The following is a 111,101-nucleotide window of genomic DNA, read 5'->3' as shown; positions in this document are numbered from 1 at the left end:
CGCGATGGCCGGTGAAGTAACCGGCCGTATAATTATCCGGCGCCGGGTTGTTCGGGGTCGGGTGGAGGATGTCGTCCGTGGAATCTGCCGCTTCGCTCATGAACCCAAGCGACATGAGCGGCGGCGCGACGTCAAGGGAAAAGACGCCAAGGGAAAAGAAGAAAAGCGCGGCTGGTGGCGGCCAGTCGGCGGCCGGTGAAAAGGATACCGATCGCCGCACAATGGGGTAATCCGTGCGACGATCGGTGGGCGAACCGACAGGAGGAGGTTTGCATCACCGATCATAACCAAGGCGCGTCACAGCAGCGTCATTCGCCGGAACGATTGACGTTTCTTTCTCGCCATAGGGAGGTGTGGGAAGTCTATCGGCTACGGGCTTTGACCAATCAGGCGGGGAGAACGGATGAGGCCGGTGCCAGGATCTACCCTTTAACCGTCTTATCCGTCCAGCCGTCTAAGGCCAGAAGCTGTGGAGAATCGCCGCGATGCCCGCGATCCAAAGTGCTGTGATCAGGCCTGATCCTATCAGGAAAAGTTTGATATCCATGAATGCTCTCCAGTAGGACAGCGTTAATCAAAGGTGCGTCACACCCGCGTCACGCGAGCGTCAAAGGATTGTCTCTCTTATTGCGTGCCGAGGCGGCAGGCATCGGAAGGGCAAAAAAGGCCGGAACCGGCGGGACGGGGGTGTCGCTCGGTTCCGGCAGCCAAAGACTGAAGCGAAGGGACGAATGGGCTTCAGTCTTGAAGAGCAATCTGCCTTCCAATGAGTTTCGTTCTAACAGGGGATGCCTGAACGCCGCCCGAACCTGCCGTTCATATACGGTTCAGGCACGAAAACGGTTTCTCGAACCAAGGTCTTGAAGCCGGAAAATGCAATTCCCATCTTGGTAATGTGGGCGCCAATATGGGTCCGCCGAAGGGCTCCGGCATCGCCACAAAGGGTTGCCGAAGGCCAAACCAAACCGCAACGTCGCTTCAAGAGAGGACATCATGCGTCACGTCGATTTTTCCCCCCTTTACCGGTCCACCGTCGGTTTCGACCGCCTTTTCAATCTGCTCGACAGCCGCGGCCCGGCCGACCAGACCCCCAGCTATCCGCCCTATAATATCGAGCGGACCGGGGAGAACACCTACCGCATCACCATGGCGGTCGCCGGTTTCGATGAAAAGGAACTGAGCCTCGAAGCCCATGCCAACGTGCTGACGGTGAAAGGTGAAAAGAGCGAAGAAGAAGCCGCCGGAGAGAGCGAATTCCTCTATCGCGGCATCGCCAAGCGCGCCTTCGAGCGCCGCTTCCAGCTCGCCGACCATGTCGAAGTCCAGCAGGCTTCGCTGAAGAACGGCCTGCTTCATATCGATCTGGTCCGGAATATTCCGGAAACCATGAAGCCCCGTCGCATCGCGATCGCTGCAGAAGCCGTCGCTCCGAAGACGATCGAGGCTCAGGTCGCCCCGCAGCAGGTCAACTAATCCTCGGCGCCGGCGCCGCGCGAGCGGCCAGCCGACGATTGCAAGCCGAGTCGGCGGCCCTTCCACTTGGGGGAAGGGCCGTTTTTTGTTGTCTTCGTCAGGCTGCTGCCGGCGCTGCCGCGGCGTCGTTGCGCTTCAGGCGGCCGGCATATTTCTGGGCGATGACGGCGCAGGCCATCAGCTGGATCTGGTGGAAGAGCATCAGCGGCAGAACGATGGCGCCGATCGACGACGACTGGTGAGCGAAGATGGCGTTCGCCATCGGCACGCCGCTCGCCAGCGACTTCTTGGAACCGCAGAAGGTGATGGTGATCTCGTCTTCCTTGTTGAAGCCGAGGAGACGCGCCCCGAACATGGTGATGCACAGCACGGCGGCAAGCAGGGCCATGTCGATGAGGATGACGACGCCGATATCGAGCGCCGAGAACGTGTGCCACAGGCCTTCCATGACGGCCTCCGAGAAGGCGAGATAAACGACCATCAGGATCGAGCCGCGATCGACCGGAGCGAGGATCTTCTTCTTCGAGCGTATCCAGCCGCCGATCCAGGGCTGCAGAATCTGACCGACGACGAAGGGCAGAAGCAACTGCAGCAGGATACTCTCCAGCGCATCCCAGGAAAAGCCGCCGTCGCCGGTGGTGGACAGAAGCAGCCCGGCCAATAGCGGCGTCAGGAACATGCCGAAGATGTTGGAGCCGGAGGCGGCGCAGATTGCTGCCGGCACGTTGCCGCCCGCCATGGAGGTGAACGCGATCGAGGACTGCACGGTCGAGGGCAGCACGCAGAGGAAGAGGATGCCGGCGTAAAGCGGCGCCGCCAGGATGTCTTCCGGAATGAAGCCGATCATCAGGCCGAGGATCGGGAAGATTGCGAAGGTGGCTGCGAGGATCACCAGGTGCAGGCGCCAGTGCAGGATGCCCGCCACCACGACGTCCCGCGACAGGCGGGCGCCGTGCAGGAAGAACAGGAGGCCGATGGCGATGTCGGTCGCCACCCCGAACCATTCCGCATAAACGCCGTGGATCGGCAGGACGGAGGCGAGAATGACGGTGCAGACAAGGAAGACCGTGAAACGGTCCGGCAGAAAACGGCTCATGGGGCGGATTCCTCGATTGGAGGATTTACCCATCGCTTATCATAAAGCAGAATGCAAACACTAACAGTTATCACGAAAGTCGATGGCGATGCTGAACCTCGCGCATTTGAACAGCTTCGTCATGCTGCAGCAGACGGGCAGTTTCACCGAAACCGCCGTGCGGCTCGGTATCGGTCAGTCCACCGTCACCCAGCATATCCAGCGGCTGGAAAAAGCGCTCGGGCGGCAGCTCGTCTTTCGCGACACGCATCAGGTGCGCCTGACGGCCGAGGGTGAGGCGCTGCTCGGTTATGCCCGCGGCATGCTGGATCTGAACGGCAGGGTGGCGTCGCTTTTCGGCGAAAGCCGGCTGCGCGGGCGGTTGAGGCTCGGCGTTTCGGAGGACGTGGTGGCGAGTCGGCTCACGTCCATACTGGAAGACTTCATCCGGCTTTATCCGCTGGTCGATCTGGAACTCACCGTGGCGCTCTCCGCAGTGCTCTATCAGATGCAGGATGTCGGCGACCTTGATCTCGTGCTCGCCAAGCGACATGTCGGCGAGACGCAGGGGCGGCTGCTCTATCGCGAACCGCTGGTCTGGCTCGCCCGCGATCCGGACCACGTGCTGTCGCGCGGCGATGCCTTGCCGCTGATCGCCTTTCCACCACCTTCCATTACAAGGCGCGTAGCCCAGGAAGCGCTCGACCGGGAGAAGATGGCGTGGCGGATCGTCTGCACCTGCGGCAGCCTGAGCGGCCTGACTGCCGCAGCGCGGGCCGGCATGGGCGTGCTGGTGCAGCCGCGCAGCATGGCGCCGGCGGGCTTGAAGGAAATCCCGGCCGAACGGCTGCCGGTGCTGGAGGATGTGGAATTCGTGCTGGTGCCGAGACGTGGGGCGGATGCGGCGCTGGTGGAGGCGCTGTCGAACTTGATCGTGGCGCAGATTGCGCCGTAGGGAATGGTGTGATGGGCGGTGCGGTGATCCGTCCTCCTCCCTTGCGGGGGAGGTGCCGGTAGGCGGAGGGGGGTGGTTCAGCGTATTCTTCGATAGAATTTGTTGAACCACCCCCCTCTGTCGCCTCCGGTGACATCTCCCCCGCAAGGGGGGAGAAAGGAGAGCGTGGCACCCGCCTTCGTTTTTCAATCCGCTTTGCAAATAGTGAGAAACTGATCGACATCCTCTTCCGTCGTCGCGAAGGACGTGACGAGGCGGATCAGCGTCTCGTCGTCCTTCACCGGTTCCGACATGTTGAGCGGGGTCGGCCAGCCGTAGAATCTTGCGCCCCTGGCTTCGGCGGCTTGGGCGGAAGCCTTGTTCAGCACGGCGAAGACCTCGTTGGAGGTCGTGTCCCACGCGAGCCGGGCGCTGTTTTGCGAGCGGATGCCGGCGCGCAGGCGGTCCGCCATCGTGTTGGCGTGCCTTGCCATGCCGAGCCACAGGTCATCCGAGAGATAGGCGTCGAACTGGGCCGAGATGAAGCGGGTCTTCGAGAAGAGCTGGGCGGCGCGCTTACGAATGAAGGCGAATTCCCTGGCGAGGTCCGGATTGAAGAAGACGATCGCCTCCGCACACCAGCAGCCGTTCTTGGTGCCGCCGAACGAGAGGATGTCGACGCCGCGCTTCCAGGTCATCTCGGCCGGCGAGACGCCCAGGGCGACGAGCGCGTTGGCGAAACGGGCACCATCCATGTGCACCGGCAGGCCGTTTTGCCTGGCGATCGCCGTCAGCGCGTCAATCTCATCCGGCGTATAGACGGTGCCGAGTTCGGTCGCCTGGGTGAGGGTGACGGCAGCGGCGCGGCCGTGATGCAGCGAATCCTGCGGAAAGCCGGCAATCCCGGCGGCGAGCTTTGCCGGATCGATCTTGCCGTTTTCGCCTTCGACCGGAACCATGCGCATGCCGGAGAAGAAGTCCGGCGCACCGCATTCGTCCTCGATCACATGCGCTTCCGAATGGGAGAAGGCGACGCCGCCGATGCGGGCGATACTGGCAAGCGACAGCGAGTTGGCAGCGGTGCCGGTGGAGACGAAATAAACGGAAACGTCACGTTCGAAAATTTCGTTGAAGCGCTTCTCCACCGCCTTGTCGAGATCGCTGTTGCCATAGGCGGCGGCGAACCGGGTCGATTCCCTGGAAAGACGTTCATTGATGGCGGGATGGGCGCCAGCCCAGTTGTCGGAAGCGAAAAACATGAAAGGACACCTTGGGAGGTTTTTGAAAAGCGAGGCGACATTAAGGGTTTTAAGGCCGTAATCAACGGGAAAGGCGACAAGCCGCGGCGGACCTATATAAGGGGCAATCATCGAAATGACGGCGGCCTCGATGCGTAATTAAATTTCACGGCGGTAGGGCCGATGGCAATCTCCTGTCGCGCGACCGCCAAATTAATGGCAGCTCTCCCCTTGTTAAGCTTTTGTATCTGTGTCATAGAAGATACGAATTAGGACAGAAGTGCTGTCCTAATTTCGGGAAAGGAAAGCTTAACAAGGTTCGCTTTCCCGCTGACGCCGACGCCGATCCGGGTTATGTTGCACTGCAAAGCTGTAATTCGCGCCGGCGCGGCGCCATCGCATGAGTGAGGGATGGCATGTAGCCATGTCATTCCATGGAAATAAAAGAGAGCCACTTTGCCCGCGCGATGCGCGGCCAACAGGAGGAATGACGATGACGAAGATGATCTCCGAGATGTCCGGCGCCGAGCCCCAAGTCTTTGCAGAGACGAAAGCGTGCGTTTCTCCTGCCGGGGCATTCGTGGCCTCCGGGGTGCCGGCCGCCCAGGGCCTTTACCACCCGGCGAACGAGCATGATGCCTGCGGCGTCGGTTTCATCGCCCATATGAAGGGCAAGAAGTCGCACCAGATCGTCAAGGACGGCCTCTTCATCCTCGAAAACCTGACGCATCGCGGTGCTGTCGGCGCCGACCCGCTGATGGGCGACGGCGCGGGCATTCTCGTGCAGATTCCCGACCGCTTCTTCCGCGAGGAGATGGCGAGCCAAGGCGTTACCTTGCCGAAGGCTGGCGAATATGCGGTCGGCCACTTCTTCCTGCCGCGCGACGCCGAGCAGATCGAGCATTTCAAGAAGGTGATCGTCGAGACGATCGCGGAAGAGGGGCAGCAGTTCCTCGGCTTCCGCGAGGTGCCGGTCGACAATTCCTCGCTGTCCAAGGCGCCCGATATCGCCGCGACCGAGCCCTATCACCTGCAGGTGTTCATCGGCGCCGGCCGGGACGCCGCGACCAACGCCGAGTTCGAGCGTCAGCTCTTCCTCGTCCGCAAGGTCATCTCCAACCGCATCTACGACCAGTTCGGCGGCCAAGAAACCGGCTTCTACCCGGTTTCGCTGTCCTCCTCGACCATCGTCTACAAGGGCATGTTCCTGGCCTATCAGGTCGGCGCCTATTACAAGGACCTCTCGGACCCACGGTTCGAGACGGCGGTTGCGCTCGTCCACCAGCGTTTCTCGACCAACACCTTCCCGTCCTGGAAGCTCGCGCATCCCTACCGCATGGTCGCCCATAACGGCGAAATCAACACGCTGCGCGGCAACGTCAACTGGATGGCGGCGCGCCAGGCATCGGTGTCCTCGCCGCTTTTCGGCGACGACATTTCCAAGCTCTGGCCGATCTCCTACGAAGGACAGTCGGACACAGCCTGTTTCGACAACGCGCTCGAATTCCTGGTGCGCGGCGGTTATTCGCTCGCCCATGCGATGATGATGCTGATCCCGGAAGCCTGGGCCGGCAACCAGTCCATGTCGAAGGAACGCAAGGCTTTCTACGAATACCATGCTGCCCTGATGGAGCCGTGGGACGGCCCGGCTGCCGTCTGTTTCACCGACGGCAAGCAGATCGGCGCGACGCTCGACCGTAACGGCCTGCGCCCGGCCCGTTACCTCGTCACCGACGACGACCGCGTCATTCTCGCCTCCGAAGCCGGCACGCTGCCGGTGCCGGAAGAGAAGATCGTCAAGAAGTGGCGCCTGCAGCCCGGCAGGATGCTGCTGATCGACATGGAAAAGGGGCAGATCATCTCGGACGACGAGCTGAAGTCGCAGCTTGCGACCAGGCATCCTTACGAGAAGTGGCTCGACCGCACCCAGCTGATCCTCGAAGACCTGAAGCCGGTGGAGCCGCGCGCGCTACGCCGCGACGTCTCGCTGCTCGACCGCCAGCAGGCCTTCGGCTACACGTCGGAAGACACCAAGATCCTGATGTCGCCGATGGCGACGACCGGGCAGGAAGCGGTCGGCTCGATGGGCACCGATACGCCGATCTCGGCCATGTCGGAAAAGTCGAAGCTGCTCTACACTTATTTCAAGCAGAACTTCGCGCAGGTGACCAACCCGCCGATCGACCCGATCCGCGAAGAGCTCGTCATGAGCCTGGTGTCGTTCATCGGCCCGCGCCCCAACATCCTCGATCACGAGGGTGCGGCGAACGCCAAGCGCCTGGAAGTGCGCCAGCCGATCCTGACCAATGGCGATCTGGAAAAGATCCGCTCGATCGGCCATACCGAGGACCGGTTCGACACCAAGACGCTCGATTTCACCTATGACATCGAGCGCGGCGCCGAAGGCATGCCGGAAATGCTCGACCGGCTGTGCGAGCGCGCCGAAGCGGCGGTCAAGGGCGGCTACAACATCATCGTGCTCTCCGACCGCCAGATCGGGCCGGACCGGATCGCCATCCCGGCACTGCTGGCGACGGCCGCCGTGCACCATCACTTGATCCGCAAGGGTCTCAGAACCTCGGTCGGCCTCGTCGTGGAATCCGGCGAGCCGCGCGAGATCCATCACTTCTGCTGTCTTGCCGGTTTCGGCGCGGAGGCGATCAACCCCTATCTCGCCTTCGATACGCTGACCGACATGCACATGCGCGGCGAGTTCCCGAAGGAAGTGGATGCGAGCGAAATCGTCTACCGCTATATCAAGGCGGTCGGCAAGGGCATCCTCAAGGTCATGTCCAAGATGGGCATCTCGACCTATCAGTCCTATTGCGGCGCGCAGATCTTCGACGCGGTCGGCCTGTCGTCCGAACTGGTCGAGAAGTATTTCTTCGGCACTGCGACCTCGATCGAAGGCGTTGGCCTCGAAGAGATCGCCCAGGAAACCGTTGCTCGCCATCATGCGGCCTTCGGCAAGGATCCGGTTCTGGCCTCGACGCTCGATATCGGCGGCGAATATGCCTATCGCATGCGCGGCGAAAGCCATGCCTGGACGCCGGACGTGGTGGCGACGCTGCAGCATGCCGTGCGCGGCAACAGCCAGGACCGGTACCGCGAATTCGCCGAGATGGTGAACGAGACGGCGGTCAGGATGAACACCATCCGCGGCCTCTTCAAGATCAAGCCGGCGGAAGCGATCGGCCGCAAGCCGGTTTCGATCGACGAGGTGGAGCCGGCGGTCGACATCGTCAAGCGCTTCTCCACCGGCGCCATGTCCTTCGGCTCGATCTCCCGCGAGGCGCACACGACGCTCGCGATTGCCATGAACCGGATCGGCGGCAAGTCGAACACCGGCGAGGGCGGCGAGGAGAGCGACCGCTACCTGCCGCTACCGGACGGGTCGCAGAACCCCGAACGTTCGGCGATCAAGCAGGTCGCTTCCGGCCGCTTCGGCGTCACGACCGAATACCTGGTCAATGCCGACATGCTGCAGATCAAGGTGGCGCAGGGTGCAAAGCCCGGCGAAGGCGGCCAGTTGCCCGGCCACAAGGTGGATGCGACGGTTGCCAAGACCCGGCATTCGACGCCGGGCGTCGGCCTCATCTCGCCGCCGCCGCATCACGACATCTATTCGATCGAAGACCTGGCGCAGCTGATCTACGACCTGAAGAACGTCAATCCGACTTCGGATATTTCCGTCAAGCTTGTCTCGGAAGTGGGGGTCGGCACGGTTGCCGCCGGCGTCGCCAAGGCGCGCGCCGACCATATCACGGTCGCCGGCTTCGACGGCGGTACGGGCGCCTCGCCGCTCACCTCGCTGAAGCATGCGGGCAGCCCCTGGGAAATCGGCCTTGCCGAAACCCAGCAGACGCTGGTGCTGAACGGGCTTCGTTCGCGCATCGCACTTCAGGTCGATGGTGGTCTCAAGACCGGCCGTGACGTCATCATCGGGGCGCTGCTCGGTGCCGACGAGTTCGGTTTCGCGACGGCTCCGGTCATCGCCGCCGGCTGCATCATGATGCGCAAGTGCCACCTCAACACCTGTCCGGTGGGCGTCGCGACCCAGGACCCGGTTCTGCGCAAACGCTTCAAGGGCACACCGGAACACGTCATCAACTACTTCTTCTTTGTGGCCGAGGAGGTGCGCGAGATCCTGGCGTCGCTCGGCTTCACCCGGTTCGACGAGATCATCGGCATGGTGGAGCTTCTGGAAAAGGACGAGATGATCGCCCACTGGAAGTCCAAGGGTCTCGATTTCTCGAAGATCTTCCACAAGGTCGAGGCTCCGAAGGAAGCAACCTACTGGACCGAACGCCAGAAGCACCCGATCGACGACATTCTCGACCGCAAGCTGATCGAGAAGGCCCAGGCTTCGCTGGAAAGCAAGGAGCCGGTCGTCATCGAAGTGCCGATCAAGAACGTCGACCGTTCGGCCGGCGCCATGCTTTCCGGCGCGCTTGCCAAGCGCTGGGGCCACAAGGGCCTCAAGGACGACACGATCCATGTGACCCTGACGGGGACCGCCGGCCAGTCGTTCGGTGCCTTCCTCGCCCGCGGCATCACCTTCGATCTGGTCGGCGACGGCAACGACTATGTCGGCAAGGGTTTGTCGGGCGGCCGCATCATCGTGCGTCCGCCGGAGAACTCGCGGATCGTCGCGGAGAATTCGATCATTGTCGGTAATACCGTGCTTTACGGCGCAATCACCGGCGAGTGCTATTTCCGCGGCGTCGCGGGCGAGCGCTTTGCGGTGCGCAACTCCGGGGCGATCGCCGTCGTCGAAGGCGTCGGCGACCATGGCTGCGAATACATGACCGGCGGCATCGTCGTCGTGCTCGGCGAGACGGGACGCAACTTCGCGGCCGGCATGTCGGGCGGCGTCGCCTATGTGCTCGACGAGGAGGGCACGTTCGCCAAGCGCTGCAACATGGCGATGGTCGAACTCGAACCGGTTCCGGAAGAGGACGACATGCTGGAGAAGCTGCACCATCACGGCGGCGACCTCATGCACAAGGGACGTGTCGACGTTTCCGAGGACATGACGCGCCACGACGAGGAGCGCCTCTACCAGCTGATCTCCAACCACCTGCATTACACGGGTTCGACCCGCGCCAAGGAGATCCTTGACCGCTGGACCGAATACCGGCCGAAATTCCGCAAGGTCATGCCGGTCGAATACCGCCGCGCGCTGGTGGAGATGGAACGCATGCGGATGGGGATTGCGGCGGAATGATTGGAGTTTGGCTAATCTTGTGATATGACAATGTCATATCACAAGATGGAGGTAGCGATGTATCCGGTAGCAAAGGAGCGCAAGGCAAGAGTCTTCATGAACGGTCGCAGCCGAGCGGTGCGGATACCCAGCGATTTCGAGCTTCCGGGGGATGAGGTCGTCATCCGTCAAGAAGTGGACGGCATCATCACCATCCGTCCTGAAACACGGAAACGGACGCCGGGTGAACTGGTTGCATATCTTCGGCAGGCCGAGCCACTTGGCGAGGAATTTCCGGATATCGAGGATCTTCCTCTTCGTTCGGTTGATCTGGATCTTCCCGAGTGAGCTATCTCTTCGACACCAACATGATTTCGGATCTCATCCGAAACCCAGGCGGTAAAGCTGGCGAACGGATAGCGGTTCTTGAAGATGGTGATCTCAAAACAAGCATCATCGTCGCTGCCGAATTGAGATACGGCGTTGCCAAGAAGGGCTCGGAGCGTCTGACAAAATTGGTTGAGGCGGTCTTGGCCGATTTCGAGGTTTTGCCTTGGGAGGCGCCGGCCGATATCCACTATGCTGCTGTGAGAGATAGTCTCAGCCGCAGCGGACAACCGATCGGCGACATGGACATGCTGATCGCTGCACATGCACTCGCCTTGAATGCGGTGCTTGTGACGGACAACGAGAGTGAGTTTTCCCGCGTGCCGGGATTGAAGATCGAGAACTGGCTGCGATAGCGGCGGAGTAGGGGTTTAGACATGGGCAAGGTAACGGGTTTCCTTGAGATCGACCGGCAGGTGGGCAAGTATCAGCCGGCCTCCGATCGTATCCGCCATTTCCGCGAATTCACCATCCCGATGTCGGATGCGGAGGTCACCAAGCAGGCGGCGCGCTGCATGGACTGTGGCATTCCCTATTGCCACGGCCCGACCGGCTGTCCGGTTCACAACCAGATCCCGGACTGGAACGACCTCGTCTACAACAACAAGTGGGAGGAGGCGATCCGCAACCTCCACTCCACCAACAATTTTCCGGAGTTCACCGGCCGCGTCTGCCCCGCTCCCTGCGAGGAGGCCTGCACGCTGAACCTGGAAGACGCGCCGGTCGCCATCAAGACGGTCGAGCAGGCGATCGCCGACAAGGCGTACGAACTCGGCTTCATCGCGCCGCAGCCGGCGACCGTCCACACCGGCAAGAAGGTTGCGGTCATCGGTTCCGGCCCGGCCGGCATGGCGGCCGCCCAGCAGCTCGGCCGCGCCGGTCACGACGTGCATGTCTACGAGCGCGAGTCGAAGCCCGGCGGCCTGCTGCGCTACGGCATTCCGGACTTCAAGATGGAAAAGAATTTCATCGACCGCCGCGTCGAGCAGATGAAGGGCGAAGGCGTCACGTTCCACACCGGCGTCAATGTCGGTGTGGACCTCGCCGTCGAGACGCTTCTTTCCGAGCATGACGCGGTGCTTTATTGCGGCGGTTCGGAGACCCCGCGCCCGGCCGGCATTCCCGGCGTCGAATTGCACGGCGTCTACGATGCCATGCCTTATCTGGTGCAGCAGAACCGCCGCATCGGCCGCGAGAACATCGACAGCGTCGCATGGCCGGCCGATCCGATTCTTGCCGGGGCAAAGCACGTGGTCGTCGTCGGCGGCGGCGACACGGCTTCGGACTGCGTCGGCACGGCCTTCCGCCAGGGTGCGGTCAAGGTGACGCAGCTCGACATCCGCCCGCAGCCGCCGGAAAAGGAAGACAAGCTCGCCGTCTGGCCGTTCTGGGCCACCAAGATGCGCACCTCGTCCTCCCAGGCGGAAGGCGCGGTGCGCGAATTCCAGGTGGCGACGCTCGAATTCGTCGGCGAGGACGGTCATCTGACCGGCGTGCGCTGCTGCGAGGTGGACGAGCGCCGCAAGCCGATCGCCGGCACGGAATTCATCATCAAGGCGGATCTCGCCTTCATCGCCATCGGCTTTTCCGGTCCGCTGACGGAGGGCGTGCTGACGGAGCTGGAAGGCAAGCTGACGCTGAATGTCGACCGCCGCGGCTCGACCAACGTCGTCGCCAACGAGCGCGATTACAAGACCTCGGTCGACAAGCTCTGGACGGCGGGCGACGTGCGCCGCGGCCAGTCGCTGGTCGTCTGGGCGATCCGCGAGGGCCGCCAGGCGGCGCGCGCGATCGACGAGGCGCTGATGGGAAGCTCGGTCCTGCCGCGGTAAGGCAGTTTCTGGCCCACGCCAAATTGTACCTCATCTTCTCCCCCGCTTGCGGGGAGAAGATGCCGGCAGGGGGCGAATCCGCTTCCTGTTTATTGAATAAGCTCCCCGAGGCCCGCTTCCGCTCCAACTACCGCGTCGCGGCAGCGCCCGACACACGGTAATCGTCGATCCGCCCGGCCGGTGCCGGGGGGAGTTCGCCGCGCTTGACCAGTTTGTCGCGCGGCGTTTCCATCATGATAACAGGCAGCGGCGCGGCGCCGAGCAGGTCCTTGCCGCCGTCGAGTTCCGGATCGGAAAGGCTGATCGGATGGGTGGGCACCGTCTGTCCGGTCGGCGAGGGCGGAAGGGAGGCGAGGGGCGGCAGGTTCGAACCGTCGAGCTTGACGAGGTCGGGGCTCGCCATCTCGCCGAGATGGCGGCGGACGAGTTTTTCCACATAGAAGGCGAGCTTCTTCTTGCCGGCCTTGGTGAAGGTGATGCCGTCCGAGCCGCGCAGGCGCACCTGCTGCCCGTTGACGTCGGAGCCGGTGATCACGAACTTGCCGTCCTCGTCGACAAAACCTTCCCAGACGTCGACGAATTCGCCGCCTGCCTTCTCCACCTGGTTCCGGTAGATGGCGTTGAGCGTCGCGGCATCCGCCATCATCGAAGGCGACTGGAAGGACGGCAGGCCGACCCAGAGAAGCGGCAGCTTGCGGGCGGTGACGACTTTGACGAGTTCGGCGACGCGGCCCTCGTATTCCTTGAACCAGGCGTCGCTGCGGAATTTCTCCTTGGCATTGTCGCCGGTCGTCATCTGCTGGCGGTCGTTGGCGCCGAGCATGATCACCACGACGGTGGGTTTGACCTCGTCCAGCATGCCGGGCAGTTGCCCCGGCCAGTCGAAATGGTCCTTGCGGACGAGACCCGACGAGCCGTCGCTGCGTTCGGTCACCGCTACGCCCGGCGAGGTTGCGAAGGCGGCCTCGAGTTCCGAACCGATGCCGCCTGCCATGAAATCGCCGACCACCAGGACCTGCCGGGCGGTCTCCAGCTTGGCGACCGGTTCGGGCGCTTCCGGGACGACGGGCGCCTGCGGGCGCGGCGGCGCGGCGGCGCGCCCGGTCGAGCGGTTGCGCGGGCGGGTGGGGACGTCGACGATCGAGCCGTCGCGGTAGTAGCGGCGTTCGTAGCGCTGGTTGGGATCGTACTGGTCGTTGCGATCATAACGCCGTTCGTAGCGCGGCCCGCCGAACAGCATGTCGAGGAGGTTGCGGCGCGGTGGAGGCTCCTGGGCGACGGCTGGCGGCGGCTGGAACCACAGGGCAAGCAGCAAGGCGAGGAGCGTAAAGCCCCAGCGAGCCCAACTCTTCCGTTCGCCGATATCGCGCAAAACCTTCATGCCTCCACCGCCCGATGTTTCCGGCAGCCATTCGAAAAGACGATGTGGAGCGCCACGCTCGCCCGTCAATGCTTTCCCGTCAGGCCTTGCCTGTCAACGCAAAGCCTTGAGAAGCTGTTGCGAGGGCTCGCCGCTCTGCTGCATGCCGAGCCGCTTCTGGATCGCCGAAATGGCGGCCTTCGATCCGGAGCCGAAATTGCCGTCGACCTCGCCCTCGTAGTAACCGAGTTCCTTCATGCGGTGCTGCAGCTCGAACTTTTCCTTGATGTCGAGCGTGCCTTCCGGGCGCGGCCAGCGCTGCTGCACGCCGCCGACACCGGCGATCTCATCGGCGAGCAGCCCGACGGCGAGCGCGTAGCTGTCGGCCGCGTTGTATTTCTTGACGGTGAAGAAGTTGGCGAGCATCAGGAAGGCCGGGCCTTCGGCACCCGCCATCAGCTTCAGCGTGGCCCGGTCCGCGCCGCGGGGAAAACCCTTGCCGTTCGGCCGCACAAAGCCGAGCGCCGCCCATTGCGCCAGCGTCTTGGTCTGGCCTTCGTATTTCTCGGCGCCGGCCGGCAGCACGGCTTCGTAACCCCAGGTCTTGCCGGTGGTCCAGCCGTTCTTCGAAAGCAGGTTGGCGGAGGTGGCCAGCGCATCCGGCACGGAATGCCAGATGTCGCGCTTGCCGTTGCCGTCCGCGTCGATCGCATAGAGCAGGTAGCTCGTCGGAATGAACTGAGTGTGGCCCATGGCGCCGGCCCAGGAACCGGTCAGCTGTTTCGGCGTGATGTCGCCCGACTGCAAGATCTTCAGCGCCGCGATCAGCTGGGTGCGGGCGAATTTCGCACGCTTGGGGTCGCCCCACGCAAGCGTCGCCAGCGCCTGCGGCACATGGTGCAGGCGGTCCGGCTTTTCGAGTGCCGCGCCGTAATTCGACTCCATAGACCAGATGGCGAGAAGGATGTTCCTGTCGACGCCGAAATGGCGCTCCAACGCGGCCAGCGTCGAACCGTGCCTGGCGGCCATCTCGCGGCCGATCCTGACGGTATAGGGGTTCACGCGAGAATCGAGATAGTCCCAGATGCGCGACTTGAATTCCGGCTGAAAATTCGCCTTGTCGAGTACGTCCTGGTCGGGCTCGGAAATGCCCGCGAAAGCGCGTTCATAGGTGGTGCGGGTGATGCCGCCCTTGGCGGCCGTATCATAGAATTTTACGATCCATGCCTTGAAACCGACATCTGCCCGGGCATCTATCGGCATGGCCGCGGTCAGCCCGGCAACCAGGGAAAGAAAGGCTCCGCGCAGGAGATTGATGCGAAACATTTTCATCGGCAGTCGTGTCCAGTCTTCTTTTAACCAAGCCTGACGGCGAGAGTGGCATGCGGCTTAACGATGTAATAACAAAATAGGGTCAACAAATTCTTTACCATGGAAACGCGATCGAAGGCAGTCTTTGCGAAACGGTAGCAATTCGCGGATAGAGGCCAGAAATCGTACAGTTTGCACAATGATGTGCTTTTCAGGAGGCATGAGTGGCACAACAACAGAAGATCCGTAAGGCAGTGTTTCCGGTGGCAGGTCTGGGCACGCGCTTCCTGCCCGCGACCAAGGCGGTTCCGAAGGAAATGCTGACCGTGGTCGACAAGCCGGTCATCCAGTATGTGGTGGATGAGGCTGCCGAAGCAGGGATCGAACACTTCGTTTTCGTGACCGGACGCGGCAAGGGCGTCATCGAAGACTATTTCGACATTCAGTTCGAGCTGGAGCAGATGCTGCGCGAGCGCAACAAGAATGCCGAGCTGACGCTTCTCTCGCACATCCTGCCGAAGGCCGGTACGGCGAGCTTCACCCGCCAGCAGGTGCCGCTCGGTCTCGGTCACGCCGTCTGGTGCGCCCGCGACATCGTCGGCAACGAACCCTTTGCCGTCCTCCTGCCGGATATGATCATGTCGGCTGAAAAGGGATGCCTCAAGGGCATGGTCGATCTTTACGCACAGAGCGGCGGCAACGTCATTGCCGTGCAGGAATGTGACCCGGACCAGGCCCACAAATATGGCATCGTCGGGATCGGCGATCCGATCGGCGAAGGCTTCAAGATCACGCAGATGGTCGAAAAGCCGGCCAAGGGCACGGCTCCCTCGAACCTTTACATCAACGGCCGCTATATCCTGCAGCCGGAGATCTTCAAGATCCTGGAAACCCAGGAACGCGGTGCCGGCAACGAGATCCAGCTCACCGACGGCATGCTGACGCTTGCCAAGGGCCAGGATTTCGCCGCCTATCCGTTCAAGGGCGAGACCTACGACTGCGGCGCCAAGGATGGCTTCATCCTGGCCAATCTCGCATTCGCCCTGCAGCGCGCCGATATCCGCCCGGCAATCGAAGAGCCGATGAAGGCGCTGCTTGCCTCGCTGAAATAGGTATCGTTTCCCCTGTCGCCCCGGCGGCGGGGACGAATGTCACGCAAACCCCTCATGGCCCTGCTATGAGGGGTTTCGATTTTGGGGAAGGGGCCATGACTTTCGGGACGGGCAAGGATTTTCTGAAGTTCCATGATCTGCAGGCGGATGTCGTTATCGGGATCCTCGCACGGGCGGGCGAGCTCGCCGAAGCCTGGTGTGAGCGGTGCATGCCGCAAAGCCTCGAAAGCCGACGGATCGCCCTCATCGTCGATGACGGGGGCTGGCGCAACACGACCGCCTTCGATCTCGGCATCCAGGCCATGGGTGGGATCTGCGTGCATGTGCCGGTCCGCCTCGGCGGCAAGGAGGCGATTGCCGATCTGGCGGGCTATCTGGACAACTGGTTCGACATGATCATCGTCCGAACCAGGGAATTCGGTGCGTTGAGCGAGCTGGCGGCCCATGCGAAGGCGCCGGTGATCAACGCGCGCACGCGTTCGAACCACCCCTGCGAGACACTCGGCGACCTTGCCCATATCCTGCAGAAACGCGGCAGGCTCGACGGCCTGAAGGTCGCGGGCGTGGCGCCGGACGACAATATCCTGCGCTCGTGGGCCGAGGCGTCAATCTCGCTGCCGGTCGATGTCGTGCAGGTCTATCCAGAGCCCTGGCATGTGCGGGATGCGGCGCTCCTGAGCGGGAGATTCAGGACCAGCACCAATATGGGCGAACTCGAGGACGCCGATGTGATCATCACCGACTGCTGGCCCGGCGGGGCTGCCGTGGAGGAAGTCGAACCCTATCGGATTTCCGCAGCCGTGCTCAATCGATGCAAACCCGGCGTGTTCTTCATTCCCTGCCCCCCGGTAACGCGGGATCACGAGGTGGCAGCCGATGCGATGATCCATCCCGCCTGCTGGAGCAGGGAGGCAAAGGCGTTCCTGCTGCATGCGCAGAATGCGCTGATGGAGTGGATCGCCGCTCGAGCCGGGGTCAGCGCTTCAGCGTGAGACCCACGCCGGCGCGGACGATCCGGTCATCGGCGCCGCCGCCGCTAGCGCGTTCATATTCCACGTCGCCGGTCAGGTCGAGATAACGGTTGATCGCCCAGGTGAGGCCAGCGCCGGCAACCCAGACCGTTTCGTCGCTCTGGCCGGAGGAGAAATCGCGGAGCGTCGTGCCGGTCCGCAGCCGCGCGACGACATCGTCGCGCATCTCATGGGCAAGTGCGGCGGTCAGCTGGTATTCCACCCAGCCGCTCTGCCCCGGCGCGGTCGAATCCTGCACCGTGGTGCGCAGGCCGAGATCGACATTGGTGCCGCGCTGCGGCGACCAGGTGGCGTTGCCGTCGATCGTGTAGGCGCCGACCGATTTCAAACGGCTGTCGTCGTAATCGACGATCTCGTAACCGGTGCCGATCTCACCGCGCAGTTTTTCGCCGAAATCGAATTCCACGCCGGTGCGGGCCGCGTAGCTCTGCGAGGAGCGGGCATAACCGGAATTGTCGCGCCTCTGATCGTAGAGGGTGCGGCCGGTCGCCACCTCCACGAACGGGATCAGCGCCGGCGAGAGCTCGTAGCCGAGCCGCAGCCGCCCGTCGATGCCGGTCCGGTTGCGATCCTTCATGCTGAGCGTCGAGCCGTCGGAAAGCTTGGCATCGGTATAGCTGGCGCGGGTCAGATCCAGTGCCGCCGTGCCGCGAACCTTGCCGAAATCCCGTTCGATCGATGCTCCGGCCGTAAATTCGTGGACGCCGGACTGTGTCGTCGCGCCGCCGATCGCGTTCGGATCGTAGTCGTCCTCGCGGGTAAAGCTGTAGCCGCCGGTGATATGCGCGACGGTGTCGTTGGCGAGATCGAGCCGCAGGTCGGCGTCAATATTGGCTTCCGGACGCAGGCCGTCCTCGCCGCCGCGAATGTTGCGCTCGAACGTGCCTTCGCCGGTGACGGTCAGCGAATGGCGCGACCAGTCGGACGTCAGCGTTCCGCGCATGGTGGTTGAGAGGTAATCCCGACGGGTCTTGGTGCCGCCCGAGCGGGTAATCTCGGTGTTGACGCGCTGGTTGACCGAGGGCCGCAGGAGGAAACTGCCGAGGCGGATACCGGTCGGATCGCCCGGTTCGCGTGGCCGTTCCTGCGATTCGACCGGTTCGGCGCCGGGATCGAGCGGCTGGTCGGGAGGCTGGTTCAGGTCCTCTTCGTAAGGAGGCTCCTGATTGGCGTTCCGGTCGCGACCGGGCACGGTGCCGGTCGCGATATTTGGATCGTTCGGATTTTGGCCGTCGGCATTGGTGGTCTGACTGGTTCCCGACTGGGTGGACGTGCTTCCCCTGAGGCTCGTATTGGCGCCCGCCGCCGTTGCGTCGGCCACCGACGGCAGGCTGCCGCTCCGGGGCGGAAAGGGACTGGTGCCGGTGTTGGTGCTGGTTTGGGCGATCGCCGGAGATACAAGCGCCATGGATACGAGCGCCGGGGATACGAGCGCCGAACAGGCAAACAGCAGGCCGAGCGCGATGCTGCGCCGCTCACGCATCCTGCCTGTTGCTGTCGTGATATTCATGGACGTGTCCGGGCGATCGAAATACTTACCCAAACGTAAAGCCATGTGGTTAACGTTTGGTTGCCACAGTATTAAAGGGGCGACAGGTGATCGCAGCGGCTCGAACCGGATAGACTTGCCGGACAAAAAGCGTTAAGGCTGCGTCATGATCAAGAGAGCCCTGCAACTCGTCGAACATGACGTCGTCGATTCAGCCCTTCGTACGATTTCCTTTGGGAAACAGGGGCTTAATGCGCTGGAGATGGCGCTCCAGAATGGCCTTGGCGACACGTTCCGCGCAGTCGCCGAGCTGATCGGCAATATCGACGGCCGCGTCATCGTGACGGGCGTCGGCAAGAGCGGCCATATCGGCCGCAAGATCGCGGCGAGCCTCGCATCGACCGGGACGCCCGCCTTCTTCGTCCATTCGGGCGAAGCCAACCATGGCGATCTCGGCATGATCGCTTCCGGCGATGTGGTGCTGGCGCTATCCTGGGGCGGCGAGACGGCCGAATTGCAAGGCATCGTTTCCTTCACCCGGCGCTTCTCCATCCCGCTGATCGCGATGACATCCAGCCCGCTTTCGACACTCGCCCGCGAGGCTGATTACGTGCTGCTGCTGCCGAAGGAGCAGGAGGCCTGCCCGCATGGCCTGGCACCGACCACCTCGACGCTGATGCAGCTTGCATTGGGCGATGCACTCGCCGTCGCCATGCTTGAGGCGCGTGGTTTTTCCTCCTCCGATTTTCGCGTCTACCACCCGGGCGGCAAGCTCGGCGCGATGCTGAGCCACGTCAGCGACCTGATGCATACCGGTGAGCGGGTGCCGCTGGTCAAGAAGGGCGTGCTCATGCCCGAGGCGATCCAGGAACTGTCGCGCAAGCGCTTCGGCTGCATCGGCGTCGTCGACGAGGACGGCTGCCTTTGCGGCGTCATCACCGATGGCGATATCGCCCGGCATCTCGACCTCGACCTGCGCCAGACGCTGGTCGACGACGTGATGACCCGCAACCCGAAGACGGTCGGCAAGGAAACGCTGGCGACCGCCGCGATGGCCATCCTCAACAAGCACAGCATCGGTGCCTTGCTCGTCATCGACGAGGAACGCCGCCCGATCGGCATCGTGCATTTCCACGACCTGCTGCGCGTCGGCGTCGCCTGAGACGGCGCATCCGAAGATGTCAGGCCGGCTCGACCGTCAGGTCGCGGCCGCTGGCGGCGACCACTCGCACCCGCGTTCCGGCCGGCAGATCCGGTCCCATCACCGTCCACCACGTATCATCGAGGCGGATGCGCCCGCGGCCGTCGGTGATCGGCTCGTGCAGGGTCGCGGTGCGGCCGACCAGGCTTTCGCTGCGGCGGTTGAGCAGCGGCTCGTCGCTTGACTGGCCGCGGCCTGCATAGAAACGCCGGCCTGCCAGCGCGAAGGCAAGCGACAGAACAGCAAACAGCAGAAGCTGGACCTGCCAGACCCACAGGCCTGCATCCCAGAGCAGCAGGGACAGGGCGCCGATGACGATCGCCGCCATGCCGATCCAGATCAGGAAGACGCCCGGCACGGCCAGTTCGGCCACGAGGAGAACGATACCGAGGATCCACCAGACCCAGGGACCGAGTTTGACGGCTGCATCATGAAGCATGGCGTCAAGTCTCGTCAGAAGATGCCGATGGCTGGAACGGGTTGACGGCCGGGGTCGTGCGCGGGCTGGCCGGCGGGCGTGGCGATGCCGGAGGACGGGGCTGCACGAGGGGGCCGGAACCATCGCCGAAGACGTCCCTGGCGATGGCGCCGATGCCTCCGAGCGAACCGATGATCGAGGAGGCTTCAAGCGGCATCAGCACGATCTTCGAATTTGGCGCCTTGCCGATCTCGATGAGCGCTTCGGTGTATTTCTGCGCCACGAAATAGTTGATGGCCTGCACGTCGCCGGAGGCAATCGCCTGGGAGACGGACTGGGTCGCCTTTGCTTCGGCTTCGGCGAGACGTTCGCGGGCTTCCGCCTCGCGGAAGGCGGCCTCGCGCTCGCCCTCGGCCTTCAGGACGGCCGCCTGCTTGGCGCCCTCGGCACGGAGAATCTGAGCGTTGCGGGCGCCCTCGGCCTCGAGGATCTGGGCGCGCTTCTCGCGCTCGGCCTTCATCTGCCGCCCCATGGACTCGACGAGGTCGGCCGGCGGCTGGATGTCCTTGATCTCGACGCGGGTGACCTTGATACCCCAAGGATGCACGGCCTGATCGACGACCCGCAGCAGCCGCTCGTTGATGACTTCGCGGTTGGAGAGCAGTTCGTCGAGATCCATCGAGCCCATGACCGAACGGATATTGGTCATCGTCAGGTTCTGGACGGCATTTTCCAGGTTGGAGATCTGATACGCCGCCTGCGCCGGATTGAGCACTTGGTAGAAGGCGACCGCATCCGCGGCGACGCTGGCATTGTCCTTGGTGATGACTTCCTGGGTCGGAATGCTCAGCACCTGCTCCATGACGTTCATGCGTGCGCCGATGCGCTCGATAAAGGGGATAAGGATGTTGAGGCCCGGCTGGAGGGTGCGGGTATAACGACCGAAAAGCTCGACCGTGTAGGAATATCCCTGAGGCACGGTTTTCACCGTACTCCAGAGCAGCAGGATCGCGGCTATGACCACGATGATCACGAAGATATCGAAACCACCCAGACCGATGTCCATGAGAATCTCCCTCCATCGCAGGCGGCAAAGGCGCGCCGCGTCAGACGTGCTGAGTTAGCACGTTCTTTGCGAGGAAGAAATGACAGTTGGCGCAGGCGGTTACGGCGCAAGCATGGCGAGCACCTCGTCCGTGCGGCGCACGTCGCCGAATGCCGAGGCGATGTTGATCAGAGCCCAGACATGTTCGTCATCGGTGGCGGCGGCATTGGCGTCTTCCACGAATACGACCTTGTAACCGATCATCATGGCGTCGCGGGCGCTGCTCTCACAGCAGCGGTTGGTCAGCGTGCCGGCGATGACGACCGTGTCGATGCCCCGTTGACGCAGGATGCCGTCGAGCGGCGACGAGCCCTGGATGAAACAGGAGAAGCGGTCCTTGCACACCTGCAGGTCTTCCGCCCGCACGTCGAGACCTTCGGCAAGCCCGTGCAGCGGTGCGCCTTCGGTCATGGCCGCGAGATGGGCGCGGGCAAATTCCGGCGTGGTGAAATGGTCGTAGAAGACCGTCCAGGGATGGGCGCCGCCCGCATCGGTGAGCGCGGTGGTGATCCAGCAGACGGTGCCGCCGGCTTTGCGAAGCGCGTCGGCCAGGCAGTTGACGTTGGGAATGATGCCACGGGCAAGCGGCACCTCGACAGGCGCGCCTTCGGCAACAAAGGCTTTCTGCATGTCGATGACGATGAGGACGGTCCTTGCCGCGTCCAGCCGGTCGAAGATCTCGAAGCGGCCGCGGCGTTTGGCGATCCTCTCGCGAATATCCTGCGGAATGCCGACCGTATGCACCGGCTATACCCAACCCTGAAGCTCGCGGCGAACGACCTTCTCCAGCACGGCCATGCCGCCTTCGCTGTCGTTCAGGCAGGGAATGTGGACGAATTTCTCGCCGCCGTGATGCAGGAAGCTCTCCGCCGCTTCGCCGGCGATTTCCTCCAGCGTTTCCAGACAGTCGGAGACGAAGCCGGGATTCATCACCGCGATACGCCTGACGCCCTCTTCGGCCAGTTTCTCGACGGTCTTGTCCGTATAGGGCTGCAGCCATTCCTCCGGCCCGAAGCGGGACTGGAATGTGATCATGAAGTTCTTGTCGGTGAGGCCGAGCGCTTCCTTCAGCAGGCGGCCGGTCTTCTGGCAATGGCAGTAATAGGGATCGCCCGCCTTGAAATAGGACTGCGGGATGCCGTGGAACGAGGCGATCAACATATCCGGCTGCCAGTCGAGCCTGGCATAGGCCTGGCGCACGGAGTTGGCGAGCGCCTCGATATAGGTGGGATCGTCGTGATAGGGCGGCACGGTGCGGACCGCCGGCTGCCAACGCAGCTTCATCAGGTGCTCGAAGGCCTTGTCGTTGACGGTGGCGGTGGTCGAAGCGGCATATTGCGGATAGAGCGGGAAGAGGACGATCTTTTCGCAGCCCTTTTCCTTCAGCGCGTCGATGCGTTCGGCGATCGACGGCTTGCCGTAGCGCATCGCCCAGTCGACGACCACGTTCGGCAGATCCTTCAGCCGCTCGGCCATCAACTCGCCCTGGCTGCGGGTATAGGTGCGCAGGTAGCTTTCGTTCAGGTCCTTGTTCCAGATCGCCTCATAGGCCTTGCCGACCTTCTGCGGCCGCTTGTTGAGCACGATACCATAAAGGATCGGGTACCAATAGAGCCGCGACCATTCGATGACCCGCCGGTCGGACAGAAATTCCGCCAGGTATCGCCGCATCGGCCAATAGTCGGTGCCATCCGGCGTGCCGAGATTGACGAGCAGCACGCCGACCTTGCCGAAGCTGACCTTCGGATGTCCGGAGGACAGGTGATCGGAGGGCATCTGGGCGGATTGGGAGGTCATGCGGCTGCTTTCGGTTGAATCCCTTGCGGGCATTTAACTATGTCTCCATATGGCGCAATATTTAGAAATAAAAATCGGCCCGGAAAAGCCCGGACCGATAGGGGATTGGGACAAAACGTCCCATTTCATCGGCTTCCTCGAAAACCTGGACCTTGATCCGGGTCACGCGGCATCATTTGGCCGGCAGTTCCAGCTCGGCGCCGACCTGGATGACGTTCGGGCGGCGCAGCGAGTTGAGCTTGGCGATCTCGGTCCAGCGTTCGCCGTCACCATAGGTGGCCTCGGCAATCTTCCACAGCGAGTCGCCTTTGGCGACCGTATACTTGGTCGGACCGGCCGGCTTGGCTGCGGCGGGTGCCGGGGTGGCCGGAGCCGCGGGGGCGGCAGGCTTCGGAGCGGCGGCCATCGAGTTCTGTGCAGGAGCCGCAGGTGCTGCCGGAGCAGCCATGGTCGGAGCTGCCGGCATAGCAGGAGCGGGTGCGGCGGGAGCGGCTGTGGTCGGAGCCGGAGCGGCCGGGGCCGCGGCGGCAGGAGCCGGCGGAGCGGCCGGAGCGGGCTTTGCCGGCGGCGTGTAGCTTGCCGGGGTGAGGTCGGTGATGCGGCCGTCCGTATAGGGCTTGTACGGCTTGTGTGCGGCGATGAACTCGGCGGTCACGTCGGCGAGGTCCGGACCGTAGTCATAGGCGTTCTTGCCGCCCGTCTTGAAGATGGCGTAACCATCGCCGCCGGCACGCATGAAGTTGTTGGTGGCGACGCTGTACGTCTTGGCCGGATCGATGGGTACATACTTGTCCCCTTCCTTGACCTGTACGTCGCTGACCTTGGCATTGGCCGGCTTCGACTTGTCGAAGGAGAATTTCAGGCCGGCGACCTGCGGGAAGCGGCCGGCGCCGTCGTCGATCTGGCTGACGCCGTTTTCCAGCGCCTTGACGATGTCTGCGCCGGTGAGCTGGAACGTGGCGAGCGTGTTCTGGAACGGGAGAACGCTGACGACTTCGCCCTGGGTGACTTCGCCGGCGTCGATCGAGGCGCGCAGGCCGCCGCCGTTCTGAATGGCGATGGTGACGCCCTGGCCCTTGGTGCGGTCGAGCATGGCGTCGGTGACGAGGTTGCCCATCGAGCATTCTTTGGCGCGGCAGACGCGGCGGTCGCCGTCGATCACGGCTTCGGAAGCACCGACTACCTTCTTCTTCATGTCCTCGATCGGCTTCTTCAGTTCCGCGACGCGGGCCGCGAAGGCGGGATCCGGCGTGAAGGCCTTGTCGACGAGGATCGGCTCGCCTTCGGCGCTCTTGACGACGCCGCTGTCGTCGAAGACGACCTTCACGTCGCCGAGATATTTCGAATACTGGAAGGCCTGGACGACCGGGACCTTGTAGCCGCCCGGATTGTCCGACCAGGTCGGGTAGGGGCCTTCGGCGCCCTTCACCGTGTTCGACAGCAGCGTATGGGTGTGGCCGCCGACGACGACATCGACATCCGGGATCTTGGCGATCATGGCGAGGTCGCGCGGATAACCGACATGGGTCAGCGCGATGATCTTGTTGACACCCTGGGCCTTCACGGCCTGGACGGCCTCGGTGATCTTGGCGACGTCGTCGGCGATCGTGATGTTCGGGCCGGGATTGGCGATCTCGGCCGTATCGTTGGTGACGGCGCCGACGATGCCGATCTTCTGTCCGCCGACTTCCAGAACCAGCGACGGCTTGATGCGGTTGCCGATCTTGGCGGCGGCGGTCGGCACAACGTTGGCGGTGACGACCGGGAACTGGATCTTGTCGAGGAAGGTGGCGAGCACGTCGTCGCTGTCGTCGAACTCATGGTTGCCGACGGTCATGGCGTCGAACTTCATGGCGTTCAGCGCTTCGGCCTCGGCGCCGCCCTTGTAGGTCGTGTAGAAGAGCGAGCCCTGGAAGTTGTCGCCGCCGTTGAGCAGGATGACGTTCTTGTTCTGGGCCTTCAGCGCGTCACGCGTCTGGTTGATGGCGGTCAGCAGGCGTGCGGCGCCGCCGAAGCAGACGCCCTTGCCTTCGTCTTCGGCCGAGCAGGTGGAATCCGTCGCGTTGATGGATTCGAGACGCGAATGGAAGTCGTTGATGTGCAGGATATTGAGCTCGAAATCGGCAAATGCCGCGCCGCTTGAAAGAGCCATGACCGATGCGGTCAAAAGCCCGAGCCCCAATGTCTTCTTCATCTGATCTCTCCTCTGTTTATTCGGCCGGCTATGCCGCCTCTTTATCTGTTCTAGTTTTTCAATATGACAACCGTTCCGGCGGGCATGTTTTCACCAAGCGATGACCGGTTCAAGGGAAATATGACAGAGGTGCGTTTGCCCTCGAAGGTGCGCGCAAAACGAGAAACCCCGCCTGGGCGGGGTTTTTGCCGTCACGCTTGCGGATCGGTTCAACTGCGGCGGGCGAGCGAGAACTGGGCGCCGCTGTCCTGCGTGCAGTTCAGCTGGGTCGGCGACACCAGCGAGCAGTTGACGCGCGATTGGGTCTTGCGCACCAGCGAGGTCATGTTGATCTCGACGAGGGTCGGCGAGAGGCTCACGTAGGTGCCGGAGGCGAGCAGCGTATTGCTGTCGCTGGAGCGGGTGTTGAATGTGCCGCCCTGGAAGGTGGAGACGATGCCGTTCGGATCGACCCAGGTGCCTTCAACGCCCTGCGGCTGCGGCGGAGGCGCCTGGCGGGGCGGCGGAGAGGAAACGCACGCAGACAAGAAGCTGGCTGCCGCGATGAGCGCAAAGCTCGCTTTCAATTTCATAATCTGTCTCCCGCGATTCGATCCGGCCTTGGCAGCGGAACCATGCCGTCTCAGACCTACATAACGCAAGATGTGGCGGCGAAAAGGCGACCACTTTCAACATACAAAAAAAGCCGCCTGCGGGGCAGGCGGCTCTGATCTGTCAGTCCGCTTTTGCCTTACGAGCGAACGAGGATGTTCTTGAACTGCCACGGATCCTTCTCGTCGATCTCTTCCGGGAAGAGGCCCGGGCGGCCATCGAGCGGGGTCCAGTCGGTGTAATGGCCTTCGACCGGGCCGAGATAGGGCAACTGCACTTCGAGGCAGCGCTTGTAGTCGATCTCGTCGGCTTCGACGATGCCGGCCTTGGGATTTTCGATCGCATAGACCATGCCGGCGAGAACCGCCGAGGTCACCTGCAGGCCGGTGGCGTTCTGATAGGGCGCGATGCGGCGGGTTTCCTCGAGCGACAGGCGAGACCCGTACCAGTAGGCGTTTTTCTCGTGGCCGTAGAGCAGTACGCCGAGTTCGTCGATGCCGTCCTCCAGCTCGTCCTCGTCGAGAACGTGATGGACCGGCTGCGGCTTGCCGCCGGCGCCGAACATTTCATGCAGCGAGAGAACCGCGTCATTGGCCGGATGGTAGGCGTAATGGCAGGTCGGGCGGAAGGTCACTTCGCCGTCCTTGTCGCGCACCGTGAAATAGTCGGCGATCGAGATCGATTCGTTGTGGGTGACGAGGAAACCGTATTGGGCGCCGGGCGTCGGGCACCAGCTGCGGACGCGGGTATTGGCGCCCGGCTGTTCCAGATAGATGGCGGCCTGGCAACCCTTCTTGTGCTTCCTGGCGTTCTTCGGCATCCATTCCTCATGGGTGCCCCAGCCGAGTTCGGCCGGCTGCATGCCTTCGGAAATGAAACCCTCGACGGACCAGGTGTTCCAGAAGACGTTGAGCGGCTTCGGGTGCTTGGTGCGCTGGGTGTCGCGCTCGGCGATGTGGATGCCCTTGACGCCGAGCTTCTTCATGAGTTTCGCCCAGCCTTCGCGGTCGTGCTGGTCCGGCTCGTCGAACTTCAGGCCCGTGTCGTTGGCGAGGTTGACCAGCGCCTGCTTGACGAACCAGGAGACCATGCCCGGGTTCGCGCCGCAGGTGGAAACGGCGGTCGCGCCGCCCGGATTCTTGGCCTTTTCCTTGCGAACGGTTTCGCGCAGCGCATAGTTGGTGCGATCGGCGTTCTTCATGTTCTTGTCGAAATAGAAACCGAGCCAGGGCTCGACGACCGTGTCGATATAGAGCACGTCGAGTTTGCGGCAGAGCTTCATGATGTCGAGCGAACCGGTATCGACCGAGAGATTGACGCAGAAGCCCTGGCCTTCGCCGGCCGTCAGAAGCGGCTTCAGCAGGTCCTTGTAATTGTCCCTGGTCACATATTCCTTGATGTGACGGACGCCGTGCTTCTTGAGGATTTCCATGTCGGCGGGCTCGTCCCGCGGGTCGATGACGACCATCCGGCTCTTGTCGAACTTGAAATGGCGTTCGATGAGCGGCAGCGTGCCGCGGCCGATCGAACCGAAACCGATCATCACGATCGGGCCGGTGATTTCGCCATACACCGGATAGGTAGTCTCTGACATGTCTTTCTCCTTTGGATCGGCGGCCTGTTGGGGCCGCTGCCCCGCTTCTTCGGCAGTGAACGGATGGTAGTGATGCTGAAAGCGCATTTTCGCGGCGCTCTAGATCATAAAACGGCGTCACAATAAAGAGCCTGCCGGTTTCGGCGGAGAAATCTGCGGATTTATTCGACGGCGAGCGGCGTGGCGGCGAGCTCGCGGAGCATCGCGACAAGCCCGGGACGTTTGGCGGAAAGGCCCTTGTAGTCGATCTGGGCCTCGGTCATCTCCTCCAGCTGGTTGGCGAGGGAGGTGGCCAGTTCCGCAGCGTTCGGCTGCGAGCGGATCGCGGTGACCGGATCGAGATAGATGCGGATGGTGAAAAGGATATCGCCGGAAACCGGCATTTTCCGAAGCGTCTGGCGCTCTACCCTCAGATATGCCCCTTCCGAAGGCACGTTCCCGGTTTCGGCAGCCAATTGCGGGGCGGGCCGATAGAGCTTGTAGCCCCAGTTGATCGACCAATTCCAGCGCACCACGAAACGCTCCGGCGAGAGGTTGTCGAACATGCGGTTGATAAGGCCGGCATTGCGGCTGCCCTCGCCAAAATCCGGCACCGGCGCATGCACCTCGTCCATCACCTTGCCGAACTTCTCCGCAAGCGACCAGGAGGAGGGGAAGGCAAGGAAGGCGGCGGCGAGGCGCCAGCCGTTTTCGCCCCTGCGCATGACGACGAGATCGTCCTGCACCAGAAGACCGGCGCGGAGGAGCGGCGGCGAGGCCTCGGAGAGGTCGATGCGGTGGCCGGGCATTTCCATCCCATTGCCGTCGCGGCGATAGACGGCCGGATGCTGCGAGGGAAGGTATTCGGAGAGCGCGTCGAGGATCTCCCGCTGGGCGTCTTCCGTACCCGGCTCGGCACGGAACACCTGTTCGCCGTGCTCGACGAAGAGTTTCCGCTTTTCCGCGAGATGATAGGAAAGGTCGCCATCCGGCTCGATCCAGCGGGCCGGATCGAGCTGCATGAGCCCGATCGCGAAGGGTTTGGACGAGCCGTCATAGGGCGTATAGGTGAACTGCGTCATTTCACGCCGCCGCCGTGCCCTGGTGGAAGACCATGCGCCATTTGCCGTCCGGATCAAGGCGCCAGATGGAGCTGCGGTTGGCGAACTGCCGGCTGCCGTCGTCCTCGATGCGGATGCCGCGATAGGTGGCGAGCGCGACCGTTTCGGCAATCAGGGAAACGGTGAAATCCGCAATGCCCGTATTGTCGGGTCCCGTCTCGTCGGTGAGGCGGGAGACGATGTCGTCGAAAGTGTAGGCGAGGCCGGAGCGGCCGAATTCGCGAAATTCCGGCGCCAGCAACTCGCGGATCCTTTGTTCCGAACTGCGGACCTCGCGGGTCTGCAAGGCGGTTTCGAGCGCCAGAAGATGATCGGCGAGCGGCTGCGGCGCGGCCACTATCGGCCTGCCTTGGCGGTCTTGGCGGGGCGGGTCGCAGAAGGAGGAGCTTCCGACGGTATTTCCGACCGCGCAGCTCCGCCGACCAGTTCGGCGGCGATCAGGCCGCGGAGCGAATTGCCGACGAAAAAGCGGCGGCCTTCGAGATCGGCGAGCTTGAGGACCTGGCTTTTCGCCTTTCCTTCACGGATCAGGTCGGCACGCAGGATGCCGGGAAGGAGACCGCTCGACAGGGCAGGTGTCGCAAGCGTGCCGTCGGATTGCTCGATGAAGACGTTGGTGATGGTGCCTTCGCAGATCTCTCCACGTTCGTTCAGGAGAAGGACCTCGTCCGCATCCTCCGGCGCGAATTCGGCGCGGGCGGCTTCATAGAGTTCGCGGCGGGAGGTCTTGTGGCGGTACATCGCATCGTCCGACGGCATCTTCGTCTCTGCCACCTGGACCCGCCAGACCGTATCGGCAGGGAATGGGACGAAGGGCGTCGTGGTGATGTCGATCTTGCCGCGATAGGTCATGACGAGGCGCACCCGCAGCGCGGTCTCGCCGGCCGCCACCGCCGTGGCGAGCTGCTTCTGCGTGTCGGCCGGCGGCTGCCGGAAACCGAGTGCGTCCGCGGACCGGCTCAGCCGGCGCAGGTGCTGCTCCAGGCGCAGGAAGCCCGTGCCGGGTTCCCATCGCATCGTTTCGATCAGCGAGAAATCCATTGGTCGCCCACCGCAAAGCGTGCCTTCAACAGGCACTCATCATACTCGGCTTCCGCCTTCGAGTCGAAGACGATTCCGCCGCCGGCATTGAAGACGGCTTTGCCGTCGTTGAAAAGCGAGATCGTGCGGATTGCCACCGAAAAACGCATCGGACCCGACGGGTCGCACCAGCCGATCGCGCCGCAATAGGCGTCGCGGGGTTCGTCCTCCAGCCGGTCGAGGATCTGCATCGCCCACATCTTGGGGGCGCCGGTAATGGAGCCGCAGGGGAAGAGGGCGGCGAGGATTTCGGGAAAGCCGATCTCCGGCCGCAGCCTGGCACGCACATGGCTCACCATCTGGTGGACGGTCGGATAGGTCTCGATCTCGAAAAGTTTCGGAACCGTGAGCGTGCCAACCTCGCTGATGACGGAAATATCGTTGCGCAGCAGGTCGACGATCATCCGGTTTTCGGCGAGCGTCTTCTCGTCGGCCAGCATGTCGGCGACGATCGCCTCGTCCTCTCCGGCGGTTGCGCCGCGCGGCGCGGTGCCTTTCATCGGATGGGTTTCGATGAAGCGGTCCTTGTCGACCGAAAAGAACAGCTCCGGCGAGCGCGACAGGATCAGCGGTCCGCCCGTCTCCCCGGCAAAGTCGATGAAGGCGCCGTAGCGCACCGGCTGGCGCGCGACCAGCGACCAGAAGGCCCTCAGCGGATCGCCTTCCCAGCGGGCGGTGATCGGCATGGTCAGGTTCGCCTGGTAGCAGTCGCCGTTGCGCAGGTGCTGGTGGAGCCGGTCGAACCGTTCCCGGTACGTCGCGAGGTCCCACATCGCGCGCGGTTCGCTGAGGAACGAGCCCTGCGAGGAGCCGTCGTCGATGATTGCGCCGTGCGGCTCGGCGAGCGGATGTTCGTTGCCGGAGGGCGCGTCGAATATGCCCATGGTAATCAGCGGCGTCGGCCGGTTGTCGACGATCAGGTGCCGGAGCTTCTCCTCGAAGACGTAGCCGGCCTCGTAGGAAATATAGCCTGCCAGCCATTGGCCGGCGAGGCGCGCGTCTTCCAGGTGCCGAAGTGCGGGCAGCACCTCGGCGGCGGTCCGGGCCGTGACGATTTCCTTCGGCCGGTCGAAAACGAGGCTTCGGCCGGTAGGGTCGTCACGGAAGAGCGCGAAGGGGGCGTCTTTTGTCATTCCATTGCGATGTCCAATTGCCCCTCACGAGTGCTTGCCCCTCACCCTTACCCTCTCCCCGTAAACGAGGCGAGGGACGTGCCACGCCCAGCGCGGCGATCGGGGCAGAACGGCGCAGCGTGTCCTTTCTTCCCCGCGAGCGGAGAGAAGGTGGCGGCAGCCGGATGAGGGGCTGCTATGCCCTACGCCTTGTCCAGAGCCTCCAGCTCGTCGATCAGCCCTTCGATCATCGACAGGCCCTTCGACCAGAAGGACGGGTCGGCGGCATCGAGGCCGAAGGGCTTCAACAGTTCGGAGTGATGTTTGGTGCCGCCGGCTTTGAGCAGCTCGAAATACTTCTGCTGGAAGCCCGGGGCGGCGTTCTGATAGACCGCATAGAGAGAGTTCACCAGGCAGTCGCCGAAAGCATAGGCATAGACGTAGAAAGGCGAATGGATGAAGTGGGGGATGTAGGTCCACCACGTTTCATAGCCTTCCGAGATCCGGATCGCCGGGCCGAGGCTTTCGCCCTGCACGGAAAGCCACAGTTCGCCGATCTGCTCGGCGGTCAGCTCGCCGTCCTTGCGGGCCGTGTGGACCTTGCGCTCGAACTGATAGAAGGCGATCTGGCGCACGACCGTGTTGATCATGTCCTCGACTTTCTGGGCGAGCATTGCCTTGCGTTCGCGCTTGTCCCTGGTCTTTTCGAGAAGCGCCCGGAAGGTCAGCATCTCGCCGAAGACCGAAGCCGTCTCGGCAAGCGTCAGCGGCGTCTGGCACATCAGGGCGCCCTGGCCGCCGGCGAGCACCTGGTGCACGCCATGGCCGAGTTCGTGGGCGAGCGTCATCACGTCGCGCGGCTTGCCCATGTAGTTGACGAGCACATAAGGATGGGCGGACGGCACCGTCGGATGCGCGAAGGCGCCCGGCGCCTTGCCGGGGCGCACCGGGGCGTCGATCCATTCCTCGTCGAAGAAGCGGCCGGCGATCTCGGCCATTTCCGGCGCGAAGTTGCCATAGGCGGAAAGCACCGTCTCCTTGGCCTCGGCCCACGGGATCAGCGCGTTCGGGGTTTCCGGCAGCGGCGCGTTGCGGTCCCAGAAATTCAGTTGCTCCATGCCGAGCCATTTCGCCTTCATGGCGTAATAGCGGTGCGAGAGGCGCGGATAGGCGCGGGCGACGGCCTCGGCCAGAGCATCGACCACCTCGCGCTCGACACGGTTCGCCAGATGACGCGAGTCGGCGATATCCTCGAAGCCGCGCCAGCGGTCGGAGATCTCCTTGTCCTTGGCGAGGGTGTTGGTGATTAGCGTGAAGACGCGCAGGTTCTCGCCGAAGGTCTTCGAAAGGGCGGCCGCCGCCTTGGCGCGCACGTCCGGCTCCGGCTCCTGCAGCATGTTGAGGGTGATTTCGAGCGGCAGTTTCTCGCCGTCGACGTCGAACCGCAGTTCGGCCATGGTTTCGTCGAACAGGCGGTTGAAGGCGGCTGCCGACGTCATCGACTTTTCCAGGAACAGCTGTTCCAGCTTGTCGTCCAGCTGGAAGGGCTTGTCCTTCCTCAGATCGACGATCCAGGGGCGATAGTGGCCGGCGGCCGGATCGCGGTCCATGCAGGCGTCCATGACCGCGTCGTCGATGCGGTTGAGTTCGAGCGCGAAGAAAAGAAGGTGCGCCGACATGTTGGTGAGCTTCGCCTGCACGTCGCCGTAGAACTTACCGTTGGCGGGGTTCGAAGTATCCGAGAAATAGGTGAGGCCGGCGAACGAACCGATTTTGCCGAGAAGGTCGTCAAGGGCCTCGTATTGCTTCAGCGCCTCGCCGATTCCGTCCATGCCGGTTTTCGTCGCGGCGTCGGCGAGCTTGCCCTTCCATTTTTCCTCGAAGGCAAGTGACAGCGATGCGGCCTTCTGCAAGTCGGCGGTGAAGGCCGGATCGTCCTTGGCGGGGTAGAGGTCGGAAAGCTTCCAGACTGGCAGTGGGCCGAGCACGGGGTCGGTGGCGGCCCCGCCGGCGACGCCCGTTGGGGCGGTTGCGGCGGCAATTTCAGTGAGCGCGGGGCGGGGCATCTTCATCGCGTGGTTCCTTCTCTATCCGGACTATAGGCCGGACTCTGGGCGGAGCGTCTGTTTTCCTTGCCAGCCGTTAAAATGCAAGTCTTTCTCAAAAGGGGATGTTCAAGCCTTTCTGGCACAACCGGCGGCATAAGAGCCCGAAAGGGGGCACGATGACCGTAGCCGGGAGCCAAGCATGATTGCGCAAATCCTCGTTGTCGATGACGATCCAATTCAGCGTCGCCTGCTGAAAAACGCCGTGGAGCGTTATGGCCACGCCGCACATCTGGCCGAAAACGGCCTGGCGGCACTGGAGTTCCTGAAGCGGACGGCGACCGACATCAACGTCATCGTGCTCGATCTTATGATGCCGGAAATGGACGGCCTGACCTTCCTCGCCGCCATTCGCGAACAGGGCATCGAAACGCCGGTCATCGTCCAGACCGGGCAGGGCAGCATCGAATATGTCGTGCAGGCCATGCGGGCCGGCGCGTTCGATTTCGTCGTCAAGCCCGTCTCGCCGGAGAGGATCGCGGCTTCCATCGCCAATGCGCTGAAGCTCGACCAGAAGGAATCGAAGGCCAAGGCCCGCCGCCAGCGCGCCGGCGCCATCGGTTTCGGCGACATCATATCGGCGAGCCCCGACATGCTGCGCGTCATCGATCTCGCCCAGCGGGCCGCCCATTCCAATATTCCGGTGGTGCTGGAGGGCGAATCGGGTGTCGGCAAGGAGATGATCGCCCGCGCCATCCAATCGAACGGCGACCGGGCCGGCAAGCCTTTCATCACCGTGAACTGCGGCGCCATACCCCACAATCTGGTGGAAAGCATCCTGTTCGGTCATGAGAAGGGTGCCTTTACCGGCGCCTCGGAAAAACACACCGGCAAGTTCGTCGAAGCCGATGGCGGCACGCTCTTCCTCGACGAGATCGGCGACCTGCCGCTCGAAGTGCAGGTGAAACTCCTGCGCGCCGTGCAGCAGGGCGAGATCGAGACGGTCGGGGCCGCAAAGGTGCAGAAGGTCAATGTCCGCCTCATCTCGGCGACCAACAAGGACCTGATCGAAGAGGTGCGGGCGGGGCGTTTCCGCGAGGACCTCTACTATCGCCTCAACGTCTTCCCGATCACCATTCCGGCGCTGCGCCGCCGCAAGGAGGATATTCCGCACCTGGTGCGGGTTTTTGCCGAGCGATTCTCCATAGAGCAGAAACTGGCAAAGACGCTGACCGTCGGTCCCGGCGCGCTGGCGCTCCTGACCGCCTATGACTGGCCGGGCAACATCCGCCAGCTTGAAAACGCCGTCTTCCGCGCCGTGGTGCTCGCCGAGGGCGAGGAGCTGACGGAGGACGATTTCCCACAGATCGCCGCCCAGGTTCCGGAATTCCATTCGGCCGAGCTTGCCGCCACCGCGATCGCCTCGCCGGCCGCCGCATCGGACCATGCCGTACGCGAGGCGCTTGCCGACACGCCGGTGTTTTCCAACAGCGAAAGGGCGCGCGCGGCCAAACCGGATCCCAAGGCGATGCTCGCCGCAGCCTATCCGACGGCCGAAAACATCATTGTCAGCACCGACGAGACCGGCGAGGTGAGAAAGCTCGCCGATGTGGAGGAGGAACTGATCCGCTTCGCGCTGAAGTTCTACCGCGGCCAGATGAGCCAGGTCGCCCGCAAGCTCGGCATCGGCCGCTCGACGCTCTACCGCAAGCTCAAGGATTATGGCATCGATCCGGACGATCCCTTGAAGGAAGCTGCCTAGATCTCTCCCTGATAGCCGGCCGCGTTCAAGACGGACGGGCCGGCCCAATTTCAAGACATTCGATAGAACGCATGCTCCATTCTTTGCCGCTATTCGAGCGATATCAATTAGTAATCGTTAACTTTCACGCAAGGATGTCCTGTCACCCTCTGTCAATCTTCGATTAGTCAATTGTTGACTATACCGGAGAAGCTTGTACATGTGTGGCACATTTGCCATCGTGTGACCGCATTTGACAGTCATTTGAGGCAACGTGGGACGTTGTCGACAGGACGGGGATCGTTTTGCCGGATCAGTATGCAAAAGAAACGCCTTCGGGTGAGAAGGGGCGCGGCGGTTCGGCCGGGCTTGTCGGATATCTCACCAAGCGCGTTGCGGCAGCAGCTCTGCTGGCATTGGCGGTGTTGCCGGTTCTGTTCTTGTCCGCGGGCGCTGCATCAGCCCAGGACAAGAGCCTGAAGCTCTATTTCGTGCATACGGGCGAAAGGGCGACCATCACCTTCAAGCGCAACGGCCGGTTCGACACCAAGGGACTCCAGCAGATCAACCAGTTCCTCCGCGACTGGCGCCGCAACGAGCCGGCGAGGATGGACCCGCGGCTCTTCGATCTCGTCTGGGAAGTCTATCGCCGCTCCGGTGCCACCGACTATATCCATGTCGTCTCGGCCTATCGTTCTCCCGCCACCAACAACATGCTGCGCACCCGCTCGCGCAACACCGGCGTCGCGAAGAACAGCCAGCACATGCTCGGCAAGGCCATGGATTTCTACATTCCGGGCGTGAAGCTTTCGACGCTGCGCGCGCTTGCCATGCAGATGCAGGTCGGCGGCGTGGGCTTTTATCCGAATTCCGGTTCCCCCTTCGTGCATCTCGATGTCGGTGGCGTGCGTGCCTGGCCGCGCATGACGCGCCAGGAACTGGTGCAGATCTTCCCGAACGGCAATACGGTCCATCTTCCGGCCGACGGCAAGCCGCTGCCGGGCTATGAGCAGGCGCTGCTGGACTACAAGAAGCGCGTCGGCGCCGATTCGATCCAGATCGCCAGCACGGCGGGTGCCGGTGTCCGCGGCGACTCTTCGCCGCGTCGCCAGCCGAACCTGCTTGCCTTCCTGTTCGGCGGCGGTGGTGCCGACGAAGAGGAAGACAACGAAGAAAGCAGCGCGCCGGCCGTGGCGCAGCGTCCGGCACCGGCCGCCAAACCCGCGCCCCAGGACGAGGACGATGCGCCGGTCATGGTCGCCTCTGCTCCGCAGCCGCAGGCGCAGGCGATCACCGCTCCGGTTCCGCTTTCGCGCCCTGCCTTCCGGTCCGATGCCGGTCCCGGCGGCCTTGCGACGGCGCTCTATTCCCCGGCACGCAATCCGGCCCAGGAAGCGCTTGCCATGCAGGCTTCCGCGCCTGCCGTGCCGGCGCCGCAGCCCGACGCCAATACTTTTGCGGATCTTTCCGCCTACAACATTCCGGTCCCGACGCTGCTTGGGCCGCGCGGCCTGAAGGGCGACGCCGAAAACAGCGTGATGACCGCCTCCGTCGGCCCCATGCCGATGCCGGAGGAAATGGCTTCCATCCCGCTTCCGGCGCATCGCCCCGCAAGCCCCGCCGCTCCGGCTGCCCCCGTTGTTGCGGCCCAGCCTGCCGCGCCGGCGGCGGAACAGCAGGAACTGACGCCGGCCCTCGTTGCGGCATTGGCGCAGAGCGTCGAAACCGAACGTCCGGCAATGCCTGCCGCTCCGGCCGCGGCGCCTGTCCTCTCTTATACGCCCGCTGCTCCGCCAGCACCGCAACCTGCACCCATCCAGAAACCGGTGCAGACCGCTGCCGTCTCTCCGAAGGTCATCCAGCCGTCCGCGGTGACCAGAGGCATGCAGTTCGGCGACGGGTTCGACGCGCCGAAGGCTCCGGTAGCCGCTTCGGCAGGCGCGCTTCCGATGCCGGGCAAGGGCAGCCGCACGGGCCAGCCCGCCGCGCCGCAGGCCGCGACTGCCGGTGCCTTGACGGGCGACGTGCTCGCCAAGTGGGCGCTCAACAACAATCGTGCCGACGCAGTGGCCTCCATGAAGGCTCCGCGTGTCGTCAGCCGTACCCTTAACGGCGAATATTCGGCGAGCTATTCCGGCGGCGGTTTCAAGCCCATCGCCGCGGCGGTTGCGATCGATCCCAACCGGTTCAGCGGGCCCTCGAACTGAGCCGAGCCGACCCCCGATTTTTAGCCGTCAGCCGTAACAATTCGAAGCGTCTCGCAGGATCTGCGAGACGCTTTTCGTTCAGGAATCATGTCGGTAGAGAATCGGTCGCGAAAGTCGGGAATGCTTCAGTGGTGCCCGTACCAGGTATAGGTTCCGTCTTCCCGGAAGGGCGCGCCGATGTCGAACTGCTCGAAACGGCGCTCGGCCATGGCCTCCGCCTCGACGAAGAATTTCTGAAGTCTGTCGATATCGCTGGCCATCCGGGCGAGGGCCGCATCGACCGGACGGAATTCGCGGTCAAAGGGCTTTTCCGCATTTCCGGTTTTCGCATGCGGCGCCGGCGTGATCGACGTCCTTGCCCCGATGCCCGGCTGAAACTGCGCAAGGACCATGCCCGCAGCTGCAAGCCGCCTGCGGGCCTGCTTCCTTGGCTCGGTGGCGATGACCAGCCGAAAGGCAACTTCCAGCGACGCCTTGCCGGACGGGAGTTCGTCCGTATCCAGCATGTCGCTGCCGATATGCCCGCGGCGAAGCAGTTCCAGGAATGCCTCCACCCGTTCGTGCGCCTCGGCAAGCACCTCAGTGTCGGAGAGGTTTGCGGCATTCCGGGCGCGAGAGTCGTAGGATGTGGCCATGTCGTCCTCCTTCGACAAAGCAACGCCCGATCTGCGTAAAAGTTTCCCCGCGTTGGCGCCCGTGCGCGACGAAGCAACAAAAACCCGCCGAACGGCGGGTTCCGGATGGCATGCAGGGCGCGATGCGGATCAGGCGGCGTCCTGCTCGCCGGGACCCTCGATCATGCCGAGTGCCGCGAGATAGGTGTCGAGGATAAGGTCCTCTTCCATGCGCTCCTGATCGTCCTTCTTGCGAAGCGCGATGACCTTCTTCAGAATCTTGGTGTCGAAGCCCATGGACTTGGCTTCGCCGTAGACGTCCTTGATGTCGTCGGCGATCGTCTTCTTTTCTTCTTCCAGTCTTTCGATGCGCTCGACAAATGCGCGGAGTTGGTCGCGGGCGACGCCATGAGCATCAGACATCGGGGCCTCCTGATCTGAAAATGTGAATGAGTGGTCGTCAACTGCCGAAAAGGTGCCTCAAGGTCAAGCCAAATCGGCAGGTCGATCAACCGTGGGCGGGCTTGTTCACTTCGAATGCGGCTTTTTGAGCATCGGAAGCCTCTGCCTGGTGCAGATTTTTCCAGTCCTCATAGGGCATGCCGTAGACGATCTCGCGCGAGGCATCCTTGGAAAGGTCGACGCCCGCCTCGGTGGCTGCGTCGCGATACCAGTTGGACAGGCAGTTGCGGCAGAAGCCGGCGAGGTTCATCAGGTCGATGTTCTGTACGTCGGTTCGTGTGCGCAGATGCGCGACGAGGCGGCGGAAGGCGGCGGCCTCGAATTCGGTCTGTTGTTCCTTAGAAAGTTCGCTCATCGGAAAAGCCTCCTGATGGTCGCGATCATGCCGGATAGGGGCCGGTGCGCGACGGAAAGATCCTGTATTCGTGCAATGTGGGGTCGGCATTGAGCGTCTTGAAGATCGGCGCCAGCCTTTCCGCCCATGCCGCGATACCGGTCTCGTCGCCGATCAGGTCCTGCCGGACTTCCAGAAGCGCATGCGGTATGCCGGCCATCATGCAATGCCGGTACATGCTGTCGCCCTTCAGCGCGCCGTCATAGGGCTCATTTTCGCCGACCACGATGTCGCCGGGCGCTTCGAGAAGCCGCAGGAACGGCCGAACGGCCCGATCGTCATTGTCCCAGAGGACCGCGGCATGCCAGGGACGCGCAACTCCCTTCCAGAAGGGCGTGAAGGAATGCAGCGACAGGATCAGCGGCGCGCGACCTGCGAAACCGGCTCTCCCGATCGTCCGCTCGACGGCGCGATGATAGGGCCGGTGATAGGTGTCGAGGCGGAAATCCCACTCCTCCTCGGTGATCGGGTGATTGCCGGGGATGATGGCTCCGTCGGAAATCTTCATGATCAGGGTCGGGTCGTCCTCGCCGCGGTTCGGATCGATCAGAAGACGGGAAAAGCAGCCGAGCACCGCCGGAACGCCGAGCATGGCGGCAAGTGTTCGCGTCAATCCTTCGATGCCGATATCGTAGGCGATGTGGCGATGGAAGGCGCTCTCGGGCAGGCCGAGACTGCCGTAGGCGGCGGGCAGCCGGTTCATCGCGTGGTCGGCGACAAGCACCATGCCGCTGTCATAATCGCCTTCTATGATCTCAAAAGGAATGAAGTCCTGCATGACGGTCGAGAAAGCCGGTCGAGGGTTGGAGGTGATCCGGGGAGCAGTGTTGATGGCATGGGGAGCCGAGCGGCGCAAGCCGTGTCCGGCGTGGGATCGGTGTCGGTTGCAGGGGTGACAAAGACTAATCGATTAGACTTTCGTTGACTTTCGGACTCCGCCGCGCGAAGAAAGTGCTTCACGAATAACCATGGAGTCCTGACGGAAACCGTGTCGAAAAAATCCCCCAAAGCCGCTCTCCGTTCCTTCGTTTCCGTCCCGGCCCTGATTGCCATCGTGGTTGCCGGCGTGCCGCTCTTTACCGCCGGTGCCGCGCATGCGGATTTCCGCGTCTGCAACGGCACCCAGAACCTCGTCGGCGTGGCGATCGGCTACCGGGCTGCGGAAGGCTGGACGACCGAAGGCTGGTGGCAGGTTCCGGCCTCCACCTGCGCGACGCTGATCGAAGGCGAACTGCAGTCGCGTTATTATTATCTCTATGCCGAGGATGCGGCCCGCGGCGGCCGCTGGACCGGCAATGTCAACATGTGCGTCGCGGAAAACGAGTTCAAGATCGTCGGCGTCAACGATTGTTTCGCCCGTGGCTTCCAGCGCATGGGCTTCAAGGAATATGACACGGGCCGTCAGGGAAGCTGGATGGTCCAGCTTTCGGACACGCCCGGTACACAAGAAGGCCAGAATTGATGAGGCGCAACCGTAAAGTTAAGATTCTTGCCACGCTCGGCCCGGCGTCTTCCGAAGAGGAGATGATCCAGAAGCTGCACGAGGCAGGGGCTGATCTCTTCCGCATCAACATGAGCCATTCGAGCCATGAGCTGATGCGCACGCTGATCAGCCGCATCCGGGCCGTGGAAGCCCGTACGGGACGGCCCATCGGCATTCTCGCCGACCTGCAGGGGCCGAAGCTCAGGGTAGGTAAATTCGCGGCCGGCAAGGTGACGCTCAGCCCCGGCCAGACCTTCACGCTCGACAACAAGGACGAACCGGGCGACGAGAAGCGTGTCTTCCTGCCGCATCCGGAAATTCTCGAAGCGGTGAAGCCCGGACACCGCCTGCTGATCGACGATGGCAAGCTGGCGCTGAGGGCCGAAAAGACCGACGGCAAGAGCATCGTCTGCACTGTGATCGCCGGAACCAGTATTTCCGACCGCAAGGGCGTCAGCCTGCCGGACACGCTGCTCGGCGTCGGCGCGCTGACCGACAAGGACCGCGCCGATCTCGATGCCGTGCTGGCGACCGGGGACGTCGACTGGGTGGCGCTGTCCTTCGTTCAGCGTCCGGACGACCTTGCCGAAGTGCGCAAGATCGCCCGCGGCCGCGTCGGCATCATGTCGAAGATCGAGAAACCGCAGGCGCTGGAACGTATCGACGAGATCATCGAGCTTTCCGACGCCGTCATGGTGGCGCGGGGCGATCTCGGCGTCGAAATGCCGATCGAAGCCGTGCCCGGCATCCAGAAGCAACTGACCCGTTCCTGTCGGCGTGCCGGCAAGCCCGTCGTCGTCGCAACGCAGATGCTCGAATCGATGATCACTTCACCGGTGCCGACCCGCGCGGAAGTCTCCGACGTCTCGATCGCCGTTTTCGAAGGTGCCGACGCGATCATGCTGTCTGCCGAATCCGCATCCGGCCAGTATCCGGTCGAGGCTGTTTCGATGATGGCGTCGATTGCCACGACGGTCGAGCAGGATCCGCTTTATCCGAGCATCATCTACGCGCAGCGCGCCACGCCCGAGGCGACCGGCGCGGACGCGATCTCGCTTGCTGCCCGCCAGATTGCCGAGACGCTGCGGCTGTCGGCGATCGTCACTTATACTTCCTCGGGCACGACCGGCCTGCGCGCCTCCCGCGAACGCCCCAACGTGCCCATCATCGCGCTTTCGCCGATCGTTCATACGGCGCGGCGGCTTTCGATCTGCTGGGGCATGCACTGCGTCGTCACTCAGGATGCGATCGATCTGGACGACATGGTGAACCGCGCCTGCCGCATTACGGTTTCGGAAGGGTTCGGCAAACCCGGCGACCGCATCATCATCTCGGCCGGCGTGCCGCTCGGCACGCCGGGCGCTACAAACATGCTGCGCATCGCCTATATCGGCTCGGACGGCCAGACCGGCATCTGAGGCACACGAAGACCGAGGAACATCCGGGCGGGCTCTTTTTCCCGGATGGTTCCGACCGTTAAGATCGGGCTGCAGGGCGCTGGCTGCTGCAGCCCTTTTTGCTCCTGGTCCCCGTCGAAGCGGGATTTGCGGGCAAGGGGATATCGGGATGTTCGAAATACCGACCATGGAGACCGAACGGCTGGTCCTCCGTCCGCAGCGGATGGAGGACTGGCCCACTTATGCGGACCTGATGCTTTCCGGCCGGTCCGTCTATATGGGAGGGCCGCATTCGCGCCAGACCGCATGGGGAATGTTCTGCCACGACATCGCGCAATGGGCGCTGATGGGGCATGGGGCGCTGATGATGGAACACCGCGAGACCGGTCTGTGTCTTGGGCAGGTGGGAATCAATTCCGGGCCGCTGTTTCCCGAACACGAACTGGGCTGGCTCGTCTATCCGGAGGCCGAGGGAAAGGGATATGCCTTCGAAGCCGCGACGGCGCTGCGGGACTGGGCCTTCGACGTGCGACGCCTGGAGACGCTTGTCAGCTACATTCATCCCGACAATATCCGTTCCCGCCGGCTGGCGGAACGCCTGGGCGCAGCGGTGGATGCAGCGGCGCCGCGCGAAGATCCGGTGGACCTGGTCTTCAGGCATCCGAAGCGCTGAGACCGCCCGTCATCGATTCCCGGAAGCACCATATCCCGGAAGCACCATGCCGGAATCCGATCAGATGGTGATGCCGGCCTCCGGCATGCCGAAACGGTCCGACAAGGGTATCGAGGTCGGGATCCCGGCTCAGCCGTGCTCGATGGAGAGGTCCATTTCAGGTGGCGTCTCCTCGGCCTCGGGGGCGATCCTCGCCTCTGCCAGGCGTGCCGCGGCGGAGAGGTCGCGGGGGAGGCCGGAGAGCTTCTCGATCGCAGCGATCGCCACGTCGGTGACGATATAATCCGGCTTGTGGCCGAGACTGCGGATCCACACGAGTTCCGAACCGGGGATATCGCGGGCGAGGCCGAGCGAGTGGATTTCTTCCGCGACGATCGAGTCGCTGTCACCGGTGACGATGACCGTCGGTGCCTTGATTTCCTGGTAATGCGGCGCAACGCGGGTCACGTAATCGTTCAGGTTTGCGACGTCGATCGCGTTGTAGCGGAATGCCGCCGGACGCAGGACGAGCGCCGGTGCGCCGTCGGTGAGATAGGTGGCGGGACAGGGATTGGGATGGAATACGGATCGTGTCGCCCCATCCATCAGCACCAGCCCGGCGGGAAGGGAGAGAAAGCGGCTGAACAGCTGGCCGAGGATCGGGCGCGCGGTGAGCTGGTAATACCAGTCGATGCTGCCGGGCCAGGGATGGGTGGCGGGCGCCAGGAAAAGCAAGCCGGCAGTCTTTTCCGGGTGATGGAGGGCAAAGCTCGCGGCGATGGCGCCGCCGAAGGAATGGCCGGCGATGATGGCCTTCCCGATGCCGCGCTTTTCCATGAGCCTTGCGATGGCGTTTGCCTGGCCGTCCGGGAAGTCGTTCTCGGGACCGCCGCGTTCGGAATAGCCATGGCCGGGGCGGTCGACGAAAAGCAGCTCGGCGCGTCCCTCCAGCGCATGGCGGAAGGCTGTTTCCTGATCGCGCAGATTGCCGCTAGCGCCATGGATGAAGACGATCGGCGGAAGGTCCGCGCCGGCCTTTGCCGGCACATGCACCGAATTCAACCGGTAGCCGCCGATATCGATGAGTTCCCCGGTATTGGGGAACTCGACCTCGATCGCCCGGGCTTTCCAGGCCGTGAAACCGAAGGCGGCGGCAGCGATGCCGATGAGGGCAAATGGCAGGATCAGCATGACGGATGCAGAGCGGGAGGTCAGGTCCGGTTGCCGGCGATCTTTTCGGAAAGCTTCGCCACCGCTTCCTGCGCGTCGCGATCCGCCGGATAGATGGTGAGGTAGTCTTCCCAGGCCTTCAGCGCCAGTTCATCCTTGCCGGTTTCCATCAGGATGCCGGCCATGCCGGCCAGCGCTCCGAAATGGCGCGGCTCGCGCTTCAGCACCTCGGCGATATCGGCCATCGATTTTCGCGCGTTGCCCATCGTGTAGTGGAGCGTGGCACGGCGGTTCCAGCCTTCAGGATAGCCTGGATCGAGCACGGTCACCTGATCGAGGAAATCGAGCGCCGCGGCATTGCGCTTCTCCTTGATGGCCGCGGCGGCCCATTGCATCAGGAGATTGACGGTCGCGCTGCCCGAATCGTTGAGGTCGGCGATGATCTGGGAAGCGATGCCGCGCGCCCTTTCCGGGTTGCGCTCGCGTTTGAGCGCCTCGAACAGGGAATCGATCGGCTTGGGTGTTCTCGGCCCGGCCGGCGGCGCGACGGGCGTCGACTGCGGCGCGGTCGTGGTCGGCGGAGCCGGAAGCGTCGTTTCCGGCACGATGGACTGGGCCAAAGCGGAGGACGCGGCCAGGGTGGCGGCCAGAATCAGGGAGCTCAAACGAAAATAGCGCATGCGGATAAGGTAAACCGCATGCGCTGAAGGTCAAACCCGAATTGTCGCGTTATCGACAATTTGATCGGCCGCGATACAAATCGAGGCCGGATGCGCGATATCAGCCCTGACGAGCCTTGAAGCGCGGGTTCTGCTTGTTGATGATGTAAATGCGGCCCTTGCGGCGAACCAGACGGTTATCGCGGTGACGGGCCTTGAGCGCCTTGAGCGAGTTCTTGATCTTCATTGTACTGGTCCAGCAGTCTGTGGGCTTTCAAAAAGCCGCTTGTCTCTATCAATCAAAAGCGCGCCGCCTATTTCTTGCAAAGAGGGGCGCGCTCCAGGTTGGGCGTGCAGATAACCCGAGCTAACCTCCATGTCAACCTTGTGAAGGTGATTTCAGCTCCGTCACATGCCCCATTTTGCGGCCCGGACGGGATTCCGTCTTGCCGTAGAGGTGGACGAGCACGTCCTTCCTGGCGAGCCAGGCGGGAACGTCGAGGATGTCGTCGCCGATCAGGTTGGTCATCACGCAGTCGGAATGGCGATGCGGGTTCCCAAGCGTCAGGCCGGTCACGGCGCGGATATGCTGCTCGAATTGCGACACGATACAGGCGGCCTCGGTCCAGTGGCCTGAATTGTGGACCCGCGGGGCGATCTCGTTGGCGATCAGCGTTCCGTCCGCCATGACGAAGAACTCCATGCCGATGACGCCGACATAATCGAGGGCGGCCAATAGCTTTTCAGCCGATTCGCGGGCGGTCCTGGCGGTGGCCTCGGAAATGCGGGCGGGCAGGGTGGAGGTATGCAGGATTCCGTTCCTGTGGATGTTCTCGGCCGGATCGAAACAGGCGACCGTGCCGTCCCAGGCGCGGGCCGCGATGACCGAAATTTCCCGCTCGAATGCGACGAAGCTTTCGAGGATGAGCGGCACGGAGCCGAGCGCCTCATATGCGCCGACCGGGCTTTCTTCCGCCGAACGGAAGACGCGCTGTCCCTTGCCGTCATAACCCATGCGGCAGGTCTTCAGCACGCCCTGACCGCCGAAATCGGCAAGAGCCCTTTCGAGGTCTGCCTGGCTGTCGACCGCGTGGAATTTCGCAGTCGCGATGCCGCAGGAATTCAGGAATCGCTTTTCAGTCAGGCGATCCTGGGAAACTTCCAGTGCTTTCGCCGGAGGATAGACCGGAACGGCGCGCTGCAGCGTCTCGGCTGCGGCGACCGGCACGTTTTCGAACTCATAGGTCACGACATCGCAGCGCTTTGCGAGCTCTTCGAGAGCGGCGGGATCGTCATAGGCGGCGGTGATCTGTGCACTGGCCACCTGGGCGGCGGGGCAGTCGGCCTGCGGTTCCAGGATGACCGTGCGGAAGTTCAGCCGTGCCGCGGCCATGGCCAGCATGCGGCCGAGCTGTCCGCCGCCGATGATGCCGATCGTGATAACGGTCATGGAGCCTCGTCGATCGGGTAGTCCGCCACGGCGGCTGTCTGGCGGGCGCGCCACTCGTCAAGCCGCTCGGCAATGTCATCGTCATGAAGCGCCAGGACGGCCGCGGCGAGGAGTGCTGCGTTGATCGCCCCGGCACGGCCGATCGCCAGCGTGCCGACCGGGATGCCGGCCGGCATCTGGACGATCGAAAGCAGGCTGTCCTGGCCGGAAAGCGCCTTCGACTGCACCGGAACGCCGAAGACCGGCAGCGGCGTCATGGCGGCGGTCATGCCCGGAAGATGGGCGGCGCCGCCGGCGCCGGCGATGATCACCTGAAACCCCTCGTCGCGGGCGCCCTTGGCAAAATTCACCATCCGCTCGGGCGTGCGGTGCGCCGAAATGATGCGGGCTTCGTAACCGATATCGAGCGCTTCCAGCGTATCGGCGGCGTTCTTCATGGTTTCCCAGTCGGACTGGCTGCCCATGATGATAGCGACGGCAGGTCTTTCGGACATGTCGGAACCTTCAAGCGATGATATCGGGGATGATCTGGTCCTCGAGCTGGCTCATCTTGTCCTTGATCGCCAGCTTCTTCTTTTTCATGCGCTGCACGCGCAATGCTTCGCAGCCGACCTGAATCATGGCGTTGATGGCGGCGTCGTAATCCTCATGCTCCTGGCGAAGCTTTGCGAGTGCCAGCCGGATATCCGCCTGTTCCTGATCAGCCATGTCGAGTCCCCATTCTCATACCGGCCATTTCAGCATTGCCCGCCGGATGCGCAAGCCTCTACCACCAAACCGCGTTAACGGGAAGTTAGACAAGGTCACGAATTTGCCCCCTTGAAACCACGATTTCTCCTTCGACAAATGCGGCCGATCATGTCACACTTCCGTCGCAAACCTGAAGCCCTGGCCTAAGGGAAAGTCGGGGCAGGTGACCAAGGAAGGAACATGCCACATGACCGTCCAGGCTCATATCGCATCGCTTGAAAGGAAGCACGGTGCCTTGGAGGAGGAACTCCAAGCAGTTCTCGCGTCCCCCTCCGCCGACGACCGCGAAATCGCCGAACTCAAGCGTCGCAAGCTGCGCATCAAGGACGAAATGCAGCGCCTCAAGGCCTCTACGCGTCACTAATTTCTTCTCAAGGAGAAACCCGCCGCCAGCCTCACGTCATTGATCAGTAGGAGGCAAAAAGGGCGGCAAAACAAATCCAGAACCTAAAGACATGAATTCTGGTCGTGGTCGATGGACCTCAAACCCGAGTGACTTGCACCTTCCAAAGCTCACGACCAGAATTGATCCAGCCACAGGTTGAGCCTGTCGAATCCCTTGCTGTTGACCGCATAGATCCGCCGTGTGCCCTCCGCGGTAACCGTCACCAGATTGCTGTCGAGCAGCGCCTTGAGATGCTGCGATACCGCGGGCCGGCTGATCGGCAGGCCCTGGGCGAGTTCATTGACGGTCTTCGGCGCACGCCGCAATTCCTCCAGCAGATACCGCCGGTTCGGATCAGCTATGGCTGCAAATGGATCAACGGTCGTCATAGCGCCGAACTTACGGTAAACATTTGGTATCGGCAAGATTTATTGTGCGCCGCAGCAATGTCCGCAGCCTTATTTTATGTTGCTTTTTTAGCTGCGCGGCGACACGCTGAAAGCTCAGAGCGGCAGGCCGTCCCACAGCAGCTTCAGGCCGGCGCAGAAGGCGAGCCCGTATGTCAGCGGATAGAAGGTCTCGGCCTTCAGATGCTTGACGATTGCGGCGCCCAGCATCGTGGAGACGAGGGCAACCGGCAGGAGCGTCGCGGAAATCGTCAGGTTCTCCTGATCCAGTGCGCCCAGAAAGAAATACGGAACGACCTTCACGGCATTGACGATGGCGAAAAAGCGGATGCTGGCGCCCGTATAGGCTTTCGGGTCCAGCCGCATCGGCAGCACATAGATCTGGAAGGGTGGGCCGCCGGCATGGGCGACGAAGCTGGCGTAACCGGAGAGGGCTCCCCAGAACGTCGCGGCGGCCGGGCGATGGGGAAGAGGGGCGACCGGCCGGTTGGAATGCGGCCCATGGACCTGCCAGAAATAACGGACGGTGAAGAGGATGGTCGCCGTCGCGATGACGAGGCGCAGCGCATCGTCGGAGACATAGGCCGAGGTCGCCCAGCCGAGCGCGATGCCGATGACGCCGCCCGGCAGGATCATCAGCAGCGTCTTGCGATCGTTATAATTGCGCCAGGACCAGAGCGCGACGATATCCATGACGATCAGGATCGGCAGGAAGATCGCCGCCGCCTTGACCGGATCGACCGCGAGCGACATCAGCGGCACGCCGAGCAGCCCGACCGCCCCGCCGATACCGCCCTTGGAGAGACCGACGACCATGACGGCCGGTATTGCAGCTAAGAAAAAGGCGATGGTCAGCGTATCGGTCATCAGGCTGGGCACAGGATAGTTGAGCGGAGGATTTGGGGCGGGGACCTTTGGGCGGGCGGATTTCAGCAGCGGAGTCGGGCAAGCGGGGAGGTTGATCCTTCAACCGGTCCGGTCTATCGAATTTGCGAAGAGAAAACGAGTGCGGATTTCGCTCCTTCATATCCGCCGAACGGAAAAAACATGACCGAACTGGAAGATCGCTGCCGCCTCGTATTGATCGTGCCGGAGAACGCGGACGGCGCCGAACAGGCGAGCAGGCTCGAAGAGGCGCTTTCCGGCGGCGACGTGGCTTCGGTGATCGTGCCGCAATACGGGCTCGACGACCAGGCCTTCCAGAAGCGCGCCGAAATGCTGGTGCCGATCATCCAGGCTGCCGGCGCCGCGGCGCTGATCGCCGGCGACAGCCGCGTCGCCGGACGGGTCAAGGCGGACGGCCTGCATATGGCCGGAACTTTGGCCGACCTCGAAGAGGCGATCGAGAAATTCGTGCCGAAGATGATCGTCGGCGCCGGCGGGGCAGCCGATCGGCATCAGGCGCTCGAAATCGGCGAGTTGCGTCCCGACTACATCTTCTTCGGCAAGCTCGACGGCGACATCAAGCCGGAGGCGCATCCCAAGAACACGGCGCTCGGCGAATGGTGGGCATCGATGATCGAAATTCCCTGCATAGTCATGGGCGGCAGCGATCTTTCCTCCGTCCTCGCCGTCGCCGAAAGCGGCGCGGAATTCGTGGCGCTCAGGGCCGCGGTGTTTTCGCATTCCGAGGGCGGTGCGGCGGCGGTCGCTGCGGCCAACGCTATTCTGGACGAAAAAGCGCCACGGTTTGAGGCTTAGGACTGATCCGACCTTTAAGATTCTCAGCGTGACACGAGCCGGATTTGGCGTCTGAACAGGAGAAGCGACCGCAGTGGAGCCCATGCCGTCGAACCGATTTCCCCGCCTGATCCCGCACGGATTGCTGGTGACGCTCTTCGTCTCGGCGTTATCGTCTTCCCTTGCACTGGCGCAGGTGGATTCCACGGCTGTCACACGCCCCGTGGAGCCGGAGGTTCAGCCGATGAAAAAGGAGCGGGTGGAGACGCAGGCGGTTCCCGGCGGTGCGAATGGCGAAACGAACCCCTCCGGCGGGCCGGCGGGCATTGTCCCATCCGGTGGGGTCGAGCTCTACCAGCGCATGGGCGCGACCTTGCCGCCCGCCCCGCCGGAAAAAGCCTATTCCGGTCCCATCGACGAGGCATACGGTGCCTATCAGCGCGGCCTTTACGTAACAGCGCTCGACAAGGCTTTGACGCGGGCCGGCACGGGCGACGCCGCGGCGCAGACGCTCGTTGCCGAGATGATGACCAAGGGGCTCGGCATCAAGCGGGACGCCAAGGGAGCGGCTTTCTGGTACCAGAAGGCGGCGCAGGGTGGCGATCCGGCAGCCATGTTCCAGTATGCGCTGCTGTTGATGACCGGCCGCGACGTGCCTCACGACAAGCGCAAGGCCGACGAGTTCATGCGCAAGGCCGCCGAGGCCGGCAATTCCTCGGCCCAGTTCAACTGGGCGCAGATCGTTGTTTCCGACAATCCGGGCGAGAAGGGGCTGCATCTGGCGCTGCCCTTCTACGAAAAATCCGCCGAACAGGGCGTGGCCGACGCCCAATATGCGGTGGCCCAGCTTTACGTGGCGTTGAAGGATGTGCCGCGAGAAAAGAAGGCGCGCGCCCGTGAATGGCTGGAGCGGGCCGCCAAGGCCGGATTCGATACCGCCCAGCTCGATATGGGCGTCTGGCTCGTCAACGGCGTCGGCGGCGAGCGCGACTACGACAAGGGCTTCGAATGGATGCGCGTCGCCGCCTATCGCGGCAACGTCGTGGCCCAGAACAAGCTCGCCCATCTCTACATCAACGCGCTTGGCACACGACCCGATCCGGTCGAAGCCGCCAAATGGTACGTGCTGTCCCGCCGCGCCGGCCTGCAGGATCCGGCGCTTGAGGATTTCTACCTCGGCATTAACGAGGAAACGCAGAAGAAGGCGATCGACGCCGCGAACAAGTTCCGTCGCAGGTGAAGGGTTTTCGGTCCCGCGACGGCCTCAGCGATCGGGCTTACATCAACCATCCGCGAACCTGTTGAAGGCCCGATAGAAGTTCGCGAGCGGGATTCTCAATTCCCTGGCTATGACATGCCGCGTTTTCCCCTCGGCTCGCATGGCTTTGGCTGCATCCAGCCAATCCGGCGGCGCAAGCCGAGGCGACGCAAACCGTCGTCTATCGATGGGAATGTCTTCGCAGTAGCGCCGGACCGAGGATTTACCGATGCCCATCTTCTCGGCGATATCGTCGAGGGACATGCCTTTGTAGCGCAGCGCCCTCGCTTCCTTTACCTTGTCGCGGACGGTATTTGTCGACCGCAGCCTGGCGATCTCGGCCTCAAGTTCACCGGCTTCGGAAATCAGCTCCGCTATAGCTGCCGCAATCTCCGGCGTGTGCGCCTGTGCGGAGAGGTTTTCAATATCGTCCTCTATCCGTTGCAAACGGATGAGAAGCGCGTCTTTGCGGCCGTCGGTATTCGCCATCCCGTCCTCCAAGGCTAGCTCATGCGTGAGAAGTTGGCGCTAACCTTGAAAAAAGGCAAGAGCGCGACCGATGACGTTGATATCAGATCGGTTTTCGAACCCATGGCGACTCACTTGCGACGGTTTCGTTTTTTAATCCCGCTGCCGTCTACGCGTTCACCTCTCCCGAAATGCGGCTCCCACCCTGCACGACTTGAATTTTCCGCGGTTTTGTGGTCTTGAAGCGCCCATCAATAAAAAATGAAAAAACCGCCGTTCCGTTCAGATGCATCCGGGACAGCGTCCAAGGATTTCCCGTATGGCCCGCTCCGCCCTTCTCAATGTCATGGTTCAGGCTGCCCTCAAGGCAGGCAAGTCGCTCTCCCGAGATTTCGGCGAGGTGCAGAACCTGCAGGTATCGGTGAAGGGGCCGAGCGACTTCGTGTCGCAGGCGGATCTGAAGGCCGAAAAGATCGTCCGCGACGAGCTGATGAAAGCGCGCCCCACCTACGGTTTCCTCGGCGAGGAAAGCGAAGAGGTGAAGGGGACGGACGGTGCGCATCGCTGGATCGTCGATCCGCTCGACGGCACCACCAATTTCCTGCACGGCATTCCGCAATTCGCCGTCTCGATCGCGCTGGAGCGCAATGGCGAGGTGGTTGCGGGCGTGGTCTTCAATCCGGCCACCGATGAATTGTTCACCGCCGAAAAGGGCGGCGGCGCGTTCATGAACGACCGCCGCATCCGGGTCGCCGCCCGCCGCGTGCTGTCCGATTGCGTGATCGGCTGCGGCGTGCCGCATCTCGGCCGCGGCAACCACGGCAAGTTCCTTGTCGAACTCCGGCATGTGATGGGCGAAGTGGCCGGCATCCGCCGCTTCGGCGCTGCCGCGCTCGATCTCGCCTACGTGGCCGCCGGTCGTCTCGACGGTTTCTGGGAAACCGACCTTTCGCCCTGGGACATGGCGGCGGGCCTCATCCTCATTCGCGAAGCGGGCGGCTTTGCAAGCGACATGAAGGGGACCGCCGACATTTTCGGCAGCGGCAACGTCGTCGCCGGCAACGAACTCATCCAGAAAGCACTTCTCGAAGCGTCGAGCCGGCCGGTTCCGGGCCGTTGAGGCTTTTGGACGCCAAGGGGCTGCTTATGGCCCCGACATTGGATAGCTGACTGTTTTCCGCAGCTTCCGCACTTCAATTCGTCGCAATTTTCCACTAGCCTCCGGCGCGGCAGAATACCGGAGGCTAAGGCATATCATGGCGAATGCGACAGTGGACGATTTGGACGAGTCTGAAACGGGCCGCGGCGGCTATGCCTACAAACTTTCCAATCCCGCCTCGTTTTTATGGACGATGCTGATCTTCCTGATCATCGTCGGCTTCGTCGCGTCGATCCTCTACCGCCAGGCGGCGCATGCCTTCCAGACCAATCCAGGCCTCAACGGGCTCATCCTCGGCGTTCTGCTGATCGGCGTGATTCTCGTCTTCAACCAGGTGATCGGCCTCATTCCGGAAGTGCGCTGGTTCAATTCCTTCCGGGCCGCCGGCAGTGCCGACAAGGTGGGACGCGAGCCCAGGCTGCTGGCGCCGATGCGAACGCTGATCGGCAGCCGCCGTAAGATGGCGCTGTCGACGAACGCCTTTCGTTCCATCCTCGATTCGATCGGCACGCGTCTCGACGAATCGCGGGATATTTCGCGCTATCTCATCGGCCTGCTCGTCTTTCTCGGCCTGCTCGGCACTTTCTGGGGCCTCATCGAGACGATCGGCTCGATCAGCAATGTCATCGGCGCGCTCGATCCGAACTCCGGCGATTCGAACGATATCCTCGCGGCGATCAAGAGCGGTCTCGCCCAGCCGCTCGCCGGCATGGGGACGGCTTTTTCATCCTCGCTGCTCGGGCTTTCCGGTTCGCTCATCCTCGGTTTTCTCGATCTTCAGGCCGGCCGAGCCCAGAACCGTTTCTATACGGAACTCGAAAACTGGCTCTCCTCGGTGACGGATCTCGGTTCCGACATGCCGGCCGTGGCGCAGACCATCGCGAGCGGCTCTTCCGACGACATCCGGGCCCTGACCGAACAACTGCGGGCACTTGCCGCGGCCCAAGCGAAGGCCCCGGGCGACGGACCGCAGAACGAGCGCTCGCTTTCCGCCATGGCCAATCTTGCGGAAGGCATCCAGGGGCTCGTCAAGAACATGCGCAACGAACAACAGATGCTGCGCGACTGGATCGAGGCGCAGCAGGAAGAATCGAAAGCGATGCGCCGGACCCTCGACCGGCTTTCCGACAAGATCGGAGGGAAATAAGCGATGGCGCTCGGCAAGAACCGCCGACGCGAGCGGGGGATCGACTATTGGCCGGGCTTCGTGGACGCGCTGTCCACGCTGCTGCTCGCCATCATGTTCCTGCTGACAGTGTTCGTGCTGGCGCAGTTCCTCCTGAGCCGCGAAATTTCCGGCCGCGACGAGGTGCTGAACCGGCTGAACAGCCAGATTGCCGAACTGACCGAGTTGCTGGCGCTCGAAAAGAGCAACAGCCAGGACGTCGAGGACCAGCTTGCCAACCTGCAGTCGTCACTTGCGACGGCCGAAAGCGAGCGGTCGCGGCTTCAGCAATTGCTCAATCAGGGCGCTGGGTCCAGCGGTGCAGCCAATGCGCGCATCGGGGACCTTACCAACCAGCTCAGCCAGGAACAGCAGGTGAGCGCGCGGGCGGCAAGCCAGATCGAGCTGCTGAACCAGCAGATCGCCGCGTTGCGTGCTCAGATCGCCGCCATCGAGCAGGCGCTGCAGGCGTCGGAAGCCAAAGATGCGTCCTCGCAGGCGCAGATCGCCGATCTCGGTAGGCGTCTCAACGTCGCGCTGGCCCAGCGCGTGCAGGAACTGAACCGCTACCGCTCGGATTTCTTCGGGCGGCTGCGCGAAATTCTCTCCGACCGGGAAAACATCCGCATCGTCGGCGACCGGTTCGTCTTCCAGTCCGAAGTCCTGTTTCCGGTCGGCGGCAACGAGCTCGATCCGGCCGGCCGGGTGGAAATGGACAAGCTCGCGACCGCGCTGCTCGACCTTGCCAAGGAAATTCCGGCGGAGATCAACTGGGTACTGCGTGTCGACGGGCATACGGACAATTCGCCGCTTTCCGGCACCGGACGGTATCGCGACAACTGGGAGCTTTCCTCGGCGCGCGCGACCTCGGTCGTCAAATACCTGATCTCCAAGGGCGTGCCGGCCAACCGGCTGGTTGCGGCCGGTTTCGGCGAGTTCCAGCCGATCGCCCAGGGCGATACGCCGGAGGCGAAGTCGCAAAACCGCCGTATCGAGCTGAAGCTGACCGAACGGTAGACCGATGGCCGACAAGCCCGACATGGCGGCGGTCCTGAGGGCGGTCGCCGAGAGCCCCAAACGAGATAACAGCGCCTATCACAAGGCGATGGCGGATGCTCGGCTCGCTTTCGAGAACGCCGAGGCGGTGCTTGGCGGACCGGTCGCAGTCAGGACCAAGGCCAAGCTGAAGAAAAGCGGCAAATACGTCGTGAAATGGGTGTTCGAACGCACTGAATGATCAGACGCTCGCTGGCCCGATTCCGTGCGTCGCAGACGTGAAACCCAGCCTTGCCAGCCCGCGGCGCACTTCCGGCGCGTTCATGAAGAGCCGCCACAACAGGCCCGAGCGGAAATTCTCGATCATCGCGATGATCGGCCCCTGATCGATGGCAAGGTAGGTTCCGGCCACCCAGCCGGCGTTCGGCACGAAGGAATCGGCAAAACCGAACCGGCCGAGCAGCCTGCCGTCCTCATAACCGAGCATTGCCCGCATGGCGCTTTCGGCCTCGTTCGGCAGGAAAGGGAAGCTCGACAGGGCGGCGGTCGGGGCGATGACGCCCTTGTCGTAGGTCGGGGAATGGGCGCCGTAACCTTCCGGGCCGTCGGAGGCGGTCAGGCCCCAGACGCCGGTCTGCCGGTAGTCGGGCACGGTGATGCAATGATCGTGGTTGATGCGCGTGTGGGCGACCGCCTGTTCCCGATAGTCCCCGCAGTACCGGTCGCTCAGGCCGCGAGGGTCGATTGCACAGAAGCTGTAATGCGAGATGAAGAGGGGGCCGCCATAGGGCTCGCCGAGCGGCAGCACGGTGCCGAGATAGCTCGTGCCGTTCTTCATCTCGCCCGATCGCGCCCAGCCCTTGTGATAGCTTTCCGGCTTGATCGGAAAGGTTCCTGAGCCGGCGGCGAGCACGTAGGTCGACAAAGCCTCGTTCCAACCCCGAATCGGCAGATTCATGATCCAGCCGTGATCCGGGCTCCAGTGCCAGTAGAGCGCGTCATCCTCGCCGCGGGTGTACCAGTTCCATTCAACGGCGGCGAACAGGCGGCTGACGCAGGTCCGCAGCTTCTCTTCCTCCGCCGTTGCCGCGGAGAAATATTCCCTTGCGCAGATCAGGCCCTGCATCAGGAAGGCGGTCTCGACCAGGTCGCCGCCATTGTCCTTTTCGGAAAAATGCATCGCCGCGCCGGTCGCGCCGTCGATAAAATGGGCAAAGGCACCGTGGAAGCGCGGCGAGCGCTCCAGATGATCGAGCATCGTCGCCAGCCGCGAAAGGGCTGCGGCGCGGCTGATCCAGCCTCGTTCCGTCGCCACGACGATGGCGAGAATGCCGAATCCCGTGCCGCTGACCGAGATGATGTTGGGCGACGGATCGCCTGAGACGAAGCACTTGTCGAACGGCAGGCCGCTTTCCGGATGGGCGCCTTCCCAGAAGAACCTGAAGGTCTGTGACTGAATCCTGTCGAGGCAGGCTTCGAGGGAAGGGGCGGACGGTGGTGTGAAATTCATGGGACTCGCGCTTGTCGGCAATAACTTCAAAATAAGTGGGTATTCTGAACGCCAGGTTCACGGCAGCGGTAAATCGGCGGGAAACACTTCGGCGTGAGATCAGAGCGCCGATGCGCTCCGGTGCTCGATATCGTGGAACTGCAGGCGGGCAAGCTTGGCGTAGAGCCCGCCTTGGGCGATCAGGCTCTGGTGCGTGCCTTCCTCGACGATCCGGCCGTTCTCCATGACGAGGATGCGGTCGGCCTTCAAGACGGTGGCGAGGCGGTGGGCGATGACCAGCGTCGTGCGGTTCCGCATCAGTCCGTCGAGCGCCTTCTGGACAAGGGTTTCGCTTTCCGCGTCGAGCGCCGAGGTCGCCTCGTCGAGCAGCAGAACCGGTGCATCCTTGAGGATGGCGCGGGCAATCGCGATGCGCTGCCGCTGACCGCCCGACAGCGTGATGCCCCGTTCGCCGGCCATGGTGTCGTAACCGTTGTCGAGCTTCGAGATGAACTCGTCGGCCTGCGCGGCGACCGCCGCGGCGCGGACGGCCTCGCGGCTGGCATTCGGCGCACCGAAGGCGATGTTGTCGTGGATCGAAGCGGCGAAGATCGTCACGTCCTGCGGCACGATGGCAAGCCTGGAGCGCAGGTCGGAGAGCCGCGCCTGCCTGATATCGACGCCGTCGAGCGTCACCGAGCCGGCGGACGGATCGTAGAAACGCATCAGCAGCGAAAAGACTGTGCTCTTGCCGGCGCCTGACGGGCCGACGATGGCGACCGTCTCGCCGGATCGGACGCGGAACGACAGCGCGTTGAGTGTGATCGCGCTGACGCGGGCCGGATAGGCGAAGGAGACGGCATCGAACTCCACTTCGCCGCGCGAGGGGACGGAGAGTGCGACCGGACGTTCGGGATCGCGAATCGCAGGCACCTCTTGCAGCAGTTCGGTCAGCCTTTCGGCTGCACCGCCGGCTGCCGAAAGCTCGCCCCAGACCTCCGACAACTGGCCGAGCGAGCTTGCCGCGATCACCGAATAGAGCACGAACTGGCCGAGCGTGCCGGCCGTCATCGTGCCGGAAAGCACGCTTTGCGCACCGTACCACAGCACGCCGACGATGCTGCCGAAAACGAGCAGGATGGCAAAGCCGGTCAAAAGCGCGCGGGCCTTGATCGCCGCCCGCGCCGTATCATAGGCGCTTTCGACCGTATTGCCATAACGGCCGTTTGCGGTGGTCTCCCCGCCGAAAGCCTGTACGGTGCGGGCCGCACCGATCACTTCGGCGGCAAAGGCCGAAGTCGCGGCAAGCGTATCCTGGGCGGCGCGGGAGCGCTTCCTCACCGACCGGCCGAAACCCACCAGAGGAAAGACGATCAGTGGAATGGCGCCGAGCACCAGGGCGGAAAGCTGCGGGCTCGTATAGATCATCATCGCCATGGCGCCGAGACAGAGAATGGTGTTGCGCAGCGCCTGCGAGGCCGAGGAGCCGAAGGCGGATTTGATCTGTGTCGTGTCGGCAGTCAGCCGCGAGACGATTTCACCCGACTGGTTGACGTCGAAGAAGGAGGGCGAAAGCTTCGTGACATGCGAAAAGACTTCGCGGCGCAGGTCCGCGACCACGCGTTCGCCGATGGTGATGACATAATAGTAGCGCATGGCGCTTGCGACCGCGAGCAGCGCGGCGAGCGCCATCAGCATGCCGAAATAATTGTTGATGAAGTTGCCGTCGGAGGAGGCGAAGCCGTGATCGACCATGCGGCGCACGGCGAGCGGCAGAGCCAGTGTCGTGGCTGCGGCAAGCATCAGGAAAAACGTTGCCGCGGCAACCAACGACCGGTAGCGCGCAAGATAGGGAAGCAGCCTTGTAAGCGGTCTCAAGGCTTTGCCTCTCGGCTGGTTTTCTGGGGCTTCGGCCAATTTGTCCTCGGGTAAGCGGAGCGCGGTTTCAGGGCGCACGGGTACTTGTACTTCCTTCGGCCTTCCTGTATAGGCTCCGCATCCAATTGGGAAGCCGTGGCCGGGCCGGTCTGCGGCTTCATTTATTAAAGAGCGTCCTCGCTCGCAATTGCGACATATGGACCTCGTAGCGCAGGATTATCGACATGAAGGCTGGCATCCACCCCGACTACCACATGATCAAGGTCGTCATGACCGATGGCACCGAATACCAGACCCGTTCGACCTGGGGTTCGGAAGGTGAAACCATGAACCTGGAAATCGACCCCAAGTCCCATCCGGCTTGGACGGGCGGCAACCAGCAGCTCATGGACCGCGGCGGCCGCGTTTCCAAGTTCAACAAGCGCTTCGGCGGCCTCGGCCTCTAATCCGCTTCCGGACTGAACTTTCGAAGAGCCTGGCATTGCCGGGCTTTTTTCGTTTCAGGCATTCGCGGGAGGGGCAGCATGGGGAGCCAGGACGGCATTTCGCCTGAAAATCGCCGAATCGTCATCATGGGGAACGGTGGTTCCGGCAAAACCTGGCTGGCGCGGCGGCTTGTGGAGTCGCTCCGTCTGCCGCTCGTCCATCTTGACGATGTGCATTGGGAACCCGGCCGTTACGGCATCGCGCGGGACAGGGCGCTTGTCCATGAAGAGGTAAAGAGGATTGCGGCAGGCGAGGCCTGGCTGATCGAAGGGGTGTACGGCTTGTATGTCGGCTTGGCCTTACCGCGGACAACGGCGTTGATCTGGCTCGACCTGAGTGAGGAGGAGTGCGTCGCGAATGTCAGGCAGCGCGGCATCCAAGGCGGAGAAAGCCGGGAATCCTTCGACGGGTTGGTAAAATGGGTATCGGAATATCGGGCCAGAAAGAATAACTGGAACGCGTTTGACGGGCACCTGAAGCTCTACGAAGGCTTTGCCGGCGCGAAAGCGCGGCTGTACAGCCGGGAGCAGATCCTTGGATATGCGGAGAGTTTCCTGCGGCCATGAAAAAGCCGGCGCAGGCACCCGCACCGGCTATGGTCCTTAAAACCGCTCAGTTGCCGAACGCCGTGCGCAGCAGGTTGAGCTGGGCGCGGACGCTGTTTTCGTTGTCCGGCAAAACGGCGGCTTCAGCCGGGCGATAGATTTCGCGGTCGAGAAGCGCGATGCGGTTCTGAAGGCGCAGCGAACGCTCCACGAGATCGCGGAAACCTTCCGGCAGGTCGTTCCAGCCCGGCGCGTTGCGGTCGACGTTGAAGCCGTCGAGACGGACCTTGTTCTTTTCCGAGAGAACCTGTTCACGGCTCATCTCGCCGTTGTTGACGGCCCGCTGCAGGAGCAGCCAGGACGCCATCTGCATCAGGCGGGTCGTCAGCCGCATGGATTCCGCGGCATAGAGAACCGACGCCATGCGCGGCAGAACCTTCGACGCGGCGCGGCCGATCCCGTCGAGATAGCTCGCGGTTTCCTCAACCAGCGCCATGCCTTCCGAGTAGAGCGCCTTAAACTGCGACGAGGCAGCGGCGCGGCCGGCGAAACTGACGGTGTTCAATCCCTGTTCGGACATCGAAATCATCCTGCTAACGCAATTACTTCAGGCAATGACCATTACGGCTGAAAGTTCCGCCGCCGGTCTGAATGACATGAAGATGATACTTATAATGGAAATCCGCAAGACGTTTATTAAGGAAAGGTTAATACCCACAGGAAGTGGTAAACGCGTGTGGTCCTCCTGAAATCGGATGTATTTTCGGGCGGTTGATAGACCGCCGATGCTGGCTGCGGCAAACAGTCGGCCGCAGTCGTCACACGCATATGACGTAGAATCCGGCATGTCAGCGCTTCGCCGGAAAAAAGAAGAGCCGCGGAAGGGCGGCTCTCAAGGTAAAACAGGGAGAAATCAGACCATTCGCCGAACGGTGAAACTGTCTGAGTCCAGGAAGCCTGGACATGCTTATATTCTCTGTTAATGATTAATATATTCTTAAAAGCAAGAAAAGAATGCTTATTATTCTCGGTAAAACTTATCTCAGGACCGGAAGAGGCTGTCGGCGGCGCGGCGGCCGGCCGCTTTCGTCTCCTTCTCCGCTTCCAGCCGCGTGATTTCCTCGCGAAGCAGCCGGATGCGTGAGTCGAGTTCATCGACGAAAAGCATCGAAAGGTCGGAACCGATTTCGTGGGCGGCCGGTTTCTTGGGGCGCTCGTCGTCGAGAGAGCTCATGGCGTTTCCTTCTTCGTTGTTGCCGCCGCCTCGGCCTTGGCGCGAGGATCGAGCGACAGGCTTTCCGGGGTCGCGAGCGGCGATGTCGAGGCCGGTGCCGTCGTATAGGCGTCGCGGTCGCCCATCGGCACAGGCGCCCGCTGCCGGCTGCGAACGATCGCATAGGTGGAGATCACGATATGCGCGACAGCCGTGACTGCAAAGAGGGCATGCGGGCCGGCCCAGCTCATCACCGGGCCACTGACCGTCGGGCCGATGATCGTGCCGATCCCGAAAAGCAGCAGCAGGCCGCCCGATACTTTGACGAAATCTTCGGGCGCGGCAAAGTCGTTGGCATGGGCAACGGCGATCGGATAGAGCGCGTTGGCGGCCGCGCCGTAGATCGCCACCAGCACGACGATGCCGTAGACGTCCGTCGGCCGCACCAGCACGATCGCGAGGCCGGCCAGCGCCGCGGCGGCGGAAAGGCCGGCCAGCACGTAGCGGCGGTCCATCCTGTCCGACAGGCGCCCGGCCGGAAACTGCATGATGGCGCCGGCGAAGATGGTGATCGATACCATGGCGGCGACCGCGCCGTGATCGAGGCCCGCGCGGGTGGCGAAGACCGCGCCGAGCGTGCCATAGGCGCCGTTCGCGGTGCCGATCAGCAGGATGCCGATGCAGGAAATCGGGGAGTTGCGGAAGAGGGCCCTGAGATCGAGCCGCGCCCGTTTCAGCGGCTGTGGCGACGCGGCCTTCGAAAGCGTCGTCGGCAGTGCGGCGATGCAATAGAGGATGCCGCAGACCATGAAGAGCGTCGGGGTCGAGATATCCGCGAAAGGCACCATCAGTTGGCCGCCGACAACGCCGAAAAGCGTGATCGAGATGTAGAAGGAGAAGATCGTGCCGCGGCTTTCGCTTGTGGCGCGCTCGTTGAGCCAACTCTCGATGATCATCGAGGTGCCGGCGGTGCAGAAGCCGGTGATGGCGCGCAGGACGAGCCAGGTATTCTGGTCCACCAGAAGAGCGGTGAGCAATACGTTGAGGCAGATCAGCGACAGGAAGCCCGAAAAGGCCCGCACATGACCGATGCGGCGCACGACGTTCGGCGCGACGAAGCAGCCGATCACGAAACCGGATGCCCAGGTGGTGCCGAGAAGGCCAAGGACCTCGTTAGAATAACCTTCCTGGGAACCGCGCACCGGCAGGAGCAGCCCCTGCAGGCCATTGCCGAGAAAGAGGAAAAGGGTACCGCAAAGGAGGGCGAGGACTGGAAAGAGGTTTCGTCTCATCTTTGCTACTATCGGCCTTTTTGGCGAATGCGATCGATCACGGCTGCGCAGGCAAGCATTGTTGCATGCAGATGAACCGCGCGTTAACGAAGGCGGAGCGGATGAGCTGTTCCCCGAATCCTCTCCGGATCTATCTGTGGTGGAGCGCAAAAATGTCCAGCCTGTGGCGATCAGCGAGACGAAAAACGCAATGACAAAAACAATCGCGGTCCTGTTGATCCTCGCCATGGTGATACAGGTCATCAAGCCGCTCGGCCTGCCGGGTCTTCGACGCCGAGGCGATTTCTGGAAACTGGCGGTATTCGCCTTCGCGATCTGGAGCGCCGCGCTGATCGTCAGGGAGTTTACGAAGATGTAGTCAGAGGCTGATGCTGCCGCGCATGACGGAAACGCAGCGGCCGGTGATCCGTACGTCGGTGACCGTGCCGCCCGCCTTCGCCACGTCGAGCTCGATCAGGCTCGGACGGCCCATTTCGATGCCTTGTTCGATGGTGATCCGGATATCCGCATCCGCCTCGGGCGCGTGCGTGACGAGGAAGGCGGAAAGGGCAGCGGAAGCGCTGCCGGTCGCCGGATCCTCCATCACCGCATCCAGCGGAGCGAACATGCGGGCGCGAATACGCCACGGGTCTTTTGGATCCCGGACATAGAGGAAGATCGGAAAGTCCGTGCCGACAGCGCTTTTGTGTCTTTCGGCGGCCTCGTGAAAGACGGTGATATTCGGCCGGGCGCGGGCGAGCGCATCCAGGTTTTCCAGTTCGCTGATCACGAAGGCGAGCCCCACGGAGGCGAAGACCGGCTGATGAGCGGTCGTGCGGATATCGGCTGCGTTGATCGAGGCACAGCGGGCGATGAGATCCGGCTCCACGTCCTCGGCAATTTCGAGCGGCCTTGGAGCGCGGATCGTGGCGCCCGCCACCGCGCCCGCTTCACGCTGAAGCTCAATCTCCACGAGACCGGCGATCTCCTCGAAGCGAAGCGCGTCGCCAACCGACCTGCCGAAGATTTGGGTCTGTTGTCCAAGCACGAAGGCGGTTCCGACATTCGGATGGCCTGCAAAGGGTATTTCCATGGTCGGCGTGAAGATGCGGACGCGAGCGGTATTTTCAAGATTGTCGGGCGGCAGCACGAAGGTGCTTTCCGCGTAACCGAACTCGGCGGCGATCCGCTGCATTTGCTCCGCCGTCAGGTCACGCGCATCGGGCACGACGGCCAGCGGGTTGCCGGCGAAACGGCGGGTGGTGAAGACATCGACGGTCAGGAAATCGGCGGTCGGCATGCTGCGATCCTCAAGCTGGAGGCGAGGATTTAAATCTTTCACGGCTGTCGCGACCAGCCAATGTTTTTGATTGCGCCCATCAATGAAAAGAAAGGGCGGGCAGGCCCAATTCAGGCCAGGCCATGGTCCTTCATCGCCTTTTCCTCGTCGCCGGTGATATAGGCGAAAATACGCGGTTCACTGTCGGCGACGGTGACGAAATAGAAGTTGGTGAAGCGCACATTGCCGCCCTTGCCCGCCTTGTTGACGTAGCAGAAGTCCCAGCCGACTTCTGCGAGCGCGTGAAGCTCGTTAAGCGTGACCACCTTTACGCCGGTAATCTCCATCCGCCTGCCGCCGGCCTCGCGATAGCGCGCGAAGCCCCGGGGGATGAACTCGCGAAAGGCCGCGTCGTTCGGGCCGCCAAACACGGCTTTCGGCGTCGAACCGACGAAATAGGCCGCAAAGAACGAGGCGATTTGCGAGACATGCACCATTGCATCATCCTTCAACGCATCGTTGCTCGTCCGGCCATATTCATCGAACAGTCGGCGGACCTTGGCTTCCAATTCCGTCATGGTTGCCTCCATCATGGACATGAACGCTGCATATGCGGTTCGGTTCATGCCGATGTCACGGTTTTTGCCGGCCGGCCACGCTTTCAGCCAACGAAAAAGCCGCCCGTTCGGGGCGGCCTTCTTCCTCCTCTGAAGAGGAGCGACATGCTCCACAGCCGATCATCACGATCGCATCAGGACTTATTGACGCTTGCGGCGTAGATCTGGTCGATCGTTTCGGCGAGGCTCGCATCGAACTCAGCGTCGCTCATCGTGACGCGCAGGTTTTCCGCCAGCGCGCGCGAGAAACTCGCGATCATGCCATGGTTATGGCTGAGCTTTTCGCAGGCGTCCGCGGTGCTGTAGCCGCCGGAAAGCGCGACGACCCGGACGACCGACTTGTGGGCGATCAGAGGAGCGTAGAAATCGGCGACCGTCGGGATCGTCAGTTTGAGCATGACCGTCTCGCTTGCGGGAAGCTTGTCGAGCTGCTCGGCGATCTCGTCGCGAAGAATGGCTTCAGCCTGTTCCTTGGTCGGGCTCTTGATGGAGACTTCCGGCTCGATGATCGGCATGAGGCCCTGGCCGACGATCTGACGTGCAACCTCGAACTGCTGCGCAACGACGGCAGCGATCCCGGCCTTGTCGGCATGGGCGATCACCGAGCGCATCTTGGTCCCGAAAATTCCTTTTTCGCGGCCGCGGATCAGGAGAGCGTCCAGATCGGGCATCGGCTTCATCGTCTGAACGCCATTTTCCTCAGCATTGAGGCCCTTGTCGACTTTGAGAAATGGCACGACGCCGCGCTTTTCCCAGAGATAAGAGGGGACGGCCTGGCCATCGACGTGGCCGTCCATGGTCCGCTCGAACAGGATAGCGCCGATAACCTTGTCGCCCGTAAAGGCAGGCGCGCTCATGATGCGGACGCGCATGGCGTGCATCAGGCGGAACATCTCCTCGTCACCCTGATAGTCGGTGTCGGACACGCCATAAAGACGCAACGCTCCAGGTGTTGAACCACCGCTTTGATCCAGCGCCGCGATAAATCCGGGCGCGGAACTCATCTTGTTCAACATCTTGGCATCCACCATACTACACTCCTGTCCCTAAAAGTTGGCGCGAAACGCGCTCATATCTCCCTAAGCTGTCACGCGGATAACAGAAGTTTTTTTAAAGGGAAATGCATGCCTAAATGATTGAAACGATTGAAATGACTTCAATCGTTTAAAATATCTAAAAAATTTTAAAGCGATTAACAACGGAGCGTGACGCGCTATATAGGCGCGGCTCCGTTGCATGGATATGACAATCAGGCGGTCTGCGAAAGCACGGAAACGCCCGGGAGTTCCTTGCCTTCCATCCATTCGAGGAAGGCGCCGCCGGCGGTCGAGACGTAGGAGAAGTCGTCTGCCGCACCCGCGTGGTTGAGGGCTGCGACCGTATCGCCGCCGCCGGCGACGGAGGTGAGCTTGCCGGCCTTGGTCTGTTCTGCGGCGTGCTTGGCTGCTGCCACCGTCGCCTTGTCGAAGGGCTCGATCTCGAAGGCGCCGAGCGGGCCGTTCCAGACCAGCGTCGAGGCCTTGGAGATCCAGTCGCTGACGGCTGCGACCGATTTAGGCCCGACATCGAGGACCATGGCGTCGGCCGGGATCTTGTCGATATCCACCACTTCGTTGGCGGCGCCCGCCTTGAATTCGCGGGCGACGACGCCGTCGACCGGCAGCACGATGGCGCAATTGGCGGCTTTCGCTTCCGCCATGATCGTGCGGGCCGTTTCGGCTAAATCGTGCTCGCAGAGCGACTTGCCGACGTCGATGCCCTGTGCGGCGACGAACGTGTTGGCCATGCCGCCGCCGATCACCAGCGCGTCGACCTTTTTCACCAGATTCTGCAGGAGGTCGATCTTTGTGGAGACCTTGGCGCCGCCGACGATCGCGACCACCGGGCGGGCCGGATTGCCGAGCCCCTTTTCGAGGGCTTCGAGCTCTTCCTGCATGGTGCGGCCGGCATAGGCGGGCAGGTGGTGGGCAAGGCCTTCCGTCGAGGCGTGGGCGCGGTGGGCGGCGGAGAAGGCGTCGTTGACGAAGATGTCGCCGTTTTTGGCGAGCGCTTCGGTGAAGGCCGGATCGTTCTTTTCCTCGCCCTTGTGGAAACGGGTGTTTTCGAGAAGCAGGATGTCGCCGTTCTTCATCGCGGCGACCGCCTGTTCGGCTTCAGGGCCGATGCAGTCCGAGGCGAACAGGATCTTCTGGCCGAGCACCTCGTTGACGGCGGAGACGATCAGCGACAGCGACATGTCGGCGACCGGTTCGCCTTTCGGGCGGCCGAAATGGGCGAGCAGGACGACCTTGGCGCCCTTCTTCGACAGTTCGAGGATGGTCGGGGCGACGCGCTCGATGCGGGTCTTGTCGGTCACCTTGCCGTCGGCGACGGGAACGTTCAGATCGACGCGCACGAGCACGCGCTTTCCTGCGATATCGGTGAGGTCGTCAAGGGTTTTGAAGGCCGGCATGATGCTATCCATTCGCTTGGGATAAAGTTTCGGGCGGACCATACTATGCCTGACCGGCGACGCAAGCCGATTGGCCGCCGCCGTTCGCATTCCTCGCGCGAAGGTATGATCAGCCGGCGGGTTTTCCGGGCACTTTCTTGCCCCGATACTTGCGCAGCAGATCGCGGATGCGGTGGGCGATTTCGCGCATGTTGATGAAGATCGGCAGGTTGGTCGCCGGCTCCACCGGTTCCAGCGAAATGCCGATCGAGCGGATATGTTCGTGCTCGTCAAGCTCGCGGACGATCAGCACGATCGAGCCGAAGCGCATGCGGTCGGCATATTCGACCCGTCCGCCGAGGCGGGAAGTCATCAGATCGCCGACCGTCATGTTCTGTTCGTTGGCGGAGAGAAGGCCGGGGCCATAGGCTGCATCGAGCTCCCTGGCGGGGCGTGACGGCGAGATGGCAAAGGCGCCGAAAAACTCCGCATCGTCCTCGTCGACCGGCACCTGGCTCGCGAACAGGCGGTCGAGCAGTTTCGAATAGACGGGCGAGATGAACAGGTAGACCTGATCGTTTTCCTTCAATCGCCCGGCATATTGGTAACGCATGCTGCGGCCGTCGCGGATGACGAGCGAAGGCATGGCCCAGCGGGGAATACGCTCGCCGCCGAGGATCGGACTGTCCTTCATGACACGGTAGGAGATCAGCTCGTGATGGGCGGTGCCCGGCAGGTCCAGTTCGATCTTGTCGACCGCGCCTATCCGCGGCGGAATGATGAGGCCGAGCTTTTCGGCGACCGGCTTGATCGTCCAGCCCTGCACGAGAAGCGAAACGAGCACGATGATGAAGGTCGTATTGAAGAAGACCGTGCCGTTTTCGACGCCGCTCAGGATCGGCATGATGGCGAGCAGGATGGAGACCGCGCCGCGCAGGCCGACCCAGGCGACGAAACCGGTTTCCTGCTGGGTGAAGTCGTAGGGAAGCAGGCTGAGCCAGACGGCAACGGGCCGGGCGACGAAGATGAGGAAGGCAGCAAGCCCGATGGCCGGCAGAAGAATGGCAGGAAATTGCGATGGCGTCGCAAGCAGGCCGAGCACCAGGAACATGATGATCTGCGCCAGCCAGGTCAGCCCCTCGTTGAAGCGGACGATCTGCGGCTTGGCGAACATCTTGCGGTTGCCGGAATAGATGCCGGCCACATAGACCGCCAGGAAGCCGCTGCCGCCCATGGCGCCGGTGAACGAGAAGACGAGAAGCGCCAGCGTCAGCACGAAGATCGGCGCCAGCCCCCGGTCGGAGGTGAAGCGGTTCAGGACCCAGACGATCATCATGCCGCCGAACAGGCCGAAGAGCGCGCCGAGCCCCATTTCCTCGATGAACAGCAGCAGGAAATGGGCGTTCAGCCCGGAAAAGCCCTGGCCGGTGGCAACGAGTTCGGCCAGCGCCACCGTCAGGAAAATCGCCATCGGATCGTTGGTGCCCGATTCCACTTCCAGCGTCGAGCGCACCTTGTCGCGGATATTGATGCCGCTGACGCGCAAAAGGAAGAACACCGCCGCCGCATCGGTGGACGCGACGATCGAGCCGAGCAGCAGGCCTTCGAGCCAGGTGAAGTTCAGCAGCAGCGTGGCGGCAAAGGCGAAGATGCCGGCCGTCAGCAGCACGCCGAGCGACGCAAGCGTGATCGCCGGCGCCGCCGCGATCCGGAAGGAATGGATCGGCGTCATGAAACCGGAATCGAAAAGCACGATCGCCAGCGCCAGCGAACCCAGCATGAAGGTGAAGGAATAGTTTTCGAACTGGATGCCGAGCCCATCGACGCCTGCAAGCAGGCCGATCGACAGGAAGATCAGGAGAAGGGGTGCGCCGAAGCGGAAGGCGAGGAGGCTTGACAAGGCAGCCACCAGCACGAGGACCGTGCCGACCAGCAGAACGAGATAAAACGCCTCCACCTATAAAGTCCCCTTCCTTCTGACCCCTCGCGTTACATCTTCCCCGCCCGCAGCCCCGATCCCGGGAACTGTGCCGCATCGTGCCGCGCAGGCGGTCACGCTCAGAATGGGGCAGAGCCCAACAGTCGCCGGGCGAATCGATACAACTCCATGATTAGGCGGGAACAATTCCGGCAAGAGAAGGGCGGGGGGAGAAAAAAGATGGCTCCATCCCTTGATGCCGATGGCTTTTCACCTTTCTGCCCCAGCCTCCTGTCCCAAAACCGGTGCCCACTTTGGGGGACGCTGGATGATCGGAGAGCCCGCGCAAATGCGGAGCCTCATTTAAGTTCAGTTAGGTGGCTCCGCATTCGCGTGGCCTTCGGCGTCTTGTCGGGGCTTCCAGCCCCTACAGATGAAAACCTCGCCTCGCTGCATGGCTTCGTTCGCGGTCTCCTTTCGGGAAACCTTGCCACTTGGACGGCTCAACCGAATCCGGCCCGGCGGCCAGGGGGAGGCTTGATAGGGTTCGGGTTGCCCCTGGCCCATGGCTTTCACCTCTTCCACCATCCCCGCACGTTACGGTTCCGATAGAAGCGCCGGCCCCCGCCTGCCCGCGAACGTCTCGCGAAACACTCCGGCGACGGAAGCGGGAGGATTGTAGGCAGAAGCCGGGAGGACGTGGAAAATCAGGAGCGAATATTTTTCGTTGTGCCGCAGAAATTTGGAACACTTCTGTTGTGGCGATTCCGATTACGTATTGTGGATTTGAAAATCGCGACTGTTGACCGCCAAGTCCTAAAATCAGAGGTTGAAGTCCGGGGCGAATCATGCGGCAGTTTGCTGCCGCGCTTTTATGGGTATGGGGCTTTCATGAATTCCTTTTTCATCGGGCTTGCGGCTCGGTTTTTGAGCCTGCTGCTCGTTTCCAGCATGATATTTGTTTCATTTGGGTCAGTGGCAAATGCTCGATTTATTTCGCCGGATACCTGGGACCCAACGGCGCCCGGTGTAGGGACAAATCGATACGCCTACTCCGAAAATGATCCTGTCAACAAAAGTGATCCAAGTGGCCACTCCGTAAGCCCCGACGTCTCTGATTATGGAAGTGAGGGCACAGACGGAAGCGGGAATGACAGCGCCGTTGAACAGTCTGAGCAATCAAAGGCGGTTACGGAAACAGCCGACACACGCGTAAACGACCGTGATAAAAAGGAACAGGAACCGGCGTCTACCCCAGTGGCGACTATGGCGGATCCGCCCGGTTCCAAAAAGTTCGACTTGGTGGGGCCTTTTGGCGGCGGAGGGAGTGGAAGTCGTGCAGGTGGCGGAGGTAGGAGCAGCGCTCCGGCATCAATCGCAGCACCTCGCACTATCCAGGAACCTAATATAAGCGAGAAGTACCAAAGGCCTAGCAACGCTACTTCAAAATCTCAACGAGAATCTGTACAGGGGAAGCCGTGTGTAGATTGTGGCACGACCGCAAAACGTCAAATTGCAGATCATAAAGAACCCTTAGTCAAAGAATACTATCGAACTGGAACAATCGATCAGAAGAATATGAAGTCTCTCGATGCTGTTCAGCCTCAATGCCCGGAATGTTCTTCTAGGCAAGGTGGCTTTCTAAGAGGTTTTTCGACGGAAATGAAACGCGTTTTTGGGCTCGATTGATGATGGATGAAATCCAAAGAGAGTTTTGTAAATCACATGGTATAGGCTTTTTGCCTCCAGAGGCGGATAGTATATTAGGCGTATCATTGAATGTTAAAACAGATATTCTTCCAATAAATGGGCTGAGGCATTTACCAAGTCGCGGGACAAGTGGGTGGTATATCTGGGCTGGTGATGATTTCTCACCGGAAGACGATAGTTTTTTCCAGCCTTTGCATTATTCTCATATTTCTATGTGGAATCCTCTCGTAATAAAATATTTGGCTTTACCTCCTGGGTGGAGATTTTTGACAGACGGATCATATGAAGATATTTGGTTCGACAAAGAATTACTTATAGAGTAGATAAAATACGCTCATCTATCTCTTCCTCGTTCTCTCTTGGTCTGAGCGCTCCCCTTTCCGAGCAACCTGTCGCGTTGCATGGGCGTGAACCGTGGCGGGCTGGCGTTCGTATCTTACCGTTCCAACTGACCTCGCGTTCCCGCTGCTGCGGCCGAGAGCTGTCGCCCTTTTGAACCGTTCCCACACCACATCGAACCTCGTCCTTTTGAGCGCGATCCATGCGCCGAAACGGTGGAGGTTGCGGGCGACGATTTCGCGCTAGAGATTGCCGCGCTCGGTCTGCTCGCCGTGGTGTTCCAGCGCCATGGCGATCTGCCCGATCTATAGTTACGCCACATCCCAAATCAGCTTGGGAGGTAGTGTACCCAAGTCCCCGGTGTCATGGTGAAATTTGCCGCCGAATTCGTGTTCTTTGAAACCAGCATTGCCGTCACCGACACCCACAAACAAAAACCCCCTCCCTTGCGGGAGGAGGCCATAACTTATCGATGGCCGCCCGAAGGCGGCCTCCGTAATCCTCAGATCAGCTTCGAGAACGCCACGGCCGTGTCGGCCATGCGGTTCGAGAAACCCCATTCGTTGTCGTACCAGGTGAGGATGCGAACGAAATTGCCTTCGAGCACCTTGGTCTGGTCGATCGCGAAGATCGAGGAATGGCTGTCGTGGTTGAAGTCGCGGGAGACGAGCGGTTCTTCGGTGTAGCCGAGGATGCCCTTCAGCGCGCCGTTCGAGGCGGACTTGATGGCTTCGTTGATTTCGGCGACCGTGGTTGCCCGCTTGGCGACGAACTTGAAATCGACGACCGAGACGTTCGGGGTCGGAACGCGGATCGAGGTGCCGTCGAGCTTGCCCTTGAGGTGCGGCAGGACGAGGCCGACGGCCTTGGCAGCACCGGTCGAGGTCGGGATCATCGACAGCGCCGCAGCGCGGGCGCGGTAGAGGTCCTTGTGCATCGTGTCGAGCGTCGGCTGGTCGCCGGTGTAGGAGTGGATCGTGGTCATGAAGCCATGGTCGATGCCGACGGCGTCGTCGAGGACCTTGACGACCGGAACCAGGCAGTTGGTGGTGCAGGACGCGTTGGAGATGACCAGGTGTTCGCGGGTCAGCTTGTCGTGGTTGACGCCGAAGACGACGGTCAGATCGGCGCCGTCGGCAGGCGCCGAGACGATGACGCGCTTGGCGCCGGCCGTCAGGTGGGCGGCGGCCTTGTCGCGGGCGGTGAAGATGCCGGTGCATTCGAGCGCGATATCGACGCCGAGTTCGCCGTGCGGCAGGGTCGCCGGATCCTTGATCGCGGTCACCTTGATCGGCTTGCCGCCGGCAACCATGATCGTGTCGCCCTCGACCTTCACATCGGCCGGGAACTTGCCGTGGATGGAATCGTAGCGAAGCAGGTGGGCATTGGTCTCGACCGGGCCGAGGTCGTTGATGGCGACGACCTCGATGTCGGTGCGGCCGGATTCGACGATAGCGCGCAGAACGTTGCGGCCGATGCGGCCAAAGCCGTTGATGGCAACTTTCACAGTCATGTCATTCTCCCGAAAATGTGCGGTCTGTCTTGGCGGGGCGCGCTTAACGCGCCCCTTTCATGGTCGGTCTTTGCTCAGGCGAGCTGTTTTTCGGCTGCGGCGACAACTGCTTCCGCGGTGATGCCGAAGTGCTTGAAGAGTTCCTTGGCCGGGCCGGAGGCGCCGAAGGACTTCATGCCGATGAAGGTGCCGTTCGGCCCGATGAAGTGATCCCAGCCTTCGCGCACCGCCGCTTCGACGGCGATCTTGACCGGCGAATTGCCGATGACCGCGGTCTGGTAGGATTCCGGCTGGTCGAAGAAGAGTTCGACGCAGGGGACGGAAACGACGCGGGTGGCGATGCCCTTGGCGTCGAGCAGACCTTGCGCCTTCAGCGCCAGTTCGACTTCCGAACCCGACGCGAAGATCGTCACCTTGGCGTCGGCCGCCGAGACGAGTTCGTAGGCGCCCTGGGCGCAGAGGTTCTTTTCCTCGTAGGTCTTGCGGGCCGGCGTCAGGTTCTGGCGGGTGAGCGCGAGGCCCGACGGGCGATGCTTTTCCTTGAGCGCCAGCTGCCAGCACTCGGCCGTCTCGGTCTCGTCGGCCGGGCGGAAGAGGAGCAGGTTGGGGATGGCGCGGAGCGCCGCCAGATGTTCGACCGGCTGGTGGGTCGGGCCGTCTTCGCCGACGCCGATGGAATCATGCGTCCAGACATGCACGACGCGGATGCCCATCAGGGCCGCGAGGCGCACGGAGGGGCGGCAATAATCCGAGAAGATCAGGAAGCCGCCGGAATAGGGGATCAGGCCGCCATGCAGCGCGATGCCGTTGATGGCAGCGGCGGTCGCATGTTCGCGGATGCCCCAGTGCATGTAGCGGCCTGAGAAATCGGTCGGGGTGATCGACTTCATCTGGCTGGTCTTGGTGTTGTTCGACGGCGTCAGGTCGGCCGAGCCGCCGATCGTTTCCGGAAGCAGGCCGTTGATGACTTCGAGCGCGTCCTCGGAGGCCTTGCGGGTGGCGACGGTCGGGTTGTTCTCGGCGATCTTCTTCTTGAAGGCATCGATGGCGCTGTCGAAATTGCCCGGCAGGTCGCCGGCGAAACGGCGCACGAACTCCGCCTTCTTATCGGAGGCGGCGAGGCGGTCTTCCCAGTCCTTGCGGGTCTTGGTGGAGCGCAGGCCGGCAAGGCGCCAGGCATCGAGGACGTCGGCCGGAACGGTGAAGGCTTCCGCCTCCCAGTTCAGGTGCTTGCGGGCGGCGGCGATTTCGTCGGCGCCGAGCGGATTGCCGTGGACCTTGTGGGTGCCCTGCTTGTTGGGGGCGCCGAAGCCGATGATCGTCTTGCAGGCGATGAAGGTCGGGCGGTCGGACTTCTGGGCGGCTTCGATCGCGGCCGAGATCTGCTCGACGTCATGGCCGTCGACCTCGATCGTGTTCCAGTGGGCGGCCTTGAAGCGCATCACCTGATCGGTCGAATCCGACAGCGAGACGGCGCCGTCGATGGTGATCTTGTTGTCGTCCCAGAAGAGGACGAGCTTGTTGAGCTTCAGGTGGCCGGCCAGCGCGATCGCCTCCTGGCTGATGCCCTCCATCAGGCAGCCGTCGCCGCACAGCACGTAGGTATGGTGGTTCTGCAGGTCGGAACCGAATTCCTCTTCCAGCTTGCGTTCGGCGATCGCCATGCCGACGGCATTGGCAATGCCCTGGCCGAGCGGGCCGGTGGTGGTCTCGATGCCGGACGCATGGCCGTATTCCGGATGGCCGGCGGTCTTGGAACCGAGCTGGCGGAACTGCTTGATGTCCTCGATCGTCATATCCTCGTATCCGGTGAGATAGAGGAGCGAATAAAGCAGCATGGAACCGTGGCCGGCCGACAGCACGAAACGGTCGCGGTCCGGCCAGAGCGGGTTCTTCGGGTCGAATTTCAGGTAGCGGGTGAAGAGCACGGTCGCGATGTCGGCAGCGCCCATCGGCAGGCCGGGATGGCCGGAATTGGCCTTCTCTACAGCATCCATGGCAAGGAATCGGATCGCGTTCGCCATCCGGTTATGTTTGTCGAGAGAGATCATGGCTAATCCGCTTTTTCCGGGTGTCGGTCTCGGTCCTCGCGGGACCACCGGACGTGGGCCCACGGACCGTCGAGGAGCGGGTGATCCTTAGCAGGTGCAACGCCTGTGTCAACAAAAGCGCGCCCGTAACAACGGACGTGTGACGAAGTTTCCCGCAGTCTGCCTGAAATATGGACGCCGATCCCGGCCGGATCCCTCGGGGGCGAAATATCGGCGGAAACATAGTAGACGATCCACAGTTTAGGGCATGTCGGGAGGGGTTGGGTTGATTGACCGGCCCGCGGCCCGTGAATAGTCTGCTGCCCTTGTTGAAAGGGTGTACCGGACCGATTCGGCCGCCCTGATGTCAACGGGAAGTGCTATCGGCAGGAAGGCTCGGATGCCGGCGGAAAAAACGATCGACATGGCGATTTCGCAGCTCAGAGCAGCCGTCGGCGGCCTCGAGAGTGCCGTCGATGCGCGCATCGAGCGCCAGCGCGAGAGCAACGAAGCGGAGAACGAGGTGCGGCGGGTGCATGCCGACCGGGCCCGCCTGGCACAGGAACTCGACCAGTCGCAATTCCGCGCCAATCGGCTGGAAGAAGTGAACCGAGAAGTCTCCCGGCGGCTGGTGACGGCGATGGAAACCATCCGCGCCGTACTGGATCGATGAGGCGCCGGGAGACAAAGGGAACGCCATGGCCCAGGTAACGGTGACGATCGACGGCAAGGCCTACAGGATGGCCTGCGAGGAGGGGCAGGAAGGGCACCTGACCGAGCTCGCCGGCCGTTTCGACCGTTATGTCGGACATTTGAAGAGCCAGTTCGGCGAAATCGGCGATCTGAGGATCACCGTCATGGCCGGCATTATGATCATGGATGAATTATCGGAACTGACCCGTAAGATCGGTCTCCTCGAAGCGGAGGTCACGTCGCTGAAATCGAATCGCGACGGCGCGCTCCAGAGCCAGCAGCACAGCGAACAGCAGGTCGCTTCGGCGCTCAGCGAACTGGCGGCGCGGCTCGAAAACCTGACGGCCAGGCTGAACGGCCGGACGCCGGCATCCGTCAACTGACAGCCGCGCCTGTTTTCTATCGGGAAAAGCGTTCGGCGCCACTGGCGCGAATTGCGGTTCACCCTTATATTGGTGCTGCGGTCTGCGCCTCTCGACAGGAACCACAATCCCTGGGGCCATACTCGATCCAAAGGGAGCTGTCCCTGTCCAGGCCCGTGGGCTTGGACACACGGTGCCCACCTACGTTTGTAGGCGCCCAGGATCGTAAATCTCCATCGGTTGCCGTGGATCGCGCTTTTCTCCACTCTCCTTGGAACGATCTCTCGACCTTTGCGGCAATGGCGGTCCCAAGCGGCGAATTCACAACCGCCAGGCGGCGGGCCGATCCTGCAATCCCTTCGTTTCAAGTGAATTCCATTTCGAGTGTCGGCGACGAGGCGCTGGCGCGCCATGCGCGCGATCACGGAGGGACGCGATCAGACCGGCTTCGAGGCGGAGCCAACCATTCCGCAGACCGCGCACCATGCGGCGCTTGACAATGGCGGCCATGCCACCAAGTTCATGCCTTCCTGTTTCGTATTCCCTCGCCAGCCGGTTTCATGCGCTTCTTCCAGACGACCTTTGCCCGATCTTCCCTGCTCATGCTGCTCATCGGCGGCGCCGTCATGATCGGGATCGTGCTGTCTTCCTTCTTTCTGACGTCCAGCACCAAGGCCTATTTCCAGGACGTCGTGAAGCTGCGCGACGTCAGAAGTGCCGCCGCCGACATGGTCCTTTATCTGCGGGCCGCCGAATCCGGCCAGCGCGGATACCTTGTCACTCAAGACCAGGAATTTCTCACTCCTTATATCAACGCCATGTCGGCCCTGCCCAAGGCGCGGGACCGTTTCAAGGCGGCCGTTTCAGCACAGGGTTCCGTCGATGTCCCGATGGCGGAGCTGGACCGATTGCTGGACGAGAAGTCGCAGGAGATGGAGGGTACCGTCGGTCTCGGCAAGAAGGGCGATTTCACCGGCGCGGTGGCCATCGTCAAGAGCGCCTACGGCCGGCAGATCATGGAAGGCATCACGGCGCACCTCGGAAAGGTGATCCGGGACATGGACAGCCGGATCGGTTCCGGCATCGAGGAACTGAACGAGTCCGCCTCTTCGCTGCAATGGATCATGATTGGCGGCGGACTGATGATCATCCTGGTCACCGGCGGGGCATTGCTGATCGTCGGACAGCATGTGCGGGAACTGCAGCGGGCGCGCACGGAGGTGGAAGAACTGAATGCCGGGCTCGAAGAGCGCGTCACCGAGCGCACCGAGGACCTCATCCAGGCGAACCGCGAGATCCAGCGTTATGCCTATATCGTCTCCCACGACCTGCGCGCGCCTCTGGTCAACATCATGGGCTTCACGAGCGAACTCGATGCGACACTGAAATCGATCAGCGCGTATGTGCTAGCCGACGGCGAGCAGCTTTCCGAAACGGAGGTTCGGGACGCGCGGCTTGCGGTCGAGGAGGACCTGCCGGAGGCGATCGCCTTCATCCGCTCCTCGACCAGGAAGATGGACGGGCTGATCAACGCCATCCTGAAGATCTCTCGGGACGGCAGGCGCGAACTGAAGCCGGAGAAGATCGATCTCGGGGAACTGCTGGATGCTACCGCCGCCAGCATCTATCATCAGGTCAATGAAGCGGGCGGAGAGATCAATATTTCGGTCGGCCAGGCTCGCGGCCTTATTACCGACCGATTTTCGTTGGAACAGATTTTCGGTAATCTCTTCGACAACGCGGTCAAGTACAAACATCCCGAACGGCCGCTGAACCTTTCGGTCAGGGCTACACCGTTGGGTCGCGGGGCAATCCGCATAGAAGTGGCCGACAACGGCCGGGGCATCGCTCCGGAGGATCACGAGAGGGTTTTCGAGCTTTTCCGCCGCTCGGGCGTTCAGGACCAGCAAGGCGAGGGCATCGGTCTTGCGCATGTCAGATCATTAGTTAGAAATTTAGGCGGTGAAATTACGGTGACCTCCACTCTGGGCGGCGGAGCGACGTTCATCATCCGGTTGCCCTCGGATTTGTCCCAATATGTCAGGAGGCACGGGTCATGAAAGCTGCCGGCAAGGAAGTCACCATCGTCATGATCGAGGACGACGAGGGCCACGCCCGTCTCATCGAGAAGAATGTCCGCCGCGCCGGCGTTAACAACGAGATCATTCCCTTCGCCAACGGCAATTCGGCTCTCGACTACATTCTTGGCCCGGACCGGACCGGCAACGTCAACCACGACCGTTATCTGCTGATCCTGCTCGACCTCAATCTTCCCGACATGTCGGGTATCGACATCCTCGAGAAGGTGAAGTCCAACCCGCACTCCAAGCGTCTGCCGGTGGTCATCCTCACGACGACAGACGACGAGCGCGAGATCCAGCGCTGCTATGATCTCGGCGCCAACGTCTATATCACCAAGCCGGTGGACTACGACAGCTTTGCACATGCCATCAGACAGCTTGGGCTGTTCTTTGCCGTGATGCAGATACCCGGACAATAACGAGACGCGATGCCGCAAACCATACTCTATGTCGATGACGACCTTGCGCTTGCCCGACTGGCTGAACGCCATTTCGGGCGGGCTGGCTATCAGGTCGTCCATGCCGTCGATGCGACATCGGCAATGGACGCGGTGGAAAAAGGCGGCGTTGACGCGATCGTTCTCGATCACTACCTGAAGACCGAGACCGGGCTCGACATTCTTCATAAGCTGAAGGATCAGGGCTCGGTCATACCCGTCATTTACGTTACTGGTTCCAGCGACGCGACGATCGCGATCGACGCGCTGAAGAGCGGTGCGTCCGACTACGTCATCAAGACCGTCGGCGAGGAATTCTGGCCGCTGATGGAGAGCGCGATCGCGCAAGGCATCGCCAATGCCGAATTGCGCCGCGCCAAGGAGAAGGCAGAACAGGAGATTCGCCTCGGCAAGGAGCGCGCCGAGGTTCTGCTCGCGGAGGTCAACCATCGCGTCGCCAACAGTCTGGCGCTGGTCGCCGCGCTCATCCGACTGCAGGCATCGAGCAGCAGGAACGACGACGTGAAAGCGGCGCTTTCCGAGACGCAGGCGCGGATCACCGCGATCGCCGGCATGCATCGCAGCCTATACACGTCGGACGACGTGCGGCATGTGGAGATGGACAAATATCTCGGCACGCTGGTGCGTGAGGTTCAGGGCTCCGTCAACGACCAGCAAGGCCCGTCGATCCGGCTTGACGCCGAGCCGCTGTCGCTGACATCGGACCGCGCCGTCTCGGTCGGCATGATCGTCACGGAACTTCTGACCAATGCGCTGAAATACGCCTATCCGGCCGGAACGGAGGGCGAGGTGAGGGTGCTCCTCAAACGCCAGGGCGAGGGCAGCGCGCTCCTCGCCGTCGAGGACGACGGGATCGGCTGGCGCGAGGGGGACGCCCCCAAGGGCACCGGGCTCGGCAGCCGCATCGTCAAGTCGATGGCGGCCACGCTCGGCTCGAACATTCACTACGTCCCTTCGCCGTCGGGCACCCGGGCCGAGCTGACGGTCAGCCTGCACTAAAGATCCGCGCCGTTCGTGCGCCGTTTCTGCAACAGTTGCCGTTGCTGATTTTGTTCCCACCATTGCAATGACCGGGTGACGACCCTATGATTCGCCTGGGCAAGTGAAGGTGCATAGCTCCGAGAACCGGTTTCCGGTTTTCCGAGCTGTGCTCGAAACCTTGCCGGCGAAGCGCTTCCGGCGCGATCGCGTCGAGGCCCGCCGCTGTCAAAGGCGGCATGTCCGTTTCGTGTGCAGGAATATTGTCCTAGCTTATGAGCCCCTTTTGTTAACCGAAATTCTCATCGTCATTGCACTCACCGTCCTGAACGGTGTCCTTGCAATGTCGGAACTCGCCGTCGTCTCTTCCCGCCCGGTTCGCCTCAAGGTGATGGCCGAACAGGGCAACCGGGGCGCGGCGACCGCTCTGCGGCTGGCGGAGGATCCCGGCCGATTCCTGTCCTCGGTCCAGATCGGCATCACGCTCGTCGGCGTGCTGTCCGGCGCTTTTTCGGGCGCCACGCTCGGCACGCGGCTGACCGTCTGGCTGGAAGCGCAGGGCATGGCGGACAATCTGGCCGACTGGCTGGGCGTGGGCACGGTCGTCGTGATCATCACCTATCTGTCGCTGATCATCGGCGAACTGGTGCCCAAGCAGATCGCGCTGCGTGCGCCGGAGGCGGTGGCCGCCCGCGTCGCGCCTTCCATGAGGCTGCTTGCGATGATCGGCGCGCCGATCGTCTGGTTCCTCGATATTTCCGGCCGCCTCGTCCTCAGCGTGCTCGGCCAGAAAGGGGAATCCGGTGACCGGGTTACCGACGAGGAGATCCGCACCGTGCTTGCCGAAGCCCAGAGCGCTGGCGTCATCGAGACGGAGGAATCGGCGATGATTTCCGGGGTCATGCGGCTTGCCGACCGTACCGCCCGGGGCCTGATGACGCCGCGGCGCGACGTCGAGGTGATCGACATCGAAGACGACCTCAACGAAATTCGCGAGCAGCTTCGCGCCACGCCGCGCTCGCGCCTGCCGGTGCGCAACGGCAGTTCGGACGAAATCCTCGGCGTGCTGTTCGTCAAGGATGCCTATGATTTTATCGCCGGCGACAGGAGCTTCGACATCCGCTCAATGATGCGGGAAGCACCCGTCGTATCCGACCTGACCGGCGCGATGGACGTGATCCAGGCGCTGCGGCGGGCGCAGGCGCATATGGTCCTCGTTTACGACGAATACGGCCATTTCGAAGGCATCATCACCTCCGGCGACATTCTGGAGGCGATTACCGGCGTCTTCCAGGAGGACGAGGAGGAAGAGCCGGCGATCGTGCCGCGCGACGACGGTTCGTTTCTGATCGCCGGGTGGATGCCGGTCGACGAATTCGCCGAGCAGATGGGCATTCCGGTCGGCGAGGACCCCGGTTTCGAGACGGTTGCCGGCTTCGTCCTGGACGAGCTGAAGCACCTGCCGGAACTTGGCGAGAGCTTTACCAGCCACGGCTGGACGTTCGAAGTGGTCGACCTGGACGGCCGCCGCATCGACAAGCTCATCGTCAGCCGTGCGGCGGAAAAGGCGTAATGAGCACTGCGTGGCTGAAGGCGGAACTGCGCGCCGGGCGGCTTGCTGCCCGCGACGCGATCCCGCCGGTCGAGCGCATCGAAAAGAGCCTGGCGATTGCCGCGCACGGCGCCGATGCCATCGCGTTCGAGGCCGGCGCCGTCGTCTCCGGCTTCCTGCCGATCCGCTCGGAAGTCGATACGCGGCCGCTGATGGCTCATCTCAGAGACCGCAGCGCGCGGCTCTGCGTGCCGGTCATCCTCGACAAGGTGACCATCGTCTTCCGCGAACTGATCCGTGGTGCGGAACTGGTGCCGGGCACGTTCGGGACGTTCGGGCCGGGACCCGAGGCGGCCGAATTCGATCCGGACGTCATGCTGGTGCCGCTCTCCGCCTTCGACGCCGCCGGCCACCGGATCGGCTATGGCGGGGGCTATTACGACCGGGCCATTCACCGTCTCCACGAAAAAGGCCTGAAACCGAAGCTCATCGGCATTGCCTTCGACTGCCAGGAAGTGGCATCTGTGCCCGCTGAACCTCACGACATCAGACTTGACGCGGTCCTGACCGAGAGCGGCTACCGGCCCTTTCCAGACGCCGCGTAGATTGGATAAGCATGCGCCTTTTGTTTCTGGGTGACATGGTGGGCAAGACGGGCCGCACGGCGGTCTGGGAAAAACTGCCTGGCCTCGTCTCCGACCTGAAGCTCGATTTCGTCATCGTCAACGGCGAGAACGCCGCCGGCGGTTTCGGCATCACCGAAGACATCTTTCTTGAGACGATCAATGCCGGCGCCGACGTGGTGACCACCGGCAACCATGTGTGGGACCAGAAGGATGCCGTCGGTTTCGCCGGCCGGCACGACCAGTTCCTCCGCCCCGCCAACTATCCCGCCGGCACGCCGGGCAGGGGCTCCGGCCTCTATTATGCGCGAAACGGCGCGCGCGTGCTCGTCGCCAACATCATGGGCCGGGTCTTCATGCATCCGGAACTCGACGATCCGTTCAAGAGCGCCGAGGCGATCCTCGCCGCCGCGCCGCTCAAGGAACAGGCGGACGCGATCATCTTCGACTTCCATGCGGAAGCGACCAGCGAAAAGCAGTGTTTCGGGCATTTCGTCGACGGCCGGGCAAGCCTCGTGGTCGGCACGCACACCCATGTGCCGACCGCCGACTGCCAGATATTGAATGCCGGCACGGGTTACATGTCGGATGCCGGCATGTGCGGCGATTACGACAGTTCACTCGGCATGGACAAGGAAGAGCCGCTCAACCGTTTCATCTCGAAAATGCCGAAGGGCCGTTTCGAGGCGGCGACGGGGCCGGCGACGATCTGCGGATTGGGGATCGAAATTTCCGACGCGACGGGGCTTGCGGAAAAGATCGAGCCGCTCCGGATCGGCCCCCGGCTTTCGGAAACCATTCCGTCGTTCTGGCGGTGAATCCGCAAAGCTTCATCGGTGGCGGTTGCTTCGTTTGGTGCCGTCGTAAAAGCCGGGCGGCTTTTTTGCCACCCAGGTGACGAATTTGCCGATCTCCGGATGCCTGAGGAGTTCGTCGATCGTCGAATAGGATTTTTCGAGTTCGGCTTCCGTGAACAGGGCGTGGATCTGCCGGTGGCAGATGCGGTGGAGGTATTGGGTGCGTCGGCCGCCCCGGCTCTTCGGAACGAGATGGTGCTCGTCGCGCTGGTCCTCGGGGATCAGCCGGCCGCACAGGGGGCAGATTTCGGGCTTCGGCTGCTGGTACCACGAAACGATGCCTTGTTTGTGTTTTCTCATCATGGTCAGCCGAACGTCTCGAAAGGCAAGTCCTGGAGCGGTTGCCGGCATGAAACGGGTAGGCGAGGCGGATGTTCGGGTCGCGGGCCTCTCCATCAACGGTTGATATATTCAGAATTCCGACCGCTCCGAAAGCCACTTTTCGAAATGGGCGGCCGTCCCGATCCCTCCATCCAAAACCGCTTCATAAACCAGTGCGCTGGGAGCAGGCTTCGAGCCTTTCGGCGCACGGGCGGCCAGTTCCGTCTTGATTGCGAGGATCGTTTCCCGCACCCCATCGGTCAAGCGGGGCAGGAGCGTCTTCAGGTGCTTCAGGTCCGGCTGCCGCTCCGGTTCGTCGACGAACCAGATGTCGAAATTCCAATCCTCGCCCTTTTGCGAACGGTAGGTGACGGCAAGATAGAGGCCGTCCGGGTAGTTCTGCGGCTCGATATTCCAGACGCCGGTGTCGTTGCGGTAGCGGACCGCGCCGATCCTCTGGTCGAGCATCAGTTCGCCGGCTATCTCGGCGATCGTCCGGCGGGTGGCAGGGTCGAGCCGGTCGCAGACGACGGTGATGTCGATGTCACGTCGGACCATGAGACCCATGACCGAGCTGCCGACGCGCACCGGATTTCCCGCCATCCGCAGCAACCTTTCCAGGTCGAGCGCCGCGACGATCGTCTCGGCCTCGGCCTGCAGCCGGGCTTGCCGTTCCAGGATATCCGACATTGTTACGCTCCGAAAGAATAGGGTAGGTCCTTGCCGCCCTTATTGCAGGTCAAAGGGCTTCTTCGAGGAGCGTCAGCAGGCGCTTGAAGTGGCGCTCGGAACCGGCCTCGTCATAGACGCCGTGGTCCGGCACGGTCCAGCCATGCGCCATGCCGACATAGTTTTCGACGATATGGTCGACGCCGGCGAGGCGGAAGGCTTCGGCAAAACGGGCCGACTGTTCCGGCGGAAAGCTGTTGTCGACGCCGGCGACGCCGACATAGACGCGGGCCTTGATCCTGTCGGCGAGCCGGTGCGGGCTGTTGTCGGCATCGGTCGCCAGGTTGCCGCCGTGAAAGCTTGCAGCCGCCTTGATGCGGTCCGGATAGGTCGCCGCCGCCGTCAGCGCGCGGGCGCCGCCCATGCAGTAACCGACGACGCCGACCGGACCGGTGGCGCCCTCCGCGTCAAGAGCGGCGATGAAGGCCGCGCCGTCTCTGGCGGTTAGTTCCTGGGTCGCCTCCTGCATCATGGCCCGGATCCGGGTTTTCGAGGCTTCCTCGCTGAAAGCCGTCCTGGCGTCGAAGGGGCCGTAGGCGCCGGAGCGGTAGTAGAGGTCGGGAACGAGCACGACATGTCCGGCGTCGGCGATGCGCTGGCCCATCCGGTAGAGCGCCTCGCGGGGGCCGAAAGCATCCATGTAGATGATGACGCCCTTGTCGGTCGCCTGGCCGTTTTCCGGCTTGACGACGGCCGCCTTGGCAACGCCGTCCGCCGTCCTGATCTCGATGTCGTGCTTCATGAAAATGTCCTTTCATCCGTACCGAATGCGAGCCGCCGGGTGCCTCTTGGGAGACAGCATGCTTTCAATAATCAATTCTATTGGCCCGACCAATGACAGAATTGTGAGGGTGCCTGTCGAACTTCCCGCTGGACCCGCCTTTTGCCATGCCGCATCTTTTCGCCGGGAATGAGCATGAACTCAGTCTTCGGAGTGGCATGATGCTGCGGGCTCTTGCATTCAGTCTTTCCACCTTCTTCCTGTCCGCCTTCGCGGCCCTTGCCCAGCAGGCGGAAATGCCCGTCAGCCAATGCCAGGCGATAGCTCAGAAGCTTCCCGGCGTCATGTTCGCGAGCTTCAAGCCGTCCGGCGTGCAGTTCGCCCAGGCGGACAGGAAGCTCAGCCTTGCCGAAAAGGAAGAGGTGAAGATCACCTTCGTCGGCCACTCGACCTATTTCATCGAGAGCCCGGAGGGCGTCGGCATCGCGACGGACTACAGCGGCGCATACCAGCCGTCGCGCCTTCCCGACGTGGTGACGATGAACAAGGCGCATTCCACCCATTACACGCTCAATCCCGACAGCCGGATACAGCATGTCCTGCACGGCTGGAGCGACATGCCGGGCGAAAAGGCGAAGCACCAACTGACAGTCGGAGACGTCTATATCCGCAATGTCGTTTCCGACATCCGCAACTGGGGAGGCGGCATCGAGGAGAACGGCAATTCGATCTTCATCTTCGAGGTCGCCGGTCTCTGCATCGGCCATCTTGGCCATCTGCATTTCGAGCTCAACGAGGCGCAATATACGGAGATCGGCCGGCTCGACATCCTGATGGTTCCCGTCGACGGCGGCCTGACCATGGGAGCGGACAGCATGAGCCGCGTCGTGCAGCGGCTGCGCTCCTCGCTCATCTTGCCGATGCATCGCTGGGGGCCGCCGCTCGACCGCTTCCTTTCGATGTTCGACGGCAAGTTCGACATCGCCTATGCGAAGGAAGCGACGCTCCGGGTCTCGATGCGCGGCCTGCCGAAAAAGCCGACGATCCTGGTGCCGCAGGGGCTTTGAAGGCTCCTGCGGCGCGGCACGCCCCGTCAATGGAACTGCGGGAAGGCCAGGTGCTGCTTGACGCCGACTTCCGGCATCTTCTCGTCTTTCCAGTTGGCCTTGGCGATCTCCCAGCCGAATTTCAGCGAGCTGTCGGTGGAGGCCCAGATTTCGGCGTCCTCGACCCGCAGCGCCAGCATGGTGAGGAGCGGGTCGTCCTTGCCGTCTTCGTACCAGGCGGCCGTGACGGCGCTCCAGTATTCGTCAATCTTGGCGGGGTCCTTGCGCACTTCCAGCCGACCGGCCAGGCAGGCGTGGTAATCGTGGTTCTTGCCGACGACGCAGAAATGCGCCATCGCGCCCGCGCCGATCGCTCGCACCAAGTCGGTGTCGGTCTTGGTGAAGAACCAGATGGTGCTGGTCTTTGGATCGGCGTTCGGCGCCATGGGCCGAAAATGCATGTGCGAGCCCTCGATGCCGAGCATGCCGGCATGGATGTTGTTGATCTCGTCCCACAGTTGTCGTTCAGGCGCTTCGCGGGCTTCGGTGAGGCTTGCCATCGAATATCTCCTTCGTTGCTGATCTGCTCGGGAGGTCAAACGGCAAGGCTTTGGCTTTGTTCCGGGCTGGTGGCGGTTGACGCTCCTTCCCGGCGCGCGGAAAGGTCTTGAACGGCCACCGCTTCGAAATTATAAGGCGCCATTCCAAACAAGCTAAAGTGTCAGGGGTCCCATGGCTGGCCATTCACAGTTCAAAAACATCATGCACCGCAAGGGCAAGCAGGACTCGATCCGCTCGAAGATGTTCTCCAAGCTTGCGCGCGAAATCACCGTTGCGGCAAAAGCGGGCCTGCCCGATCCAAGCATGAACGCGGCGTTGCGCCTGGCTGTCCAGAACGCCAAGGCGCAGTCGATGCCGAAGGACAATATCGACCGTGCCATCAAGAAGGCGTCGGGCGCGGACGCGGAAAATTACGATTCCGTCCGCTACGAGGGTTACGGCCCGGGCGGCACGGCGGTCATCGTCGAGGCGCTGACCGACAACCGCAACCGCACAGCTTCCAACGTCCGTTCGATCTTCACGAAGGCGGGCGGCGCGCTTGGCGAAACCGGTTCGGTATCCTTCTCATTCGACCATGTGGGCGAGATCACCTACAAGGCCTCCGTCGGTGACGCGGACAAGGTGATGGAAGCGGCGATCGAAGCCGGTGCCGACGACGTGACCTCCGACGAGGAAGGCCACACAATCATCTGCGCCTTCGAAAGCCTCGGCGAAGTGTCGAAGGCACTCGAAGCGTCGCTCGGCGAAGCCTCCACGGTCAAAGCGGTCTGGAAGCCGCAGAACACGATCGAAGTCGATCAGGAAAAAGCGGAATCGCTCCTGAAGCTGATCGACAACCTGGAAGACGACGACGACGTGCAGAACGTCTATTCGAATTTCGAGGTTTCCGAAGAGGTCATGGCTAAGCTTTCGGCCTGAGGTCTTTCTCAAAAGTTGCGTGATGCGGGCCGGCTTGACCGGCCCGTTCCGTTTTCAGGCAGCGACTTTTTCCATCATCGGCAGTGTCGCAAACAGCTCCACCGAACGCAGCCGTTTCTCGACGTCGTGGATTGGCATGGAAACGATCAACTCGTCCGCCTGCGTTTCGCCGAGAAACTCCGTCAACTGCGCCTCGATCGTCGGCACCGAGCCCACGGCGGCGTAGCGCAGGGTATGCTCGACGTTCATCTTCTCCATCGGCGTCCAAAAACCTTCCATGCTGTCGATCGGTTTGGGGAAACGGGTGCGGACGTTCTTGCGCAGGTTGACGAACTGCTGCTGGGAAGAGGTGAAGAGCTTCTGCGCCTCGGCATCCGTCTCCGCCGCAACGCCCATGACACCGACCATGACATAGGGTTTTTCGAGCTCCAGCGAGGGCTGGAAACGGTCGCGATAGATGGCGATCGCTTCCATCAGCATGTCGGGCGCAAAATGCGACGCAAAGGCATAGGGCAGGCCGAGGGCTGCGGCGAGGTGAGCGCTGTAGATGCTCGACCCGAGCAGCCAGATCGGCACATGGGCATCCATTCCGGGGACGGCAAGCAGGCCCTGGTTCGGTTCCGGTGTGCCGAGCAGGCGCTGCAGCTCGAGGATGTCATGCGGAAAGCTTTCGGCTCCGGCCTCGAGATTGCGACGGAGGGCGCTCGCGGTGCGCATGTCGGTGCCGGGCGCCCGGCCGAGACCGAGATCGACGCGGCCCGGCAGCAGCGCCTCCAGCGTGCCGAACTGTTCGGCGATAACGAGCGGCGAATGATTGGGAAGCATGATGCCGCCCGAACCGACGCGGATCGTTTTTGTCGCGGCACCCACATGACTGATGACGATGGAGGTCGCGGCGCTCGCAATGCCCGGCATGCCGTGATGCTCGGCCAGCCAGACGCGCTTGTATCCCTGCTCTTCAGCCTTGATCGCCATGCGGCGGGATTGGTCGAGCGCATCGCGTACGGAATAACCTTCACCCACGGGTGAAAGATCGAGAATGGAAAAGGGGATCATCGGCATGTCCTGGAATGCGCCTGGGGAGACGAGTGACGGGTACCCCGCCTATTTAGGCAGTCGTGTCCAAAAATACGACCCCCGGCGTATCGGGAAGGGGCTGCGGCGAGCGGCCCTTTCCTTCACGACTTGACCAGCCGCAGATGTGAGCCGGGCTTCGGGCGCTTGCGGTTTTCGGGAGCGGACACGCAGCCGGGCGCTAGGATCGTGACGGGCGCGAAGCGGGCGACCTGATGATCGATCGTGCCGGTCTCCCGGACGATGCCATCCATCTTCGCAGTCAGCATCTCGATCCGGCCCGCGTGATCCCGGCCTGCCCTGGATATCGCCAACGCGGTCGCCCTGATCCCGGCAATCGCTTCGATTTCCTTCGCCGAGCTCGCGGCGACCGCATCCAGGCAGTCGCGAAGCGCATCGAGGTAGACGGACATGGCATCCCATTCCCTGCCGGCCCTTTCGACCGACTTGCTGCCGAGTTCCGTCGCCTCGGCCGACTTGCGAGAGAGGCCGGAAATCTCCTTTGCGGCTTCCGCGGCGCGTTCGGCGAGATCGCGGATTTCTTCCGCGACGACCTTGAACCTGCCGCTTTCGTCACCGGGCTCCGACGCTCCGATACCGGCGTTGACGGCGAGCATGTTGGCTTCGAAGGCGATTTCCTGGATCGTCCTGGCGGCGGGCTGGATTTCGACCGAGGCGGCGCGGATGGCTTCCATCGCTGTCGCCACGGTCCGCATGACTTCCTTTGGATGGCGCATGTCGAGCCCGGCATTGTGGACGATGCCGGCGGTATGCCCGGTCTGCATCTTCCTCCTCCTCAGCGTTTCGGCTAGCGCATCGATGCCAGACGCCAGGCCGGTGATCGCAGCGGTCTGGCTGGCGCCGGCAAGCGTCGCCTCGGTGAGGCCATCCTCGACGTCCGCGCAGGCTGCAAAGACTTTGCGAGCGCCGGCGCCGATTTGCCCGAGCGCCTCCTCTATGATCGTCAGCGCATGGTTGAAATCGGCCCGCAGGCCCTCGAACTCCTCGGGAAACGGCATGTCGAGGCGGACGGTGAGATCACCGACGGCGAGGCGCCGGAGACCGCCGTCCAGAGCATCGACCACCATCCTCAGCTTCTCGGCCTCGGTTCTTGCGCATTCCACATCGCGGGCACCAGCCTCGGCGATCTGCGTCTCGCGCTGCTCGCGCCGCTCCTCGTCCTTCAGGATGCGATCGAGATGGCTTCGGCAGAACCGTTCGAGTTCGCGGGAAATGATGCCGATTTCGTCGGTGCGCAGGGCGTGCTCGCCGGGTTCGGCCGGTTTGCCGGCAGCGAGTTCCGAGACCGTGCGCGCTATGCCGATCAGGGGTGCGAGCATCCGGCGGACCGCAAATGCCGCCACCGCGGCCAGGGCGGCCAGGAATGAAACAATCACCAGCGTTTCCACCGGTGTCGTTTCTCCGACCATGTAAAAAATCAGGACGGCAGCCGTCGCGCTTTGTGCCAGCACGAGCCCGGCCATCCGGAAGGTTAGGGAATTATGTCTCCTCAACATGACTGCCTCCTCTTTGTGCCAAGACACGGAAATCCAACGCGAGAAACGTGCCAACGTTGCCCCCGCCGGCCTGAAGCGCGACGAAGCTTCTCCATGTGGTTAGCCGAACGTTAACAATGACGATAAAGCCGTTTCCGGTTTGTTCACATTCTCGTGGCACTCAGAAGGAAGGCAGGATAGAGTTCAGCTCATGACAGAGACGATTCGCATCATCGGCATCGACCCGGGGCTTCGCCGCACCGGCTGGGGGATCATCGAGACGCTCGGCAACAGCCTGCGCTTCGTGGCTTCCGGGACGGTAACATCCGACGGAGAGATGGATCTGGCATCCCGCCTGTGCCAGCTGCACGACGGGCTTGCCGAGGTGGTACACGCCTATAAGCCCGACGAGGCAGCCGTCGAGCAGACCTTCGTCAACAAGGATGCGGTTGCGACGCTGAAGCTCGGTCAGGCAAGAGGCGTCGTCATGCTGGTGCCGGCGCGGGCCGGGCTGCCGGTTGCCGAATATGCGCCGAACGCAGTCAAGAAATCGGTGATCGGTGTCGGCCACGGAGAGAAGCAGCAGATCCACATGATGCTGAAGATCCTGATGCCGAAGGCCGATTTCAAAGGGAACGACGCGGCCGACGCGCTCGCCATCGCCGTCTGCCACGCCCACAACCGCGGCGGCCACCGGATGCGCCAAGCGCTGGCAAGCTAGTTTGTTCTTGACGTGTTCTTGCTTGCCCGTAAGTAATACTTTGGAGGTATTACCATGTGCGTCACCGAGAAAGGCTAGGTCACCATTCCCAAGGAAATACGCGACCGGCTGAATATCGGACCGGGGGCCGAGGTGGTTTTGTCATGTCCGACGCGGGCGTGATGCCGGCAAAGACCGGCGACGCTCTCACCTGAAACTCATCCTTCTTAAATCATCGTTGGCGGACCATTCCATGATCGGCAAGCTCAAAGGCACTATCGACGAAATCGGTGACGATCACGTGCTCGTCGACGTACATGGCGTCTGTTACGAAGTCTTCTGCTCGTCGCGGGTACTTTCGAAGATCGGTTCCGTCGGCGAAGCGGTGGTACTGTTCATCGAAACTTATGTGCGCGAGGACCAGTTCAAGCTGTTCGGATTCCTGACGGCGCTGGAGCGCGAGTGGTTCAACCTACTGCAGAGCGTCCAGGGGGTCGGCGCCAAGGTGGCGCTCGGGGTGCTTTCGACCCTGACGCCATCCGAGCTCGCCAACGCGATCGCCCTCCAGGATAAGGTTGCCGTCTCGCGGGCACCGGGTGTCGGCCCCAAGGTTGCGGTGAGAATCGTGACCGAACTGAAGAACAAGGCGCCGGCTTTCGCGGGCGAGATGGCGGCCAATATCGGCCTCAAGCAGGAGATCGGCGAAGGCGTCGCCTCGGCGCCGGTTGCCGATGCGGTTTCGGCGCTCACCAATCTCGGTTATTCGCGTGACCAGGCGGCGAACGCCGTGGCGGCCGCGCTGAAGAATGGGGGCGAAGGGGGCGACAGCGCCAAGCTGATCCGGCTGGGGTTGAAGGAATTGGCGCGGTAGGGCCGATCGCGGCTGCGAATCCGCGGTGCGTCGTGTATGACTGAGATCGAGTTTCGAACGGAAATGCCCTTATGAATGAACCCTCTCGCCTGATATCGCCTGAAAAGCGGGGCGAAGACCTGGATACGACGCTGCGGCCGCAATCGCTGGACGAGTTCACCGGCCAGGCGGAGGCGCGCGCCAATCTCAAGGTGTTCATCGAGGCGGCGAAGAACCGCGGGGAAGCGCTCGACCATGTCCTCTTCGTCGGGCCGCCCGGCCTCGGCAAGACGACGCTGGCGCAGATCATGGCGAAGGAACTCGGCGTCAATTTCCGTTCGACCTCCGGACCGGTCATCGCCAAGGCGGGCGATCTTGCGGCGCTGCTGACCAATCTCGAAGAGCGCGACGTGCTGTTCATCGACGAGATCCATCGGCTGAATCCGGCGGTCGAGGAAATCCTCTATCCGGCGATGGAGGATTTCCAGCTCGACCTGATCATCGGCGAGGGGCCGGCGGCGCGGTCGGTGAAGATCGATCTCTCCAAATTTACGCTGGTCGCCGCCACCACCCGCCTCGGGCTGCTGACCACGCCGTTGCGCGACCGCTTCGGGATTCCGGTTCGCCTGTCCTTCTACACCGTCGAGGAACTGGAACTGATCGTGCGGCGCGGCGCGCGGCTGATGGGGCTGCCGATGACCGACGACGGCGCCCGCGAAATCGCCCGGCGGGCACGCGGAACGCCGCGCATCGCCGGTCGTCTCCTGCGGCGGGTGCGCGATTTCGCGGAAGTCGCCAGGGCAGAGGCGGTGACGCGGGAGATCGCCGACCAGGCGCTGACTCGTCTCCTCGTCGACAACATGGGCCTCGACCAGCTCGACAAACGTTACCTCAACATGATCGCCGTCAATTTCGGCGGCGGCCCGGTCGGCATCGAGACGATCGCGGCGGGTCTTTCGGAGCCGCGGGACGCGATCGAGGATATCATCGAGCCCTACATGATCCAGCAGGGCTTCATCCAGCGCACCCCGCGCGGCCGTGTTTTGACCGCAAATGCCTGGAAACATCTCGGAATGCAGCCGCCCAAGGATCTCGAAGCGGCGCAGTTCAGGATGAATCTCGAGGACGATTGAGTGATCAACCGGCGTACGTTCCTCAAAGCGTTTGTCGGAGGGGTCGCGGGCCTTTTCGCCTTGGCTGCTTACCCCGTCGTCGAGGTAATGGCACGGCCGAGACTGACGCGATATGCCGTTACTCCGACCAGATGGACCTCGGGACTGAAACTGCGCGTCGCCGTCATCGCGGATATTCATGCCTGCGAGCCCTGGATGAGCGTCGGCCGGATCCAGGCGATCTGCGACGCGGCCAACGGGTTGGACGCGGATATCATTCTGCTGCTGGGGGACTATGTGTCGGGCATGAATGCGGTGACGGATCATATTCCGGCATCGAATTGGGCACAGGCGCTCGCGAGGCTGAAGGCGCCGCTCGGTGTGCATGCCGTTCTCGGCAATCACGACCATTGGGAGGACCTGCTCTTCCAGAGAGATCCCCTGGCTGAGAATATTGCGGCGGGTGCGCTTCGGGCCGTCGGAATTCCGACCTATATCAACGAAGCGGTACGGCTGGAGAAGGACGGCCACGGGTTCTGGCTGGCGGGTTTGGGCGATCAGATGGCTCTGCGTCCCGGCAAGGACTTCGGAAGGGCAGGCCTGCACGGCATCGACGACCTGCCGGGAACGCTGGCGCAAGTGACCGATGGCTCACCGGTGCTGTTGATGGCGCACGAGCCGGACATATTTCCTCAGGTGGACGACAGGGTCAGTCTCACGCTTTCGGGCCATACCCACGGCGGCCAGATTGATATTTTCGGCTGGCGGCCGGTTGCGGCTTCACCGGGCTCGCGGCGTTATCCTGCTGGACACTATCGCGAACAGAGGCGCGATCTCATCGTATCGCGCGGCCTCGGGTGCTCTATCCTGCCGATCCGGGTGGGCTCCAGGCCGGAAATCGTCGTGATCGAACTGGGGTAATCCGATGGCACGCACACGCATCCGCATCAAGACCAAGGCGAAAGACGCATTCCAGATGCGGGTGGCGGGGCTCGGGTTCCGCGACGGCTATGTGTTGGTGCATCGGGCCGTGCACGAGCCCTTCTGGACATTTCCCGGCGGCCGGGCGGAGATCGGCGAGACGTCGGAAGAGACGCTGAAGCGGGAAATGGTTGAGGAACTCGGCGCCAACGTCACGGTCGGGCGGCTGCTCTGGTCGGTCGAGAACTTCTTCCACTACGAAGGTCGCGACTGGCACGAGTTCGGGCTCTATTATCTGATGGAAGTGCCTGCGCATTTTCCCTTCCATCCGACCGATATCGTGCATCGCGTCATGGACGGGCACGAGCTGGAGTTCAAATGGGCGCCGGCCACGACTGCGGCGCTCCGGGCGCTCGATATCCCGCCCTATTTCATCGCCGAGGAAATCGAGACGCTGCCGGCAAGTCCGCGTCATATCGTCTGGCGCGACGGCGATCTCGATCGTTAAGCCTATCTCTGGAACATCTGCCATGCGCACTCCGTTCTTTGTGGGAGAAGGAGAATGCCATGCAGAAGATCAGCATCGGAAACGAAGTGGAGTGGACATGGGGGCGCGGCAAAGCCCGAGGCAAAGTTGCGCAGAAATTCACCAGTGACGTCGAACGCCGCATCAAGGGCAAGGTCATTAAGCGCAAGGCGAGCGTCGACGAGCCGGCCTGCCTTGTGAACCAGGAAGGCGATCGCTGGGCCCTGAAAAGCCGGTCGGAACTGGAGAAGCGCCATGGCTGAGGAACGTCCCGACCGCATTCCGCCGGCGGAGGTGGCCGAAGCGGCGGAGAAGGGGTTGAAACTCAGATCGCAATATCGCCGCGGCGGCACCATGGTGGGCGTTGCCCGCGCCCGCGACCTGAAGAACCGCAAATCGGTTTCCGACCAGACCATTCGGCGCATGGTCAGCTATTTTTCCCGTCACAAGGTGGATAAGCGCGCCGACAATTTCGGCGACGATGAAAATCCCTCGACGGGTTATATCGCCTGGCTGCTCTGGGGCGGCGACGCCGGCCAGAAATGGGCCGAGGAGCATAAGAAGGCGATCGAGACGGCGAAACAGGAGGCGAAGATGCGGCGCTTCAGGCAGTCGCACCCGAATTCGCCAAGTCCCTGACGGTCTGCGCCAGAAGCGCCTTGCCACCCGGTTTCCAGCCGAGGCTTTCCAGCTTCGACGTCGACATGATGTTGATCGCGCCGCGATCGGCTGATTCCGGCAGGCGGTGGGCTGGGGGCAGAAAGCCCAGGATTTCCCGCGTATCCGTCAACAGGTCCGAAACGTTGAAGACCTCGCCGTCTATCCTGCCCGCCGCGGTTTCGAGCATCAGCCGGATGGCGGATGCGACATCATGGCCATGCACTTCCGTGCCGGCCCGCGAGGGCATAGGGCGGCCGGCGAGGAAATCTGCAAAAAGCCCGTCCCATTTGTTGGGGCGGAGATTGCCATAGACGCCGGTCAGCCTAAGACTTGCCGTCGCAAAGCCCGGAGCCGAGAGGGCCGAAAGCGCCTGTTCTCCGCTGAGCTTAATCCGTCCGTAGAGACTGTCGGGATCGAGGACCAGGTCCTCGGTCAACACCGTTCCGGCCGGCAGACTATCATAGACGGCGCGGCTGGAGAGAAAGACGCTTCTCCGCACCCCCACGCGACGGGCCGTTTCGAAGAGGCTTGTCGTACCATCGAGGTTTAGGCGGTGGAATCGGCCGGGATCGTCTCCCTCGCCGCCGCGATATTTTCCCGGCACATGGTCGAAGGCTGCGTGCACGAAGAAAGAAATGCCGTCGAAAGCTCCGGTCTGGTCGAGATCCGGGTCGAGAGCGAGCGGCACGAAGCGGACCGGTTTCGTGAACAAGCCGGGCGCGGGTTCGGTGCGGCCGCCCACCGTGACCCGATAACCCGCGGAAAGCAGGCCCTCGACGATATAGCGGCCGACGAGGCCGGTTCCCCCCGAAACCAGGACCTTCATGACGGCGCCGCCGGTTTCGGCAAGGAGGACAGGGCCGGTATTTCCCGGCCTTCGTGGAAGGCGCGCCACAGTTCGATCAGCGGCCGCAGGAGGTCCGCCTTGGGATGATCCGCCTCCCAGGGCTTTTCATATTGGTAATGGAGCACCGCGATGCTGTCCCAATCCCAGAGCGCCGGCATGTTGAACCACACATATTGCAGCATGTTCATGAACACCGGCAGACCATGCCAGTCGGGAAAGAAGGTTTCCAGAAACGTCTGGTCGGTCCGCCGCCAGAAGACATCGGGCTGATCGAGAGCGGCGAGCATTCGCCCGAACGTTTCCCAGGAAGGTTTTGCGACGAAGACGCCGGAATTCAGCCGGTGAAAATCGGTGAGGTTTTCATAGACATTCGGAGCGGCTGAAAACTCCGGATAGTCGAAGAGCCTGTCGATGTTCCGCAGCACCAGGGCATCGGCATCGATGAAGACGACCTTATCGTACTCCGTCAATTGCCAGAGCCGCAGCTTGCAGAAATTGTCGAGGGGCGTGTGGAAATCCGGCTTGCGGCCCTTGGTGAAGGGAGCTGCGCCATGCAGGTTCTTCCGCCCATGACGTTCGTTGAAGGCATCGGAGAGCGGCAGGTGCTCGACTTCGATCAACCGGCACTGGAGCGCGGCGAGGGGGGCGAGATCATCAGGTGCGACGCCGCCGGTATGCAGCGCGACAATATCGGCGGCGGTGCCCGTCAGGCGTATGGATCGGGCGAGCGCCGTCGCACCCATGGCATAGTCGGAATTGGTGACGAGGGTAACGAACGCAAAGGGGGCGGGCGCCATCGGGCAGGAGTCCACAAGGGTAGAAGTCATTGTCCGGTATCCGTCATCCGCTTGGTCGACATCCCGTAGGCGCGTCGAAGCCCGCGACGCGGCTCAAGCCTCACTTTCTTCAAGACACCGATTTCAGCCGCCTGCCTTCCGGATCGTGCTCCACCTTGGCGGCGATGTTGCGGGTCCAGGCGGAAACGGCGGGAACGCGAGTCCGATCAACGCGATAGGCGTATTTCTTCGCAACGTCGACGATCTCGCCGAGCAGGCCATCGCCAAGCGTCGTCGGTTCGAGGCCGAGGCCGAGGAACTTTTCGTTCTTCACCATCAGCTCGTTTTCCGGCGCTTCCTTGCGCGGATTGGGAAGCCAGGCGATCCGCGAGCCGGTCATGGCGGCAATCATCTCGGCGAGATCGCGGACCCGGTGGGTTTCCGTCATCTGATTGAAGATCTCGACCCGGCTGCCGCGTGCGGGCGGGTTCTTGAGCGCGATTTCGATGCAGCGGACCGAATCCTGGATGTGGATGAAGGCGCGGGTCTGGCCGCCGGTACCATGCACGGTCAGCGGATAGCCGATCGCCGCCTGGATGAGGAAACGATTCAGGACGGTGCCGTAATCGCCATCATAGTCGAAGCGGTTGATGAGCTGCGCGTGGCGCAGGGTCTGTTCAGTGTGGGTGCCCCAGACGATGCCCTGGTGCAGGTCGGTTATCCGCAAGCCGTCGTTCTTCGCGTAGAACTGGAAGAGGAGCTGATCCAGGCACTTGGTCATATGGTAGATGGAGCCCGGATTGGCCGGATAGAGGATTTCCTGGGAAACGGAGCGGCCATCCGCCGTCTTGATACCGACGGGCAGGTAACCCTCCGGGATCGCCGCGCCGACCGTCGAATAACCGTAGACCCCCATCGTGCCGAGATGCACGAGATGTGCGTCGAGATCGAGTTCGACCAGTGCGTTCAAAAGATTATGGGTGGCGTTGACGTTGTTGTTGACGGTGTAGTTCTTGTGCCGGTCGCTCTTCATCGAATAGGGCGCGGCACGCTGTTCGGCGAAATGAACGATGGCGTCCGGCCGGTGCCTGGCGAGCCAGGCCTTCAAGAGTTCGTAGTCGCGGGCAAGGTCGATGAGGTGGAAATGGATGCGGCGGCCGGTTTCCTGGTGCCAGATGCGGGTGCGCTCCTGGATGCTGTCCATCGGGGTCAGCGACTGGACGCCGAGTTCCGTATCGATCCAGCGGCGGGAAAGATTGTCGAGGATATGGATCTCGTGGCCGGCATCGGACAGGTGGAGCGATGTCGGCCAGCCGACGAAACCGTCGCCGCCGAGGACTGCTATCTTCATAACGTAGTCTCCGCTGGTTTTCGAAAAGTTTCCTGATAGGGAAGATGTGTGACAGCACTTCAAAACTGGGTGGGCATTTCAAGTTCATCCAGTGGAAGAACGGCAATTTTCCAAGGCAGATCATGCAGGAACACAATTTTTCGTTATCGGGCGAATTGATCGAAGGCGGGCACAGGCTCGCCCAGCGTGTTTATTACGAGGACACGGATTTTTCCGGTCTCGTCTATCACGCCCGTTACCTGCATTTCCTGGAGCGCGGCCGGACCGACTATCTGCGCTGTCTCGGCTGCGAGCAGAGCACGCTGCTTTCGGCCGACGAGGAAGGGCTGGTTTTCGTCGTTCACCGCATGGAAATCGACTTCAAGCAGCCGGCCCGCATGGACGATATCCTGACGATCCGGACCCTGACGGAAAAGGCGGGCGGCGCCAAGATGGTGCTCAACCAGGAGATCCGCCGCGGCGAGACCCTGCTGATCGCCGCCAGGGTGGTGATCGCCGTCATCAACAGGCACGGCCGCCCGCGCCGCCTGCCGGAGACTGTGGCGGAGAAGTTTTTGGGCAAGGCGGTCGATCCATAGGTCGGCTGCAGCTTCGGCTCACCGGCCGCTGCAGATATGCTGCGATCCGTCCTATCCTCGAAGATGGAGATCGCGAAGTTGTTTGTGCCGACCGCGTGGCCTCGCGGCGATTCATGGTCAATCGGAAGTGTGATGCAAATATCTTCCTGTAACACATTCTTAACGATAATGATGTCTTACTGGCATCCGAGGAATTTGTGCAACGCACGCCTTCCTTTGACCAAAATTGAAAGCGAGAAGCCAAGCTGAAAGCTCAGGGCACCTTGGGGTTAAGCGAGCGCATCCAGCGATCATGCATAATTTCTCGCGAGAGCGCTTTTGAACCCGCCCGGTCCTTAAAAGCCGGGCGTTTGGATTCGGGGATAGAAGATAGATGGAACAGGTAGGTTTGGCGGCCGCGGCGAGCGAAGTTAGCCTCTGGTCACTGTTCATGCAGGCCGGTCTTGTCGTGAAGCTGGTGATGATCGGGCTTCTCGGCGCATCGGTCTGGACCTGGGCGATCGTAATCGACAAATACGTGAACTTCGCCAAGGCCAAACGTCAGTTCGACCAGTTCGAGCAGGTCTTCTGGTCGGGCCAGTCGCTGGAAGAGCTCTACCGGACGCTCGCCGAACGGCAGAACAACGGCCTTGCAGCCATCTTCGTCGCCGCCATGCGCGAATGGAAAAAGAGCTTCGAACGCGGCGCCCGCTCACCGATCGGCCTGCAGATGCGTATCGACCGGGCGATGGACGTGACGATGTCGCGCGAGGCGGAAGCCTATGAGGCGCGTCTCGGTTCGCTTGCGACGATCGGTTCGGCCGGTCCGTTCATCGGCCTCTTCGGTACCGTCGTCGGCATCATGACCTCGTTCCAGGCAATCGCCGGTTCGAAGTCGACCAATCTCGCCGTCGTCGCACCCGGTATCGCAGAAGCATTGCTCGCCACCGCGATCGGCCTTGTCGCCGCTATTCCGGCGGTCATTGCCTACAACAAGTTCACCGCCGATGCCGGCAAGCTCTCGGCGCGCATGGAAGGTTTCGCGGACGAGTTTTCCGCCATTCTGTCCCGCCAGATCGACGAGAAGCTGCAGCCGCGTCAGGCGGCGCAATAATCCCGCCAAGGCCAAGGAGTACGCATCATGGGTATGTCGGCCGGAGGATCGAAGGCATCGGGTGGCGGGCGCCGCAGGCGCGGTGGCCGTCGCGGCGCCATCAGCGAAATCAACGTGACGCCGCTCGTCGACGTCATGCTCGTTCTGCTCATCATCTTCATGGTGGCCGCACCGATGATGACCGTCGGCGTGCCGATCGACCTGCCGGAAACACAGGCCAAGGCGATGAACGCGGACACCCAGCCGATCACCGTTTCGGTCAATCCGAAAGGCGAGATCTACCTCCAGGAGACGCCGATCGTCATCGACGAAATCGTGCCGAAGCTGCAGGCGATCGCCACCACCGGCTATAACGAACGCATCTACGTGCGCGGCGACACGACAGCCGCCTATGGCGTCGTGATGAAGGTCATGGCCCGCATTTCCGCCGCCGGTTACAAGAATATCGGCCTTGTCACGCTTCAGGAACAGGCGAAGTGATCGGAGCGAGATGAAGACCAGTCTCGGCACATCGCTGGTTTTGCACACGGTGGTGCTAGGTTTCGCCCTGGTCTCGCTCAGCGCCCCTGCGTCCTTCGAAGTGGCGGATGTGGAGGCGCTGCCGGTCGATATCGTTCCGGTGGAATCGATCACTCAGGTGCAGCAGGGCGACAAGAAGGCGCCGCCGAGCCAGAAGCCTGCTCCGAAGGAAACCAAAAACCAGAAGATCGTCGAGAACGCCCAGAATGCCGGCGAGAACGACGTCGATCTGAAGACGCCTCCGACGCCGGCCACCAAGCCGCTGCAGACGGAGGCGACGGCGGCGCCGAAGCCGACGGAACGGCCGACGCCGACCCCGACGCCGGAACAGAACCAGGTCAAGGATATCGTCAAGGAAGAGACGGCGCCGAAGCCGACCGAGGTCGCCGCCCTGCCGCAGCCCAAGCCTGAGATCACGCCGCCACTTCCGAAACCGGAAGCGACCCCGCCGAAGCCCGAGCCTACGCCGCCAAAACCGGAGGCCGCCAAGCCGACGCCCGCCCCGGTGCAGGCCGAGAACACGTCCGAGACGGGCGAACTGCCGCAGTCGGTTCCGACGCCCGCTTCGAGGCCGCAGCCGCCGAAGCCCGAGCCGCCGAAGGAACAGGCCAAGCCCGTCGAGAAGCCTGCCGAGACGAAGCCGGATACGGCAAAGCCGACCGAAACGGCCAAGACCGACAGCAAGGCGACCAATTCCGTGAAACCGTCCGACAAGAAGGAAGGCAAGCAGCAGGAGACCGCCAAGTCATCCTCGTCCATGGCGAGTGATTTCAACGCCGATCAGATCGCTGCCCTACTCAACAAGCAGGATGCGTCGGGCGGTGCCAAGCGTTCGACGCAGGTGGCTGCCCGCGGCGACACGAAGACGATCGGCGTCGGTCTGAGCTCCAGTGAGATCGACAATGTCAAGGGTCAGATTCAGGGCAACTGGCAACTGGTCGGGGGATTGACCGGCGTTGCGGAAGTCCGCGTGAAGATCAGGGTTCAGCTCGACCAGTCCGGCAATATCGTGGGCGAGCCGGAAGTGACTGCGACGGGCGGTCCGGAAGGCACAAGGCGCGCGGTGGAAGGCAGCACGCGTCGTGCACTCCTGAGGTCCGCGCCGCTGAAGAATTTACCCGCCGAAAAGTATCAGGGTGAAAAAGGTTGGAATGTTTTGGTGCTGAACTTCGATCCGTCTGAGTTCGCATTGTGAGCCGGCAGGTACGGAACCGATGCAGACAGATATGAAACGGGACCTGCCCCGAAACTCTCGTGTTAAGCTGAAAGGCTTGTTTTTATGATCAAGAACTCTTTTTTCCGCGCCGTTATGGTGGCCGCGGGCATGTTGACTGCCTTTGTTGCTGCCACCCCGGCCACCGCCGAAGTCACGATCAACATCAACAAGGGTAATGTTCAGCCGCTGCCGATTGCGGTCACAGATTTCCTGTCCAACAACGAGTTGGGGCCGCAGATTTCGCAGGTGATTGCCGCAGACCTGCAGCGCTCCGGCCTGTTCGCGCCGATCAACAAGCAGGCCTTCATCGAGAAGATTGCCGATCCGAACCGGACGCCGCGTTTCGAGGACTGGAAGGTCATCAACGCCCAGGCGCTGGTCACCGGCCGCGTCACCCGTGAGGGCGACGGGCGTCTGCGCGCCGAGTTCCGTCTCTGGGATACCTATGCGGGCTCACAGATGACCGGCCAGCAGTTCTTCACCCAGCCGGAGAACTGGCGGCGTGTGGCCCACATCATCGCCGACGCGATCTACAAGCAGATCACCGGCGAAAACGGTTATTTCGACAGCCGCGTCGTGTTCGTTTCCGAAAGCGGCCCGAAGAACGCCCGCCAGCGCAATCTCGCGATCATGGACCAAGACGGTTTCAATGTCCGCATGCTGACCAACACCAAGGACATCGTGCTCACGCCGCGCTTCTCGCCGAGCCGGCAGGAAATCACCTACATGTCGTTCGAAGGCAACCAGCCGCGCGTCTATCTGTTGCAGCTCGAAACCGGGCAACGCGAGGTGGTCGGCAATTTTCCGGGCATGACGTTCTCGCCGCGCTTCTCGCCGGATGGCCAGAAGGTCATCATGAGCCTGCAGCAGGAGGGCAATTCCAACATCTACACGATGGACCTGCGCTCGCGTACCACGACGCGGCTCACCTCGACCCAGGCGATCGATACGTCGCCGTCCTATGCGCCGGATGGCGGGCGCATCGCGTTCGAAAGCGACCGCGGCGGCCGTCCGCAGATCTACGTGATGAATGCCGACGGTTCGGGTCAGACCCGCATTTCCTTCGGCGACGGTTCCTATTCGACGCCGGTCTGGTCGCCGCGCGGCGATCTCATCGCCTTCACCAAGCAGTCGGGCGGCAAGTTCTCGATCGGCGTCATGCGTCCGGACGGTTCGGGCGAACGCATCCTGACCTCCGGCTTCCATAACGAAGGTCCGACCTGGGCGCCGAACGGGCGTGTCCTGATGTTCTTCCGCCAGGCCGCGGGCTCCGGGGGCCCGCAGCTCTATTCGATCGATCTGACCGGTTACAACGAACTGCAGATCAAGACGCCGTCCTACGCCTCCGACCCGGCCTGGTCGCCGCTTCTCGAATAGGATGGTTAAGGGGAGGGAGGCGGCTTGCGCCTCTTTCCCGCCCCAATCTGCTGAAAATGAACGAAAAGGGACACGGGAATAATTTGTTAACCATAACCCTTTGAGCATGGTTAACCGAGCCCGGTTAGAGTCTGGAAACCGTGAATTCTGGCAACTCTGAAATACTGATCAAGGAGAGACCGGCTATGAGCCGCACCGATACCCCGGCAATGAGCCGCATGCAGACCCTCGCCCGCAACCCGGCCGTCATCGCTTTGACGCTGGCTCTGGCTCTCGCCGGCTGCGCCAACAAGAAGAACCTGCCGAACAATGCCGGCGACCTCGGCCTCAACGGCGCGGGTGCAGCAACGCCCGGCTCGCAGCAGGACTTCACCGTCAATGTCGGCGACCGCATCTTCTTCGACACCGATTCGACCTCGATCCGCGCCGATGCTCAGCAGACGCTCGATCGCCAGGCCCAGTGGCTGCAGCGTTATCCGAACTACGCGATCACCGTGGAAGGCCATGCCGACGAACGCGGCACGCGCGAATACAACCTGGCGCTCGGCGCCCGCCGTGCGGCTGCCACGAAGGAATATCTCGCATCGCGCGGCATTCCGGCGAACCGCATGAAGACCATTTCCTACGGCAAGGAACGTCCGGTTGCAGTCTGCGACGACATTTCCTGCTGGTCGCAGAATCGCCGCGCGGTGACGGTTCTCGGCGGCGCCGGCATGTGATCGCCCGGCGGGCAAACGTTACAGACACATCAAAAAGGCGGCCGAAAGGCCGCCTTTTTGTTTTTTCCATAGTTTAGCCCTGATTTCCGGGATTTTTGATTCCGATTTGGTTGCTTTTTGGCGGCAGTTGGAAAAATCTCCTCTCGCGCCAATCCGGCGTAAGACTAACGAGCAGGACGGACACTCATGAAGAAACTTGTCTTGGCAGCGATGCTGGGGCTGATGGCGACGGGCGCTTCCGCAGAAGCTTTCTCGCTGCCGAAACTCTTCCAGGGAAATCAGGCAGCTGCACCGCAATCCTCGGCCGAACGGCCGGTGATCCTGGCGCAGAGCAATGATGCCGTTCGTATCCAGCAGCTCCAGGAAGAGGTCCGGCAGTTGAACGGCCGGATCGAGGAAATGAGTTATCAGCTGCTCCAGATGCAGGAGCAGATGCGCAAAACGCAGGAAGACAACGAATTCCGTTTCCAGGACCTGGAAAAGAAGAAGAGAAGCGAAGTGGACGACACGGCCGGGAAACCGGCCGTGGCGGCCAACCGCCCACCTTCCTCGCAGCCCTCCGCGCCAGCCCAGCCGCCGGCGGATGATGTCGCGAGAATCATCGGATCCCCTGGCAATGCCGGCGCCGGTCAGCCGGGCGCGACGACCGCCCCGCCGCCGACCACGCTCGGTTCGATCGACCTCGACCAGAACGGCAATCCGCGCGGCGCGACCCGCAACCCGACGAACAATGCATCCGGCCTTCCCGGGGTCGATACCGGCCCGCAGGTCCCAGGCAGGACGGCAGCGCCTGCGCGGCCCGATCCGCAGCAGACAGCCTCCCTCGGCAATGAGAACGACGCCTACCAGTCGGCCTACAATCATGTTCTCGCCGGCGACTATTCGCTGGCCGAAAAGGAATTCAACGGCTACATGGCGGCCTATCCGAAAGGCGCCAAGATTGCCGACGCGAGCTTCTGGCTCGGTGAGGCGCAGTATTCGCAGGGCAAATACAACGAGGCGGCCAAGACTTTCCTCAACGCCCACCAGACCTATTCGAAATCGCCCAAAGCGCCGGAAATGCTCCTGAAGCTCGGCATGTCGCTCGCCGCCCTTGACAATACGGAGACGGCATGCGCGACGCTCAGGGAAGTGACCAAGCGCTATCCGACGGCCCCCAAGGCGGTGCTTGCCAAGGTGGGCAGCGAGCAGAAGCGCCTGGCCTGCTGACGGCAGTGGCCGGTTCACCGTGACCGTCGGCGCTCCCGTCCTTTCGCCCGAACACGCGGTGCAGCGGCTCATCGAAAGGATCGAGGCGCCGGCGCGGCTGCTGGTGGCGGTCTCCGGCGGCAGCGATTCCACCGGGCTGCTCGTGGCGCTTGCAACATTCAATCCACCGGGTGCAGGCCTCTCGCTTTTCGCGGCGACGATCGATCATGCGTTGAGACCGGAATCGGCAGATGAGGCCCGCGCCGTCGCGGCGCTGTGCGGGCGGCTCGGCATCCCGCATTTCATCCGCCGCTGGGATGGGGAAAAGCCGCGAACCGGAATTTCCGCCGCCGCCCGCGAGGCACGTTATCGTCTGCTGACAGAGGTGGCCGACGAGATCGACGCGACCGCCATCCTGACGGGACATACCTGCGACGACCAGGCGGAGACGGTCCTCATGCGTTCCGTCCGCCGCGACGGCGAAGACAATTTCGGCTTGGCCGGCATGGCGGAAGCGGTGCTGCTTGGCCGCAGGCGCTGGCTTCTGAGACCCTTTCTCCGGACGTTTCGCGCCGATATCCGGGCCTTCCTCGCAGGTCAAGGCGAGGGCTGGATCGACGACCCTAGCAATCTCGACCCCCACTACGAGCGGGTGCGGGTGCGCGGGCGCCTTTCGCCAGATCATCCTGCCGGCATGACGGTCTGGCTCGATGTGTCCGAGCGGCGCACGGTGCTTTCCGATGAGGCTGGCCGGCTGATCCGCCAACATGCGACGGTCCGCAACGGTGTTCTGGCTCATCTCGATCCGGCCGGATTATCGGGAGACGCGGTGGTGCGCCGCTATGCCCTGTCGTTTCTGGCGGCGGTGCTCGGGGGGCGGGCGCATGCGCTCGGCCGCGACAGCATGGACCGGGTCATGGCTTTCCTCGACGGTGGCCGGCCGGGGCGCATCACGGCGGGACGGGTGATCTTCGACCTGCGCCGCGAGGGGCTTTATCTGATGCGCGAGAACCGCGGCATGACGCCGCTGCACGTGACGGCCGGCGAGGCGGCGGTCTGGGACGGGCGCTACCGAATCGTCAATCGCGCGGTGGCCGAGATCGTCGTCGGCCCGACGGCGCCGGATCGGGAAGAGGCAAACGCCCTGTTCGCGGACGTTCTGCCGGCAATTGCGATGCGGGCGATGGCGGCGCTGCCCTGCATCGACGAGGCTGCTTTTTCGCCTCACATTGCCCCTCTCGCCGGAGAGAACAATTCAGGCTCCCTCCAGCCTGCCGGCTTGCCGGGGCCGGGCCACTCCTCTCAGCCCGCTCTCCGAGCTGAGCGTAAGGAGGGAGAGAGGGCGCGGCAGGGTTTTGCGTCAGGTGCCGTGCAGGGCGATAAAGCCCTTTTTCCTGGGGAGAGGTTGGGGAAAAGTTCTCTTGCAGGGACCGCTCGCGAGGCCCCGATCAGCGTCCAGCCGATGCTCGCGCCATTCGACCGCTTTTTGCCGCAGTTCGACCTTATTCTGGCAGCCGAGATTGCGGTTTTGGTCGGATGCGACGTTTTTCCCCCGCTGCCAGTTAAGGATTCCACGCGGAAAAGGTAGGCGCAGGTTCCGGTTCGCCTTGGCAAGCCCTTGCCGCAACCCTATGTTATGCGGCAAGCAAGACGGTCGCCGTCAGAAGCTGATCGTCACAGTCCGGGGAGTTCAATGAACCCAAATTTTCGTAATATCGCCCTCTGGGTCATCATAGCCCTCCTGCTGGTCGCATTGTTCAGCATGTTCCAGACGGCGCCGACGCAGACCAGCTCGCGTGAGATTCCCTATTCGCAGTTCCTGCGAGACGTGGATTCGGGGCGGGTTCGGGATGTCGTCGTCACGGGCAATCGCGTGCTCGGCACCTATACCGAGAACGGCGCGGGCTTTCAGACCTATTCGCCCGTCATCGACGACACTCTGATGGAGAAGCTGCAGGCGAAGAACGTCACCATCGTGGCCCGTCCGGAAACGGACGGGTCTTCCGGTTTTCTGAGCTATCTCGGTACGCTTCTGCCGATGCTGCTCATCCTCGGCGTCTGGCTGTTCTTCATGCGGCAGATGCAGGGCGGCTCGCGCGGCGCGATGGGATTCGGCAAGTCGAAGGCGAAACTGCTCACCGAGGCGCATGGACGCGTGACCTTTGAAGACGTCGCCGGTGTCGACGAGGCCAAGCAGGATCTCGAAGAAATCGTCGAATTCCTGCGCGACCCGCAGAAGTTCCAGCGGCTCGGCGGCCGCATTCCGCGCGGCGTGCTGCTCGTCGGCCCGCCCGGTACCGGCAAGACGCTGCTGGCGCGCGCCATTGCCGGCGAAGCCAATGTGCCCTTCTTCACGATTTCCGGCTCGGACTTCGTCGAGATGTTCGTCGGCGTTGGTGCAAGCCGCGTCCGCGACATGTTCGAGCAGGCGAAGAAGAACGCGCCCTGCATCATCTTCATCGACGAAATCGACGCGGTCGGCCGCCATCGCGGCGCCGGTCTGGGCGGCGGTAACGACGAGCGCGAACAGACGCTCAACCAGCTTCTCGTCGAGATGGACGGCTTCGAAGCGAACGAGGGCATCATCCTGATCGCCGCGACCAACCGTCCGGATGTTCTCGACCCGGCACTGCTGCGTCCCGGCCGTTTCGATCGTCAGGTCGTCGTGCCGAACCCGGACATCGTCGGCCGCGAGCGCATTCTGAAGGTCCATGCCCGCAACGTGCCGCTGGCGCCGAATGTCGACCTCAAGGTTCTTGCCCGCGGTACGCCCGGTTTCTCCGGTGCCGACCTGATGAACCTCGTCAACGAAGCCGCCCTGATGGCCGCGCGCCGCAACAAGCGCCTGGTCACCATGCAGGAATTCGAAGACGCCAAGGACAAGATCATGATGGGCGCGGAACGCCGCTCGTCCGCCATGACCGAGGCCGAGAAGAAGCTGACTGCCTATCACGAGGCCGGGCATGCGATCACCGCGCTCAAGGTCGCCGTCGCCGATCCGCTGCACAAGGCGACGATCATTCCGCGCGGGCGTGCGCTCGGCATGGTCATGCAGTTGCCGGAAGGCGACCGCTACTCGATGAGCTACAAGTGGATGGTTTCGCGCCTCGTCATCATGATGGGCGGCCGCATCGCGGAAGAGCTCACCTTCGGCAAGGAGAACATCACGTCGGGTGCGTCCTCGGACATCGAGCAGGCCACCAAGCTTGCTCGCGCCATGGTAACTCAATGGGGCTTTTCCGACGAACTGGGTCAGGTCGCTTATGGTGAAAACCAGCAGGAGGTCTTCCTCGGCCATTCCGTTTCGCAGTCGAAGAACGTCTCCGAGGCTACGGCTCAGAAGATCGACAACGAAGTGCGCCGGCTGATCGACGAGGCCTATACCGAAGCCCGCAAGATCCTGACGGAGAACCACGACGAATTCGTCGCAATCGCCGAAGGCCTGCTCGAATACGAGACGCTGACAGGCGACGAGATCAAGGCGCTGATCAAGGGCCAAAAGCCGTCGCGCGATCTCGGCGACGATGCGCCGCCGGCCCGCGGTTCGGCTGTGCCTTCCGCCGGTTCCAAGAAGGACGAAACGAAGGGCGGAGAGCCGGAGGGCGGGCTGGAACCCCAGCCGCACTGAGCCGCGTTTCTCTCAAGTTGGAAAACCGCCGTGGCGCAATCCGCGGCGGTTTTTGTTTGAAAGAAGGTGAGCCTGCTTTCCGACCAGCGGGTGCTGGTAACGGGATATAAGCGATTTTGACGCTAATTTATGTGCTTGCGCCCGAGAATTATGGCATGAGCCAGACTTCCGGTTCGCTTGGAGCGCCGTGTATCCATTCGGACGCACAAAAGTCGCTCCAACATTTGAGTCTGCGCGTCGTGCTTTGCGAAAATCGATCTCGATTTTCAGGCCGATGACGTAGCCGTCCAAGACAGCGCAGGTCCAACCCCTGCGAAGACCGCGCCATGCAGGGCGCGATGACGAAGGAGCTTATATGACACGCCGCTATTTTGGCACCGATGGCATCCGTGGGCAGTCCAACATTTTCCCGATGACGCCGGATCTGGCGATGCGCGTCGGTATTGCGGTCGGTACGATTTTCCGCAACGGCAATCATCGCCACCGCGTCGTGATCGGCAAGGATACCCGCCTCTCCGGTTATATGCTGGAAAACGCCATGGTGGCCGGGTTCACCGCCGCGGGTCTCGACGTCTTCCTGCTCGGCCCGATCCCGACGCCGGCGGTTGCCATGCTCACCCGCTCGCTGCGCGCCGATGTGGGCGTGATGATCTCCGCCTCGCATAACCCTTACGAGGATAACGGCATCAAGCTGTTCGGCCCGGACGGCTACAAGCTTTCCGACGAACTGGAGATGCGCATCGAGGATCTGCTGGATAGCGACCTGCACGCGCAGCTTGCCAAATCCGCCGATATCGGCCGCGCCAAGCGCGTCGAGGGCGATATCTACCGCTATATCGAGCATGCCAAGCGCACGCTGCCGCGCGACGTCACCCTGCATGGCCTGCGCGTCGCGATCGACTGCGCCAATGGCGCCGCCTACAAGGTGGCTCCGCTGGCCCTCTGGGAACTCGGCGCAGAAGTGGTGACGATCGGCAACGATCCGAACGGCACGAACATCAATCTCGATTGCGGATCGACCAGTCCTGCCAACCTGCAGAAGAAGGTGCATGAGGTGCGTGCCGATATCGGCATCGCGCTCGATGGCGATGCTGACCGGGTGATCATCGTCGACGAGCGCGGCGAGATCGTCGACGGCGATCAGCTGATGGCGGTGATCGCCGAAAGCTGGGCCGAGGACCAGAAGCTCAGGGGCGGCGGCATCGTTGCGACCGTCATGTCGAACCTCGGCCTCGAACGCTTTCTCAACGGCAAGCGGCTCGACCTGCATCGCACCAAGGTCGGCGACCGGTATGTCGTCGAGCACATGCGCAACCACGACTTCAACGTCGGCGGCGAGCAGTCCGGCCATATCGTACTCTCCGATTTCGGCACGACCGGCGACGGGCTCGTGGCCGGCCTTCAGATCCTGGCGCGCGTCAAACGTCTCGGCCGGCCGGTCAGCGAGGTGTGCCGCCGCTTCGAGCCTGTGCCGCAGCTTCTGAAGAACGTCCGTTTTTCGGGCGGCAAGCCGCTCGAAGACATCATCGTGCGGCAGGCGATCGAAGACGCCGAAGCCGAACTTGCCTCCCGGGGCCGCCTCGTCATCCGTCCGTCCGGTACCGAGCCGCTGATTCGCGTCATGGCGGAAGGGGACGACCGGGCTCAGATCGAGCGTATCGTCGACGGACTGGTCGGCGCCATCGCCAACGTCCGCACCGCGGCTTGAACTCTGCTGTGAGCCGACGGAGAAATTCGGGCTGGCAGCCATGCCGGCCTTTTCGTTTGGATCACGCCCCGCCCATCAGCGAAAAATAGACGTAGGCCGCCACGAAGAAGGCCGCGACCGCGAGGGCGACCAGCAGGCGCTTGACCCAGGGTGGGGTCTGCCGCGGCGGTTTCGGCTTGGGTGGGCGCTTGAATTTGATGACGTTGTCGGACATGCAGTCTCCTTTAAGCTTCATCGAAGCATTTGCCAATGGAACCTGCGAGCGGCCGGGGTTTATCTCCACGCCAAACAACATTCGGCATGCCGTCAAGGCTGAATTAGGGAAAACGTGCGGTAAACAATCATGGTTAAGCGGCGCTTAACCTTTCTCGATCATCATCCTTCGCGGATCAACCCGTTGGCTGCGCCTTTGCCTGCCATACGCGATACGAGCTTGGAGATGAAGCCATGAAAAAGTTCCTGGCCAGCGTATTTGCACTGTCGTTGACAGTGAGCGCCGCCAATTCCGCCGATCTTTACCAGCCGCAGCCGGAGCCCATCCAGGACGCGCCGGAAGTGACGGTACAGGAGGCGAGCGGCTGGTATCTGCGCGGTGATGTCGGTTACTCCTTCAACAAGATTCGCGGCGCGGAATATTTCCAGGGCTCCAACGGCGTCGTCACCGATTTCCAGAACACCTCGCTGAAGGACAGTTTCCTGCTCGGCGCCGGTGTCGGTTACCAGGTCAACAACTATCTGCGCACCGACCTGACCTTCGATTACCTGGGCTCGTCCGACTTCCGCGGCGGGACCAGCGGTTTCTGCGGCACGCCGGCACTGCCCTGCTCCTCGACCGACAAGTCCTACATGCATGCCTATTCTCTGATGGCGAACGTTTACGTGGACCTCGGCACTTACGGCTACTTCACGCCTTATGTCGGTGGCGGTATCGGCGGCACCTACGTCAAGTGGGGCAAGCTGCGCAACACGATCTGCGACGATCCCTATACGCCCGGCTGCTACACGACCGAGCACGGCGGCGAGAAGAGCTGGCGCTTCACCTACGCCCTCATGGCAGGCGCTTCGATCGACATCACCTGCAACCTCAAGGCCGATGTCGGATATCGTTACCGTCACATCATGGGCGGCGACATGTTCGGCTACAATCTCGGCGGCGGCCCGGGCAGCGACAAAGGCTTCGATAGTCACGAAGCACGCGTCGGCGCGCGCTACACGTTCGGCGGCTGCGACACGCCGCCGGCCTATGAACCACCGCCGCAGCCGATCGTCTACAAGTAAGCCTAGTGCCATACTTCTGGAAAAGCCGCCTCCGGGCGGCTTTTTTGCATTTCGGCCGCTGTGCGATCTGATGGCGATTAACGATAGATCAGCTTTCGGATTCAAACTACGCGCCAAAATTGCTATCGGTATTCTTGCGACAATCCGACAGGACTTGCTGATGGTGCCCGTATTCAATATCGCCGTTTTCGACCAACTCGACAGCGTTTCGCGGGATTGGCCGAGGGGCGCAACGAGCGAGCACGGCGCGCGCTATCATCCTTTCCAGAGCGTCATCTTCCTCAAGGTCTGGACCGACAGCTTCGGGCGATCCGGGCGGCGCAGCCTGCATTTCGTGGAGGTGCGCGATGGAGGTGGCCGCCCCGTCTTCTTCGTCCCGCTCTGCATCACGATGCGCAATGGTGCGAAGGTACTGGAATTCATCGACGCCAATGCGGCCGACTACAATGCGCCGATCCTGTTTCCCACGACAATTGTCTGGTCGCGGACGCTGGTCGAGCGGCTTTGGCTGGCGATCGTCTCGAAGCTGCCGTCCTTCGACGTGCTCGTGTTTTCCAAGATGCCGTCCGACATAGACGGGCTTGCCAACCCCCTGAGCCTGATCGCCGACCGGGCGAACGATATTTCCTGCCATGCCAACGACCTGCGTCGCCCCTGGCCCGAGATCGAGGCCGGAGTCCCGCAGCGCAAGACGCTGTTCCGCAAGATCCGCAATCTGGAGAAGGTGGCGCCGCTCGAATTCCGGATCGCGACCGAAGAACACGAGCGGCGTGAGGCGACAGATGCCTTCCTTCGCCAGAAACAGTGGCGGTTCGAACAGACGCGCGTTCCGGGCTTCGATGTCGACGTGGACAAGCGCGACTTCTTCCATGAGGGCACGCACGTCTTCGCCCGGGAGGGCATGCTGAAACTCTTCTACCTGACGTCCGGCGAGGAGATCATCGCGACCATGTGGGGGCTGATGGCGGGCAGGCGCTATTATGCGATCATGCTCTCCTTCGAGGCCGGCAAATGGGCGAAGTTCTCCCCCGGCGGCGTGCTCTACTACCGCACGCTCCGCTGGCTGCATGAACATCAGTTCGAATGGCTGGATCTCGGCATCGGCGACGAGCCGTGGAAGCTCGAAAGCTGCGAAACCACCTTCCGGCTGACTGCAAAACAGCTGCCGGTGACGTTGCAGGGCAGGGTGTTTCTGGCGCGCCAGCGTCTGGCGGGGGCGATTCGCTCCACAGCGCTCTGGCAGGCTGTCAGGCCCCTGAAATGGATCATCCTTCGGCGCCTGAAGCAGATGACCATGACCTTGACGGGGTATGGCGCGGTTACGGACCTGCTCCTTCCGATGGCGGTTGCCTTTTAGCCGGCAAGGGAGTTTCGACGGGCCTGCGGCAGAAATTTATCCGGCAGCGACATCGGCCGCTTGACTGTGAAGGCGGAGAAGCATATTCACGGCGGCGGGACACTCCTCCCCAACGAGGAGCCATCTATCTGGAAGGGTAGCCATATGGCCGATGCCGCAAAGCCGGACGTACGTCCGAACAACACCCATTTTTCTTCTGGCCCTTGCTCGAAGCGCCCCGGTTGGACGCTCGAAGCGCTCTCCGATGCTCCGCTCGGTCGTTCGCACCGCGCCAAGATCGGCAAGGCGAAGCTCAAGCAGGCCATCGACCTTACCCGCGAAATTCTGAACGTGCCGGCGGATTACCGCATCGGCATCGTGCCGGCCTCCGATACCGGCGCGGTTGAAATGGCGCTCTGGTCGCTGCTCGGCGAGCGCGGCGTCGACATGCTTTCCTGGGAAAGCTTCGGGGCCGGCTGGGTCACGGACGTCGTCAAGCAGCTGAAACTCAAGGACGTGCGCAAGATTGAAGCCGGCTACGGCCTGCTTCCGGATCTTTCCACGGTCGATTTCGACCGTGACGTGGTCTTCACCTGGAACGGCACGACCTCTGGCGTCCGCGTCCCGAATGCTGGCTTCATTCCGGACGACCGCAAGGGCCTGACGATCTGCGACGCCACGTCCGCGGCCTTCGCGCAGGACATGGATTTTTCGAAACTCGACGTCGTTACCTTCTCCTGGCAGAAGGTTCTGGGCGGAGAGGGCGGCCACGGCATGCTGATCCTTTCGCCCCGCGCCGTCGAACGCCTGCAGACCTATGTCCCGGCCTGGCCGCTGCCGAAGATCTTCCGCCTCACGTCCGGCGGCAAGCTGATCGAAGGCATCTTCGTCGGTGAGACGATCAATACGCCGTCGATGCTCTGCGTCGAAGACTATATCGATGCGCTCAATTGGGCAAAGCAGATCGGCGGCCTCAACGCGCTGATCGCACGCGCCGATGCCAATGCCAAGGTGATCTTCGATTTTGTCGAGACCAATGACTGGATCGCCAATCTTGCCGTCGATCCGGCGACACGTTCCAACACTTCCGTCTGCCTGAAGATCGCCGACGCCGAGGTTGCAGCACTTGCCGCGGATCAGCAGGAAGCCTTCGCTAAAGGCATGGTGTCCATCCTCGAAAAGGAAGGCGTGGCACTCGATATCGGCGCTTACCGTGATGCCCCATCCGGGCTGCGTATCTGGGCCGGCGCCACGATCGACGAAGCCGACATGAAGGCTCTGATGCCCTGGCTGACTTACGCCTTCAACACCCAGAAGGCCGCGCTCACCAAGGCCGCCGCGTAAGACATCGCATACCGGCTCCGCTCTGGCGGAGCCTATTCCCTCATTCAGGACAGAACCCTTTCATAGAATCCCCTCAAGGAGCCCGTGACCCATGGCACCTCGCGTTCTCGTATCCGACGAACTCTCGGAAACCGCCGTCCAGATCTTTCGCGATCGCGGCGTTGAAGTCGATTTCCAGCCGAAACTCGGCAAGGACAAGGAAAAGCTCGCCGAGATCATCGGCAATTACGACGGTCTTGCCATCCGTTCCGCCACCAAGGCGACGGAAAAGCTGATCGCCGCCGCCACCAATCTCAAGGTCATCGGCCGCGCCGGCATCGGCGTCGACAACGTCGATATTCCGGCCGCGTCGCGCCGCGGTATCATCGTCATGAACACGCCGTTCGGCAACTCGATCACCACCGCCGAGCATGCCATCGCACTGATGTTCGCGGTTGCCCGCCAGCTTCCGGCCGCCGACTCGTCGACCCAGGCCGGAAAATGGGAAAAGTCGAAGTTCATGGGTGTCGAGATTACCGGCAAGACGCTCGGCGTCATCGGCGCCGGCAATATCGGCTCGATCGTCTGCAAGAAGGCGATCGGCCTCGGCATGCATGTCGTCGCCTACGACCCGTTCCTCTCAGCCGAACGCGCTCAGGAAATGGGCGTCGAGAAGGTCGAGCTTGACGACTTGCTCGCCCGCGCCGACTTTATCACCCTGCATGTGCCGATGACCGACAAGACGCGCGGCATCCTGAACAAGGAAGCCCTGGCGAAAACCAAGAAGGGTGTTCGTATCATCAACTGCGCCCGCGGCGGTCTGGTCGATGAGGCGGCGCTGGCCGAAGCCATCAAGTCCGGCCATGTCGCGGGCGCCGGCTTCGACGTGTTCGAGGTGGAGCCCGCGACCGAAAGCCCACTCTTCGGCCTCGAAAACGTCGTCTGCACTCCGCATCTTGGCGCATCCACCACGGAAGCCCAGGAGAACGTCGCCCTGCAAGTCGCCGAGCAGATGTCGGACTAT

At 62.4% G+C, this 111,101-nt stretch carries 109 protein-coding genes, 1 other RNA gene and 3 pseudogenes (2 of these 113 cut by a window edge); 60 read left to right on the top strand and 53 right to left on the bottom strand.

The features are described 5' to 3' along the window. Positions 1–100, bottom strand: the beginning of a protein-coding gene (locus DMO26_RS09875; protein WP_117191950.1) for an alpha/beta fold hydrolase. Its footprint begins 890 nt before the window's first position; only the first 100 of its 990 coding nucleotides appear in the window; it begins with the start codon at positions 98–100; its stop codon lies off the left edge, out of view. Between the two features lie 893 nt (positions 101–993). On the opposite strand from DMO26_RS09875, the gene DMO26_RS09870 reads away from it, so the two are divergent. Then, entirely contained in the window at positions 994–1,473 is a 480-nt protein-coding gene (locus DMO26_RS09870; protein ID WP_117191873.1) for an Hsp20 family protein, read from the top strand. A 97-nt stretch (positions 1,474–1,570) separates the two neighbouring features. Here DMO26_RS09870 and DMO26_RS09865 read toward each other — a convergent pair whose 3' ends face one another. Further along, positions 1,571–2,569 (bottom strand): bile acid:sodium symporter family protein, encoded by a 999-nt coding sequence (locus DMO26_RS09865; RefSeq protein ID WP_117191872.1) that lies wholly within the window; start codon positions 2,567–2,569, stop codon positions 1,571–1,573. An 88-nt stretch (positions 2,570–2,657) separates the two neighbouring features. Between DMO26_RS09865 and DMO26_RS09860 the strand changes: the two genes are divergently transcribed. Then, the gene (locus tag DMO26_RS09860; protein WP_117191949.1) at positions 2,658–3,503 is read left to right on the top strand and encodes a LysR family transcriptional regulator; all 846 of its coding nucleotides are present in this window, start codon (positions 2,658–2,660) and stop codon (positions 3,501–3,503) included. Between the two features lie 185 nt (positions 3,504–3,688). Here the strand turns inward: DMO26_RS09860 and DMO26_RS09855 are convergent, their stop codons facing one another. Then, on the bottom strand, positions 3,689–4,741 hold the full coding sequence (locus DMO26_RS09855; protein WP_117191871.1) for a threonine aldolase family protein: 1,053 nt from the start codon (positions 4,739–4,741) through the stop codon (positions 3,689–3,691). 472 nt (positions 4,742–5,213) lie between these two features. Here DMO26_RS09855 and gltB point away from each other — a divergent pair, with 472 nt between their 5' ends. The 4 genes from gltB to DMO26_RS09835 are packed head-to-tail and all read left to right on the top strand — an operon-like array spanning position 5,214 to position 12,145. Beyond that, on the top strand, positions 5,214–9,947 hold the full coding sequence (gltB, locus tag DMO26_RS09850; RefSeq protein ID WP_117191870.1) for a glutamate synthase large subunit: 4,734 nt from the start codon (positions 5,214–5,216) through the stop codon (positions 9,945–9,947). Between the two features lie 57 nt (positions 9,948–10,004). Then, positions 10,005–10,274: an antitoxin gene (locus DMO26_RS09845; RefSeq protein WP_226951247.1), complete on the top strand. Its 270-nt coding sequence runs from the start codon at positions 10,005–10,007 to the stop codon at positions 10,272–10,274. Between the two features lie 20 nt (positions 10,275–10,294). Then, positions 10,295–10,669, top strand: a complete 375-nt coding sequence (locus tag DMO26_RS09840) for a type II toxin-antitoxin system VapC family toxin (protein ID WP_264319353.1) — start codon at positions 10,295–10,297, stop codon at positions 10,667–10,669. Between the two features lie 21 nt (positions 10,670–10,690). Beyond that, on the top strand, positions 10,691–12,145 hold the full coding sequence (locus DMO26_RS09835) for a glutamate synthase subunit beta (protein WP_117191867.1): 1,455 nt from the start codon (positions 10,691–10,693) through the stop codon (positions 12,143–12,145). Positions 12,146–12,272: 127 nt separating this feature from the next. Here DMO26_RS09835 and DMO26_RS09830 read toward each other — a convergent pair whose 3' ends face one another. After that, complete coding sequence (locus DMO26_RS09830; RefSeq protein WP_162894788.1) at positions 12,273–13,526, bottom strand: SGNH/GDSL hydrolase family protein; 1,254 nt, start codon at positions 13,524–13,526, stop codon at positions 12,273–12,275. 93 nt (positions 13,527–13,619) lie between these two features. Further along, complete coding sequence (locus tag DMO26_RS09825) at positions 13,620–14,837, bottom strand: lytic murein transglycosylase (RefSeq protein ID WP_162894787.1); 1,218 nt, start codon at positions 14,835–14,837, stop codon at positions 13,620–13,622. A 203-nt stretch (positions 14,838–15,040) separates the two neighbouring features. Here DMO26_RS09825 and galU point away from each other — a divergent pair, with 203 nt between their 5' ends. Continuing rightward, the gene (galU, locus tag DMO26_RS09820) at positions 15,041–15,928 is read left to right on the top strand and encodes a UTP--glucose-1-phosphate uridylyltransferase GalU (protein WP_117191865.1); all 888 of its coding nucleotides are present in this window, start codon (positions 15,041–15,043) and stop codon (positions 15,926–15,928) included. Positions 15,929–16,023: 95 nt separating this feature from the next. Then, positions 16,024–16,920 (top strand): ornithine carbamoyltransferase, encoded by an 897-nt coding sequence (locus tag DMO26_RS09815; RefSeq protein WP_117191864.1) that lies wholly within the window; start codon positions 16,024–16,026, stop codon positions 16,918–16,920. On the opposite strand, the gene DMO26_RS09810 is transcribed toward DMO26_RS09815, so the two are convergent. Then, entirely contained in the window at positions 16,904–18,469 is a 1,566-nt protein-coding gene (locus DMO26_RS09810; RefSeq protein ID WP_162894786.1) for an outer membrane beta-barrel protein, read from the bottom strand. The two genes, DMO26_RS09815 and DMO26_RS09810, sit on opposite strands and share 17 nt — an antisense overlap. A gap of 145 nt (positions 18,470–18,614) precedes the next feature. On the opposite strand from DMO26_RS09810, the gene DMO26_RS09805 reads away from it, so the two are divergent. After that, positions 18,615–19,610 (top strand): KpsF/GutQ family sugar-phosphate isomerase, encoded by a 996-nt coding sequence (locus tag DMO26_RS09805; RefSeq protein ID WP_117191862.1) that lies wholly within the window; start codon positions 18,615–18,617, stop codon positions 19,608–19,610. A 19-nt stretch (positions 19,611–19,629) separates the two neighbouring features. Here DMO26_RS09805 and DMO26_RS09800 read toward each other — a convergent pair whose 3' ends face one another. From DMO26_RS09800 to DMO26_RS09745, 12 genes are all read right to left on the bottom strand, one after another. Further along, complete coding sequence (locus tag DMO26_RS09800; protein WP_117191861.1) at positions 19,630–20,088, bottom strand: NfeD family protein; 459 nt, start codon at positions 20,086–20,088, stop codon at positions 19,630–19,632. A 4-nt stretch (positions 20,089–20,092) separates the two neighbouring features. Next, entirely contained in the window at positions 20,093–21,127 is a 1,035-nt protein-coding gene (locus DMO26_RS09795; protein WP_117191947.1) for an SPFH domain-containing protein, read from the bottom strand. A gap of 105 nt (positions 21,128–21,232) precedes the next feature. After that, positions 21,233–21,916 (bottom strand): cysteine hydrolase, encoded by a 684-nt coding sequence (locus tag DMO26_RS09790; protein ID WP_117191860.1) that lies wholly within the window; start codon positions 21,914–21,916, stop codon positions 21,233–21,235. A 3-nt stretch (positions 21,917–21,919) separates the two neighbouring features. Beyond that, the gene (gene hemH, locus DMO26_RS09785; RefSeq protein WP_117191946.1) at positions 21,920–22,969 is read right to left on the bottom strand and encodes a ferrochelatase; all 1,050 of its coding nucleotides are present in this window, start codon (positions 22,967–22,969) and stop codon (positions 21,920–21,922) included. Between the two features lie 172 nt (positions 22,970–23,141). Beyond that, entirely contained in the window at positions 23,142–25,163 is a 2,022-nt protein-coding gene (locus DMO26_RS09780; RefSeq protein WP_117191859.1) for a 5'-nucleotidase C-terminal domain-containing protein, read from the bottom strand. A 209-nt stretch (positions 25,164–25,372) separates the two neighbouring features. After that, positions 25,373–25,735, bottom strand: a complete 363-nt coding sequence (omp10, locus tag DMO26_RS09775) for an outer membrane lipoprotein Omp10 (protein WP_117191858.1) — start codon at positions 25,733–25,735, stop codon at positions 25,373–25,375. 158 nt (positions 25,736–25,893) lie between these two features. Further along, positions 25,894–27,348, bottom strand: coding sequence for a homospermidine synthase (locus DMO26_RS09770; protein WP_117191857.1), 1,455 nt, complete (start codon positions 27,346–27,348; stop codon positions 25,894–25,896). Between the two features lie 161 nt (positions 27,349–27,509). Further along, positions 27,510–28,409, bottom strand: coding sequence for a heme-dependent oxidative N-demethylase family protein (locus DMO26_RS09765; protein WP_117191856.1), 900 nt, complete (start codon positions 28,407–28,409; stop codon positions 27,510–27,512). A 1-nt stretch (position 28,410) separates the two neighbouring features. After that, complete coding sequence (locus tag DMO26_RS09760) at positions 28,411–28,785, bottom strand: nuclear transport factor 2 family protein (protein WP_162894785.1); 375 nt, start codon at positions 28,783–28,785, stop codon at positions 28,411–28,413. Next, positions 28,785–29,489, bottom strand: coding sequence for an aminotransferase class IV family protein (locus tag DMO26_RS09755; protein WP_117191854.1), 705 nt, complete (start codon positions 29,487–29,489; stop codon positions 28,785–28,787). Before DMO26_RS09755 ends, DMO26_RS09760 begins: the two co-directional genes overlap by 1 nt. Further along, positions 29,474–30,661 (bottom strand): aminodeoxychorismate synthase component I, encoded by a 1,188-nt coding sequence (locus DMO26_RS09750; RefSeq protein WP_117191853.1) that lies wholly within the window; start codon positions 30,659–30,661, stop codon positions 29,474–29,476. Before DMO26_RS09750 ends, DMO26_RS09755 begins: the two co-directional genes overlap by 16 nt. A 182-nt stretch (positions 30,662–30,843) precedes the next feature. After that, entirely contained in the window at positions 30,844–32,712 is a 1,869-nt protein-coding gene (locus DMO26_RS09745) for a M3 family oligoendopeptidase (RefSeq protein ID WP_205421193.1), read from the bottom strand. A 175-nt stretch (positions 32,713–32,887) separates the two neighbouring features. Between DMO26_RS09745 and DMO26_RS09740 the strand changes: the two are divergent. From DMO26_RS09740 to DMO26_RS09735, 3 genes and pseudogenes are all read left to right on the top strand, one after another. After that, positions 32,888–34,073, top strand: a pseudogene (locus tag DMO26_RS09740) (sigma-54-dependent transcriptional regulator); the annotation flags it as partial. A 197-nt stretch (positions 34,074–34,270) separates the two neighbouring features. Next, positions 34,271–34,447 (top strand): annotated as a pseudogene (locus DMO26_RS35050) (helix-turn-helix domain-containing protein); the annotation flags it as partial. A gap of 284 nt (positions 34,448–34,731) precedes the next feature. After that, the gene (locus DMO26_RS09735; RefSeq protein WP_226951246.1) at positions 34,732–36,633 is read left to right on the top strand and encodes a DUF882 domain-containing protein; all 1,902 of its coding nucleotides are present in this window, start codon (positions 34,732–34,734) and stop codon (positions 36,631–36,633) included. 125 nt (positions 36,634–36,758) lie between these two features. Here DMO26_RS09735 and DMO26_RS09730 read toward each other — a convergent pair whose 3' ends face one another. The 4 genes from DMO26_RS09730 to DMO26_RS09715 all read right to left on the bottom strand — a co-directional run bounded on the left by DMO26_RS09730 (position 36,759) and on the right by DMO26_RS09715 (position 38,881). After that, entirely contained in the window at positions 36,759–37,268 is a 510-nt protein-coding gene (locus tag DMO26_RS09730) for a hypothetical protein (RefSeq protein WP_117191851.1), read from the bottom strand. A 129-nt stretch (positions 37,269–37,397) separates the two neighbouring features. Further along, the gene (locus DMO26_RS09725; RefSeq protein ID WP_117191850.1) at positions 37,398–37,670 is read right to left on the bottom strand and encodes a DUF2312 domain-containing protein; all 273 of its coding nucleotides are present in this window, start codon (positions 37,668–37,670) and stop codon (positions 37,398–37,400) included. Between the two features lie 85 nt (positions 37,671–37,755). Further along, entirely contained in the window at positions 37,756–38,064 is a 309-nt protein-coding gene (locus tag DMO26_RS09720) for a DUF1244 domain-containing protein (RefSeq protein WP_117191849.1), read from the bottom strand. A gap of 25 nt (positions 38,065–38,089) precedes the next feature. Beyond that, positions 38,090–38,881: an N-formylglutamate amidohydrolase gene (locus tag DMO26_RS09715; RefSeq protein WP_117191848.1), complete on the bottom strand. Its 792-nt coding sequence runs from the start codon at positions 38,879–38,881 to the stop codon at positions 38,090–38,092. A 264-nt stretch (positions 38,882–39,145) separates the two neighbouring features. On the opposite strand from DMO26_RS09715, the gene DMO26_RS09710 reads away from it, so the two are divergent. From DMO26_RS09710 to DMO26_RS09700, 3 genes are all read left to right on the top strand, one after another. Continuing rightward, complete coding sequence (locus tag DMO26_RS09710) at positions 39,146–39,565, top strand: DUF1036 domain-containing protein (protein WP_117191943.1); 420 nt, start codon at positions 39,146–39,148, stop codon at positions 39,563–39,565. After that, positions 39,565–41,004, top strand: a complete 1,440-nt coding sequence (gene pyk / locus DMO26_RS09705; protein ID WP_117191847.1) for a pyruvate kinase — start codon at positions 39,565–39,567, stop codon at positions 41,002–41,004. The genes DMO26_RS09710 and pyk overlap by 1 nt, the downstream gene beginning before the upstream one ends. Before the next feature lie 148 nt (positions 41,005–41,152). After that, complete coding sequence (locus DMO26_RS09700) at positions 41,153–41,656, top strand: GNAT family N-acetyltransferase (RefSeq protein WP_117191846.1); 504 nt, start codon at positions 41,153–41,155, stop codon at positions 41,654–41,656. Positions 41,657–41,785: 129 nt separating this feature from the next. Here the strand turns inward: DMO26_RS09700 and DMO26_RS09695 are convergent, their stop codons facing one another. The 6 genes from DMO26_RS09695 to DMO26_RS09670 all read right to left on the bottom strand — a co-directional run bounded on the left by DMO26_RS09695 (position 41,786) and on the right by DMO26_RS09670 (position 45,622). Beyond that, positions 41,786–42,826 (bottom strand): alpha/beta fold hydrolase, encoded by a 1,041-nt coding sequence (locus DMO26_RS09695; RefSeq protein WP_117191845.1) that lies wholly within the window; start codon positions 42,824–42,826, stop codon positions 41,786–41,788. Positions 42,827–42,846: 20 nt separating this feature from the next. Beyond that, positions 42,847–43,470: a tetratricopeptide repeat protein gene (locus DMO26_RS09690; protein ID WP_226951245.1), complete on the bottom strand. Its 624-nt coding sequence runs from the start codon at positions 43,468–43,470 to the stop codon at positions 42,847–42,849. A gap of 115 nt (positions 43,471–43,585) precedes the next feature. Next, a complete protein-coding gene (ykgO, locus tag DMO26_RS09685; RefSeq protein WP_006726873.1) occupies positions 43,586–43,711 on the bottom strand; it encodes a type B 50S ribosomal protein L36 in 126 nt (41 codons plus the stop codon). A 132-nt stretch (positions 43,712–43,843) separates the two neighbouring features. Next, a complete protein-coding gene (locus DMO26_RS09680) occupies positions 43,844–44,914 on the bottom strand; it encodes a 5-(carboxyamino)imidazole ribonucleotide synthase (protein WP_117191843.1) in 1,071 nt (356 codons plus the stop codon). Further along, positions 44,911–45,408, bottom strand: a complete 498-nt coding sequence (gene purE, locus DMO26_RS09675) for a 5-(carboxyamino)imidazole ribonucleotide mutase (protein ID WP_117191842.1) — start codon at positions 45,406–45,408, stop codon at positions 44,911–44,913. The genes DMO26_RS09680 and purE overlap by 4 nt, the downstream gene beginning before the upstream one ends. Before the next feature lie 10 nt (positions 45,409–45,418). Further along, complete coding sequence (locus DMO26_RS09670; protein ID WP_117191841.1) at positions 45,419–45,622, bottom strand: YdcH family protein; 204 nt, start codon at positions 45,620–45,622, stop codon at positions 45,419–45,421. 229 nt (positions 45,623–45,851) lie between these two features. Here DMO26_RS09670 and DMO26_RS09665 point away from each other — a divergent pair, with 229 nt between their 5' ends. Beyond that, a complete protein-coding gene (locus tag DMO26_RS09665) occupies positions 45,852–46,028 on the top strand; it encodes a YdcH family protein (protein WP_117191840.1) in 177 nt (58 codons plus the stop codon). 149 nt (positions 46,029–46,177) lie between these two features. Here the strand turns inward: DMO26_RS09665 and DMO26_RS09660 are convergent, their stop codons facing one another. Further along, the gene (locus DMO26_RS09660) at positions 46,178–46,438 is read right to left on the bottom strand and encodes an ArsR/SmtB family transcription factor (protein WP_117191839.1); all 261 of its coding nucleotides are present in this window, start codon (positions 46,436–46,438) and stop codon (positions 46,178–46,180) included. A 114-nt stretch (positions 46,439–46,552) separates the two neighbouring features. Further along, positions 46,553–47,323: a sulfite exporter TauE/SafE family protein gene (locus tag DMO26_RS09655; protein WP_117191838.1), complete on the bottom strand. Its 771-nt coding sequence runs from the start codon at positions 47,321–47,323 to the stop codon at positions 46,553–46,555. A 180-nt stretch (positions 47,324–47,503) separates the two neighbouring features. Here DMO26_RS09655 and DMO26_RS09650 point away from each other — a divergent pair, with 180 nt between their 5' ends. Both DMO26_RS09650 and DMO26_RS09645 read left to right on the top strand, forming a co-directional pair. Then, on the top strand, positions 47,504–48,157 hold the full coding sequence (locus DMO26_RS09650) for a thiamine phosphate synthase (RefSeq protein WP_117191837.1): 654 nt from the start codon (positions 47,504–47,506) through the stop codon (positions 48,155–48,157). Between the two features lie 82 nt (positions 48,158–48,239). Further along, positions 48,240–49,376: a tetratricopeptide repeat protein gene (locus tag DMO26_RS09645; RefSeq protein ID WP_117191836.1), complete on the top strand. Its 1,137-nt coding sequence runs from the start codon at positions 48,240–48,242 to the stop codon at positions 49,374–49,376. A 42-nt stretch (positions 49,377–49,418) separates the two neighbouring features. Here the strand turns inward: DMO26_RS09645 and DMO26_RS09640 are convergent, their stop codons facing one another. Further along, positions 49,419–49,883 carry a hypothetical protein gene (locus DMO26_RS09640; RefSeq protein ID WP_117191835.1) on the bottom strand — a complete coding sequence of 155 codons (465 nt, stop codon included), beginning with the start codon at positions 49,881–49,883 and terminating at the stop codon, positions 49,419–49,421. Between the two features lie 298 nt (positions 49,884–50,181). Between DMO26_RS09640 and DMO26_RS09635 the strand changes: the two genes are divergently transcribed. From DMO26_RS09635 to DMO26_RS09620, 4 genes are all read left to right on the top strand, one after another. Continuing rightward, complete coding sequence (locus tag DMO26_RS09635) at positions 50,182–50,982, top strand: inositol monophosphatase family protein (protein WP_117191834.1); 801 nt, start codon at positions 50,182–50,184, stop codon at positions 50,980–50,982. A 136-nt stretch (positions 50,983–51,118) separates the two neighbouring features. Then, entirely contained in the window at positions 51,119–52,168 is a 1,050-nt protein-coding gene (locus DMO26_RS09630; RefSeq protein WP_117191833.1) for a MotA/TolQ/ExbB proton channel family protein, read from the top strand. A gap of 3 nt (positions 52,169–52,171) precedes the next feature. Then, complete coding sequence (locus DMO26_RS09625) at positions 52,172–53,203, top strand: peptidoglycan -binding protein (RefSeq protein WP_117191832.1); 1,032 nt, start codon at positions 52,172–52,174, stop codon at positions 53,201–53,203. A gap of 4 nt (positions 53,204–53,207) precedes the next feature. Continuing rightward, positions 53,208–53,423 carry a hypothetical protein gene (locus tag DMO26_RS09620; protein ID WP_117191831.1) on the top strand — a complete coding sequence of 72 codons (216 nt, stop codon included), beginning with the start codon at positions 53,208–53,210 and terminating at the stop codon, positions 53,421–53,423. Here the strand turns inward: DMO26_RS09620 and DMO26_RS09615 are convergent, their stop codons facing one another. Together DMO26_RS09615 and DMO26_RS09610 are read right to left on the bottom strand one after the other, a co-directional pair. Beyond that, positions 53,424–54,692, bottom strand: coding sequence for a glucoamylase family protein (locus tag DMO26_RS09615; protein WP_117191830.1), 1,269 nt, complete (start codon positions 54,690–54,692; stop codon positions 53,424–53,426). 99 nt (positions 54,693–54,791) lie between these two features. Continuing rightward, entirely contained in the window at positions 54,792–56,588 is a 1,797-nt protein-coding gene (locus tag DMO26_RS09610; protein WP_117191829.1) for an ABC transporter transmembrane domain-containing protein, read from the bottom strand. A 185-nt stretch (positions 56,589–56,773) separates the two neighbouring features. Here DMO26_RS09610 and rpmE point away from each other — a divergent pair, with 185 nt between their 5' ends. Continuing rightward, positions 56,774–56,995, top strand: coding sequence for a 50S ribosomal protein L31 (gene rpmE, locus DMO26_RS09605; protein ID WP_117191828.1), 222 nt, complete (start codon positions 56,774–56,776; stop codon positions 56,993–56,995). Between the two features lie 78 nt (positions 56,996–57,073). Next, positions 57,074–57,601, top strand: a complete 528-nt coding sequence (locus DMO26_RS09600) for a P-loop NTPase family protein (RefSeq protein ID WP_117191827.1) — start codon at positions 57,074–57,076, stop codon at positions 57,599–57,601. 46 nt (positions 57,602–57,647) lie between these two features. Here the strand turns inward: DMO26_RS09600 and rcdA are convergent, their stop codons facing one another. The 3 genes from rcdA to DMO26_RS09585 all read right to left on the bottom strand — a co-directional run bounded on the left by rcdA (position 57,648) and on the right by DMO26_RS09585 (position 60,085). Continuing rightward, positions 57,648–58,160: a protease adaptor protein RcdA gene (gene rcdA, locus DMO26_RS09595; protein ID WP_117191826.1), complete on the bottom strand. Its 513-nt coding sequence runs from the start codon at positions 58,158–58,160 to the stop codon at positions 57,648–57,650. Between the two features lie 462 nt (positions 58,161–58,622). Continuing rightward, positions 58,623–58,814, bottom strand: coding sequence for a DUF1192 domain-containing protein (locus DMO26_RS09590; protein ID WP_117191825.1), 192 nt, complete (start codon positions 58,812–58,814; stop codon positions 58,623–58,625). Then, positions 58,811–60,085 (bottom strand): MFS transporter, encoded by a 1,275-nt coding sequence (locus DMO26_RS09585; protein ID WP_117191824.1) that lies wholly within the window; start codon positions 60,083–60,085, stop codon positions 58,811–58,813. The genes DMO26_RS09590 and DMO26_RS09585 overlap by 4 nt, the downstream gene beginning before the upstream one ends. A 61-nt stretch (positions 60,086–60,146) precedes the next feature. Here DMO26_RS09585 and DMO26_RS09580 point away from each other — a divergent pair, with 61 nt between their 5' ends. Beyond that, positions 60,147–60,443: a hypothetical protein gene (locus DMO26_RS09580; protein ID WP_162894764.1), complete on the top strand. Its 297-nt coding sequence runs from the start codon at positions 60,147–60,149 to the stop codon at positions 60,441–60,443. On the opposite strand, the gene DMO26_RS09575 is transcribed toward DMO26_RS09580, so the two are convergent. The 5 genes from DMO26_RS09575 to DMO26_RS09555 form a co-directional block, all read right to left on the bottom strand. Beyond that, complete coding sequence (locus tag DMO26_RS09575; RefSeq protein WP_117191822.1) at positions 60,444–61,364, bottom strand: PhzF family phenazine biosynthesis protein; 921 nt, start codon at positions 61,362–61,364, stop codon at positions 60,444–60,446. A gap of 110 nt (positions 61,365–61,474) precedes the next feature. Continuing rightward, positions 61,475–61,921 carry a hypothetical protein gene (locus DMO26_RS09570; RefSeq protein WP_162894783.1) on the bottom strand — a complete coding sequence of 149 codons (447 nt, stop codon included), beginning with the start codon at positions 61,919–61,921 and terminating at the stop codon, positions 61,475–61,477. A gap of 173 nt (positions 61,922–62,094) precedes the next feature. Further along, positions 62,095–62,991 (bottom strand): fructose bisphosphate aldolase, encoded by an 897-nt coding sequence (locus tag DMO26_RS09565; RefSeq protein ID WP_117191820.1) that lies wholly within the window; start codon positions 62,989–62,991, stop codon positions 62,095–62,097. 218 nt (positions 62,992–63,209) lie between these two features. After that, positions 63,210–64,412: a phosphoglycerate kinase gene (locus DMO26_RS09560; RefSeq protein ID WP_117191942.1), complete on the bottom strand. Its 1,203-nt coding sequence runs from the start codon at positions 64,410–64,412 to the stop codon at positions 63,210–63,212. Between the two features lie 109 nt (positions 64,413–64,521). Continuing rightward, positions 64,522–66,348: a potassium/proton antiporter gene (locus DMO26_RS09555; RefSeq protein ID WP_117191819.1), complete on the bottom strand. Its 1,827-nt coding sequence runs from the start codon at positions 66,346–66,348 to the stop codon at positions 64,522–64,524. A 660-nt stretch (positions 66,349–67,008) separates the two neighbouring features. On the opposite strand from DMO26_RS09555, the gene DMO26_RS34120 reads away from it, so the two are divergent. Both DMO26_RS34120 and DMO26_RS33625 read left to right on the top strand, forming a co-directional pair. Beyond that, positions 67,009–67,998 (top strand): RHS repeat-associated core domain-containing protein, encoded by a 990-nt coding sequence (locus DMO26_RS34120; RefSeq protein ID WP_205421192.1) that lies wholly within the window; start codon positions 67,009–67,011, stop codon positions 67,996–67,998. Further along, a complete protein-coding gene (locus DMO26_RS33625) occupies positions 67,998–68,342 on the top strand; it encodes an immunity protein Imm33 domain-containing protein (RefSeq protein ID WP_162894782.1) in 345 nt (114 codons plus the stop codon). The genes DMO26_RS34120 and DMO26_RS33625 overlap by 1 nt, the downstream gene beginning before the upstream one ends. Positions 68,343–68,860: 518 nt before the next feature. Here DMO26_RS33625 and gap read toward each other — a convergent pair. Both gap and tkt read right to left on the bottom strand, forming a co-directional pair. Beyond that, positions 68,861–69,871, bottom strand: a complete 1,011-nt coding sequence (gap, locus tag DMO26_RS09545; RefSeq protein ID WP_117191818.1) for a type I glyceraldehyde-3-phosphate dehydrogenase — start codon at positions 69,869–69,871, stop codon at positions 68,861–68,863. 74 nt (positions 69,872–69,945) lie between these two features. Beyond that, the gene (tkt, locus tag DMO26_RS09540; protein WP_117191817.1) at positions 69,946–71,922 is read right to left on the bottom strand and encodes a transketolase; all 1,977 of its coding nucleotides are present in this window, start codon (positions 71,920–71,922) and stop codon (positions 69,946–69,948) included. Between the two features lie 379 nt (positions 71,923–72,301). On the opposite strand from tkt, the gene DMO26_RS09535 reads away from it, so the two are divergent. The 9 genes from DMO26_RS09535 to DMO26_RS09495 all read left to right on the top strand — a co-directional run bounded on the left by DMO26_RS09535 (position 72,302) and on the right by DMO26_RS09495 (position 79,466). Beyond that, positions 72,302–72,574 (top strand): DUF4164 domain-containing protein, encoded by a 273-nt coding sequence (locus DMO26_RS09535; RefSeq protein ID WP_117191816.1) that lies wholly within the window; start codon positions 72,302–72,304, stop codon positions 72,572–72,574. A gap of 25 nt (positions 72,575–72,599) precedes the next feature. Next, positions 72,600–72,977 (top strand): cell division protein ZapA, encoded by a 378-nt coding sequence (locus DMO26_RS09530; RefSeq protein WP_117191815.1) that lies wholly within the window; start codon positions 72,600–72,602, stop codon positions 72,975–72,977. 76 nt (positions 72,978–73,053) lie between these two features. Then, positions 73,054–73,212: non-coding RNA, 6S RNA (gene ssrS, locus DMO26_RS09525), on the top strand. A gap of 304 nt (positions 73,213–73,516) precedes the next feature. Further along, positions 73,517–75,016, top strand: a complete 1,500-nt coding sequence (locus tag DMO26_RS09520; RefSeq protein ID WP_117191814.1) for a sensor histidine kinase — start codon at positions 73,517–73,519, stop codon at positions 75,014–75,016. Next, positions 75,013–75,456: a response regulator gene (locus tag DMO26_RS09515; RefSeq protein ID WP_117191813.1), complete on the top strand. Its 444-nt coding sequence runs from the start codon at positions 75,013–75,015 to the stop codon at positions 75,454–75,456. Before DMO26_RS09520 ends, DMO26_RS09515 begins: the two co-directional genes overlap by 4 nt. A gap of 9 nt (positions 75,457–75,465) precedes the next feature. Further along, a complete protein-coding gene (locus tag DMO26_RS09510; protein WP_117191812.1) occupies positions 75,466–76,494 on the top strand; it encodes a sensor histidine kinase in 1,029 nt (342 codons plus the stop codon). Positions 76,495–76,759: 265 nt separating this feature from the next. Then, entirely contained in the window at positions 76,760–78,046 is a 1,287-nt protein-coding gene (locus DMO26_RS09505; protein WP_117191941.1) for a hemolysin family protein, read from the top strand. After that, the gene (locus DMO26_RS09500; RefSeq protein WP_117191811.1) at positions 78,046–78,630 is read left to right on the top strand and encodes a 5-formyltetrahydrofolate cyclo-ligase; all 585 of its coding nucleotides are present in this window, start codon (positions 78,046–78,048) and stop codon (positions 78,628–78,630) included. The genes DMO26_RS09505 and DMO26_RS09500 overlap by 1 nt, the downstream gene beginning before the upstream one ends. 11 nt (positions 78,631–78,641) lie before the next feature. Continuing rightward, positions 78,642–79,466: a TIGR00282 family metallophosphoesterase gene (locus DMO26_RS09495; protein WP_117191810.1), complete on the top strand. Its 825-nt coding sequence runs from the start codon at positions 78,642–78,644 to the stop codon at positions 79,464–79,466. Between the two features lie 12 nt (positions 79,467–79,478). On the opposite strand, the gene DMO26_RS09490 is transcribed toward DMO26_RS09495, so the two are convergent. The 3 genes from DMO26_RS09490 to DMO26_RS09480 form a co-directional block, all read right to left on the bottom strand. Further along, entirely contained in the window at positions 79,479–79,808 is a 330-nt protein-coding gene (locus DMO26_RS09490; protein WP_117191809.1) for an HNH endonuclease, read from the bottom strand. 108 nt (positions 79,809–79,916) lie between these two features. Continuing rightward, positions 79,917–80,516 carry a hypothetical protein gene (locus DMO26_RS09485; RefSeq protein ID WP_117191808.1) on the bottom strand — a complete coding sequence of 200 codons (600 nt, stop codon included), beginning with the start codon at positions 80,514–80,516 and terminating at the stop codon, positions 79,917–79,919. Between the two features lie 49 nt (positions 80,517–80,565). Continuing rightward, positions 80,566–81,297: a dienelactone hydrolase family protein gene (locus DMO26_RS09480; RefSeq protein WP_117191807.1), complete on the bottom strand. Its 732-nt coding sequence runs from the start codon at positions 81,295–81,297 to the stop codon at positions 80,566–80,568. Positions 81,298–81,494: 197 nt separating this feature from the next. On the opposite strand from DMO26_RS09480, the gene DMO26_RS09475 reads away from it, so the two are divergent. Then, on the top strand, positions 81,495–82,343 hold the full coding sequence (locus DMO26_RS09475; RefSeq protein WP_117191806.1) for an MBL fold metallo-hydrolase: 849 nt from the start codon (positions 81,495–81,497) through the stop codon (positions 82,341–82,343). A 26-nt stretch (positions 82,344–82,369) separates the two neighbouring features. Here DMO26_RS09475 and DMO26_RS09470 read toward each other — a convergent pair whose 3' ends face one another. Further along, positions 82,370–82,882 (bottom strand): pyridoxamine 5'-phosphate oxidase family protein, encoded by a 513-nt coding sequence (locus tag DMO26_RS09470; protein WP_117191805.1) that lies wholly within the window; start codon positions 82,880–82,882, stop codon positions 82,370–82,372. A gap of 172 nt (positions 82,883–83,054) precedes the next feature. Here DMO26_RS09470 and DMO26_RS09465 point away from each other — a divergent pair, with 172 nt between their 5' ends. Next, positions 83,055–83,801 (top strand): YebC/PmpR family DNA-binding transcriptional regulator, encoded by a 747-nt coding sequence (locus DMO26_RS09465; RefSeq protein ID WP_117191804.1) that lies wholly within the window; start codon positions 83,055–83,057, stop codon positions 83,799–83,801. Between the two features lie 54 nt (positions 83,802–83,855). Here the strand turns inward: DMO26_RS09465 and DMO26_RS09460 are convergent, their stop codons facing one another. Continuing rightward, on the bottom strand, positions 83,856–84,857 hold the full coding sequence (locus tag DMO26_RS09460) for an LLM class flavin-dependent oxidoreductase (RefSeq protein WP_117191940.1): 1,002 nt from the start codon (positions 84,855–84,857) through the stop codon (positions 83,856–83,858). Positions 84,858–84,979: 122 nt separating this feature from the next. Further along, on the bottom strand, positions 84,980–86,392 hold the full coding sequence (locus tag DMO26_RS09455; RefSeq protein WP_117191803.1) for a methyl-accepting chemotaxis protein: 1,413 nt from the start codon (positions 86,390–86,392) through the stop codon (positions 84,980–84,982). Positions 86,393–86,582: 190 nt separating this feature from the next. On the opposite strand from DMO26_RS09455, the gene ruvC reads away from it, so the two are divergent. The 8 genes and pseudogenes from ruvC (at position 86,583) to DMO26_RS09415 (ending at position 91,119) form a co-directional block, all read left to right on the top strand. Further along, positions 86,583–87,092 carry a crossover junction endodeoxyribonuclease RuvC gene (ruvC, locus tag DMO26_RS09450; RefSeq protein WP_117191802.1) on the top strand — a complete coding sequence of 170 codons (510 nt, stop codon included), beginning with the start codon at positions 86,583–86,585 and terminating at the stop codon, positions 87,090–87,092. Between the two features lie 54 nt (positions 87,093–87,146). Beyond that, a pseudogene (locus DMO26_RS34920) lies at positions 87,147–87,227 on the top strand (AbrB/MazE/SpoVT family DNA-binding domain-containing protein); the annotation flags it as partial. A 97-nt stretch (positions 87,228–87,324) separates the two neighbouring features. Beyond that, complete coding sequence (ruvA, locus tag DMO26_RS09440) at positions 87,325–87,942, top strand: Holliday junction branch migration protein RuvA (RefSeq protein WP_117191801.1); 618 nt, start codon at positions 87,325–87,327, stop codon at positions 87,940–87,942. Positions 87,943–88,013: 71 nt separating this feature from the next. Beyond that, positions 88,014–89,054 (top strand): Holliday junction branch migration DNA helicase RuvB, encoded by a 1,041-nt coding sequence (gene ruvB / locus DMO26_RS09435; RefSeq protein WP_117191800.1) that lies wholly within the window; start codon positions 88,014–88,016, stop codon positions 89,052–89,054. Continuing rightward, complete coding sequence (locus DMO26_RS09430) at positions 89,055–89,954, top strand: metallophosphoesterase (protein WP_117191799.1); 900 nt, start codon at positions 89,055–89,057, stop codon at positions 89,952–89,954. A gap of 4 nt (positions 89,955–89,958) precedes the next feature. Continuing rightward, complete coding sequence (locus DMO26_RS09425; RefSeq protein WP_117191798.1) at positions 89,959–90,462, top strand: NUDIX hydrolase; 504 nt, start codon at positions 89,959–89,961, stop codon at positions 90,460–90,462. A gap of 59 nt (positions 90,463–90,521) precedes the next feature. Next, the gene (locus DMO26_RS09420; protein WP_117191797.1) at positions 90,522–90,743 is read left to right on the top strand and encodes a hypervirulence associated TUDOR domain-containing protein; all 222 of its coding nucleotides are present in this window, start codon (positions 90,522–90,524) and stop codon (positions 90,741–90,743) included. Further along, on the top strand, positions 90,736–91,119 hold the full coding sequence (locus DMO26_RS09415) for a hypothetical protein (protein WP_117191796.1): 384 nt from the start codon (positions 90,736–90,738) through the stop codon (positions 91,117–91,119). The genes DMO26_RS09420 and DMO26_RS09415 overlap by 8 nt, the downstream gene beginning before the upstream one ends. Here DMO26_RS09415 and DMO26_RS09410 read toward each other — a convergent pair. The 3 genes from DMO26_RS09410 to DMO26_RS09400 form a co-directional block, all read right to left on the bottom strand. After that, a complete protein-coding gene (locus DMO26_RS09410) occupies positions 91,085–91,966 on the bottom strand; it encodes an NAD-dependent epimerase/dehydratase family protein (protein WP_117191795.1) in 882 nt (293 codons plus the stop codon). The two genes, DMO26_RS09415 and DMO26_RS09410, sit on opposite strands and share 35 nt — an antisense overlap. Next, entirely contained in the window at positions 91,963–92,814 is an 852-nt protein-coding gene (locus tag DMO26_RS09405; RefSeq protein WP_226951243.1) for a glycosyltransferase, read from the bottom strand. The genes DMO26_RS09410 and DMO26_RS09405 overlap by 4 nt, the downstream gene beginning before the upstream one ends. Positions 92,815–92,893: 79 nt before the next feature. Further along, the gene (locus DMO26_RS09400; protein ID WP_117191793.1) at positions 92,894–94,114 is read right to left on the bottom strand and encodes an NAD-dependent epimerase/dehydratase family protein; all 1,221 of its coding nucleotides are present in this window, start codon (positions 94,112–94,114) and stop codon (positions 92,894–92,896) included. Between the two features lie 122 nt (positions 94,115–94,236). Here DMO26_RS09400 and ybgC point away from each other — a divergent pair, with 122 nt between their 5' ends. The 10 genes from ybgC to glmM all read left to right on the top strand — a co-directional run bounded on the left by ybgC (position 94,237) and on the right by glmM (position 106,140). Beyond that, positions 94,237–94,692 (top strand): tol-pal system-associated acyl-CoA thioesterase, encoded by a 456-nt coding sequence (gene ybgC / locus DMO26_RS09395; RefSeq protein ID WP_117191939.1) that lies wholly within the window; start codon positions 94,237–94,239, stop codon positions 94,690–94,692. A gap of 373 nt (positions 94,693–95,065) precedes the next feature. Further along, entirely contained in the window at positions 95,066–95,785 is a 720-nt protein-coding gene (gene tolQ / locus DMO26_RS09390; RefSeq protein ID WP_117191792.1) for a protein TolQ, read from the top strand. A 27-nt stretch (positions 95,786–95,812) separates the two neighbouring features. Then, a complete protein-coding gene (gene tolR, locus DMO26_RS09385) occupies positions 95,813–96,265 on the top strand; it encodes a protein TolR (RefSeq protein WP_117191791.1) in 453 nt (150 codons plus the stop codon). 10 nt (positions 96,266–96,275) lie between these two features. After that, positions 96,276–97,499, top strand: coding sequence for a hypothetical protein (locus DMO26_RS09380; RefSeq protein WP_117191790.1), 1,224 nt, complete (start codon positions 96,276–96,278; stop codon positions 97,497–97,499). 84 nt (positions 97,500–97,583) lie between these two features. Next, positions 97,584–98,897, top strand: a complete 1,314-nt coding sequence (gene tolB, locus DMO26_RS09375; RefSeq protein WP_117191789.1) for a Tol-Pal system beta propeller repeat protein TolB — start codon at positions 97,584–97,586, stop codon at positions 98,895–98,897. A 185-nt stretch (positions 98,898–99,082) separates the two neighbouring features. Further along, positions 99,083–99,616: a peptidoglycan-associated lipoprotein Pal gene (pal, locus tag DMO26_RS09370; protein WP_117191788.1), complete on the top strand. Its 534-nt coding sequence runs from the start codon at positions 99,083–99,085 to the stop codon at positions 99,614–99,616. A 186-nt stretch (positions 99,617–99,802) separates the two neighbouring features. Further along, positions 99,803–100,825: a tol-pal system protein YbgF gene (ybgF, locus tag DMO26_RS09365; RefSeq protein ID WP_117191787.1), complete on the top strand. Its 1,023-nt coding sequence runs from the start codon at positions 99,803–99,805 to the stop codon at positions 100,823–100,825. Between the two features lie 19 nt (positions 100,826–100,844). Continuing rightward, positions 100,845–102,392: a tRNA lysidine(34) synthetase TilS gene (gene tilS, locus DMO26_RS09360; protein ID WP_162894781.1), complete on the top strand. Its 1,548-nt coding sequence runs from the start codon at positions 100,845–100,847 to the stop codon at positions 102,390–102,392. A 105-nt stretch (positions 102,393–102,497) separates the two neighbouring features. Further along, a complete protein-coding gene (gene ftsH, locus DMO26_RS09355) occupies positions 102,498–104,432 on the top strand; it encodes an ATP-dependent zinc metalloprotease FtsH (RefSeq protein ID WP_117191785.1) in 1,935 nt (644 codons plus the stop codon). Between the two features lie 355 nt (positions 104,433–104,787). Further along, a complete protein-coding gene (glmM, locus tag DMO26_RS09350; protein WP_117191784.1) occupies positions 104,788–106,140 on the top strand; it encodes a phosphoglucosamine mutase in 1,353 nt (450 codons plus the stop codon). A gap of 61 nt (positions 106,141–106,201) precedes the next feature. Here glmM and DMO26_RS33620 read toward each other — a convergent pair whose 3' ends face one another. Continuing rightward, positions 106,202–106,354 carry a hypothetical protein gene (locus DMO26_RS33620; protein ID WP_162894780.1) on the bottom strand — a complete coding sequence of 51 codons (153 nt, stop codon included), beginning with the start codon at positions 106,352–106,354 and terminating at the stop codon, positions 106,202–106,204. 233 nt (positions 106,355–106,587) lie between these two features. Here DMO26_RS33620 and DMO26_RS09345 point away from each other — a divergent pair, with 233 nt between their 5' ends. The 4 genes from DMO26_RS09345 to serA all read left to right on the top strand — a co-directional run. After that, on the top strand, positions 106,588–107,418 hold the full coding sequence (locus DMO26_RS09345) for an outer membrane protein (RefSeq protein WP_117191783.1): 831 nt from the start codon (positions 106,588–106,590) through the stop codon (positions 107,416–107,418). 160 nt (positions 107,419–107,578) lie between these two features. Continuing rightward, complete coding sequence (locus DMO26_RS09340) at positions 107,579–108,775, top strand: GNAT family N-acetyltransferase (RefSeq protein WP_162894779.1); 1,197 nt, start codon at positions 107,579–107,581, stop codon at positions 108,773–108,775. Between the two features lie 144 nt (positions 108,776–108,919). Continuing rightward, positions 108,920–110,098 (top strand): phosphoserine transaminase, encoded by a 1,179-nt coding sequence (locus DMO26_RS09335; RefSeq protein WP_117191781.1) that lies wholly within the window; start codon positions 108,920–108,922, stop codon positions 110,096–110,098. A gap of 91 nt (positions 110,099–110,189) precedes the next feature. Then, positions 110,190–111,101: the 5' portion of a phosphoglycerate dehydrogenase gene (gene serA / locus DMO26_RS09330; protein WP_117191780.1), read on the top strand. Its footprint extends 684 nt past the window's final position; only the first 912 of its 1,596 coding nucleotides appear in the window; the start codon lies at positions 110,190–110,192; its stop codon lies off the right edge, out of view.

Origin of the sequence: Rhizobium terrae, assembly GCF_003425685.1 — a bacterium.
GTDB classification, from domain to species: domain Bacteria; phylum Pseudomonadota; class Alphaproteobacteria; order Rhizobiales; family Rhizobiaceae; genus Neorhizobium; species Neorhizobium terrae.
This window is presented reverse-complemented; position numbering and strand designations above follow the sequence as displayed.

What these genes read in the sequence shown, in the direction of transcription:
- DMO26_RS09405 (WP_226951243.1), bottom strand. Translation starts at nt 92,814, where the DNA reads ATGACTTCTACCCTTGTGGACTCCTGCCCGATGGCGCCCGCCCCCTTT.
- ykgO (WP_006726873.1), bottom strand. Translation starts at nt 43,711, where the DNA reads ATGAAGATCAAGAACTCGCTCAAGGCGCTCAAGGCCCGTCACCGCGAT.
- DMO26_RS09590 (WP_117191825.1), bottom strand. Translation starts at nt 58,814, where the DNA reads ATGAGCTCTCTCGACGACGAGCGCCCCAAGAAACCGGCCGCCCACGAA.
- DMO26_RS09665 (WP_117191840.1), top strand. Translation starts at nt 45,852, where the DNA reads ATGACCGTCCAGGCTCATATCGCATCGCTTGAAAGGAAGCACGGTGCC.
- DMO26_RS09845 (WP_226951247.1), top strand. Translation starts at nt 10,005, where the DNA reads ATGTATCCGGTAGCAAAGGAGCGCAAGGCAAGAGTCTTCATGAACGGT.
- DMO26_RS09535 (WP_117191816.1), top strand. Translation starts at nt 72,302, where the DNA reads ATGCCGGCGGAAAAAACGATCGACATGGCGATTTCGCAGCTCAGAGCA.
- DMO26_RS09715 (WP_117191848.1), bottom strand. Translation starts at nt 38,881, where the DNA reads ATGCAGGACTTCATTCCTTTTGAGATCATAGAAGGCGATTATGACAGC.
- DMO26_RS09600 (WP_117191827.1), top strand. Translation starts at nt 57,074, where the DNA reads ATGGGGAGCCAGGACGGCATTTCGCCTGAAAATCGCCGAATCGTCATC.
- DMO26_RS09575 (WP_117191822.1), bottom strand. Translation starts at nt 61,364, where the DNA reads ATGCCGACCGCCGATTTCCTGACCGTCGATGTCTTCACCACCCGCCGT.
- DMO26_RS09485 (WP_117191808.1), bottom strand. Translation starts at nt 80,516, where the DNA reads ATGTCGGATATCCTGGAACGGCAAGCCCGGCTGCAGGCCGAGGCCGAG.
- DMO26_RS09380 (WP_117191790.1), top strand. Translation starts at nt 96,276, where the DNA reads ATGAAGACCAGTCTCGGCACATCGCTGGTTTTGCACACGGTGGTGCTA.
- DMO26_RS09510 (WP_117191812.1), top strand. Translation starts at nt 75,466, where the DNA reads ATGCCGCAAACCATACTCTATGTCGATGACGACCTTGCGCTTGCCCGA.
- DMO26_RS09825 (WP_162894787.1), bottom strand. Translation starts at nt 14,837, where the DNA reads ATGAAAATGTTTCGCATCAATCTCCTGCGCGGAGCCTTTCTTTCCCTG.
- DMO26_RS09565 (WP_117191820.1), bottom strand. Translation starts at nt 62,991, where the DNA reads ATGGTGGATGCCAAGATGTTGAACAAGATGAGTTCCGCGCCCGGATTT.
- DMO26_RS09470 (WP_117191805.1), bottom strand. Translation starts at nt 82,882, where the DNA reads ATGGCAAGCCTCACCGAAGCCCGCGAAGCGCCTGAACGACAACTGTGG.
- rcdA (WP_117191826.1), bottom strand. Translation starts at nt 58,160, where the DNA reads ATGTCCGAACAGGGATTGAACACCGTCAGTTTCGCCGGCCGCGCCGCT.
- DMO26_RS09530 (WP_117191815.1), top strand. Translation starts at nt 72,600, where the DNA reads ATGGCCCAGGTAACGGTGACGATCGACGGCAAGGCCTACAGGATGGCC.
- DMO26_RS09660 (WP_117191839.1), bottom strand. Translation starts at nt 46,438, where the DNA reads ATGACGACCGTTGATCCATTTGCAGCCATAGCTGATCCGAACCGGCGG.
- gap (WP_117191818.1), bottom strand. Translation starts at nt 69,871, where the DNA reads ATGACTGTGAAAGTTGCCATCAACGGCTTTGGCCGCATCGGCCGCAAC.
- pal (WP_117191788.1), top strand. Translation starts at nt 99,083, where the DNA reads ATGAGCCGCACCGATACCCCGGCAATGAGCCGCATGCAGACCCTCGCC.
- ftsH (WP_117191785.1), top strand. Translation starts at nt 102,498, where the DNA reads ATGAACCCAAATTTTCGTAATATCGCCCTCTGGGTCATCATAGCCCTC.
- DMO26_RS09695 (WP_117191845.1), bottom strand. Translation starts at nt 42,826, where the DNA reads ATGCTGATCCTGCCATTTGCCCTCATCGGCATCGCTGCCGCCGCCTTC.
- pyk (WP_117191847.1), top strand. Translation starts at nt 39,565, where the DNA reads ATGAGGCGCAACCGTAAAGTTAAGATTCTTGCCACGCTCGGCCCGGCG.
- hemH (WP_117191946.1), bottom strand. Translation starts at nt 22,969, where the DNA reads ATGACCTCCCAATCCGCCCAGATGCCCTCCGATCACCTGTCCTCCGGA.
- DMO26_RS09570 (WP_162894783.1), bottom strand. Translation starts at nt 61,921, where the DNA reads ATGACGGAATTGGAAGCCAAGGTCCGCCGACTGTTCGATGAATATGGC.
- ruvC (WP_117191802.1), top strand. Translation starts at nt 86,583, where the DNA reads ATGACAGAGACGATTCGCATCATCGGCATCGACCCGGGGCTTCGCCGC.
- DMO26_RS09490 (WP_117191809.1), bottom strand. Translation starts at nt 79,808, where the DNA reads ATGATGAGAAAACACAAACAAGGCATCGTTTCGTGGTACCAGCAGCCG.
- glmM (WP_117191784.1), top strand. Translation starts at nt 104,788, where the DNA reads ATGACACGCCGCTATTTTGGCACCGATGGCATCCGTGGGCAGTCCAAC.
- DMO26_RS09780 (WP_117191859.1), bottom strand. Translation starts at nt 25,163, where the DNA reads ATGAAGAAGACATTGGGGCTCGGGCTTTTGACCGCATCGGTCATGGCT.
- DMO26_RS09730 (WP_117191851.1), bottom strand. Translation starts at nt 37,268, where the DNA reads ATGGCCACATCCTACGACTCTCGCGCCCGGAATGCCGCAAACCTCTCC.
- DMO26_RS33625 (WP_162894782.1), top strand. Translation starts at nt 67,998, where the DNA reads ATGATGGATGAAATCCAAAGAGAGTTTTGTAAATCACATGGTATAGGC.
- DMO26_RS09640 (WP_117191835.1), bottom strand. Translation starts at nt 49,883, where the DNA reads ATGGCGAATACCGACGGCCGCAAAGACGCGCTTCTCATCCGTTTGCAA.
- DMO26_RS09755 (WP_117191854.1), bottom strand. Translation starts at nt 29,489, where the DNA reads ATGGATTTCTCGCTGATCGAAACGATGCGATGGGAACCCGGCACGGGC.
- ruvA (WP_117191801.1), top strand. Translation starts at nt 87,325, where the DNA reads ATGATCGGCAAGCTCAAAGGCACTATCGACGAAATCGGTGACGATCAC.
- DMO26_RS09860 (WP_117191949.1), top strand. Translation starts at nt 2,658, where the DNA reads ATGCTGAACCTCGCGCATTTGAACAGCTTCGTCATGCTGCAGCAGACG.
- DMO26_RS09400 (WP_117191793.1), bottom strand. Translation starts at nt 94,114, where the DNA reads ATGAAGATAGCAGTCCTCGGCGGCGACGGTTTCGTCGGCTGGCCGACA.
- DMO26_RS09680 (WP_117191843.1), bottom strand. Translation starts at nt 44,914, where the DNA reads ATGACCGTTATCACGATCGGCATCATCGGCGGCGGACAGCTCGGCCGC.
- rpmE (WP_117191828.1), top strand. Translation starts at nt 56,774, where the DNA reads ATGAAGGCTGGCATCCACCCCGACTACCACATGATCAAGGTCGTCATG.
- DMO26_RS09720 (WP_117191849.1), bottom strand. Translation starts at nt 38,064, where the DNA reads ATGAGCGAACTTTCTAAGGAACAACAGACCGAATTCGAGGCCGCCGCC.
- DMO26_RS09420 (WP_117191797.1), top strand. Translation starts at nt 90,522, where the DNA reads ATGCAGAAGATCAGCATCGGAAACGAAGTGGAGTGGACATGGGGGCGC.
- DMO26_RS09865 (WP_117191872.1), bottom strand. Translation starts at nt 2,569, where the DNA reads ATGAGCCGTTTTCTGCCGGACCGTTTCACGGTCTTCCTTGTCTGCACC.
- DMO26_RS09495 (WP_117191810.1), top strand. Translation starts at nt 78,642, where the DNA reads ATGCGCCTTTTGTTTCTGGGTGACATGGTGGGCAAGACGGGCCGCACG.
- DMO26_RS09475 (WP_117191806.1), top strand. Translation starts at nt 81,495, where the DNA reads ATGATGCTGCGGGCTCTTGCATTCAGTCTTTCCACCTTCTTCCTGTCC.
- DMO26_RS09630 (WP_117191833.1), top strand. Translation starts at nt 51,119, where the DNA reads ATGGCGAATGCGACAGTGGACGATTTGGACGAGTCTGAAACGGGCCGC.
- DMO26_RS09855 (WP_117191871.1), bottom strand. Translation starts at nt 4,741, where the DNA reads ATGTTTTTCGCTTCCGACAACTGGGCTGGCGCCCATCCCGCCATCAAT.
- tolB (WP_117191789.1), top strand. Translation starts at nt 97,584, where the DNA reads ATGATCAAGAACTCTTTTTTCCGCGCCGTTATGGTGGCCGCGGGCATG.
- omp10 (WP_117191858.1), bottom strand. Translation starts at nt 25,735, where the DNA reads ATGAAATTGAAAGCGAGCTTTGCGCTCATCGCGGCAGCCAGCTTCTTG.
- DMO26_RS09810 (WP_162894786.1), bottom strand. Translation starts at nt 18,469, where the DNA reads ATGAATATCACGACAGCAACAGGCAGGATGCGTGAGCGGCGCAGCATC.
- DMO26_RS09700 (WP_117191846.1), top strand. Translation starts at nt 41,153, where the DNA reads ATGTTCGAAATACCGACCATGGAGACCGAACGGCTGGTCCTCCGTCCG.
- tolR (WP_117191791.1), top strand. Translation starts at nt 95,813, where the DNA reads ATGGGTATGTCGGCCGGAGGATCGAAGGCATCGGGTGGCGGGCGCCGC.
- DMO26_RS09425 (WP_117191798.1), top strand. Translation starts at nt 89,959, where the DNA reads ATGGCACGCACACGCATCCGCATCAAGACCAAGGCGAAAGACGCATTC.
- DMO26_RS09830 (WP_162894788.1), bottom strand. Translation starts at nt 13,526, where the DNA reads ATGAAGGTTTTGCGCGATATCGGCGAACGGAAGAGTTGGGCTCGCTGG.
- DMO26_RS09650 (WP_117191837.1), top strand. Translation starts at nt 47,504, where the DNA reads ATGACCGAACTGGAAGATCGCTGCCGCCTCGTATTGATCGTGCCGGAG.
- DMO26_RS09615 (WP_117191830.1), bottom strand. Translation starts at nt 54,692, where the DNA reads ATGAATTTCACACCACCGTCCGCCCCTTCCCTCGAAGCCTGCCTCGAC.
- DMO26_RS09465 (WP_117191804.1), top strand. Translation starts at nt 83,055, where the DNA reads ATGGCTGGCCATTCACAGTTCAAAAACATCATGCACCGCAAGGGCAAG.
- DMO26_RS09340 (WP_162894779.1), top strand. Translation starts at nt 107,579, where the DNA reads ATGGTGCCCGTATTCAATATCGCCGTTTTCGACCAACTCGACAGCGTT.
- DMO26_RS09750 (WP_117191853.1), bottom strand. Translation starts at nt 30,661, where the DNA reads ATGACAAAAGACGCCCCCTTCGCGCTCTTCCGTGACGACCCTACCGGC.
- DMO26_RS09500 (WP_117191811.1), top strand. Translation starts at nt 78,046, where the DNA reads ATGAGCACTGCGTGGCTGAAGGCGGAACTGCGCGCCGGGCGGCTTGCT.
- DMO26_RS09460 (WP_117191940.1), bottom strand. Translation starts at nt 84,857, where the DNA reads ATGATCCCCTTTTCCATTCTCGATCTTTCACCCGTGGGTGAAGGTTAT.
- purE (WP_117191842.1), bottom strand. Translation starts at nt 45,408, where the DNA reads ATGTCCGAAAGACCTGCCGTCGCTATCATCATGGGCAGCCAGTCCGAC.
- DMO26_RS09805 (WP_117191862.1), top strand. Translation starts at nt 18,615, where the DNA reads ATGATCAAGAGAGCCCTGCAACTCGTCGAACATGACGTCGTCGATTCA.
- DMO26_RS09670 (WP_117191841.1), bottom strand. Translation starts at nt 45,622, where the DNA reads ATGGCTGATCAGGAACAGGCGGATATCCGGCTGGCACTCGCAAAGCTT.
- DMO26_RS09745 (WP_205421193.1), bottom strand. Translation starts at nt 32,712, where the DNA reads ATGAAGATGCCCCGCCCCGCGCTCACTGAAATTGCCGCCGCAACCGCC.
- DMO26_RS09800 (WP_117191861.1), bottom strand. Translation starts at nt 20,088, where the DNA reads ATGCTTCATGATGCAGCCGTCAAACTCGGTCCCTGGGTCTGGTGGATC.
- DMO26_RS09560 (WP_117191942.1), bottom strand. Translation starts at nt 64,412, where the DNA reads ATGCCGGCCTTCAAAACCCTTGACGACCTCACCGATATCGCAGGAAAG.
- DMO26_RS09635 (WP_117191834.1), top strand. Translation starts at nt 50,182, where the DNA reads ATGGCCCGCTCCGCCCTTCTCAATGTCATGGTTCAGGCTGCCCTCAAG.
- ybgF (WP_117191787.1), top strand. Translation starts at nt 99,803, where the DNA reads ATGAAGAAACTTGTCTTGGCAGCGATGCTGGGGCTGATGGCGACGGGC.
- DMO26_RS09515 (WP_117191813.1), top strand. Translation starts at nt 75,013, where the DNA reads ATGAAAGCTGCCGGCAAGGAAGTCACCATCGTCATGATCGAGGACGAC.
- DMO26_RS09455 (WP_117191803.1), bottom strand. Translation starts at nt 86,392, where the DNA reads ATGTTGAGGAGACATAATTCCCTAACCTTCCGGATGGCCGGGCTCGTG.
- DMO26_RS09585 (WP_117191824.1), bottom strand. Translation starts at nt 60,085, where the DNA reads ATGAGACGAAACCTCTTTCCAGTCCTCGCCCTCCTTTGCGGTACCCTT.
- DMO26_RS33620 (WP_162894780.1), bottom strand. Translation starts at nt 106,354, where the DNA reads ATGTCCGACAACGTCATCAAATTCAAGCGCCCACCCAAGCCGAAACCG.
- DMO26_RS09480 (WP_117191807.1), bottom strand. Translation starts at nt 81,297, where the DNA reads ATGAAGCACGACATCGAGATCAGGACGGCGGACGGCGTTGCCAAGGCG.
- DMO26_RS09840 (WP_264319353.1), top strand. Translation starts at nt 10,295, where the DNA reads ATGATTTCGGATCTCATCCGAAACCCAGGCGGTAAAGCTGGCGAACGG.
- gltB (WP_117191870.1), top strand. Translation starts at nt 5,214, where the DNA reads ATGACGAAGATGATCTCCGAGATGTCCGGCGCCGAGCCCCAAGTCTTT.
- DMO26_RS09870 (WP_117191873.1), top strand. Translation starts at nt 994, where the DNA reads ATGCGTCACGTCGATTTTTCCCCCCTTTACCGGTCCACCGTCGGTTTC.
- DMO26_RS09815 (WP_117191864.1), top strand. Translation starts at nt 16,024, where the DNA reads ATGACTTTCGGGACGGGCAAGGATTTTCTGAAGTTCCATGATCTGCAG.
- DMO26_RS09345 (WP_117191783.1), top strand. Translation starts at nt 106,588, where the DNA reads ATGAAAAAGTTCCTGGCCAGCGTATTTGCACTGTCGTTGACAGTGAGC.
- DMO26_RS09625 (WP_117191832.1), top strand. Translation starts at nt 52,172, where the DNA reads ATGGCGCTCGGCAAGAACCGCCGACGCGAGCGGGGGATCGACTATTGG.
- tkt (WP_117191817.1), bottom strand. Translation starts at nt 71,922, where the DNA reads ATGATCTCTCTCGACAAACATAACCGGATGGCGAACGCGATCCGATTC.
- DMO26_RS09655 (WP_117191838.1), bottom strand. Translation starts at nt 47,323, where the DNA reads ATGACCGATACGCTGACCATCGCCTTTTTCTTAGCTGCAATACCGGCC.
- DMO26_RS09765 (WP_117191856.1), bottom strand. Translation starts at nt 28,409, where the DNA reads ATGACGCAGTTCACCTATACGCCCTATGACGGCTCGTCCAAACCCTTC.
- DMO26_RS09770 (WP_117191857.1), bottom strand. Translation starts at nt 27,348, where the DNA reads ATGTCAGAGACTACCTATCCGGTGTATGGCGAAATCACCGGCCCGATC.
- DMO26_RS09620 (WP_117191831.1), top strand. Translation starts at nt 53,208, where the DNA reads ATGGCCGACAAGCCCGACATGGCGGCGGTCCTGAGGGCGGTCGCCGAG.
- ybgC (WP_117191939.1), top strand. Translation starts at nt 94,237, where the DNA reads ATGCAGGAACACAATTTTTCGTTATCGGGCGAATTGATCGAAGGCGGG.
- DMO26_RS09835 (WP_117191867.1), top strand. Translation starts at nt 10,691, where the DNA reads ATGGGCAAGGTAACGGGTTTCCTTGAGATCGACCGGCAGGTGGGCAAG.
- ruvB (WP_117191800.1), top strand. Translation starts at nt 88,014, where the DNA reads ATGAATGAACCCTCTCGCCTGATATCGCCTGAAAAGCGGGGCGAAGAC.
- DMO26_RS09410 (WP_117191795.1), bottom strand. Translation starts at nt 91,966, where the DNA reads ATGAAGGTCCTGGTTTCGGGGGGAACCGGCCTCGTCGGCCGCTATATC.
- DMO26_RS09335 (WP_117191781.1), top strand. Translation starts at nt 108,920, where the DNA reads ATGGCCGATGCCGCAAAGCCGGACGTACGTCCGAACAACACCCATTTT.
- DMO26_RS09520 (WP_117191814.1), top strand. Translation starts at nt 73,517, where the DNA reads ATGCGCTTCTTCCAGACGACCTTTGCCCGATCTTCCCTGCTCATGCTG.
- DMO26_RS09415 (WP_117191796.1), top strand. Translation starts at nt 90,736, where the DNA reads ATGGCTGAGGAACGTCCCGACCGCATTCCGCCGGCGGAGGTGGCCGAA.
- DMO26_RS09725 (WP_117191850.1), bottom strand. Translation starts at nt 37,670, where the DNA reads ATGTCTGATGCTCATGGCGTCGCCCGCGACCAACTCCGCGCATTTGTC.
- DMO26_RS09645 (WP_117191836.1), top strand. Translation starts at nt 48,240, where the DNA reads ATGCCGTCGAACCGATTTCCCCGCCTGATCCCGCACGGATTGCTGGTG.
- tolQ (WP_117191792.1), top strand. Translation starts at nt 95,066, where the DNA reads ATGGAACAGGTAGGTTTGGCGGCCGCGGCGAGCGAAGTTAGCCTCTGG.